Raw genomic sequence first — 113,968 nt, 5'->3', positions numbered from 1 at the left:
CATGGAGGTGACCGTCATCCACCTGATGCCGACCATCATGGAGCGGCAGCTCGATCCGCCGGCCGCCTACATGCTGAAGAAGGCGCTGGGCGACCGGGGCATCGACATCATCACCAAGGCCAACACCAAGGCGATCCTCGGCACCGACAAGGTCGAGGGCATCGAGCTCGACGACGGCAGGATCATTCCCGGCGAGATGGTGGTGATGGCCGTGGGCATCCGCCCCAACGCCACGTTGGCCCGCGCCGCCGGGCTCACCGTCAATCGCGGCATCGTCGTGGACGACGGCATGGCCACCTCCGATCCGAATATCTATTCCCTCGGCGAATGCGCCGAGCATCGCGGCGTCTGCTACGGCCTGGTGGCGCCGCTCTACGAAAGCGCCCGGGCGCTGGCCGATCGCCTGGCCGGTGGTTCGGCGGAGTATCAGGGATCGGTCACCAACACCAAGCTGAAGGTCACCGGCATCAACCTGTTCTCGGCCGGCGATTTCGCCGAGGCGCCCGACCGCGAGGAGATCGTGCTGCGCGACGCGGCGGCCGGTGTCTACAAGCGCCTGGTGCTGAAGGATAATCGCATCGTCGGCACAGTGCTCTACGGCGATACGGCCGATGGCTCGTGGTTCTTCGATCTGATGAAGAAGGGCAGCGACGTCTCGGCCATGCGCGACACGCTGATCTTCGGCCAGTCGTTCCAGGGAGGGGCGCCCCTGGACCCTATGGCGGCCGTTGCAGCCTTGCCCGATGACGCGGAAATCTGTGGCTGCAACGGCGTCTGCAAGGGCAAGATCACCTCGACCATCACCGCCAAGGGACTGACGACGCTCAATGAAGTGAGGGCGCATACCAAGGCGTCGGCCTCCTGCGGCAACTGCACAGGCCTCGTCGAGCAGTTGATGAAGCTGACGCTGGGCGATCGCTACAACCCTGCCGCCGTGACGCCGATGTGCGACTGCACCGATCTCGGCCACGACGACGTCAGGCGCCTGATCATCGCCAAGGGCCTCAAGACCATTCCGGCCGTCATGCAGGAACTGGAGTGGAAGACCTCCTGCGGCTGCGCCAAATGCCGGCCGGCGCTCAACTACTACCTCGTCTGCGACTGGCCGGACGAGTATGCCGACGACTATCAGTCGCGCTTCATCAACGAGCGCGTCCACGCCAACATCCAGAAGGACGGCACCTATTCGGTGGTGCCGCGCATGTGGGGCGGCGTCACCTCGGCCGCCGAACTGCGCGCCATCGCGGACGTGGTCGACAAGTTCGAGGTGCCGATGGTCAAGGTCACCGGCGGCCAGCGCATCGACCTGCTGGGCATCCAGAAGGAAGATCTGCCCGCCGTCTGGGCCGACTTGGGCAAGGCGGGCTTTGTCTCCGGCCAGGCCTATGCCAAGGGCCTGCGCACGGTGAAGACCTGCGTCGGCTCGGACTGGTGCCGCTTCGGCACGCAGGATTCTACCGGTCTCGGCATCCGGCTTGAGAAGTTCATGTGGGGCTCGTGGACGCCGGCCAAGCTGAAGCTCGCCGTCTCCGGCTGTCCGCGCAACTGCGCCGAGGCCACCTGCAAGGACATCGGCGTCATCTGCGTCGACTCGGGCTTCGAGATCCACTTCGCCGGCGCCGCCGGGCTGGAGATCAAGGGCACGGAAGTACTGGGTCAGGTGAAGACCGAGGACGAGGCGCTCGAATATATCGTGGCGCTGACGCAGATGTACCGCGAGCAGGGCCGCTATCTCGAACGCATCTACAAGTGGGCCAAACGCGTCGGCCTCGACGAGATCCGCCGCCAGATCATGGACGATGCGGAGAAGCGCAAGGGCTACTTCGACCGCTTCGTGTTCAGCCAGAAATTCGCCCAGGTCGACCCCTGGTCCGAGCGCGTCTCGGGCAAGGACAAGCACGAGTTCAAGCCGCTGGTGGTCACCGGCTTCAGCGAAGCTGCGGAATAAATCAAAGAGATCAGGAGCATAAGATGACCTGGGTTACCATCGGCCGTCTTGAGGACATTCCGCTGCGCGGGGCGCGCTGCGTTGATACGCCGGAGGGGCGGATCGCCGTGTTCCGCACCGCCGACAACCAGGTGTTCGCCATGGAGGACAGCTGCCCGCACAAGCGCGGGCCGCTCAGCCAGGGCATCGTCCACGGCACCAGCGTGACCTGCCCGCTGCACAACTGGGTGATCTCGCTGGAGTCGGGCAGCGCGCAGGGCGCCGACGTCGGTCAGGTTCGCACAATGGCTGTGCGCAATGATAACGGTGCGCTCTTGCTCGAGTTGACCGAGCTGCGTGTCGCTGCCGAGTAGGCTTTCGGAGAGACTGCCCGAGAATGGCTCAGGAAACCCGCACTACCTGCCCCTACTGCGGCGTCGGCTGCGGTGTGCTCGTGCGCGTCGACGACGACGGGCGGACGAGCGTTTCGGGCGACCCCGATCACCCCGCCAACTTCGGGCGGCTTTGCTCCAAGGGCTCGGCGCTGGCCGAGACGCTGGGGGATGACGGGCGCATCCATCATCCGGAAATCGGCGGGCGGCAGGCGGATTGGGACGAGGCCCTCGACCTCGTGGCCGGCACCTTTGCCCAGACCATCGCCGAGCACGGGCCCGAGGCCGTCGCCTTCTATCTCTCGGGGCAGCTCCTCACCGAGGATTATTATGTCGCCAACAAGCTGATGAAGGGCTTCATCGGCGCCGCCAACATCGACACGAACTCGCGGCTCTGCATGGCGTCCTCCGTGGCCGGCCATCGCCGCGCCTTTGGCGCCGATACGGTGCCCGGCAACTACGAGGACATCGAGCTCGCCGACCTCGTGGTGATCGTCGGCTCCAACATGGCCTGGTGCCACCCGGTGCTCTACCAGCGCCTCGCGGCAGCCAAGGCGGCGCGGCCGGAGATGGCCGTGGTGGTGATCGATCCGCGCCGTACCGCCACATCCGACATCGCCGACCTGCACCTGTCCGTCCGCGCCGATGGCGACGTGGCCCTGTTCAACGGCCTTCTCGCCCATCTCCATGACAACGGCTGGACCGACCTTGCGTTCGTGGCCGAGCATACCGAGGGGTTTGAGGCGGCGCTCACCGAGGCGCGGCGGCTGGGGCCGACGGAGCTTGCCGAGATTACCGGCCTGTTGCCGCAGGAGATCGCCGCCCTCTACGAGCGCTTTGCCGGCGCGGAAAAGGTGGTGACGCTGTTCAGCCAGGGGGTGAATCAGTCGTCGTCGGGCAGCGACAAGGTCAACGCCATCATCAATTGTCACCTCCTGACCGGCCGCATCGGCCGGCCAGGCATGGGGCCGCTGTCGCTCACCGGCCAGCCCAATGCCATGGGCGGGCGCGAGGTGGGTGGGCTCGCCAACATGCTGGCGGCGCACATGAATCTCGACAACGCCGCCGATCGCGACCGCGTCGGCCGCTTCTGGGCCGCGCCGTCGCTGGCCGATCGGCCGGGCCTCAAGGCGGTGGACCTGTTCGAGGCGGTGGCCGACGGCCGCGTCAAGGCTCTCTGGATCATGGCGACCAATCCGGTCGTCTCCATGCCCGATGCCGACCGGGTGCGGGCGGCCATCGCGGCCTGCCCCTTCGTGGTCGTCTCCGACATCCAGCGCGACACCGACACGGCGCGGCTCGCCCATGTGCTCTTGCCCTCGCTCGGTTGGAGCGAGAAGTCCGGCACCGTCACCAATTCCGAGCGGCGCATTTCGCGTCAGCGCGCCTTCCGTGCCGGACCGGGCGAGGCGCGGGCCGACTGGTGGCAGTTCGCCGAGGTCGGCCGCCGTATGGGCTTTGGCGACGCCTTCGCCTATGCCGGCCCGCACCAGGTGTTTGCCGAACACGCGGGTCTCTCGGGCTTCGAGAACGGCGGGGCGCGCGACTTCGACATTTCCGCCCATGCCGGCATCGACGCCGCCAGCTACGAGCGGCTGAAGCCCTTCCAATGGCCGCAGCCGGCCGATGGTCCATCACCCGACGGCGGCAGCCGCTTCTTCGCCGATGGCCGCTTCTATCACCCTGACGGCCGGGCGCGCTTCGTCGCTGCGAAGGGCGAGGCCGAGCGCCGCACCAACTGGGGCTTCCCCTTCGTGCTCAACACCGGCCGCATCCGCGACCAGTGGCATACCATGACGCGCACCGGCAAATCGCCGCGCCTGTCGGCCCACCTCGCCGAACCCTTCGCCGAGATCCATCCGGCCGATGCCAGGGCCTGCGGCATCGACGACGCCGATCTCGTGGAGATCGAGAGCGCCGAGGGCGGCCGCGTCATCGTGCGGGCGCTGCTCACCGACCGGCAGGCGCGCTGCAACCTGTTCGTGCCCATGCACTGGACGGGCGAGACCTCGGCCCTTGCCCGCGTCAACGCGCTGTTCCCCGGCCGCGTCGACGCGGTCTCCGGCCAGCCGGCGCTGAAGCATACGGCGGTGCGGTTGCGCCGCCACGACAGCGCCGTCCACGGCTTCCTGGTCTCCAGCGAAAAGCCCGAGGGTGTCGACACCGACTATTGGGCGCTCGCCCGCACCGAGCATGGCTGGCGGCTGGAGCTGGCCGGCTCCGAGCCGGCGGAAGGGTGGGAGGACTGGCTGCGCCGGGTGGCCGGCCTGTCGTCGCAAACCGACACCATCGGCTACTATGACCGCACAGGGACTCGCATGGCCGCCTTCGAGGGGACCCGCCTCGTCGCCGCGCTCTACGTCGGCGAGGGGCCGGTTGCCGTGTCCCGCCCCTGGGCGGCCGACCAGCTCGGCCAGAGCTTTGCCGACCCGCACCGCCGGGCCGACGTGGTGGCCGGCCGTCCCGGCAAGGGCGGCAGCGACAAGGGCGCCATCGTCTGTGCCTGCGCCAGCGTCGGCATCAACGACATCCGCGCCGCCATCGCTTCAGGCTGCCAGTCCGTCGCCGCCGTGGGCGAGACGACGGCTGCAGGCACCAACTGCGGCTCCTGTCGCCCTGAGATCCGGCGCATTCTTGAGAGCATGATGATGCAGGCGGCGGAATGAGCTGGTGTGGCGCTGTTACCACCATAAAAAAGTGCGCCGCAAATCTCCGCCGCTTTGTTCTCTCAGCGGATGCCAATCACCAGGGGTTGCATGCTTTTGGTCCGCATTGGACACCGATGCGCCGTGGATCGCTCTCTTTTGAGACTATTTTTATCGAAGACGGACGTATTTGTATTACTTAAACTGGCTTTCATAAAGTAGAATTCTGCATCTCAGATAAGGTGTTAGAAGTTTATATATACATCGCCAAATATATAGAGCCGGCAACAGCGCTTGTTGGAATCGCATGTTCGGGCTGCTCAAGATCCGCATCGTTATCCTGGCCGCCGTGTTCCTGGGGCTCGTGCCCTTCGTGGCCAGCGAGATCATGCGCACACGCGCCGACATGGCCAAGCAGCTCGAGACAATCAACCATAGCATGCTGCTGTCACTGTCGCGGAGCCAAAGGGGATTCATCGAGGCGCGCATCGAGGTCGAGCGGCTGTCGGAGACCGTCGCCCTCTACGACAATCTCAAATATATGACGCCCGCCGAATGTAATCGGAACCTGTCGCGGATTCTGGAACTCTACGAGAAGGTCGAGCGCATATCCCTGATGTCACCAGGCGGGACGATCTATTGCTCGACGGACCCGAAAGCGATCAACGTTTATCTGGGGGACCGGTCGTATTTCATCAGCGCCTTGGCGTCGAAACGGGTGATCTGGAGCGATTTCATCCAGAGCCGAGTCACTGGCGGGCTGATCCTGCAATCGGCCAAGGCGATCCGCACCGGCGACCACGTGGACTTCGTGCTGGCCATCGCCCTCAACCCCGCCTATCTGCGCCAGGCGTCGCTCGACCAGTTCACCTTCCCGCTGAGCTACGGCATGCTTCTCGATGCCAGCGGCAATGTGCTCGACGGCGGCCCCATGCCGGGGGTGGAGGGCCATCTTTCCGAGGTGACGGCGAAACGGCTGGCGGCGATAGGCACCGGCCTGATCCTGCCCGGCACCTATGGCGCGGGCAATGATGTCTTCGGCGTGACGACGCTGCCGGGAACCACCGACCGTATCGCCTTTGCCGTGTCGACCGAGAAAATCCGCTCCGCTGCCGTGGAGGCAATGATCGATCGCCTGGTGATGGTGGGCCTCGTCGCCCTGGGCATCGCCTCGGCCGTGATCGTCCTGCTGGAATGGCTGGTACTGCGCGGCCTCAGGCAGGTGGTGCACGTCGCCGAACGGGTTTCCGCCGGCGACTGGACCTCGCGCATCACCCGGACCTCGTTGCTGCCGGATCTGGCGGTGGTCGGGCGCTCCGTCAACATGATGCTCGACAGCCTGGAGGCCTCGGTCAACACCGACGTGCTGACCGGCCTTAAAAACCGCCGCGCCCTCGACGGCTTCCTGCTGGCGAGCCTCAACCGGCTGAAGCGCCATGGCGCGGGCTTTACCGTCGTCATGATCGACATCGACGCCTTCAAGCTGTTCAACGACCATTATGGGCATAGCCGGGGCGACGACGTACTGCAGGCCGTGGGGGCGACCATCCAGCGCTTCGCCCGCCGGGCCGATGAGATCGCCGCGCGCTACGGCGGCGAGGAGTTCACCCTGATCCTGACGGAGACCGATCCGCAGAAGCTGGCGCCGCATCTCGAAGCGCTCAGAAAAGCCGTTGAAGCGCTCAACATTCCGCATCTCTACTCGCCGCACGGCATTTGCACCGTCAGCATCGGCTACGCGGCCGCCAATCGCGACGACAGTCCGCTGACGGCGGTGTCGCGGGCCGACGGCTGCATGTATCTGGCCAAGAGAAAAGGCCGCAACCGGGTGGAAGGCGTGCCGGAGGGGCACCACGATCTGGAGATATTCTCCAGCTTCAGGACGGAAGTCGCCTGATCGCCTGGCTGGAAATTCTACTGGGGTGGGCATCTAGCTTAGCGCGCTGTGCTTCCGGTGCTCACGAACAGGAAGTTCGCTCCGCTCCGGTTCTCGCGCTCGTCGCTATCTGCCTCACCCCAGCGAATTTCCAGCCAGGCTCCGCCGCCACCTTAACCTGGGCTTTGAAACCAAGCCGGTTTCCGGTAGGGCTTGGTCTCAGTTCGGATGCGTGCCGCTGCGCTCCGCTTCCTCGATTTGGGATTGTCCGACATGACCAGTGATGCCACCGGCGCCAACCAGCTTGGCAAAGTGACTGCAACGCCCCAATCGCCCGAGGAAGCGGTCCTCGACCGGGTGCCCAATCCGCATCCCGACATCGATTATCTCGCCCGCTTCACGGCGCCGGAGTTCACCTCGCTCTGCCCAGTCACCGGCCAGCCGGATTTTGCCCACCTGGTGATCGACTACGTGCCCGATCAGTGGCTGGTCGAGTCCAAGTCGCTGAAACTGTTCCTGACGTCCTTCCGCAATCACGGCTCGTTTCATGAGGATTGCACCATCATGATCGCCCGCCGGCTGGTCGAGCGCCTGGCGCCGCGCTGGCTCCGGATCGGCGGCTACTGGTACCCGCGCGGCGGCATCCCCATCGACGTGTTCTGGCAGACCGGTGCGCCGCCCAAGGATCTTTGGCTACCCGACCAGGGCGTGGCCACATACAGGGGCAGAGGCTAAGAGCACTCCTCTAGACCACTTGTCACGGAAACTACCGTGGCGGGGTCCAGATGGCCGGCTTCTGCGGGCCGTTCGGCTCGGCGCGGATCATCTCCATGCGGGTGCTGTCGAGGCCGCGGTTCTGGGCGCGGGCGAGGCGGAAGTTGTTGCCGATGCGTTCGGCGGTGGCGATGACGCCGTTGGCGTCGGGCTCGTCGAACACCTGGCGGGCGGTTTCGGCGAACAGTGCCAGCCAGCGCTCGAAGTGCCGGTCCTCGATATCGGCGATCTGGATGTGCGGCCGCATCGGCCGGCCGTCATAGCGGCCCGAACGCAGCAGCACCGACGACCAGAAGGCGCACATTTTCTCCAGGTGGGCAGGCCACTCGTGCTTCTCGATCTCGCGGCCGAAGATGGCGACGAGGTCCGGGTCGGCCATCACCTTGCCATAGAAGCCGTGGACCAGCGCGTGAATGCTGTCCTCGTCGATCGATCCCATGGGAATGCCGCGTCGCGGCGCATCCGTCTCGGTCATAGAGTCTCCGGGCGTCTCCAACTGCCGGCGGGCAGGCGATGGGGTTTCGGGCCGCCGCAGATGTAGTCACTCAATCGCGTCGAGACAAATGGAGATGGAATGAGCATAGCCGACTTCCACGATCATGAAACGCGGCCATCACGGGATAGCGGTGCCTAGTGGCGTGATTGCACCCTCGGCAGGTAATACCGGATAGTCAACGACGCGCCGTTGTCGCAATCCGGCGCATAGATGATCTCGTCCTTTCCTGCCTCAAGTTCGCTGCGCATGACGCCGCAACAGGTCGGCATGGCGTGCTGGTTGCCGTCCCTGGATGGATAATCGCCGACTGAGCGATGCAACTCGCCTGCGTTTATCTCAACGTGCGGTCGTCCCTGTCGTTCGGCTCGCTGGAGAATACCTTTCAACTCAACTTTGAAATCGTCGGCCGTTGGCATTTGGCGACTTTCTCTGTTTGTTTGTGTTGAGCAATTCTATCGAGACGACTTGAGTGTTTGGATTGAACTTTCGTTTGTTCGGCCCGTTCAGGTCTGAGATCTGCCGTAGATCCGCATGAAGGCCGCGACGGCGGTTTCGACGGCCTCGCGTTTGTCGCGAGTCTCGGTGATGCCATAGAGACGTGGTTCGGTGATGCCTGCTTCCACGAGGCCCTTGAAATGGAGGGCACCGATTTCCGGCGATGGCAGATCGATTTCGCCTGCTGCTGCCCGCTTCTCCAGGAATTCCATGAGGCCGTTGAGGCCACGTTGTGGGCCCAGCTCGTAGACTTCTTGGCCCAGGGTCGTGCCCTGGCCTTCGCTCAAGACGGTTCGCTGGATCGCCAGGATTTCCGGCTGGGTGACCAGGTCGAGATAGAGCCGGCCATAGTGGGCGAGAACGGTCGCGATGTCGTCCGTTGAGGCGAGGGAGGCCAAGAGCTCCTCGCCGGTCTCGTCGAACGCCGAGGTCACTGCGGTGGCGAACAGCTGCTCCTTGGAGTGGAAGTAGCCGTAGAGAGTGGCCTTGGAGCCGCCGAGCCGGGCGGCGATCATCGCCATGCTGGCCCGTTGATAGCCTACCTCCTCGAACACGGCCGTCGCAGCCGCGATGATGGCGTTGCGCTTCTCATCGGTCTTCGATCGCATACCGGTCTCCCATTCGTGATCGGAACACTAGGTTTGGGCCTTGACGGCCGCAAGGGGCTTTTATAACTAAACCGTACTGTACGGTTATATAGGTGCCGAATGCGTTTGAGGCTAGGTCATAAGGGCTGTTCCGCTGGCGTTCTGCTTTTTGTGTCAGCGCTTTACGGCGGATGCGCCATGCTCCCCGAGAACGCGGCGGTTTCCCAGGTGAAGCCGATCTCCGACTACGAGTCGGGCAAAAGCTTGGCCCCGGTCGCCAACGCGGCCTGGCCGGCCGACAGCTGGTGGCAGGCCTATGGCGACCCGCAGCTCACCACGCTGATCGGCGAAGGGCTCACCGGCGCGTCGGACATGCGGATCGCCGCCGCGCGCGTGGCGCTGGCCTATGCCGGCGTTGGCGCGTCGCAGGCCTCGCTGCTGCCCACCGTCGGCGCCTCCGCCAAGGCCGACAGCGAGCGGCAGTCCTACAACTATCTGATCGGCAAGGATTTCGTGCCCAAGGGCTGGAAGGATGCCGGCATGGGCACCCTGTCGCTCGATTGGGAGATCGACTTCTGGGGCAAGAACCGTGCGTCGCTGGCCGCCGCCAAGGGCAAGGCCGCCGCCGCGGAGGCGGAAGCCGCCGCCACCCGCCTTGCGCTCGCTTCGGGAATTGCCGACGTCTACGGCCGTCTCGCCGCCCTCTATGCCGACCGCGACAGCGCCAAGAGCGCCATCGACGTGCGCCAGCAGACACTGGATCTGATGAGCGACCGCTATGGAAAGGGCCTCGAAAACGAGGGGGCGCTGGAACGCTCGCGCGCGGCCGAGGCCGGTGCGGAAGCAGAGCTCGCGCAAATCGACGAAGAGATCGGCCTGACCAAGAACCAGCTTGCCGCGCTGATCGGCGCCGGGCCGGATCGCGGCCTGACCATTACCCGGCCGAAGGTGCGGGGCGGCCGGTTCACCGGCGTTCCCCAGAGCCTGCCCGTCGAGTTTCTTGGCCGCCGCCCCGACATCCTGGCCGCCCGCTATACCGCCGAGGCGTCCTCGCACGAGATCGACGCCGCCAAGGCCGCCTATTATCCCAACGTCAACCTGGCGGCGATGATCGGCAAGCAGGCGCTCGGCCTCAACATGCTCACCGATACCGGCTCGACGTTCGGTTCGGTCGGCCCGGCCATTTCGCTGCCGATCTTCGATGGCGGCCGCCTCCGGGCCGGCGAGCGCAGCGCCGTGTCGCAGTATGAAATCGCCGTTGCCACTTACGACCAGACGCTGACCGAGGCGCTGCATCAGGTGGCCGACGCCGTGGTCAGCAAGCGCGAACTGACGCGCCGGCTCGCGGAAACCCAGCGTTCGATGGCCGCCGCCGAGAAGGCCTGGCGGGTGGTCAGCGACCGCTATAACGGCGGCCTTGCCACCTATCTGGAAGTGCTGACCGCCGAAGACGCGCTGATCACCGCCCGCCGGGCGACGGCGGCGCTGCAGGCCCGCGCCTTCACCCTGGATATCGCACTGGTTCGCGCCCTCGGCGGCGGGTTCCGCAGCACGGAGAAGCAGTCGTGAACGACATGAGCAAGATCGACGCGGATGTCGAAGAAACCTTGGCCGCCAAGGCCGCCGTCAATCCCAGGAAGCGCGGCCCGCTGTTTTTCGGGCTGTTCCTGGCGGTGGTGGCGGCCGGCGGCGGCTATTATGCCTATGACGTGCTCTACGCGTCCAAGCATGCCATCACCGACAACGCCTATGTCGGTGCCGATGTGGCGTCGATCACGCCGCTGGTCGCCGCGCCGGTGACGGAGGTCCTCTCCAGCGATACCGAGATGGTGAGAAAGGGCGACGTGCTGGTCCGTCTCGACGATACTGACGCCAGGCTGGCGTTGGAGCTGGCTGAGGCCAACTACCAGAGCGCCATCCGCCGAGTGACCGCCCTCATCGCCAATGACAGGGCATTCACCGCCCAGATCGCCGGCCGCGAGGCCGATCGGGCACAGGCCGCCGCCCAGCTGGCCTCCGCCGAGGCCAACTATGAAAAGGCCAAGATCGATCTCGACCGTCGCAAGACGCTGGCCGACAAGGGCTCGGTGTCGGGCGACGAGGTCACCGCCGTCGAGACGGCGCTCAAGACCACCGAGGCGAGCATGGCGTCTGCCGAGGCCGGCGCCGCCGGTGCCATTGCCGCTCGCGACGCCGCCGTGGCCGCCAAGGAGGCCAACGCTGCCATGATCTCCGGCGTCGGCATCGACGACAATCCCGAGGTGCTGGCCGCCCGCTCGGCCCGCGATCAGGCCAAGGTCAACCTCGAGCGCACGGTGATGCGGGCGCCGGTCGACGGCGTCATCTCCCGCCGCCAGGTGCAGGTGGGCCAGCGCGTCCAGCCGGGCATGACGCTGATGGTGGTGGTGCCGCTTCAGGCCGCCTATGTCGATGCCAACTACAAGGAAGTGCAGCTCGCCCACGTCAAGGCCGGCCAGAAGGTGACGCTCACCTCCGACCTCTACGGCAGCGACGTGCCGTTCACCGGCACCGTCGTCGGCTTCTCCGGCGGCACCGGCGCCGCCTTCTCGGTGGTGCCGGCCCAGAACGCCACCGGCAACTGGATCAAGGTGGTGCAGCGCCTGCCGGTGCGTATCGCCCTCGATCCGGCGGAGCTGAAGGCGCATCCGCTGCAGGTCGGCCTCTCCATGACCACCGACATCTCCGTCGCCGAGTAATCCTATGACCGCACCTACCCTGGAACACGCCGCCCCGCTGACGGGCGCCCGCCTGATGGTGGCCGCGCTCGCCATCGGCGCCGGCAACTTCCTGGTGGTGCTCGACAGCACCATTGCCAACGTGTCGGTGCCGACCATCGCCGGCTCGCTGGGTGTTTCCACCTCGCAAGGGTCGTGGGTGATCACCTCCTATGCGGTGGCCGAAGCGATCACCGTGCCGCTCACCGGCTGGCTCAGCCGGCGGTTCGGGGCCTTGCGCGTCTTCCTGGTCTGCTATTTCGGCTTTGCCGCCATCTCGGTGCTGTGCGGCCTGTCGCAATCCATCGGCATGCTGATCGGCAGCCGCGTGCTGCTCGGCCTGTTCGGCGGCCCGATCATGCCGCTGTCGCAGATGCTCTTGATGCGCATCTTCCCGCCCAGGCAGGCCACCATCGCCTCGGTGATCTGGGCGATGACGACGCTGATCGGTCCGATTGCCGGCCCCATCCTCGGCGGCATCATCTGCGATGGCATCGGCTGGCAGTGGATCTTCTTCATCAAGGTGCCGATCGCCCTGGCGGGCGGCGCCATCGTGTTCTTCGTCACGCTGGGGCAGCCCGATCCGACCGGCCCCGCCCGTATCGACAAGATCGGTCTCGCCCTGTTGGTGCTCTGGGTGGGGGCCTTGCAGATCATGCTCGACGAGGGGCGCAACAACGACTGGTTCGCCGCCCCCGAAATCCAGGTGCTCGCCGTCGTCGCGGTGATCGGCTTCCTCGCCTTCGTGATCTACGAACTCACCGAGTCCCAACCGATCGTCGACCTCCGGATCTTCCGCTACCGCGGCTTCACGGCGGCGGCGGTCACCTTTGCCTGCGGATTTGCAGCCTTCTTCGCGTCGGTCGTCATCCTGCCGCTGTGGCTGCAGCAGAACATGGGTTACACCGCCACCTGGGCGGGATACGCCACCGGCATCATGGGCGTGCTGGCCATCATCTCGGCGCCGATCGTCGGCAAGGCGACGGAAAAGTTCGATCCGCGCGCCATCCTGTCGATCGGTATCCTCGGCCTCGGCGCCATGACCGCCTGGCGCATGAGCTTCAATTCAGACGTAACGTTCCTGCAGATGGCCTGGCCGACGCTGCTCACCGGACCGTTCATGGTGATGTTCTTCGTGCCGGTCACCGGCCTTGCGATTGCCAGCGTCAGCCCGGAAGAACAGGCCAATGCCGCCGGCCTCTCCAACTTCATGCGCACGCTGGCCGGCGCCTTCGCCACCTCGCTGGTGCAGACCGGCTGGGCCAACGCGGCGCGCACCAACCAGACGGAGCTGGTCAGCGCCATGCATAATTCCGATCAGGTGATCGCCGGCATGGTGGCGGGCGGCGCCTCGCCGGAGGTGGCGGTGGCCAGCCTCAGCCGCATCGTCGAGCAACAGAGCGTGCTGCTTGCCACGCTCGACATGTTCTCGGTGATCACCGTGGTCTTCGTCTTCGCGGCCCTGCTGCCCTGGCTCGCGCCTCGGCCGAAGGGGCCGATCGACACCAGCGGAGCGCATTGATGGAACGGTCTCCCGACGACAAGACCTATCGCTACAAGATGCGCCTCACCGTGGAGCAGACGGAGACGTCGCGGCCGAGCATCCTGATCAACCGGCTGAAGCTGTTCGAGGCGGATTCGCTGCAATCGCCGGAGATCGCTGCGCTGGCCGACTTCTCCCGCCAGCACGCCCAGATGAACGAGAAGGATCGCTATGTCCTGGCCTTCTCGCTGATGACGGTGCGGCAGTTGCTCGGACGCGCCAACAAGATATCGCCGAGGTTCAGCGAGCTGAGGGCCTGCCTCGACGAGATCGATCGCGAGGTCATGGCCTGAGAAACGCCAACGGCCCGGATTGGCGCAATCCGAGCCGCGAACCCATTCGATAGCGAGACCAGCGGTCCATCCGGTCTCTTAGCCGGTCATTTCTTCTGGTTGAGCTGCGGCCGCTCCTCGGGCGGCAGGGGGATAGGATCGATTGGCTTGCCGGCGGCGGCCCGCTGGCCGGCCTTGTTGTCCTGGCGCCGAAGCTCGCGTTCGATGATTTCGCGCGAGCCTTCGGCCGGGTCCTGCTCGCGGTGCTCGGTGTTTTGGATGTTGTCGTTCATGGCGGCCTCCTTCGAATTTCGAAGACGGGCCGGCAGCGCCGGCCGTATGTCGACAACCGCTCGGCGGGCAGATTGTTCCCCTTCGTCCACGCGGCGGTAGAGGACGTGATCTGCCCATTCAAAAAGGTAGCCAAATGGCTATGTGAATTGACGGGGAGGCGTTTGAGCTATAAGGTAGCTAAATGGCTACCTATCGTTCCGAGCTTCCATCCGTCTTCGCGGCCCTCTCCGACCGAACCCGCCTCGCCGTCGTCGAACAGCTCGTCAGTGGCCCGGCGTCGGTATCCGAGCTTGCCGCCGCGTTTCCAATGGCCGGGCCGTCCTTCCTCAAGCATTTGAGGGTTCTGCAGGATGCTGGCCTGATCACCTCGGTGAAGAAGGGGCGTGTCCGTACCGTGAAACTGGCACCGGAACCGCTGACCTGGGTGGACGACTGGTTGCGGAGCCATCGCGCCGGCCTGGAAAGCCGTCTCGATCGTCTCGGGGTTTTTCTCAAGGAGGAGCAGTGACATGGCCAAGCCCACACACGAGCACGAGACCATCACCATCGAGCGGATCTACCCCAATTGCCTGGCGCACGTCTGGTCGGCCTGGGCGGTGGAGGAAAAGAAGAAGGCTTGGTTTGGCGATCGGCTGGCGGAATTCGATTTCCGCCCCATGGGAGCCGAACGCAGCGCCTTCGATACGGACATGGGCAGGCACAGCAATGAAACGCGCTACTTCGAAATCAAGGAGCGCGAGCGGATCATCTTCGCCTATTCCATGGCCCTCAATGGCCGTGTCCACACCGTCTCCCTCACCACGGTGGCCTTCGCCGACCACGACGGTGGCACCCGTCTCACCTATACCGAGCAGATGTGCATCATCCCGCCCAGCGACGGAGCGGCGGGACGAAAACATGGCTGGTCGGGGCTGCTCGAGTCTCTGGCCGGCTATCTGGCGACGGATGTGCGCCTGCCGAGCTGAAGTGATGGGGCGCCAGGCGGGAACTTTGTCGCGGACCAGGGTTTTTCCTTCTGCGGCCGGCTGGCTGCCGTGCCGCCGTGACAAGGAGGACACCATGGGCCAGATGTATCCAGACCGCGGCATTGCCGTCGTCACCGGTGCCTCAACCGGCATCGGCTTTGAACTCGCGCGCTGCGCTGCCGCCGATGGCTATGACCTGATCATTGCCGCCGACGAGCCGGCTATCCACGAGGCCGCCGACATGCTCGCCGAGCATGGCGTTTCGATCCGCGCCGTCGAGGCCGACCTTTCGACGCCGGAGGGCATTGCCCGGCTGATCGACGTCATCGCCTCCGACGGCCGGCCGGTGGAGCTTCTGATGGCCAACGCCGGCCGAGGCCTCGGCCACGCCTTCCTCGACCAGTCGTTCAACGATATCCGCCGGGTGGTCGACACCAACATCATGGGCACGCTGGACATCGTGCATCGGATCGGCCGACAGATGCGCGACCAGCAGTTCGGCCGCATCCTGTTCACCGGCTCGATCGCCGGCTACATCCCCGGCGCCTTCCAGGCCGTCTACAACGGCACCAAGGCCTTCATCGACAGCTTCGCCTACGCCTTGCGCGAAGAACTGATCGACACCGACGTCAGCGTGACGGTGCTGATGCCCGGCCCGACCGAGACCGAGTTCTTCGAACGTGCCGACCTCATGGATACCAGGATGGGGCGGGGCGAAAAGGACGATGCCGGCTATGTGGCGCACGCCGGCTACCAGGCCATGATGAGCGGCGAGGCCGACATCGTCACCGGCTGGAGCAACAAGCTGCAGGCGGCCATGGCGAGCTTCATGTCGCCGGAGTCGCTGGCGCGCAGCCATCGCAAGCAGGCCGAGCCGGGCGGCGGCCTGAGGTAAGCCGGACGGTTGCGGCATTTGAATGGGGGCGACGGTCGCGGCCCGGTGAGATGAATCTTGCCGGGCCGCTGATCTGAACGGCGCTTGACAACGTAATGAGCTCGGACACGGAGACCGTCATGCCCAATGCCATTGCTATCTACGCCGCCGGACTGATCAGCTTTCTGGCGCTTGACGCCATCTGGCTCGGCACCATGGTGCCGCGCCTCTACAAACCGGCGATGGGCGACCTTGTCGCCGATCCCTTCCAGCCGGTGCCGGCGGTGATCTTCTACCTGATCTATGCCGCCGGCCTCGGCTATTTTGCCATCCAGCCGGCGCTTGCCTCAGGAAAATGGTCGACCGCCCTGATATCCGGCGCGGCGCTGGGCTTTGTCGCCTATGCCACTTACGACCTGACCAATCAGGCGACCGTGCGGGCCTGGCCGATGGTGATCACCGTCGTCGACCTCGCCTGGGGAACCATTGCCAGCGGCCTTGCCGCGACCATCAGTTATCTGGTGCTGTCGCGCTGGCTCTCCGCCTGAGCCGATTTGGCAGGCCAGGGAAAGAAGGGTGAGACGCGGGCCTGATAGGCGCGGAACGCCTCGCCCCGGCTTTCGAGCATGTGCCGCTCCAGCGGCGGAATGCCGGAGACGTGCACCAGCAGCCAGTAGATGGAGATCGGCGCGATCAGCACCAGGCCGGTCTGCCAAGTGATGCCGCTGATGCCGAGCACCGCGATGCCAACCCAGAACAGCCATTCGAAGAAGTAATTGGGATGGCGCGACCAGCCCCAGAGGCCGCGATCGCACACCTTGCCGGACTGTTCGCGCCGGAAGGCGGCGAGCGTGCGGTCGGCCTGCCATTCGCCGGCGAGGGCCATCAGCGCGATGGTGGCGCCGAGGCCATCCTGCCAGCCGAGCGGGCCGGTGCGCGCTGCGGCGGTGCCGGCCGCCAACGCCAGCAGCCAGCCGGCGACGGCCTGCATCTGCAGGAAAAGGAAAAGCTGACGCGCCGCATGCTCCCCCCAGTCGTGCCGAAGCGCGGCATAGCGCGGGTCGTCGCTGGCGGCGCGGAACGTGCGTCCCACCAGATGCCGGCTGAGCCGCACGGCCCAGATGGCGATCAGAAGGGCGACGATCAGCGGGCGCCCAATGGGCGGCGGCAGGACAAGGATCAGCACCAGCGTGGCGACGCCGGTTGCCAATGCCCAGATGCCGTCGATGAAGCCGGAGCGGCGCGTGCGCTCGGCAATGGCCCAGGCCGCGCTCATCGCCACCACCAGAATGCCAAGCGAGAGCAGGGCGCCGGTCCACATGGCTATAGTCCGATCAGCGGGCTGATGAGGCGGGCGATCAAGCCATGCGGCCGGAGCCGCCCCTCGATGGAGGCGAGGCAGATGCAGGTCTCCTCGCCGGTCACCACCGGCGTGTGGTGGGTGTCGTCATCCTCCTCGGCGAGATCACCGGCGGCCACCCGCCCGTGCTCGTCCTCGAAGGCGCCCTGCAGCACCAGCGTCAGCTCCTCGCCGGAATGGCCGTGGGTGGGGATGCGCCTGCCAGCGGCGATCTTCAGCAGCACCAGATTGGTGCGCGAGTCCTCCGGCACGTCGAGGCGGGCATAGGCCATGCCCGGCCCCATCCAGCGCCAGCCGGAAGTTGCCCGCTCGGCGATGGGCGCCGGCAGCTTGATGCCGAGGTCGCGAACCGATCGCGGCGCCGGCGGGGCGGCGGCGGGGCGCTTCTCATCCAGCCGGGCCAGCGTCCGCTCGAACAGCCGGGCGTCGAGTTCGGAAGGCGACAGGCGTTCGAGGAGCGAGCCACCGAGCGCCAGCATGTCCAGGTGATCGGTGGCGCAGGTGTCGCAGAGCGAAAGGTGGCTTTCCACCACCAGCGCGGCGCTGGGCGACAGCGATCCGGCCACATAGCGGGCGATGAGTTCGGGGCTTGGGTGGCGGCTCAAGGTCATGACGGCTCGTCGAGGAGTTGGCGCAGGCGGTTCATGGCGAGGCGGACGCGCGACTTGACGGTGCCGAGCGGGATGCCGAGCGATTTCGCGATTTCGGTCTGCGGCGATTGGGAGAAGAAGGAGAGGGAGATCACCGCCGCCTGTTCGCTAGGCAACTGGTCGAGGGCGCGGCGCACCCGGCTCTCGTTCTCGCGGCTGATGATCTCGCCCTCGGCCGACGGGCTGGGGTCGATGTCGCTCATCGGTGGCAGGTCGTTTTTGAGACGGCGGCCCTGCCGGCGGCGTCGGTCGATGCCGAGGTTGCGACAGATGGTGAACATCCAGGTGGAAACGGCGCCGGCCTCGGCATCGAACTGGCCGGCCTTGCGCCAGACGGTCAGCATGGTGTCCTGGATCAGGTCGTCGCAGTCCGATGCGCCGAAACCCTGCCGGGACAGGAAGGACTTGAGACGCGGCGCATAGAAGGCGAACAGCCGGGCAAAGGCCTGCCGGTCGCCTGCCTCGGCGATGGCCGCGACGAGGTGCGCCGCTTCCGCAGCATCGAGGGGTTCAACCGCTGCGTCGGCTGGTCTCATGGAACTGACCGCCGTCTCAAAGGTTGCTTGCACAGGAAAAGAGTTCGCCCGTCCACGTCTCATGCCTCTTCTACGCGCCGGTCCCCGCAACGGATCACTCAACGGGGCGCTGGCGTGGCCTCACGATCAAATTCGTTACCGCACCGGTGATCCTGCGCAATGGGCCCAACGTAGAATGGTTTGTCGAGTTATTTCAGGGCCAGTGGAGTTCACATGAGCGAAAGCAAGCGGTCCTCCGGAAAACGGCTAGACATCGCCGTGATCGGGTCGGGCATTTCGGGTCTGTCGGCTGCCTGGCTGCTCGCCGAACGCCACAACGTCACGCTCTATGAGATCGACCGGCGGCTCGGCGGCCACAGCAATACCGTGCTGGCTCCGACCGATGGTGCCTCCATTCCCGTCGATACCGGCTTCATCGTCTACAATGACGCCACCTATCCCAACCTAATCGCCCTGTTCGCCCATCTCGGCGTCGCCACCGAGCCGACCGACATGTCGTTTGCCGTGTCGATCGATGGCGGCCGTCTCGAATATGCCGGCTCCGACTTCGCCGGCCTGATCGCCCAGCCGTCCAACATGCTGCGGCCGCGCTTCTATTCCATGATCATCGACCTCCTGCGCTTCTACCGGCAGGCGCCGCGCGATCTCGGCCGGCTCGACGGCATGACGCTGGCCGCCTATCTCGACGCCAACCGCTATGGCCGCGCCTTCCGTGAGGATCATCTCTATCCGATGGCGGCGGCCATCTGGTCGACGCCGGCCGCCGAGGTCGGTGCCTACCCGGCCGAGGCCTTCATCCGCTTCTGCGACAACCATGGACTGTTGAGGCTGCGCAACCGGCCGCAGTGGCGGACGGTGAAAGGCGGCAGCCGCGCCTATGTCGTACGCCTCTCCGAACCGCTTGCCGGACGCATCCTGATCGGCCGCGACGTCAATATCATCGAGCGGTCGGCGGCTGGCGTGGTGATCGAAGACGGTGCCAGCCGGCGCCGCTTCGACAAGGTGCTGCTCGCCTGCCATGCCGATCAGGCGCTCAAGGTGATCAGGACGCCGACCGAGGCGGAGCGGCGCGTGCTGGGCGCCTTCCGCTACAGCCGCAACCACACCGTCCTGCATGCCGACGAGCGCTTGATGCCGCGGCGACGGGCGGCCTGGGCGGCTTGGAACTACATTGCCACCAGCGACCACTCGGCCGGCCCGTCGGTGACCTACTGGATGAATCGGCTGCAGCACATCGACCCCTCGGTGCCGCTGTTCGTGACGCTCAACCCGCTGATCGAACCGCGCGCGGAAAGCGTCTATCGCACCTTCACCTACGAGCACCCACTGTTCGATCAGGCGGCGATCGAGGCCCAGAAACAGCTCTGGTCCCTGCAGGGCGGTGGCAACACCTGGTTCGCCGGCGCCTATTTCGGGGCCGGCTTCCACGAGGATGGCCTGCAGGCCGGCCTTGCCGCCGCCGAGGCGATGGGCGGCGTGCGACGGCCATGGTCGGTGGAGAACGAGTCCGGCCGTATCCACATCGGTCCCGGGACTTGGCAAGAGGCTGCGGAATGACGCACGCCCTCTATCTCGGCGATGTGCTGCACCGGCGTCTGCGCCCGGCCGTCCACAACCTCAAATACGGCGTCTACATGCTGCATGCCGATCTCGATCGGCTGGACGAGCTTCAGCACGCGAGCCGCCTGCTGTCGGTCAACGGCTGGAATGTCCTGTCCTTTCACGAGGCCGACCACGGGCCGGCCGGGGAGGGCAGGCTTGCTGCGCGCATCCGGCGGCTTGCCGAGGCGCGGGGGCTTGCCTGGGACGGGTCCGAGGTGGCGCTGATCGCCATGCCACGCCTTCTCGGTTTCGTGTTCAATCCGCTCAGCGTCTATTTCTGCCGCAACGCCGACGGCCGTCTCGCGTCGATCGTCTACGAGGTACGCAACACCTTCGGCGGCATGCATCATTACGCCGAGGATGTCGCGCCCGAGACGGCCGGCACCATCCATCAGGCGGCGGAGAAGGCGTTCTACGTCTCGCCCTTCCTGCCGATGGAGATGCGCTACCGCTTCCACGTCAAGCCACCGGCCGAACGCTTTACCATCGCCATCGAGGATCACGATGGCGACGGCCTGATGCTGACCGCGTCGATGTCGCTGACGCGTCAGCCGCTGAACGACCGCGCCATCGCTCGCCTGCTCGTCCGCTTCCCGCTGATGACGCTGAAGGTGGTGGCTGGCATCCATTGGGAGGCGCTGAAGCTGTGGCGCAAGCGCATCCCCTTCCATTCTCGCCCCGGTGGCGGCCCCAAGGGGTTCAATCCAACGGAAAGGTCATCCGGATGACGTCAGTGTCGACCTCCATGATCCTGCCCTCGATCGTCGGCTTGGCATTGCCGACCCGGCTGCGCGTCGCCTTCGTCAGGCGTCTTCTGACCCACGTTCACCGTGGGCGCCTTACCGTGCTGTTGCCCGACGGCACGCAACTGGCTGCCGGCGGCGATCTGCCCGGTGTTGTAGCCGAGCTCCACATTCAGCGCTGGCGGGCCATCAGCCGGCTGCTGACCGGCGGCGACGTCGGCTTCGCCGAGTCCTATGTCGATGGTGATTGGGATACGCCCGATCTCGTCGCCTTCGTCACGCTGTGTGCCGACAATCTCGATACGCTGGTGACCGCGGCCGAGGCATCCATGCCGATCCGCCTGGCGCGGCGCCTGTTCATGCTGATGCGCCGCAACTCCAAGAGCGGCAGCCGGCGCAACATCATGGCCCATTACGACCTCGGCAACGCCTTCTATGCCGAATGGCTCGACCGGCAGATGGTCTATTCCTCGGCGCTTTATGAGGAGGGCGACGATCTCGAAGCCGCCCAGAAGCGCAAGTTTCAACGCATCGTCGACATGCTCCACCTCGACGGCGGCCCATCGGTGCTGGAGATCGGTTGCGGCTGGGGCGGGCTCGCCGCCTATCTCGTCGAAGCCGGCGCCCGCTCGGTGGACGGCATCACGCTGTCGCCGGCCCAGCTCGCCATCGGCCAGGACATGGTGCGCGAGCGCGGCCTTGCGGAGCGGGTGGCGCTGGAACTGCGCGACTATCGCGACGTCGAGGGGCGCTACGACCGCATCGTGTCGATCGAGATGTTCGAGGCGGTGGGCGAGGCCTATTGGCGCGGCTATTTCGACAAGCTGCGGGATGCGCTGAAGCCGGGCGGCCGGGCGGTGGTGCAGGTGATCACCATCGCTGACGATCGCTTCGAGCATTATCGCGCCCATCCCGACATGATCCAGACCATGGTATTCCCCGGTGGCATGCTGCCGAGCAAGGCGATGTTCGCCAAGGTGGCCGCCGAGGCCGGCTTTGCCCTGCGCGACAGCCTCGACTTCGGCCTCTCCTACGCCAAGACGCTGGCCGACTGGCGGCAGCGCTTCGAGGCAGCCTGGCCACGCATCGCCGACCTCGGCTATTCCGCCGCCTTCAAGCGCCTGTGGACCTACTACCTCGCCTATTGCGAGGCGGGCTTCCGCACCGGCCGCATCAACGTCAGCCTTTACGCGCTGGAACCGGTGCAGAGTTAAGGGCGGGACTCCCCATCTGGATCAACCCTGTCGCTGCGACACCAACAGGTAGAGCGAGCCGAGGTAGGTGGGCTGGTGGCGCAGCGCGCCGTATTTGGCGTCCCAGGCGCCGGATTTGAGGTCGGCGGCGAGCTGGGCGACGGCGGCGTTTGCCTCGTCGGGGGTGATGAAGCTCCAGGCCGAGCAGGAGAGGCGGGCCGCCGGTTCGAGCAGCCTTTCCGGCCGGCCGTAATAGGCTTCGTTGAAACCATCATGGCAATCGAAGGGGACGGGCACGGCGATGCGCTCGATCGGCGTGCCGAGGCCGTCGGCCACCTTGTCGAAGGAGGGATAGCGGCGCGCTTCGGTGGCCAGCACCTTCGGGGCATAATCGTTCAGCCAGAAGGCTTCGACTTCATTGGGGTCGCAGGTGAGGATCACCACCGGGCCGCGCGTCACGCGGCGCACTTCCTTGAGGCCGGCGGCAAGGTCGGCCCACTGGTGAATGGTGAAGCTCGCCATGGCCGCGTCGAAACTGTCGTCGGCAAACGGCAGGTGCTCGGCGGTGGCGTCGATGGCTGGCGCCAGGTGCGCCGGACGTTGCGCCCGCATCGAGGCAGAGGGTTCGACTGGGGTGACCTCGCGATCTCTAGGCTCGTAGGAGCCGGCGCCGGCCCCGACGTTGAGCACGGTTTTCGCCGGGCCAAGCGCGTCGGCGATCATGGCGGCGATACGCGGATCCGGTTGGCGATAGGCGCTATAGGATTGTCCGATCCGGCCGTAATCGGCATCGCCGGCACTACCGTCCTGATGTCGCATCGTATCCTCCTCGTCGCATCGATCCCGTTATGGATGGGGAATGTGACAGATGAAACGCGAAGGTTGCAAGACGATGAGGAATTGGGATGATGAGAAGTGGTAGCAGCGGGCGGAATCGAACCGCCGACCTACGGGTTATGAGTCCGTCGCTCTAACCAACTGAGCTACACTGCCACGACCCACCGGCTGGCCGGCGGAAAGTGCGCCGATATAAGGGCGGGGGCGGGGGGCTGTCAAGCGCCATTGCCCCCGTAATGACCCTTTGCCGGCGAGGCTTGACGGGGCGCCAAAACTGCACGCCGACGGCGGCTTGCCGGCCGGCCATTGACCCCCGGCCGCAAGGGGGATTCCATCCGGTGATGAAACGAATCGCACTTTTCTTCGCCAGCGCCCTGGCGCTCGCCCCCCATGGCGCCTCGGCGGCCGACGCCGGCTTTTCCCGCTGGTTTGAAAGCAAGGTCTGGCCGGCTGCTCAGGCCTCCGGCGTGACGCGCGCCACCTTCGAGGCGGCGGTGACCGGCCTGGAGCCCGATCTCTCCTTGCCAGATCTCAAGCCGACCGGCGGCGGCAACGCCTTCCAGGCCGAGTTCCAGAGCCCGGCCTCCTATCTCGCCGACGGCAAGCTCGACGGTCTGGCGGCCGGCGCCCGCAAGCGGCTTGCCGCCAACCGGGCGGTGCTCGACCGGACGGCGCGGGCAACCGGCGTGCCTGCCGGCATCGTGCTCGCCGTCTGGGGCAAGGAATCGGCCTTCGGCGCCGCCAGGATCGAGAAGGATGCCGTCCGTACGCTGGCAACACAGGCCTATATGGGCTCGCGGCGCGACGAGTTCTTCCCCGAACTGGTGGCGGCGCTGGTCATCCTGCAGCAGGAGCATATTACGCGCGCTGCGATGAAGAGCTCCTGGGCCGGCGCACTCGGCCAGCCGCAGTTCATGCCGACCAAGTTTCTCACTGACGCCGTGGACGGCGATGGCGACGGCCGCCGCGACATCTGGAACTCGACGCCCGATGTGCTCGCCTCGATCGGCCATTTCCTGAAATCGCGCGGCTGGAAGGCTGGCGTGCCCTGGGGCGTCGAGGTGAAACTGCCGGCCGCAGTGCCGTGCAGCCTGGAAGGGCCGGATCAGGGGCAATCGCTGTCGGCCTGGGTGAAGGCCGGGGTGACGCGCGCCGATGGCCGGCCGCTCGCCAGCGCCGATGTCGGGCCCTTGGGGCATCTTCTGATGCCGGCCGGGCGGATGGGGCCGGCCTTCCTGGTGTCGGACAATTTCTATGTGCTGAAGGCCTATAACGAATCCGACGTCTACGCACTGACCATCGGCATGGTCGGCGACCGGTTGACCGGGGCGCAGACGATCCGGGGTGACTGGGGCAAGGTGAGTGGCTTCACGCGCAGCGACGTCAGGGCGGTGCAGAAGCGGCTAGAGGGCATGGGGCACGATGTCGGCACCACCGATGGCCTGGTCGGCTTCCGTACCCGTGTTGCCATCGGCCGCTGGCAGGCCAAGAATGGCCTTCCCGTCACCTGCTATCCCGATAAGGCAGTGATCGCCGCTCTCAGATAGAGATCAAAAGGGGCGCCGAAGCGCCCCCTGTCTTGCTGATCAGAGCACCCGCCGATCAGGTTGAATCAACCTGATCGAAAAGCGGCTGCTCCAGCAAATAACCTAGAGCCTTCGCTGGACGACCAAATGTTTCAATTTGGTCGGCGAAGGCTCTAGTGGATCTGTTCAATGCAGAGCTGACGGGCGGATATCGATCCGCTTGGTCGTCTTGGGTTGCTCCGGCGAACGTGGCACCGTCACCTTCAGCACGCCCTTGTCGAACTCAGCCGTGATCTTGTCGCGGTCAGGCGTGAACGGCAGGGTGAACGAGCGCATGTAGGTACCGCTCGACCGCTCGGTCAGGCGATAGTGGCGCTTGTCGTCCTTCTCCTCATGGTCAACCTTATGCTCGGCCTTGAGGGTAAGCACGTCGTCGTCGACTTCCAGGTCGATTTCCTTGGGATCGATGCCGGGTAGTTCGGCGGTCATCTCCAGGCCGATATCGGTTTCAGCGATGTCGACGCGCGGGCTCAGGAAGTGCTCATCGGAGGCAAGCGTCGGCAGCCCCCATCCACGGGTGAAACTGTCGAACAACTGGTCCATCTCGCGGCGCAGCGACAGGAACGGATCCTCGTGCGAGCGGGAGGGAGCCGAACCGCGCCCGAAGGGCATCAGGGATTTCTTGTCCATGGCTAACTCCTTTGTCTCGCGGAGTGCCCCAGGACGAAACGAACGCCTCATCGGCGTCCGCTTGGGGACCCCGTAACGTGGCTTCTCATATATGGGAAGCGGGAGTTGCCGGTTGAAGGCCCGGAAGGCGGTTATCGCTTTCATTCTCTCGTCGGTTCGTCGCCGTCACGGTAGCAGGGCGAACTCCACGATGGCATCGACTTCGACGCCGACGCCGAAGGGCAGCGACGGACAGGCGACGGCCGAGCGTGCGTGCCGCCCGGCATCGCCGAAGATCTCGACGAACAGGTCGGACGCGCCGTTGATCACCTTGGGCTGGTCGACGAAGGAGGCGGTACTGTTGACGAAGCCGCCGAGGCGGACGATGCGTCGCACCCGCGAGAGATCGCCGAGCGCCGCTTTGATCTGGGCTACCAGGTTGATGGCGCACAGCCTTGCGCCGGCATAGCCATCCTCGATGGTGAGCGTGTCGCCCAGCTTGCCGACGCAGGCGAAGCGACCCTCGTGGGCGGGCAGCTGGCCCGAGAGATAGAGGTGATGGCCGCTGACGACATAGGGCAGGTAGTTGGCCGCCGGCAGCGTCGCTTCGGGCAGCACGATATTCAGGGCGGCAAGGCGCCGCTCGATGTCGGTCATAACAGGTTCTCCCGGAAATCGGTTGGAGGGGACGCCGCCGGATATCGGGGACCGCTGACATCCGGCGGCTTGAGAGCCTGACCCGAAACTCTACTGGGGCGGACATCTAGCTTCGATTTCTGCGCTTCCGGTGCTCACGAACTCCAAAGTTCGCTCCGCTCCGGTTCTCGAAATCATCGCCATCTGCCTCGCCCCAGCGAGTTTCGAGTCAGGCTCTGAGGGCTCAGGCCGGCACCTTGCCCTCGGCGCTGAGGCCGACGCGGCTGTTGCGAGCGCCGTAGACGAAGTAGATGACCAGACCGACGAGGGTCCAGACGATGAACCGGATCCAGGTTTCGGTGGCGAGGCCCGACATGATGTAGAGGCTCGACAGAACCGCCAGCGCGGCGACGACCGTGACAGCCGGGCAGCGGAACGGCCGCTTCATGTTCGGACGTGTCTTGCGCAGGACTACCACGCAGACCGAGGCCACGATGAAGGCGAACAGCGTGCCGACGTTGCACATCTCGGCGACGAGCCCGATCGGTGTGAAGCCGGCGATGAGGGCGACGGTGATGCCCACGATCATGGTGATGATGTGCGGCGAGCCGTACTTCGGATGCAATTTGCACAGGCTGGCCGGGATCAGTCCGTCGCGCGACATCGCGAAGAAGGCGCGGGTCTGGGCGTAGATCATCAGCAGGCAGACGGTGGTCAGCCCGGCGATGGCACCGGTGCCGAGGACGGCCGAGCCGAAGTTGTAGCCGAGCTTGCGCAGGGCATAGGTGACCGGCTCCGGCGTGTTGAGCTCGGCGTAGGGCACGACGCCGGTGAGGACGCCCGACACGGAGATGTAGAGGACCGTACAGACGACGAGCGACAGGATGATGCCGAGCGGCATGTCGCGCTGCGGGTTCTTGGTTTCTTCGGCCGCTGTCGCGAGCGAGTCGACGCCAAGGTAGGCGAAGAAGATGATCGATGCGCCTGCGGAGATGCCGGCAAAACCGTAGGGAAGGAAGGGGGTCCAGTTGGTTGCGTCGACCTTCGGGCCGGCGAGCAGGAGGAAAATGAAGATGGCCGCGAGCTTGATGCCGACGAGCCAGCGGTTGACGGTCGCGCTTTCCTTGACGCCACGTACCAGAAGGAAGGTGATGAACAGGATGATCAGGACGGCCGGCAGATTGATGATGCCGCCATCATACGGAACCGACGTTATCGCCGTCGGCAGTTCAATCCCCGCCGACTTGAGGATGCCGACGAAATAGGCCGACCAGCCGCCGGCAACGGCGCTGGCGCCAACCGAGTATTCGAGCACCAGATTCCAGCCGACCAGCCAGGCCAGGAGTTCGCCGCCCCCGACATAGGTGTAGGTGTAGGCGCTGCCGGCGGCCGGGATCGCGGAGGCGAGCTCCGAGTAGGCGAGGCAGACGAATACGCAGGCGAGCGAGGCAACGGCATAGGATATCATGATGCCCGGGCCGGCATATTTCGCGGCCGCGATGCCGGTCATCACGAAGATGCCGGCGCCGACGATGACGCCGATGCCCATCAGTGTGATATCGAGCGCGGTGAGCGCGCGCTTCAGCGAATGACCACTGTCCTGTTCCTTCAGGAAATCTGGATCCTTGGTGCGGAAAATGTTCATGGTTCCTCCCGATGGCGCGGCACGGCTCGTCCTCTTCGAACCATGCAGCGCTCCCCTTGGTTGTCGGCGATAGGCACGTCCTTCTACGGCCCGCGACGAGACGCGCGGGCTATCCTGGAATTGCGATGAGAAAATGCCCGGAGGAGAGACCCCCTCCGGGCGCGTTGATCAGGCCAGCGGCTTGAAGCGTGCGGTGAAGAAGCGCAACAGCTTGGGCTCGTAGATCATCTCCAGGCCCTTGATGGTTTCGCGCCGCTTGTAGAGCGACACGGCCGCCGCGGCGACCACGTCGAGATGCGAGTAGGTATAGACGCGCCGCGGAATGGTGAGGCGCACCAGTTCGAGCTTGGGGTGGTAGTTCTGGCCGGTCTTCTTGTCGCGGCCGGCGGAGACGATGCCGCGCTCCATCGAGCGGACGCCGCTCTCGAGATACAGTTCGGCGGCGAGCGCCTGGGCCGGGAACTGGTCCTGCGGGATATGCGACAGGAAGGCGCGGGCATCGAGGAATACCGCGTGGCCGCCGGTCGGCTTGACGACCGGAACGCCGCCCTCTTTCAGCTTCTCGGCGAGGTATTCGCACTGGCTGACGCGGTGGTGGATGTAGTTGTAGTCCACCGACTCCATGATACCGCGCGCCATCGCCTCCATGTCGCGGCCGGCCAGGCCGCCGTAGCTCGGCATGCCCTCGAACAGCACCACCAGCTCACAGGCCTTCTGGTAGAGGTCGTCGTCGTTCATGCAGAGGAAGCCGCCGATGTTGACCAGGCAGTCCTTCTTGCCGCTCATGGTGCAGCCGTCGGCGTAGCTCATCATTTCCTTCAGGATGGCGGCGATGGTGGTGTCGGCGTATTCCTTCTCGCGCGTCTTGATGAAGTAGGCGTTCTCGACGCAGCGGGTGGCGTCGAACATCACCTTGATGCCGTTCTTGGAGCAGAGCTCATGGACGGCGCGCATGTTGGCCATGCTGACCGGCTGTCCACCGGCGAGATTGACGGTGACGGCGAGGCAGACATAGGGGATCTTGTCGGCGCCGACCTCATCGATCAGGCGGCTGAGCTTGGCAATGTCGATATTGCCCTTGAACGGCAGCTCAGCTTGGGAATCGTGGGCCTCGTCGATGATGATGTCGACGAAGTTGGCGCCATTGCGCTCCTGATGGGCGCGCGTCGTGGTGAAGTACATGTTGCCGGGAACGTAGTCGCCCGGCTTGATGCAGATCGACGACAGCAGGTTCTCGGCGCCGCGGCCCTGGTGGGTCGGCACGACATGCTTGAAGCCGTAGTATTCGCGCACGACCTCCTGCAGGTGAATGAAGTTGCGGCTGCCGGCATAGGCTTCGTCGCCCAGCATCATGCCGGCCCATTGGTTGTCGCTCATCGCCGAGGTGCCGCTGTCGGTCAGAAGATCGATGTAGCACTGGTCCGAGCGCAGCAGGAAGGTGTTGTAGCCGGCCTCGGCCATGAAGCGCTGGCGCTCGGACCGGGTGGTGACGGCGATCGGCTCGACGACCTTGATCTTGTAGGGTTCGGCAACATAGGTCCTGTCCATGGACGTTACTCCTCTTTCATGCTGATGGTCAGCGGGTCTCAGGAATTCGGGCGCAGAAGTGCCCGGCCCGGGCCGCGGCGGTCCGGGGGAAGACGTGTTCGGCTGTCGGTCAGATGCCGATCAGATGTCCGAGTTGATGAAGGCGGCGATGGCCTCGATGTCGGCGACGACCAGGTCGTGGCCGCGTTCCTCCAGCAGCCCTCGTCGCTTGAGGTCGCCGATGGCGTTGGAAACGGTGACCCGGTGCAGGCCGAGCAGATCGGCGATCACGCTGTGCGACAGCGAGATCTGGCGCGAATTGCGCGACAGGCAGAGGCCGTAGAAGAACCGGCAGATCCGTCGGTAGGCGCTGAGGAAGGTGCTTTCCTCGACCTGCGTCGACATGATGTAGCTCTTGGTGGCGAGGTTGGTCAGCAGCGCCTCGCCAAGGTCCGGGTGGTCGACCAGCAGCCGATCGACGACGTTGCTGCGCGAGAACTCGTAGGCGACGCAGTCCTCGACCGCGTCGATGTAGTGGGTGTTCTTCTGTCCGGCGAACAGGGCCGCCTCGCCGAGAATGCTGCCGGGACCCATGAACCAGAGGGTGCGCTGCACCCCTTCGGTGCTGGTGGCCGACACCTTGATGACGCCCTCGCGGATCAGAAAGATGCTGGTCACGTCATCGCCGGGGCGCTGAATGCAGCTCTTGCCCTTCCAGAGCACCTTGCGCCCGAGTGGCAAGGCCTTCTCCCACATTTCCTGGTTCTGAAATTCCAGCCAGGGCACGATGGGTGGGGCAGGTGGGTTGGCGGGTCCCGCGGCTTTGGTCATTTGGGGTCCGGCTGGGTGAATTGGTTCGGATGCGTTAATGCCTGTTTACTGCCCGAGCCCGAGCGTTTCAGTAGTGGACGCTACAGCTTTGCTGCTTTTGCTACCAAGGTCGGGTGGGGAGAGGCGCGTATGGTGCGAACACGTAATACCAGTTCGCGAAGATGCTGACGCATCCGCTCATTGCCAAGACGCAACTCCGGACGCAAAACCGGTTCCCACTTTTGCTGGAGTTGCTCATTGAGATCATTGCCGATTTCTCATTTGCATCAATGGCATGAGAAATCGGCAAGCGGAATACCAAAAGTCATTTTCAATGCATCTTGGTATAAGGCGGCCACGGGCTGGATAAAACGAAACATCCCGGTGAAGGCAGCTTCACCGGGATGTTCATGTTTCTCAAGGACCAGACTTCGGCTTGGGCTCGCCGTTATTCGGCGATCGCCGGTATGGCGCCGCCCTCGTGTGTCGGCTGAAGCAACCGGCCGCGCTCGGTCCAGGTGACGATGCCGAGCGTCAGGGCGGACAGGCTGAAGAAGCCGGCCGACAGCGGCGCCACCGTGCCATCGAAGGCCTGGCCGATCAGCGCGCCGCCGACGGTGCCGAGCAGCGTGGTGAAGGCGCCGATCAGCGAGGAGGCGGTGCCGGCCACTTCGCCGAGGGGATCGAGGGCGAGCGCGTTGTAGTTGGAAATGGCGATGAAGAAGAAGAACTGCATCGCCACCATCAGCGCCATGAACAGCCAGAGCGGCGGCAGGCCGTTCCAGAGATGGGCGGTGATGAAGAAGACGGCCGTCAGCGCCACGTGGATCATATGGCTGCCGTGCGACAGGCGGTGCATGCCCCAGGTGCGCACCAGACGGCTGTTGACGAAGGCGGCGACACCGCCGGTGATCGCCACCGAGGCGAAAGCCGCCGGGAACAGCACGCCGAGGTGATAGCCGTCCGAGCCGAGGATCTGCTCGGCCGAGCCGATGAAGCCCATCAGCATGGCGAACAGCAGGCCGATGGCCAGCGAATAGCCGACCGCCGCCCGGTTGGTGAAGCAGATGAGCGCCGCGTCGAGGATCGACCGCACCGACAGGGGGCGGCGGAACTCGGGATGCAGCGTCTCCGGCATGCGGATGTAGAACCACAGTCCCACGGCAACGGCGAGCGCGGCCATGGTGGCGAAAATCGTCCGCCAGCCGGCGAGCGCCAAGAGCAGCGTGCCGAAGGTGGGCGCCAGCACCGGCACCACCATGAACACCATCATGGTGAAGCTCAGGACGCGGGCCATCTCGCGGCCGTCATAGCGGTCGCGGATGATGGATATGGCGATGACACGCAAGGCCGCGGCGCCAATGCCCTGCAGCACGCGGGCGATCAACAGATGGTCGAAGCTGGTGGCCACGGCCGAGACGATGGCGCCGGCGATCAGGATGACGAGGCCGCCAATCACCAGGGGGCGGCGTCCCCAGACATCGGACAGCGGCCCGTAGATGACCTGGGCGATGCCGAAACCGATCATGTAGGCATAGACGACGAGCTGCAGCTCGTTGGCTTCGACAATGCCGAAGCTCGAGCCAATGGCCGGCAGCGCCGGCAGCATGGTGTCGATGGCAAGCGCCGTCAGGCCCATCAGGGCGGCGATGAGAGCGACGGTCTCGGCAAAGCCGGGACCTCTGCGAGCCGGCAAGCCGGTCGTGAAAGTCATGATGAAACCTAATTGCTGGAAGCAGGGCCCGGAGAATGCCGGGACGCGCAAATCATTGCGGCCTGCCTGGACAAATCTTGTAGCGGTTCAGAGACTTTTTTTCTAGCCCGATGAGCCAAGGTCAGCAAAATGTGATCGGGGAAATGCGTAGGGCGAGGGGCTGCCTTTTGCAGGTCGTACTTGCCCAAGAAGCCTGAAATCCGTATGTTACAGAAGATACGGAAAAGGAGGTGACGATGTCCAATTCGGCTTCGGCATCAGAGGTTCAGAGAAATTTCGGCGCCTATCATGATCAAGCTTTGAGCGAGCCCGTTAGGGTAACGAAATATGGCCGGGAAACGGTGTATATTGTCTCGGCTAAAACCTATCATGAAATGAAGCGCGCACAGCGTGAGGCGCTCGCGTCGGCCGATCTCACAGACGAAGAGTTGGCGTTGATCGAAGCGGCTGAGATTCCCGCCGAACATCGCTACGAAGAATGAACCATGGCCCTTCCAGAACCTGCGCCGGGCCTCGTCATTTCCTACTCTTATCTATGGCACGAACAGCATGTTGCCGGCGCGGAAGAGGGGCGTAAAGCGAGGCCCTGCGCAATTGTGGTTGCCACTCGGGATGAGGATGGCGACACGAAGGTCTACGTCTCGCCGATAACTCACTCGAAACCGGACGATCCGCTCGCCGTCGAACTGCCGCTTTCAGTCAAACGACGGCTCGGGCTAGACGATGCTCCGTCCTGGATCGTTACCAGCGAGCTCAATCGCTTCGTTTGGCCTGGTTACGACTTGAGGCCGATTGCGAGGGGGCAGCCGGAGGTCTTCGCCTGGGGCTTTCTGCCGGTTGGCATTTTCGAGGCACTGAAGCAAGGGATCGCGGCCCATCGAAAGCAACAGCGATTGCGCCTTACGCCGAGAGAATAACGCTTCCTGGCCCTCAATCGTCCGAATAAGGGCCTGGAACCGAGCCGGTGATGTCGCCCTGCGAATAGCCCTGGGCGGGCTGGGCGCCGACGCTCCAGCCGATGTTGCCGGTGCCTGTGGGCGGCGGAACGTAATTGCCCTGGCCGACGGGGGTGCAGATATAGCCGGCCGGGCAGCCGGGCGGCTGGGGCGCGTCGGCATATGTGGGCTGCTGTGCCGGATAGGCTGGTTGCGGCGCGGCCGGGTAGGGCTGCTGTGCCGGGTAAGCGGGCTGGGCCGCCTGATAGACCGGCTGGCCGCTGCCGACCGGGGCGGGCGGCAGCGGCGCGTCGAAGGCCGGGTTGCCGTTGGCATAGACGGGCTCGGCGGGCGCCTGCTGCGCGGCGGCCGGCCAGACGGGACTCGCCGGCATGTTGCTGGCCATCGGCATGTTCGGATCGGGCGTGAACATCGGCGCGGTGCGCGGCGGCACCTCCGGGTGCGGCTTGCAATAGCGGTAGGTGCCGGCGTTGTTGTGGCGGGCGAGATCGAGGTGCAGGTGGTTGTCGTGCTGGCGATCGGCGCCGGGGCCGAGCACGGTGGTGAAGGTGCCGCAGGCGCCGCGCGCCACTTCGCGCAGGAAGGCGCGGTCGGTGGCATTGCCGTACCAGCCTTCTTTCACCGTCACGGTATAGCCGTTGGACAGCACGATGCCGGCGAAATCGAAGGCGTTGGCGAAGGCGTGCTCGGACAGGCGAGCGCCGGAGATGTTGTTGCGCGACCGGCAGTTATAGGTGCCGAAATTCTTGATCTCGACCACCGGCAGGCCATAGCGGGCGAGCGCCGCCGGCATGACGCTTTGCGCCACCCAGCGTTCGAGCGCCGCCGTCATCGGGCAGGAGAGCACCAGTGAGCGCGAGCCGAGGCTGACGGTGCCGTCTTCGAGGGCTTTCACTTTCAAGGGACGGTCGATGCCGCAGATGCCCTTGCCCTCGATGGCATTGGCCGGCTGGATCAGCGGTGACAGCTTGACGAGGTTGCGGGCGTAGCAGGCGGCTTCCGCCTGGGCGCGCCAGGGTTCGCGCTCCTCCGACTCGAAGAAGCCGCAGCCCGCCAGTGCGGCGGACAGCACGAGAGAGATCAGACCGGACGCGATACGAGAGGGTCTCATACCCTCAAATTAAACCTGAGGCCTTAAGGCGTGGTTTACGTTAACCGGGTGGCATCCTGGGGCGAATACGGGGGTGTCATCGTTGGACCGGGCCGAGAACGCGTGGCCAGGCGGGATCGATCCGGCTGCCGCCGGCCTTGGCGGCCTCAAGCGTGCGGGCCGATCCGACGAGCGCGCCGCGCGCCTCGGTGACGAGCCGTTCCATCAGGCGGTCGGCGGCCTTTGCCCCCAGCAGCGCAACTGCCTTGGTCCGCAGAGTCTGCTCTTCGCTCGCGCAGTGGATGAGCGCGAGGTCGGCGATGGCCGCCGCGTCGCCGGCCTGTCCGGTCTGAACCGCGCTGCCGATCTGGTTGACGGTGCAAATCGTCCAGGCCCGCCTGGGAATATCCAGTTCGGCGGCGATCTTCTGGACGCGGGCGGCGTCGGCCGAATAAGCGGGCGAGGGCGCCGAGACGCCGCCACAGGCGACGACGATCGCCACCAGGCAACCGGCCAACGTCGATCGGCGAACGCGGTGGTTACTGGCTTCGGAGCATGTCATCACCGGCGGGGGCTCTGGTCGGAAAGGGCGACGAAGCCCGCCGCTTGGATCGTCTTGCATCCTAGTGGTTCGACTCCGACATTTGTAGCCGCCTGATACGAGCCTCGGAGCAAATGTCGGAGTCATCAGAACCACTAGCAAGTTATTGGTTCTAATGAAGCTTTTGAATTTGACATTTGAGCCGGCGCTTTATGTCAAGTGGGACTCAAATGTCAAATTCGCTCCACTAGCTGAAGCATGACGATCCAGTCTTCATGGCTGCATCGGATTTTCCTAAAACCGGATTCCACTTTTCGGTCCGATGCCCCCTACATGCTACATGTTCATGCCGGCGACCAGCAGGTCGACGTTGTGTTTGAACATGGCGAGATAGGTCGAAGCCGGACCGTCCGGGGGCGACAGCGCTTCGACGAACAGCTCGCCGCCCGGCTGGGCGCCGGTGGCGTCGGCGATCTGACGCACGAGACGCGGGTCGTTGGAATTTTCGAAGAAGTAGACCTTCACCTGCTCCTTCTTGATCTGGTCGATCAGCTTGGCGACGTCGCCGGCCGCGGCTTCCGCCTCGGTCGAGAAGCCGACGGGCGACAGGAACTCGACGCTGTATTCGCGGCCGAAATAGCCGAGCGCGTCGTGGCTGGTCAGCACCTTGCGCCGCTCCTTGGGAATGGCCGAAATGGCTTTCTTGGTATAGGCGTCGAGGTCGGCGACCTCTTTGGCATAGTGCTCGGCGTTGGCGCGGAAGGTCGCACTGTCCTCCGGATCGGCCTTGGCGAGCGCCTTGTCGATATTGCCGATCCAGATGCCGACATTGGCGGCCGAGTTCCAGACGTGCGGATCGGTGACGGTCTTGCCGTCGTCCTCCATCTTGTGGGTCGAGATGCCTTCTGAAGCGACGACCGGTTTGCCCTTGTAGCCCGAAGCCTCGACGAGGCGGCCGATCCAGCCCTCGAAGCCGAGCCCGCTGATGAAGACGAGGTCGGCATCGGACAGGTTTTTGGCGTCGGCCGGCGTCGGTTCGAACACGTGCGGGTCGCCGCCGGTCGGAACCAGGCTGACAACATTGACCTTGTCGCCGCCGACATTCTTCACCACGTCGGCGAGAACGCCGAAGCTTGCCACGACGTTGAGCGTCTTGGCGTCGGCAAGGCTCGCCGCGCCGAGGAGCGCCGACGCGGCAAGGAGGCCGCCGAAAATCTGTTTGATCATGCGATAGTCCTTCTGGGTTCACCCCGTGCCCAGTCAAAACGTTATGTTATAACATAACATATAGCAAGCGGGCCTTGATAGGCTTTGTCCATCTGCGCCCAAGCGTTGCCAATCGGGGCTCGAACGGTCTTGCGATTGAAAGGGGCTGGCGTCTCGCCGACGCACCGAGATGTTCAGGAGAGAACAGGTTCGAGAGAGGTGAAAGCTCCCCTTTCACGCCCCCGGCAAGAGTCCTGCAACTGTTCGGGCGGATAGCCTGCCTCGCGCATCCGCTGATCCGAAAAGTCTTACAGCTTTTCGGGCGGATGCTAGATCGAGCTGATGGTCTTCAGGCGGACCTTGGGGTGCACCTCGGCTTGGCTCATCACCGTGGTGTGGGCGCGGAAGCGTTCGACGATGGAGCGGACGAAGGGGCGGTTCATCGGGCTGGTCATCAGCACCGGCAGTTCGCCCTTCTTGGCGGCTTCCTCGAACTGGTCGCGCACGGCGCCGACGAATTCCTGCAACTTGCTGGGCGCCATGGCGAGGCGTCGATCGTCGCCCTCGCCAACGATGCTTTCGATGAAGTTTTGCTCCCAGGCCGACGACAGGCTGATCAGCGGCAGGTAGCCGCCGGGCGCCATGTTGGCGGAGCAGATCTGGCGGGCGAGGCGGGCGCGCACGTGCTCGGCGATGGTCTGCGTCGCATGCGAGATCGACAGGCCCTCGGCGATGCCTTCCAGGATGGTGCCGAGGTCACGGATCGACACCCGCTCGGCGAGCAGCAGTTGCAGGATGCGCTGGATGCCGGAGACGGTGATCTGGGTCGGCACGATTTCGTCGATCAGTTTGGCCTGATCGGACGGCACCTCGGCCAAGAGCTTCTTGACGTCGGCGTAGGACAGGAGCTCGGAGACGTTGGTCTTCAGCGTTTCCGACAGATGCGTCGAGAGAACGGTGGCCGGGTCGACCACGGTATAGCCGCGGATCGCCGCCTCCTCGCGCAGGCGCCCGTCCACCCAGGTGGCCGGCAGGCCGAAGGTGGGCTCGGTGGTCTGGGTGCCGGGGATGGTCACCTTGCCGCCCATCGGGTCCATGACCATGTACTGGCCGGGGAACAGCGTCCCTTTGCCGGCGTCTACTTCCTTGATCTTGATGACATATTCGTTGGCGGCGAGTTGCACGTTATCCAGGAGGCGCACTGGCGGCATGATGTAGCCGAGGTCGGAGGCAATCTGCCGGCGCAGCGCCTTGATCTGGTCGGACAGCTTCTCGCCGCCGCCCTTGCCATTGTCGTTGATCAGCGGCAACAGGCCGTAGCCCAGCTCGACGCGCAGGTCGTCCATCTTGAGGGCGGTGGCGATCGGCTCCTCGGCCGGCGGCGGCGGCGGCGCCTCGGCTTCCGCCTTGGCGGCGACGGCGGCGACGCGGCGCTTGAGGTTTTCGCGCTTGGCCCAGAGGGCGAGGCCACCGGCACCGGCGCCCAAGGCGGCGAACGGCAGGAAGGGCAGGCCGGGCAGCAGCGACAACAGGCCCATCACGGTGCCGGACAGGCCGAGGGCGGCCGGATAGCCGGTGAGCTGGCCGGAGAGCGCCTTGTCGGCGGCGCCGGAGACGCCCGCCTTGGACACCAGAAGGCCGGCGGCGGTGGAGACGATCAGCGCCGGGATCTGGCTGACCAGGCCGTCGCCGACCGAGAGGACGGTGTAGGAGTGGCCGGCTTCCGACAGCGTGATGCCCATCTGCATCGTGCCGATGATAATGCCGCCGATGACATTGATGAAGGTGATCAGCAGGCCGGCGATGGCGTCGCCTCGCACGAACTTCGAGGCGCCGTCCATGGCGCCGAAGAAGGCGCTTTCCGCTTCCAGGTCCTTGCGCCGCTTCCGCGCCTCGTCCTCCTTGATCAGGCCCGACGACAGGTCGGCGTCGATGGCCATCTGCTTGCCGGGCATGGCGTCGAGGTTGAAGCGGGCGGCCACTTCGGCGATGCGGCCCGAACCCTTGGTGATGACGATGAAATTGACGATGACCAGAATGCCGAAAACGATGATGCCGATGACGAAGTTGCCGCCCATCACGAAGCCGCCGAAGGCTTCGATAACGTGGCCGGCCGCGTCGGTTCCCTCGTGACCATGGCTGAGAATGAGACGCGTCGACGCCAGGTTGAGCGACAGGCGCAGCATCGTCGAGATCAGCAGGATGGTCGGGAAGGCGGTGAATTCCAGCGGCGTCTGGATGAACAGCGCCGTCATCATGATCAGCACCGAGAAGATGATCGACACCGCCAGCATGAAGTCAAGCAGCATCGCCGGCATCGGCAGGATCAGGATGACCATGATCAGCATGATGCCGACGGCCAGGCCGATATCGCCGCGCAAGAGATTGGTGCGCAGGTCGGCGCCGGTCGGCACGCTGAGGCCGAAAGGAATCCTGGACGGTGCGGTCTCGGGGGCTGAAGTGAGGTCGCTCAAGTCGTTCGTTTCCAGGGTTGCCGGTCGCGCGACGCACACTGCGCCACCCGGCAGAATTTGCCGAGTTCATGGTTAACGGGTGGTTAACGGAGCGGATTTGCCTGTGGACGCACTCATAAATCGCCGGTGTAGCCGGCGCTTAGCAGCAGGAACAAGGCGATCGGGTACACCCAGGGAAATACCAATACGGCGTATCGCTTCTTGCTAGATGCGTAACAGGTCGCAGCACCTCCAAGGAATAGGAAGGGTATGACCAGGCAAGCTAGAACAATCGGGGTGCCAATGTTAATATTATATAATATATATGAAATATACATTGAAGCCAATGCCATTAATAAATAAACTATAGTCAAGGCATGGCGCATCTTTTATCTCTATAATTTGGTTTATAAGTGCGAGTTTGTTTTTTGGTTGGTGGGTGCTGGATAATTCACTTTACATATCAGAGTTTTCAGTTCTCGGCGACTCCTTGTTGACAGACTATTCTACAGTTTATATTTTCCTCAAGCATCGCAGGAGGCTTTATGTCCCGCTAAGGCGGGGAGGACAGGGTTCCTCCCCCTCGCAAGTCCGATCCACCCATCGCCTGACAATATCTCGGGCGCGTGGAGGCTTGCGCGTTTCCATGTGTTATCATTTCGCGCCGGGGTTTTGCCCACGGCCACATTGGAAAGCCTACCGCAATGGCACGGGACTATTCCCGCTTTCTGCCGTCCCCTCCGGGCGGTTCCGGACCCCACATACCGACCGGCCTCGAAGGGCTCGGCTGGCAAAGCTTCTTCGCCCAACAGGTGAGCGTCGACGATCTCGCCCGCACGCCGCCGGTGCGCGTCACCAACATCGAGCGCAGCGGTCTCCGCGTCGAGGGCGATGGCTTTGTGGCGTCGCTGCCGCCGCGCGCCGAGACGGCGATCGGCGACTGGCTGCTCTATGACGCGACGGCTCCCGGCGCCAGCCGGCTGCTCGAGCGCAAGAGCCTGTTCCGCCGACGGGCGGCCGGCACCGGCCGCGGCGTGCAACTGATCGCCGCCAACGTCGACACCGTCTTCGTCGTCACCTCCTGCAACCGCGACTTCAACGTGGCGCGGCTCGAGCGCTATGTCGCGGAATCCTACGAGGCCGGCGTCGAGCCGGTGATCGTCATCACCAAGGCCGACCTGACCGAGGACCCCGGCGAATTCGTTGCCGCCGTGGCGGCGGTGGCGGCGCCGGCCGTCGTTCTCGACGCGCTTGGTCCCGAACCGAAAGAGAAGCTCGCCCCTTGGTGCAAGCCGGGCCGCACCGTCGCCTTCCTCGGCTCGTCCGGCGTCGGCAAGTCGACGCTGGTCAACGCGCTGTCCGGCAGGGCGACGGCGGCGACCGGCGGCATTCGCGAGGATGACTCCCGGGGGCGGCACACCACCACCAGCCGGAATCTCTACGTGCTGCCGGAGGGCTATGCCGTGCTCGACACCCCGGGCATGCGCGAACTCCAGCTTGCCGACGCGCCGGAGGGCATCGCCGAGGTGTTCTCCGACCTTGCCGATCTCGCGGCGAACTGCCGGTTCAGCGATTGTCGCCATGAGAGCGAGCCCGGCTGCGCCGTGCGGGCGGCCATTGCCAACGGCGAGGTCGACGAGGCGCGATTGCACCGCTGGCAGAAGCTTCAGCGCGAGGAAGCCTTCAACTCGGCGAGCCTTGCCGAGCGGCGCCAGCGCGACCGGGGATTCGGCAGGATGGTGCGCTCGATCCTGAAGGATAAGCCTGCGAAACGGTGAGAAATCCGTCCGCTCCGGCCGGAAAGGCCGGGGCGGCGGTCCGTTCAGGCGGTGGTTTCCTTGCGCCATCCCGTCATCAGATGGGCAGCCCCGGCGCCGACGAGGACGACGAAAGCCAGGTAGAGGCCGGAATAGGGCGCCGTCAGCCAGGCGTAGGCCGTTATCGGGATCATCAGCAGCGCGCCGGCCGTTCGCAGAAGAAGCGGCACGAGCATGCCGATGTTGCGCGGCTCGCCGCGCCCGAGCAGAAAGCGCGCGACGGGTCGAAGCAGCAGCCAGAACGACGTCCACCACACCAGTGCGAAACCGGTGGTCGCCCATGACGCCATGATGCCGGCAAGTTCGAACCTGACGGCTTCGCCAAGGGTTGCCGGTCTCAGGGCAAAGCCGAAATCGACCGTCATGTCCTCCGGAAAGGCCCGCGGCTCACCGTTCTGCTCGATGAGGCCGCCGTCGCGCCAGTCGCTCTCCACCGGTTGAAAGATGGTGCGGGTGAGGTCGTCATAGGCAAGGCAGGTGCGCTGGCGATCGGCGCCCTCGCAGATGATGCGAAGGGAGGACGAAACCGGCGAGGCGGCGAGCAAGCGTCCGTCGCCACTGACGACGATCGCCCTCACCGGATCGGAAAAAACCACGCCGTCGCCCTGCAGAAGCTTGAGCGTGACTGGACCATGCGACCCAGTGGGGAGCGGTTCGGATTGAAGAAAATGGAGGACGTTCGCCGCGGCCGGTCCGCAAACGATGCCGGCAAGGGCGATCGATAGAATCACCGAAGAAGACGTTCTCGTAAAAATGCCGGTCGCCCCCACAACCATACGATTTGATTGCAGAATAACACGAAGCTTCCATTCGGGCCAGTGCTTGTTCCGGTTGTAATAGTCTGATTTATTCTTGCTATTTGGAACGTTTGTTTTGCATGGCGGTGGGGATGAATGAACTGGTTTTCGGCGGCTACGATCGATGACAATTGTTTGATCGATGCAATGCCCGCACCGTGGCTACACTGGGGAGGCTGCTCTCGATGGGCTGATTATTGTCCGTAAAGCAGGAACCGGTTGTTCACGAGACGGTACGATACTCAAGAAGCTGGAACGACGCTTGGCGTTCGTCGGAGCGCGTCGTTCGTGTGAGGCATTCAACGAGACGGGGCTTTGCCGATGTCGCAACGTTTCCTCAGGGCCGTATGCCTGTTGCTGGTCGCCGCCGGGCCGGCTTTCGCCCTGCCGAAGTGGCAGCAGTTCCCGGCCCCGCCGCCGATGCCGCCGGCCGATCAGAGCGGTTACGCCGAGTTCCGCGGCATCAGCATGTTCTATTCGGTCTATGGCAAGGATAAGGGGGCGCCGATCCTGCTGATCCACGGCGGCATGTCCAGCAGCGACGTCTGGAGCTTCGAGGTGCCGACGCTGGCCCAGCACCATGAGGTGATCGTTGCCGATAGCCGGGGGCAGGGGCGCTCGACCCGTGGTCTTGCCTGGCTGACCTATCACCGGATGGCCGAGGACTATGTGGCGCTGCTCGACATGCTCAAGATCGAAAAGGTGACGCTGGTCGGCTGGAGCGATGGCGGCATCATCGGCATCGACATGGCCATCCATCACCCCAAGCTGCTCGAACGGCTGTTCGCCCAGGCGCCCAACGTCACGCCGGATGGGCTGACGTCGGTCCCGACGATCGATCCGCCACCGCTCTCCGACGACCTGTTGCCCGGCGGCGCCTTCGAAGCCGATCCGGAACGCGAAAAGGCGCACAGGCGTCAGGTGGCGCGCGAGCGCGTGTTCCGTCGCCTCTGGGCGACCGAGCCGAACTATTCGGATGCCGATCTCGCCAAGATCCACGTGCCCACCGCCATTGTCATCGGCGACCACGATCCGGTCATCCGCCCCGCCCATATCGCCCATATCGCCCATGCTATTCCCGGCGCCAAGCTGATCGTGCTGAAGGACGTGGGCCACCCCGCTCATTCGCAGGACCCCAAGCAGTATCTGCAAGCGATCCTGGATTTCATGGGCGAGACGCCGGATGTGGCGCCGGGGCCGGCGGCGAAAGCCGCTCCCAAGCCGGCGCCGCAATCCTCCGCCGCCGTTGCGCAAACCCAGCCAACGGCCGTCCCCAAGGAGGCCAAGCCGCCGGCTGTCGCGCAGGCACAGGCCAAGGCCGCTCCCAAGGCACCGCAGCCAGCCGCTGCCGTTGCGCAGTCGCAGGTGACGGGCGCCAAACCATCACCCGCCGCGCCGCCCCAGGCGAAGGCCGTTTCCAAGGTGGCTCCGCCGTCCGCCGTCGCACAAACCGCGACGGCTCCGAAGGTGCCGCAGCCGCCTGCGGTCGTTGCGCAGTCGCAGGTGACAGGCGCCAAACCATCATCCGCCGCGCCGCCCCAGGCGAAGGCCGCTTCCAAGGCGGCTTCGCCGTCCGCTGTCGCACAAACCGCGACGGCTCCGAAGGCGCCGCAGCCGCCTGCGGTCGTTGCGCAATCGCAGGCGACGGTCGCCAAACCATCATCCGCCGCGCAGCCCCAGGCGAAGGACGTTTCCAAGGTGGCTCCGCCGTCCGCCGTCGCACAAACCGCGACGGCTCCGAAGGTGCCGCAGCCGCCTGCGGTCGTTGCGCAATCGCAAGCGACGGTCGCCAAACCATCATCGGCCGCGCAGCCCCAGGCGAAGGACGTTTCCAAAGCGGCTTCGCCGCCTGCCGTTGTACAAACCGCGACGGCTCCGAAGGCGCCGCAGCCGCCTGCGGTCGCTCAGCCACCTGCTGCCAAGATGGCCAAGCCGCCGATTCTCATCGTGCCGCCGGCCACGGCTGCTACCCTGAAACAGCCCGTCGCCAGCGCCCAAACGGCGGGGCTCGCCACCGACCAGGGGGCGATCCAGTGATCCTGGAGACCTTCGCGCGGGTCTTCGTCGAGGAGGATGCGCTGGAGACGACAGTGGCCTTCTACATCGGCCTCACCTCCGGGCGGCAGACGATGCGCTTCAGCTATCCGGAAGCCGGGTTGGAGATGGCCGCTGTCTCCTCGGACAAGCTGTCCGTGCTGATCATCGCCGGCCCGCCCGAGCGCCGCGCGCCCTTTGAGGCGACGCGGCTGACGATTAAGGTCGATCGGCTGGAGCCGCATATGGACGAGCTGGCGAAAGCCGGCTGTCAACAGCTGGAGCCGATCCAGAAAATGCCGCGCGGCCGCAAGACCCGCTTCCGGCACGCCGACGGCATGGTCGTCGAATACGTCGAGCATGAGGGGGGAGGGGCGGCGGGATCGTCCCCATAAAAGTTAGGTTGCCATCTCCGACAACAGCCGGCGGCGGCCATAGCTTCGCGGGGACGAGCCCATGATCTTCTTGAAGGCCACGCTGAAGGAGGTCTCGGATTCATAGCCCAGCGATGGCGCGATCAGCGAGATGGGGTCCTTGGAGTTGGCGAGCCTTTCGCCGGCCAGCGTCATGCGCCAATGAGCAAGGTAATCCATGGGGGAGGTGCCGACCATCTCCTTGAATTTCTGGGCGAAGGCCGATCGCGACATGCCGACCAGTGTTGCCAGCTCCTGTAGCGTCCAGCGGTGCGCCGGGGCGTCGTGCATGGCGGTAATCGCCGCGCTCATCTGCCGGTCGGCCAGGGCGAACAGCCAGCCGACGCCGCCTTTCAGGCCGTCGGCGAGATGCAGCCTGAGCGCCTCGACCAGCATCACCTGCGCGAGATGCTGCATCACCAGGAAGCCGCCTGGCTGCGGGTCGCGCAACTCCTGCATCGTCCGCTCCACCGGCCAGCGCAGGGCGGCCTGGCCGCATTCGCTTGGGATATGGACGATGGGCGGCAGCGTCCGCAACAGGAGGTCGGCATGACCGCCTTCCAGGGCGAAACGGCTGCTCAACAGACGGACATCGCCGCCTCCGTTGTAGGTGGCGATGCCGGGCTTGCAGGGTGATGAGAAGATGGCACCGCCATCGCCCGCCGCCAGGGCCGGATCGCTGGCAAGGCGGAACGGTCGGCCGCTCGCCAGCAGGAAAGAATCGCCAGTCCTCAGGTGCACGGCGTCGGCCACGCCTTCGACGGTGAGCCAGCATTGGCCGAACACCACCGCGCCGCATTTGATGCCGTCCTGCTGGTCGGGAAACTGGATCGACCAATCCCCGCCGGCGTCGAAACCCGCCGACAGGTAATTGCGCGGCTTCAGCAGCGACAAGACGTTGGAGAGCGGGTCCATGATGCACTCCTGGACGATCGAAGAGAGATCGCGGACTTTACAGCGTAGGCCGTATTCCTCCAAGTCCTTATGTTGACTGTCATGAGCAACAAAAGCTCAGGCAAGACTCTCAACAAGGAGATCCGGTCATGGAACGACATGATGGAAAACGCGTGGTCATCACCGGCGGCACCAGCGGAATAGGGCTGGCCACCGCCAAGCTTCTCATTTCCCAAGGCGCGCGGGTTCTCATCACCGGGCGGACGGAAGCCACGCTCGAAACGGCCCGCGAACAGCTCGGCAACAACGCTATAGCCGTCGAAAGCGATGCCGCCTCTCTCGCCGACATCGATCGGCTGGCCGATCGGGTGAAATCGGAATTCGGCACGATCGACCTCCTCTATGTCAACGCCGGCATAACGCGCTTCATGCCCTTCGAGGCCATGACCGAGGCCGTCTACGACGAGGTTCTCACCGTCAATGCCAAGGGGCCCTATTTCACGGTGCAAAAGCTCGCTCCGCTGATCGCCGAGGGCGGCGCCGTGGTCGTCACCACATCGGTGGTGAATGAGATGGGCTACCCGATGATCAGCGCCTACTCGGCCAGCAAGGCGGCGTTGCGGTCGATGGTGCGAAGCCTGGCCCGCGAGCTTCTGCCGCGCGGCATCCGCGTCAACGCGGTGAGCCCTGGTCCGATCGAAACGGGCATTCTCGACAAGACGCTGCCAAGCGATGTGGCCGCGCAGACCAAGCAGGCGATGACCGAGAACAATCCGATGAAGCGCTTCGGCCGGCCGGAGGAGATCGCCAAAACCGTGGCCTTCCTGGCTTTCGACGCCACTTTCACGACCGGGGCGGAACTTGCCGTGGACGGTGGCGGTTCTCAACTCTGACGCATCGGTCTCCCGGTCCGCAATGGGACCGGGAGACCTCCTTCAAGCCGAACCGACCGGAGGTTCCCATGCTCGAAGTATCTTCAAAGCCCGTCCTGTTCGTCAAGCACACCTGCCCGTTCTGCCTGAAGCTGCGCCTCTATCTGCTGGAGGCCGGCCTGCTCGATAGCGTGATTTTGTGCGAAAGCCGCACGCCGGAGGAAGAGGAGGCCATGAGGGCGGAGCTGTCGCCGCATCTTGCCAAGGTCAGCTATCCGACGGCGCGCTTTGGCGAGGAGTACATGACGGAGTCCGACGACATCATTGCCCGCTTTGCCAGGAACGGCGGCCGGCCGCCGGAGCAGTTGCCGACCTATCAGGCCTATGTCGACGGCCCGTTCGCCCAGCTTCTTGCCCTTCATCGGGAGAATGCCGAGCTCAAGCAGCAGGCCTGAGGCGAAGCGGCGCTCCGAAGCGAGCACTGGCGGCACTGATGCATTAGCATTGACTCATCAATTAGTATTTGCTATTAGATATGCATGAACGAAGCCGCTCCCATCACCGCCGTCATGCGGGCTTTGGCCGATCCCACCCGGCGGGCGGTGTTCGAGCGGATCGTCGGTGCGGAAGAAATCACCGTCGTCGAGCTGACGCGCGGTAGCGGCGTGACGCAGGGCGCCATTTCCCAGCATTTGAAAACGCTGAAACAGGCTGGCCTGGTTGCCGAACGGCCCGAGGGGCGCAACGTCTATTACCGCGCCGAGCCGGGCGGCCTCGAGCCGCTGTTCGACTGGATGAGCCACTATGCCGTGTTCTGGCGCAGCCGCTTTGCCGATCTCAGGACTTTGCTGAAGGAAATCGATCCATGACCGATGTGACTTCCAAACCCGACGGCCAGGAGATCGTGGTCGACGAAGTGTTCCCGCACAGCCGGGAGACGATCTGGAAAGCGCTGACGACGGCCGATCTGATGGGCCGCTGGCTGATGGCGCCCACGGGCTTCGAGCCGGTGGAGGGGCGGCGCTTCACCTACCAGACGAAGCCGGCCGGCGCCTGGGATGGCACCATTCACTGCAAGGTGCTGGAGGTGAAGCCGAACGAGCGCTTTGCCTATGCCTGGAAGGGCGGCGACGAAGGGAACTTCGGCTATGGCTCGCGGCTGGATACGGTGGTCACCTTCATCCTGACCGAGGTGGAAGGCGGCACGCGCCTCCGCCTCATCCATTCCGGCTTCGTGCTGCCGGCCAACGAAGTCGCCTTCAAAAACATGGGCGAAGGCTGGAAGAAGGTGGTGCCGAATATCGGCGCCGTCGCCGGCGAAGCGGACTGAGAGCCTGGCCTAAAACTCTACTGGGGCGGGCATCTAGCTTAGTCTTCTGCGCTTCCGGTGCTCACGAACCTCAAGTTCGCTCCGCTCCGGTTCTCGAAACCATCGCTATCTGCCAGGCACCAGCGAGTTTCGGATCAGGCTCTGACAGCAGGAGAATTCCATGAGCAAGTCCTACACCGGCGGCTGCGCCTGCCGGGCGATCCGCTATGAGATCGCGGCCGAACCGATCGCCATGAACCATTGCCAGTGCCGCGACTGCCAGCGGGCGAGCGGCACCGGCCACGGCTCCTACCTCACCTTCCCGAACCGCCAGGCGGTGACGCTGACCGGCCAGGCGACGGAGTGGGAGATGGTGGGCGACAGCGGCAACACCAAGCGGCGCGGCTTCTGCCCCACCTGCGGCGCGCCCGTCTACATGACCTTCACCGCCATGCCGGACCTCTTCACCATCCACGCCGCCAGCCTCGACGATCCCAGCCGCTTCAAGCCTGACATGGTGACTTACGCGGTGCGTGGCCTCGCCTGGGACTGCGTCGATCCGACCCTGGCGGCCTTCGAGACGATGCCGCCGATGTGAGGAGGCCTGAAGCCGGCGTACGGCCAATTGCGCTGCGAGGGCAACGCGTTGTCTCGTTCGGTCAGGCGCTATTGCAATGCCTCGCCCTTGATTCTCCGGTCTGGCAGCAATCTGTCATCGGTAGATCCCTCTGATTGGCGCCGCCGGTGTAAAACGGTAGCTTAGCAATTCTGGGTGGAGGCTGCGCGATGGATGGGCTTGCTTACAAATTGCTGACGGCGGGCGAACTGGAGTTCGCCGTGATTTTCATCGTGGCGGTGGTCGTGTCTGCGGGCGTTGTCGTGGCCCTGTATCGGCCAGCGTGGACCATGCCCCGTTCGGCCTATTTCCCGGCCTTGTGCGTTTGCGTGGCGGCCGGCCAACTGAGCTATCTGCTTCAGTTCCTGTTTCTCGACGCTCTCAAGCAGCAGCAGCTTGGTCGTCTCGCCTTTGCATATATTCTCATCTGGTTCGCCATCGGCGCCATAACGGGCATCATCTCGGCTGGCAGGTCGCGTGATGCCTTCGGTACGATGATGTGGTGGCCGCTGGTCTTCGTGCCGTTCGCCAACCTGGCCTTGATATTCTACCCGTCACGCGAGAAGCGCCCAAAAGGGATAGGCCGGCGGGTGAGCGGTATTGTGCTGGTGGTCTGCGGACTTGTTCTGGTTGGATTGGCCAGAGCCATCCCCGGCCCGGGCGAAGACTATCTGGCCAGTGTCAGCGCCAGGGTGCGAACGGACACTGAGCTTCGCGACAATGCCATGGTCTACGCGTCCGACAGCAAGGGACTGGAAGCGACCCTGAAGGACATGGTGGCGGACGTGCCACTGCCGGACACCGAGCTGGCAAGAATGCTCAGCATAGAGGTCGAGGGCGATGTTGTCGTGACCACGCAGGAAGTCAAGGACAGCACCTTCGATTTCGACGACACCTGGCGCGACCAGAATACCGGCCGCCTGTGCCTTTCGAAGAACCAGGCGATGTTCATGAAAATGGGCGCCACGATGAAGAACGTCTACCAGTCTTCAAACGGAGAGAAGCGGTCTGAACTGATCATCAATACCGAGACCTGCAATGCCTGGCGCGCGAAAAAGGAAAAGGAAATCATTGCCGACATCGAGGCAATGGAATTGCCCCAGAAGCTCGGCGAGATGGGAGCCATCGTTGGCGCGAGCTACAAGGACAAGACCGTGAGCTACCGCTACGCGCTCAACGTCGTCCCTCCGATGGACGCTTGGAAAGCGGCGGTGAAGGAGCGCATGTGCAACGAGGATAATTTCAAAGTCATGGTTCAGTTGGGCATGACGATCAGAGCCCAGTTCGACGAAGTCAAGGCGGACGGCAATGTTCCGCTCACCGAGCTCGTCATGGACGCCGCCTCCTGCCCAGCCGATCCGTTCTGAGGCGACACTAGCGGCGGCGGCGTTGCCTCCGGTTCAGGCTTAGCGGCGACGCGGTCGCTTCAGTTCCAATGAACCTCCCGGCTTGCCCTCAGGCCGTCGCTGCCAACGGCAACCTGACCTCGGACGGAACGCGCAGCTATAGCTGGGATGCCGACAACCGGCTGATCGGCATCGCCTATCCGGCTACGCCCGGCAAGGCCGCCACCCTTGCCTATGATGGGCTCGGCCGGCGCACCACGATCAGCCACACGCCGGCCGGCGGCGGAGCGGCGGTTGCCACCACCCACGTCTGGTGTGGCGACAAGCCCTGCCAGGCACGCGATGCCTCCAACCAGCCGCAGCGAGCCTATTACACCGAAGGCGAGGGGCTGCTCGGCAACTCGCCGTCATCGCTCTACTACGGCGTCGATCAGCTCGGTTCGGTGCGGCGGGTGTTCGCCAGCCCGAGCAGCGCTCCCACCTATAGCTATGATCCCTATGGTGTACCGCTGCAAACGACCGCCCCGCTCACCGACTTCGGCTATGCCGGCCTGATCAACGAACCGGATAGCGGGCTGGGGCTGGCGAACTACCGAGCGTATGACCCGCGGGTTGGGAGGTGGATCAGCCGGGACCCGATTGGGGAGAGGAGCAGCGCAGAAGGGAATCTCTACGGGTACGTTGAGCAAAGCATCACAAATCGAGTCGACCCAATTGGATTGTGGACTGTTCAGGTTGGCGGTACAGTCAATGGACAATTTGGAGTAGTAAACATTCAGTTCGGGGGAGGAATTGCGGTAGATTCGTCTGGAAACATCGCTGGTTATACGTTTGGCGGGGGCGGTGCTGGGGTCGGAGGAGAGGCATCAGCATCCGCTGGAGTTTCGGTTTCCACTGCCTCAACGGTTTGCGACTTGGGCGGGCCATTCGCCAATCAAAGCATCGCGGGGGGAGTTATTGCATCGGGAAGTGTTGATACATTTGAAGGACTGGAGCGAGGCGGCGTTATTACCGGTGGAGGGGCTTCTGTTGGAATTGGTGCGGGGGCATCAGTAAAAAGTGCAATAACTGGCACCAATATTTATCCTTGGGGAAGGCTATGGTAATGTATTCAAAAGTGAATATCGTTAAGTTTATATTTTTGCTGGTCGGAGTGATAGGGGTGTTGATGCTTTTGCCATTTAATCTACTTATGGATTGGTATCTAAGGTCCCCACACTACATGCCGCCTGCAGATGCAAATATTGAAGTCGTTCTGTGGCTCAATACCCACGTATATATAAATAGAACAACATATTTGATACGAGAATACATGCAACCAGTAGGATTTTTATTGGCAGCTATAGGCTTGCTGTTTTATAGAAAATTGAATCAGAAAAATAGAACAACCTCGTACGACGAAGAATGCGAGTGCTGCTCCCCTGCAAATAACTCTTCCAGGAAGTCAAAGAAAGATCTGATCGGATCGAGTCCTTTATCGGGCGGTTTGGTGACGTAAACTTTGAAGCGACGTTTCAGTCAGACACGCTAGCGTGTGGAAGAGTTTGGAATAGATCTATCATTTGATGTGTAACTGTACCTGACTACCACAGGCGTCAGTCAGACCAAGCGGGTTAGGTCCCAATACAGGAAGCGCCGGCGCTCTTCAGCGGCCGGCGCTACGCGTATCGTTATTCCTGCTTCCTTACGCCGTCGCGATCCGGCTCGTCCCAGGATCCGGCACGTCGATGCCGTCGGCTTCGTATTCGTTGAGCTTGTTTCTGAGCGTGCGGATGGAGATGCCGAGGATCTTGGCGGCGTGGGTGCGGTTGCCGAGGCAGTGGTCGAGCGTGTCGAGGATGAGGTCGCGCTCCACCTCGGCGACGGTGCGGCCGACCAGCGCGCGTGTCACCGCTTCCGCCGTCTGGGCGGCGCGGATGGCCGGGTCGGCCGAGCGCGGCACGGCAGTCTCCATGCGGGCGCCATCGGGCAGGCGGATGGCTTCGACGCCGATCTCCATGCCGCTGGCGAGCAGCACGGCGCGGTGGATGGTGTTCTCGAGTTCGCGAACGTTGCCCGGCCAGCGGGCGGCGATCAGCTCGCGCTTGGCGTCGGCCGACAGCGACCGCTCCGGCATGCCGTTGATCTCGGCATACTTGCGGCTGAAATGCTCGGCCAGCGCCAGGATGTCGGCCGGGCGGTCGCGCAGCGACGGGATCTTCAGGTTGACGACGTTGAGGCGGTAGAGCAGGTCCTCGCGGAAGCGGCCTTCCTTGACGGCGTCGGTGAGGTTGCGATTGCTGGTGGCGATGATGCGGATGTCCACCGGCACCGGCTTGCCGCCGCCGACGCGGTCGATCACCCGCTCCTGGATGGCGCGCAGCAGCTTGGCCTGCAGGCGGACGTCCATCTCGGAGATTTCGTCGAGCAGCAGCGTGCCGCCGGTGGCTTCCTCGAACTTGCCGACGCGTCGCGCCACGGCGCCGGTGAAGGCGCCCTTCTCGTGGCCGAACAGTTCGGATTCCAGAAGGTTCTCGGGAATGGCGGCGCAGTTGACGGAGACGAAGGGCTTGTCGACGCGGGCCGACTTGCGGTGGACGTAGCGGGCCAGCACTTCCTTACCGGTACCGCTCTCGCCGGTGATCAGGATCGACGCTTCGCTGGGCGCCACCTGATCGGCGAGCTTCAGCACCGCCTGCATCGCCTCGTCGCGCACCACCAGGTCGCGGCTGTCGGCGGCGACGGCGGAGAGCACGGCGGCGATCAGCTCGGCGTCGGGCGGCAGCGGGATGTATTCCTTGGCGCCGGCGCGGATGGCGGCGACGGCTGCCTTGGCGTCGGTGGCGATGCCGCAGGCGACCACCGGAACGTGGATGCGTTCCTCCTCCAGCGAGGTGATCAACCGGGCGATCGGCAGGGCGACATCGATCATTACCAGATCGGCGCCGCGCCCCGAGCGCAGCGTCCGAAGAGCGGTGTCGATGGTGTCGGCCTGCAGCACCGAGGCACCCTTGTCCATGGCGATGCGGGTGGCGGCGGTGAGCTGCCCGTTGAGTGAGCCGACGATTAGAAGGCGCATGGGTCTGTCTCCGGTCAGCGCTCGGCTTTGACGATTTCGGTCATCGTCACGCCGAGCTTGTCTTCGACCAGCACCACTTCGCCACGGGCGACAAGGCGGTCGTTGACATAGATATCGATGGCTTCGCCGACCTTGCGGTCGAGTTCCAGGACGGAGCCGGGGGCGAGCTGAAGAAGGTCGGCGACGCCGATGCGGGCGCGGCCGAGAATGGCCGAAACGCGCACGGGAACGTCGAACACCGCCTCGAGCTCGGCGGCCGAGCGGGTGATGGCCTGATCCTCGCCTTCATCGCCGCCGCGCCGGCGTTCGGCGCTGTGGGATTCGAGGTCGATACCCGAAGGTTCGTCGGCGGGGGTCATGGGGCAGCTCCGCTCTGGGACGTTGGGTCGGCCGGGTCAAGGGCCGGCAGGTGGCGGGCGATCGCCGCTTCGATGCCGGCGACGATGGCAGCGTGGTCAAGCACGATACCACCGTCTGCCCACTCAATGCGACAGTCGCCGCGCGCCATACCGGGTTCGCCCAGCACCACCAGGCGGCCTTCGAAGCCGCGCTCGGCGACGAGGCGCTTCAACTCGGTCTGGATCGGCTCGGCATCGGCGTCCGACAGGCGGATCACCAGATGCGGCGCGGCGCGCAACGGCGCGAAACAATCGTTGAGAAGGCCGATGATGCGCTCGCGCGGCTGCCGTTCCACCAGCGTGCCGGCGATCTTGATGGCCACCGTCTCGGCAAGACGCATGGCGTCGGCCTCGATGCGGGCGCGTTCGGTGTCGAGGACGGCGAGGATCGACTGGGCGGCGCTGGCAAGGCGCTGCGCCTCGTCGGACAGGCGCATGGCCTCACGGGCGGTGCGGTCGGCGGCCTGCGCCTCGGCGCTTTCGCGGCCGGCAGCAAGGCCGCGCTCATAGGCGGCAGCTTCCGCCGCGGCAAGACGCGCCAAATGCTCCGGCTCGGGCAGCATGACGGTGGCCGGCACGGCGTCATCACGCGCCGGGGCCGAGAAGTCGGTGTCGAACAGGAAGCGGGCCGGTGCCGCCATAAGCAATTACTCCTTCGCAAGGAGAGCCGTCACATGACGAGCTCGTCCTCGGCCTTGTTCTTGGCAATCATGATCTCGCCCTTGGCGGCGAGATCCTTGGCGAGATTGATGAGAGCGGCCTGGGCCTCGTCGACGTCGCGCAGGCGGACGGCGCCCATGGCTTCCATGTCTTCCTTCAGCATGGCCGAGGCGCGGGCCGACATGTTGGCGAAGAAGAAGTCGCGCACGCCTTCCTTGGCACCCTTCAGCGCCAGCGCCAGCTTGTCCTTTTCCACCTGGCGCAGCAGCGTCTGGGCAGCGCCCGGATCGAGCTTTCCGAGATCGTCGAAGGTGAACATCAGTGCCTTGATGCGGTCGGCGGCGTCGCGATTGTGCTCTTCGAGGGCGGCGATGAACTTCGCCTCGGTGTTGCGGTCGAAGGAGTTGAAGATCTCGGCCATTAGCTCGTGGGCGTCGCGGCGCTGGGTGTTGGTGAGGTTGGACATGAACTCGACGCGCAGCGTCTGCTCGACCTTTTCCAGGATGTCCTTCTGCACCGCTTCCATCTTCAGCATGCGGTCGACCACCTCGAGGGCGAATTCGTCGGGCAGCTTGGACAGGACGCGCGCCGCGTGGTCGGAGTTGATCTTGGAGAGAACGACGGCGACGGTCTGCGGGTATTCGTTCTTCAGGTAGTTGGCGAGCACGTTCTCCTGCACGTTGGAGAGCTTCTCCCACATGTTGCGGCCGGCCGGACCACGGATCTCGTCCATGATGGCGTTGACCTTGTCCTGCGGCAGCACGGCGAGCAGCAGGCGCTCTGTGGTGTCGTAGTTGCCCATCAGCGCGCCGGAGGAGGAGACGCGGGTGACGAACTCGATCATCAGGTCGTCGAGCATGTTGGGGGTGATCGGCCCCAGCTTGGACATGGCAACGGACAGCTGCTTGATCTCGATCTCGTCGAGCAGCTTCCAGATGGGGCCGCCGTAGCGGTCACCGAGGGCGAGCATCATCACGGCGGCCTTTTCGGCGCCGTTCAGGGCGCGGTTCTCGCCGTCCGAGGAAATGGTGAGCGCGTTGCCTTTGGCGACCAGCGCGGTCGGGGAAAGGGCCATTTAGACGGGAACCTCCGACAACCAGTTACGAATGATGATCGCCGCTTCGTTGGGATTGTCGTTGACGAGATCGCCCACCTTGCGCACCTGGTCGAGCTGCTGGGCGCCGACCGCCCTGGCGCTCTCGATGCGAGTGTCATTGGGAAGGGCAGGTACTTCCGACGTGGCGGCCGCAGTCTCGACGCCATCGGGACCGACGACCATCGGCTTGCCGTCAGCGTCGAACATCACCCTCACGGCGTTACGACCGGCAGCCTGCGCCTCGCTGAGGGCGGAGGTGATGGCCGGCAGCGTCTCGTCGTCGATGTCGGAGCCGAGGATGCGGCGGATCAGCGGCCGGACGGCAAACAGCAGAACCAGGAGCGTCACCAGGATCAGCACGCCCATCTCGGCAAAGCGCATGATGTCTTCGCGCGAGAAGTCGAACATCGAGGCGGGCGCGGTGGCAAGGTCGGCCGGGCCGGGCGGGCTGTCGGCGAATTGGAGGTTGACCACCTGCAGCTGGTCGCCGCGCTTGTCGTCGAAGCCCATGGCGGTGCGCACCAGCGCGGTGATCTGGTCGAGCTCGGCCTGCGGGCGCGGCGCGTAGACCATGACGCCCTTGGCATCCGGCGTGTAACGGCCGTCGACCAGCACGGCGACCGACAGGCGCTTGACGCCGCCCACTTCCGACACCTGGGTGCGGGTGGTCTTGGAGATCTCGTAGTTGACCGTTTCCTCGGTGGTCTGGGCGTTGTCCGAGGTCTGCGAGGCGTTGGGGGTCTGCTGCTGGTTGGCGTTGGGGATCTGGTTGCCGGCCGAGACGGGCGGGTTGCCCTGATTGTCCTGGCTCAGCGACTTTTCCTCGCGCGTCTGGGTGGAGCGGACGACCTGGCTGTTGGGATCGAAGGTGTCCTGCGTTTCCTGCACGCGGTTGAAATCGAGCTCGGCGGCGACGCGGACGCGGGCTCTCCCGGCGCCCACCACGCTTTCGACGATGTCGCGGACGCGGCCCTCCACCTGGTTCTGGAAGGTGGAGGTTCGTTCGTCGGCGTTGGAGGCAAGGAAGGAGGCGCTGTTTTCGTCGCCGCTGCCCTGGGCGAGCAGGCGGCCCGTCTCGTCGATCACCGAAATGCGCGACGGATCGAGGCCTGGGACCGCGGAGGACACCAGGTGCTGGATGGCGCGGATCTGGCCGGGATCGAGGGTGCCGCGCGTCTTCAGCACGATGGAGGCGGTGGGCTTCTGCTCGTCCTTCTTGAACAGCTGCTTCTCCGGCAGCACCAGATGGACGCGCGCCTGATCGACCTGGCGGATGGTGCGGATGGTGCGCGACAGCTCGCCTTCCAGGGCGCGCAGCGCGTTGACCGACTGCACGAAGGAGGTGGTGCCGAGCGCGTCGGTCTTGTCGAAGATCTCGTAGCCGACGCTGTCGCCGGCCGGCAGACCCTGCTGGGCCAGCGTCATGCGCGTCTGATCGAGCTTGGTCTCGTCGACCAGGATGGTGGTGCCGTTGTCCTTGAGCGTGAAGGCGGTGCCGGCCGAGGTGAGCTGCTGGGCGATGGCCGCGGAATCGTCGAGGCTGAGGCCGGTGTAGAGCGGCACCTGCTGGATGGCCGAGAAACGGAGCACGATGAAGACGAAGAAGCCGACAAGGCCCAGCGCGACGGCGCCCATGGCCGCCAGCCGACTTGGTCCCAGGCTCTTTACGAATTCTCCAAAACCACCCACGCCGCTTTCCCCATTGTTCGACGCGGCGTGAATCGTCATCGCCGCCGCGGACCAACGCGGCAATTACTTCCACACGCTTATGGTAAACAAGTTATTAACGCCCGACGGCTCGTCGACGTCGAATGCCGGAAAACCGCCAAAACCGGTTTATGAAGATTTGCATTATTCACGGCATTTTTTGCCGGGTGTGGCGAAATTTGCCCAAAAAGGCAAAGGCGACCGATCCGCTGGGGATCGGTCGCCTTTGGAAAAGGACAATCGAAAAACCCGGTTAGGGGCGATATTGCTGAACCCGCGTCGCCCGAAGGCCGGCAAGCCCGTGCTTGTCGATCGACTGCTGCCAGGACAGGAACTCTTCGACCGTAAGGGTGTAGCGCTTGCAGGCTTCCTCCAAAGACAGGAGGCCGCCACGGACGGCAGCTACCACCTCGGCCTTGCGGCGGATCACCCAACGCTGGGTGCCCTCGGGTGGTAAATCGGCAATCGTCAGCGGGCTACCATCAGGCCCTATGACGTATTTTACGCGCGGACGCATCTGCTCGGTCATTCTACTCTCACACAAATCTGACCTTCAGAAGAGCATCCTAAATCAAGCCGTTTAAAAAACGCCTAACTCCCTCGCAAGAATTCGGTAAGATTTTGAACGACTTGCTGAAAGCGCTCTGTTTGCTGCGCTTTAGGAATTGGGGCGCCCATCCGCAGAAACGACGTATTTTTTCCTTTGAAAGATTAACGGAGAGGGCCGGAATGCCGCTTCGGCGCAGTGAGCGGGCCCTTTTGCCGCAGAGGGTGATGCAGGAAATAACTACTTATTTTGCGGGGGGGGGCGGCCAAGCCTGGGCGGAAAGCTGCCGCCGCCGGATCGAGTGAGCCAGATCTTTTATCTCTTCAGTCGCCCTCAACCCGAGTGACTTCCCCCTCGGCAAGCGCAAGTCGGCCTTCAAAAAGGACGAACCGAGCACCTTGCGATAGCCAAGCATGGGGTGCATTGGGCGTCAGAAACCTTGCTGTTCCGACTTGGTAGCCTCGATCATCAGGCGCCCCTTCGACGTTGAGAACGAGACTCCAGGCGTTATGCGCCCAGTCTTCGCCTTGGTGATCGAAGCGAGCGGGTAACGAGAACAGCTGGCCACGGGCTGAATGGGCCGGAGGGCCACTTACCAACCAGTGGAGAAGAACCTTCGCTGTGTGCGTCATTGTGACCCTGCCAAGGTTTGATGGTTGTCCTGTTGGCCGTGCAACAGTCGCATAAGGCGAAAATCGCCGCCATCAAGGCTGTAGTCTCGATCCCAAGTCCCGATCCTGGTCCGCGCCGTCCATGAGGTGGGTGAGTTCGTCCACCAGACTGATGCGCCCGTCGCGAAACTCATAGTAGGCGATGACCTTGAGGCGGATGCGGTCGCCGTTGGTCTTCACGGCCTCGGCGATATGCACCGTCGCGGCGGCGCGGCCGTCGGTAACGATGTGCTCGAAGGTGACGCGGCTAGACGCGAGGCTTGCCTGAAGGGCGGCGCTGTGGGTGAGAAAGCCGGCATAGTCGAGCTCCTTGCCATCGACGCGCTGGACGTAGTCGGGCGTCAGCAGCTCAGCAAAGGTCTCCGGCTTGGTCGTGGGGTCGGTGAAGGCGGCGAACAGCCGCCGCAACAGGTCGTGGACTTCGCTGGTGGTGAGTGGGCTATCCGTGGTCATCGCTGGCTCCTGTCCGCCTTGGATATGCGGAGACTAGCCGGCTGGTCGTTGCGCCGCTAACGTATCGGGGCAATTCAATACGGCTTTGAGGCTATGACCGATTTTCTCATCGATCCCCTCCTGCTGCAGTCCACTGAGGCGCCGATCCTGTTGGCGACCAGCCGCCGGCAGGCCGGCGTGCGGCATACGGAACGGCACAGCCATGGGCGAGGGCAACTGCTCGGCACGTTGCGCGGCGTTGTCAGCATCCGTACCGATCAGAGCCGCTGGCTTATTCCGCCAGTCAATGCGGTATGGCTGCCGCCGCATGTCGAGCACGACTTCATCTCGCACGGCAGCTTTCAGGGCTGGAGCGTCTATGTGGCTGAGGAGGCTTGCGATGCCTTGCCCGGGGCGCCGCGCGTCATCCGCCTGTCGGGTCTCTTGAACGAGGCGGTCGCCCGCGCCGCCGGCTGGGACGACAAGCCGCTGTCGCCGGCCGAGATCAACATCGCCCGCGTCATTCTGGACGAGATCGCCGCGGCGCCGGAAGAGGATCTGGAGCTGCCGATGCCCAGGGATGCTCGGCTGCGGCGCATCGCCCAGGCGATCGCCGAGGGGGGTGCCGAAAGGCGGCGGATGCCGGAATGGGCCGCCTGGGCCGGCATCGCCCCGCGCAGCCTCAGCCGGCGTTTCACCGAGGAAACGGGCCTGACCTTCTCCGCCTGGCGGCGGCGCGTGATGCTGCTGCGGTCGCTGGAAATGCTGGCGGAGGGCAACCCGGTGACCACTGTCGCCCTCGATCTCGGCTATGAGACGGTGAGCGCCTTCATCGAAGCGTTCCAGGCCCAGTTCGGAACGACGCCCGGCCGCTATTTCAAGTAACAGCGATGGCTTCCGAGGTTCTCGATCGCGATCGAGGACGTTCGGGATCGTGTTCAAGGTCGAGGCCGGGCATCGGCGGGTTCATGTTGCCGGCATGAACACGCTCACCGAACACGATCGCCAACTCACCGAAGCGCTCAAATCGCTGTCTCTGGCGCCGATGCCAGAGACGCCCGCGCCTCGCCGCAAAGCTATTCGCTGGGTGGCCGGCGTCGTCGTGGTGGCCGTCCCCGTTGTCGCTGTCCTGGTCTGGCCGGGCACGTTCGGCGACATCAGGGCGGTGCTGCAAGGCCAACCGGACGCGGCCCGGCTTGCGGCCCCGGCAACGGTGCTTTCCGCCGCGCCTGACGCGTCATCGCCGCCTGCCAAAGCACCGGCCGCCGCCCGTGAAATGACCGGCTCGGGCTATGTCATCGCGCCACGACTGACCCACGTCTTTGCCAAATACGAGGGACGGATCACCGGCATCTCGGTCGATGTTGGCGATCGGGTAGAGGCCGGCCAGCTCTTGGTGACGCTGGACAACGTCAGCGCCCGGCTTGCGCTCGAACAGGCCAAGGCCGCCAAGGTTTCGGCCGATCTGGTGGTCGCGGCGCGGCAGATCGCATTGGCACAGGCAGTGGCGACGCTTCGCCGTAGCGAAATTCTGGCGCGCAGCGAAGCGACCTCCAAGAAGGACCTGGAAGAAGCCGAAACGGGCTGGAAGAGCGCGCTCAACGCCGTCGCGCAGGGCCGGCAGGAGGCGGTGCGGGCCGATCTCGCCATCCGCGTCGCCGAGGAACAGCTCGACGAGATGACGGTGCGGGCGCCCTTTGCCGGCACCGTCACCCAGCTCAACGCCCACATCGGCGATACCGTTCTCGCCCGCACCGACAGCGTTCGGGAAAGCCAGAGCCTTCTGGCATTGACCGACACCACCGGCCTGGTGATCGACGCCGACGTGGCGGAGACCAATCTTCCGTGGCTCCGTGCCGGCCTGCGCGGCGAGGCGGTGCTGGATGGCTTTCCAGACCGGCCCTTCGCCGTCGAACTCCAGCGGATCGCGCCGGTCGCCTCGGCGGAGAAAGGCACCATCGGGCTTCGGCTCATCCTCGTCGACCCGCCTGATGGCCTCAGGCCCAACATGGCGGCGCGCATCCGCATCGCCGTCCCCGAAACACCAGGTACAATGGGAGAAGCCCTGCCATGACCGAACGACCGTATATCGCTCTCAAAGGCGTGCGAAAGGGATACAGGCTCGGCGAGCAAGCCATCCCGATCTTCGCCGACCTCAATCTCGACATTCCGCGCGGCGATTTCGTCGCCATCATGGGCCCCTCCGGATCGGGCAAATCGACGCTGCTCAACATGCTGGCCGGTGTCGAAAGCGCCGATGCCGGCGAGGTCAGCATCGGCGGCGCCCGGCTCGACCTGATGGGCGAGGCGGCGCGATCGGCCTGGCGAGCGGGCAACATGGGCATCGTCTTCCAGTTCTACAATCTCCTGCCGATGCTCAACGCGGCGGAGAACGTCGAGCTGCCGCTGCTGCTCCGGCCCATCCCGGCCAGGGAGCGGCGTGCCCGGGTGGAGAGGGTGCTCGATCTGGTCGGCCTTGCCGGACGCGGGAAGCAATATCCGGGGCTGATGTCAGGCGGTCAGCAGCAGCGGGTCGGCATCGCCAGGGCGATCGCCACCGATCCCGATTTGCTGCTCTGCGACGAGCCGACCGGCGACCTCGATCGCGCATCGGCGGACGACGTTCTCGACATGCTGCGCCTCCTCAACCGTGAACTCGGCAAGACCATCGTGATGGTCACCCACGATCCCCGGGCGGCATCGCACGCCCAGCGGACGCTGCATCTCGACAAGGGGCATTTCATCGAGGAGAGGAGGGCCGCCTGATGACGTTTCTCGGTCTTGCCAGGCGCAACGCCTGGCGAAAGCCGCTGCGCACGCTGCTGCTGATGTTCTGCGTCGCCGTCGCCTTCCTGATCTACGGGCTGACCGCCAGCTTCCTCTCGGGAACCCAAGGGGCAGCCGGCGCCAGCGACGATCTTCTCGGGGTGACCAACGCGGCGGGGCGCACGCTGCCGCTGCCGATGGCCTATGGTGCGCGCATCGCCGCCACGCCCGGCGTCGCCTCGGTTGCCCCCATGACGCGCCTGCGCGGGTATGTGGGCGCCCCAAAAAACGTGGTGGCGGTGAGCGCGGTCGACCCGGCGCGGATCGCCGACGTTAACGGCCGCGAGTTCGGCCTGACGCCGGCGCTGATGTCAGCCCTCGGTCAAACGCGGGATCGGGTGCTGGTCGGCCGGGCACTCGCCGAGGCCCAGGGATGGTCGGTCGGCCAGTCGATCACCGTCACCGCCTTCCAGATGGCGAAGAAAGACGGCGGGCGCGACTGGCGGTTCGAGATCGCCGGCATTTTCGACGGCGAGAGTGCCAGTACCGACACCTATTTCATGCTGGCAAGCTACGACTACATCAACACCATCAGGGCGCGCGGCGAGGATACGGTGGATGCTTTCGTCGTGCGCCCGGCAGCCGGCGTGTCCGCCGCCACGCTGGCCACGCGCCTCGACGGGCTGTTCGCTAATTCGGCGGCGCCGACGCGCACCCAATCGGAAAAGCAGTTTCTCGAAGCCTTCCTGCGCCAATATGCCGACATCGGCCTGATCATCGATCTGGTGGTCGGCGCGGCCTTCGTCACGCTGATGATGATCGTCGTCAACACCATGGTGTTTGCGATGCGCGAACGCACCTTCGAGACCGGCGTATTGAAGACGCTGGGTTTTTCCCGAAGGACTATCCTGGCGCTGGTGCTGGGCGAGACGCTGTTCATCTTCATCGTCGGCGGCGCGTTGGGTCTGATCCTGGCAAAAGTCGGCGCCATTCTGGGCGGGCCGATGCTGGGCCTGGTCTTTTCCATGGCCGTGCTCGTCTGGGGCGCCGCGATCATCCTGGCGCTGGGGCTCATCACTGGCCTGATCCCGGCGCTCAATGCCATGCGAACACCGATCACCGCAGCTTTCAGAACGAGGTAAGCCGATGTTGTTCCCCTTCAGACAGACGCGCGTGATGATCAGGGCCAATCTCCTGAGCCTGCCGCGATGGATGGCGATCGCCACCTCCATGGTGTTTTCCGTGGCGCTGGTCGTCTTGGTGCTCGCCGGCTTCCTGTCGATGGCCGCGGGCTTCGAGAGGGCGCTCACCAGCGCCGGATCCCGGTCGGTGGCCGTGATCCTGGGCGGCGGTACGAACCAGGAGACCGGTTCCGATATTCCGGCCGCCGTCATCCGCACCATCGAGGCGATGCGCGGCGATATCGGCGTGGCGCGGGACGCGGCGGGCAATCCGGCGCTGTCGCGGGAAATCGTCGTTCCCGTCGAACTGTCGAACGATCAGGCCGGCGCCAAGATGCTGGCCTTGCGCGGCATGGACCCGACCGGGCCGGCGCTCCGCGATGGCGTTGCGCTGACGGCCGGGCGCTTCGCGAGGCCGGGCGCGCGAGAAATCGTGGTGGGCGACAGCATCGCCAGGGCGTTTGCCGCGCTGGCGGTGGGGCGAGAGGTGCGGCTCGGCGCGGTGACCTTCACGGTGGTCGGACATTTTTCGTCGGGCGGCAGCGCCTTCGAGTCGGAACTATGGGCCGATCTCGATGTCGTGCGCTCCGCCTTCGACCGGCAGGGTGAGGTTCAGAGTGTTCGGGTCCGGCTCGATGGGGCGGGGGGCATCGACAGGTTGAGGTCGGCTCTTGGTGGCCTCACCGCCACGCCACTTGTGGCTGTGGTCGAGGCCGATCTCTATGCCGCCCAATCGGCGGGCACGGCCACTCTCATCCGGTTGTTCGGCTGGCCGATCGCCCTGCTGATGGCGCTCGGCGCCACTGCCGGAGCCATCAACACCATGATGAGTTCGGTTTCCGACCGGACGGTGGAGATCGCCACGGTGCGCGCCCTGGGGTTCAGCCGGCTGTCGGCCTTCGTTGCGACCTGGGTGGAGGCGGCGGTGCTTTCGGCGATCGGCGTCGCCATCGGCCTTGCGGCGTCTTGGCTGATCTTCAACGGATGGCAGGCGAGCACCGTCGGCGCCAATAACGCCAGCCTGTCCTTCCGCCTCACCCTCGATGGGGGCGTTCTGCTGACGACGGCGCTGCTCGGGTTGGCAATCGGGGTGGTCGGCGGCGCCTTGCCAGCCGTTGCGGCGACGCGCCTGCCCTTGACGGCGGCGCTGCGGGCGCGGGGATGAGCGTTGCCGGCTGCATCGGCCGGCGCACCATGTTTTGAGATGTCAGGCCGAGACTTCGGTCAGTGCCGACAGCGGCAGCAGGTGGCCGTTGACCTTGATGTAAGGCTGCGACGAGGAGGTATCCACGGCCTGCACCTTGCCGGTGATCTCGGTGGTGATGGTCACCGCCTTGCCGGCGGTGTCGGTGCCGTTGACGGCGATGGTGAAGGCACCGGTGGACGAGCTGTAGTCGGCACCGTTGGTGCCCTTGCCGTCCCAGGAGAAGGAATTGTTGCCAGCTTTGAGATCGACGCTGCCCTGATAAACCACGCCGCCATTCTCGTCGGTGATGGTCACTTTGGAGCCCGGCGCCGCAGCGGACGAGTTGACCGTCCAATTGGCCTTGCCGCTGTCCATCTTGGTGGTGTCGGAATAGGCGGTGACGGACTTGCCGACGTAGTTGACGAGTTGGAGCGCGGCGCTCGAGGTCATCGAGTCCATCATCGACTTGAGATTGGCGTTGGTCTGAATCTGCTGTTCGACCGAGGAATACTGAACGAGCTGCTGGGTGAAGCTGTTGACGTCCATCGGCGACAGCGGGCTTTGCGTCTTGAGCTGCGTGGTGAGCAGCGTCAGAAACGTGGTGTAGTTCGACGTCAGCGATTTGGTCGCCGAGGACGCGTTGTCCTGGGTGCTCGTGTTCTTCGAATTGCCGACACCGGATACGCTCATGATCGTCTCCTGATACTCTTTACTCAGACGCTGATGGTTGTGTGGACCTTGGTACTGTTTCTTTTTGCATTCGCTTGGTCCGAAAAGTCTGCAACTTTTCGGGCGAATGCCTAGACGCTGATATCAATGCGGCCGGTGCCACGCGCGCGATAGGTGACGGGGCTCACGGTCGGCTGGGTATCGTCCTCGGTCCTGACCCTGACGGCGGCGTTTGCCTGGGCCTGACGAGATTGCTGCTGCTGTTGTTGCTGTTGCTGCTGGTCCTGGCGGGCGAAGGAGGCCGACCGGTCCTGCTGGCCGTCCTGGCGCATCGAAAGGGACACCGAACCATCCTTCACCTCGAAACCGGCGTCGCGCAGCGTCTGTTCGATGTGCCGCTGATCGCGCGACAATGCATCGAAGGTGTCTCGGCGCTCGACGACCAGATGGGCCTTGGCGCTGCCGTCGGCGGAGAAATCCACCTTGACGTCGACCTTGCCGAGTTCGGCCGGATCGAGCCGCACCGAGAAGCTGGTTTCGCCGGCCTTGACGTGGCGAACGATGGTGGCCCCGACGTCATCGAGCTTGACGGCTGCGCCTGTGGTGCTGGTCGTCGCGGTGGAAGCCGTGGCGGACGTGGTGGTCTGGCCGGCGGGGAGGGCGGCGGTCTGGGTGCCGGCAGTATCGGTATGCGTGGAGCTGACGCCAGCGTCGCGCAGACGATCGGCGAAGGCGCGGGCGGCGCTGGACACGCCGCTCACTGTCTTCGACTTGGCAAGCCCGTTATCGGCCGCCTGATTGGGGGCGACGCCGTTGTCGCTCGCGGACGTGCGGTCGCCGGTGGCATCGGTGGCGCTCACCGACTTGTCGGACGCGGCACCCTTGGCATTGGCCGGCTTGATGTTGGCGGCTGCCGCGATGGCGCCGGCGTTGGCCGCCGCGTCGCTCTGGGCGACATCGGTGGCGGCAGTGGCGACGTTGGTGGCCGCAGTCTGACCGCTGGCGGTGACCGGCGGCAGGGGCGCGCGGGCCGTCGCTGCCGATGAGGTGGTGTCGTCGGCGGCGGTGGCACTGTCATCGGTGGCTGCTGTCGCCGGCTTGTCGGCGGAAACCGCCGGCTTCGGGGCACTGACCGAGACGACGCTGGCCGGCTGGGCCGCGGTGGTCTCGGCATCGACGGCCTGCTGGCTGGCGGCGGTCACGGGGACGGCTGCGCTGGCGGCCGTTGCCGGGGCCGTCATCGGCTGGGCGACGGTGACCTTCGGCATGTCGGCGACCGGCTTGTTGGTCGAGACATCCGGGGTCGAAGCGGTCGTGGTCGAAGCGGTCTGCGGGACGGTGTTGGCCGATGCGCTGTCGACGGGCATGGCGAGCGGAGGGGCGACGGCTTCCGGCGACGGCTGGCGCGTCACCGTCATGTCAATCACCGGCTGCGTGCTGGTTTTCGACGTGTCGGTGACCGGAGCGGTCTGTGCGGCGACCGGCGCCACGGGCAAGTCGGCAGTGGTCGGCGCGGCGACGGGGGTGGTCGCGGCGGCTGTCGTGTCGGTGGGCGCGGCGGCCGGCGTCGACGCAGCCGGCGTCGCGGCGGCGGCCACGGCATCGGCGATGAGGGCGGCGGCGGTCTGGTCGGCCGTGACGGCCGGCTTTGCGGTCTGCGACACGGCAGTCTGCGGCGCGGCAGGCTGCGGCGTGGTGGACTGCGCGGGGACGGGCTGCTCGGGAGCGACAGCCGTCATCGCCGCCTTGAGTGCGGCAAGCGCCGCGTCGTCGGTCGAGGCGTTGGCGGTGGAGGCGGCCGCGGCAGTCGCGGCGGCAGTGGCAGCCGCGGTGGCGTTATCAGTGGCCGGTTGTGGCTGCGCCGGTGTTGCGGCACCGGCGGCGGCATCGGCCAGGGCCTGCTGGAAGCCTTCGGCGGGGGTGGACGCCTGGGGCAGTGGCGCGGCAGCGGGGGTGGTCGCTGCCGCGTTGAGCGCGGCGACGGCATCGTTTCCGCCTTCCGATTGCAGACCGGTATAGGCCGACCAGAAATTGGCGAGATCGAGCGGCACGGCGACCAACTGAGCGGCGGCTGCCGGATCGGCCTGAGCAGCCTCGCCGGTGGCAGCGACGTCGGCAGTCTGGGCGTCCTGCGTATCGTCGGTGGAAGGCGCGGCGGCATCGGTGGTGGCAGGGGCCTCGCGCTGGGCGCTGCGGCGAGACGACGTGGCATCGCCACGGTCGGCGCTACGGTCGGCGGCATCATCGGCGCGGTCGGCCCGGCGATTGGCGGCGCGCTCGGCGCGGTTGGCCCGGCGATCGGAGCTATTGTCGGCGCGGTCGGTCCGGCGGTCGGAGCTGTTATCGGTCTGGCGGTCGGAGGTGCTGTCGGTGCGGTCGGCCCGCTGGGGTGGGGTCACATCGCGCGCCGCCGTCTGCTGGCTCGTCGGCTCGTAATCCGTGGCGTCGGCCACCATGTCGCGGAAGTTGTTGCCGACGTCCTTGCTGACGGCGACGCTGGAGCTGGCCGCCACCGATGGGGTGGCGGGCTGGGGGAGCGGCAGAACGGGAGCGACAGTGGCCATGGACGGATCCGTTACACGCGAGACAAACTCAGTCCCTTGACGATGTGCAAAGTCAGGGCCAACGCCTCGAAGCGGGGCGTCTGGCTACAACTCCTTGATATGGAATGGCTTTTTATGCAGGGCGGTCAACGTGCGCGGCAAACGTCGTTCCGTCCGGCCGGCAAGGCTTGCCGCTACCCGGCAGAATTGACCCAGCCATGCCGGCACGGCTCTGGAGCTTGTCGGCCAAAGCAGCTATTAGGAACGAGTTGTGAGCGGAGCGGGCCGGCAGCGCCGGCGCCAGACATCCGCCGGAAAGACGCCATGCTGAACTCGCTCGATCTCGAAGGCCGCCCAGAGGATACCCGTATCGTCGTCGCCATGTCCGGCGGTGTCGATTCATCGGTCGTGGCCGGCGTTCTGAAACGCGAGGGCTATGACGTCGTTGGTGTGACGCTGCAGCTCTACGACCACGGCGAGGCGATTCATCGCAAGGGTGCCTGCTGCGCCGGTCAGGACATTCATGACGCGCGCGACGTGGCGGCGCGGCTCGGCATTCCCCATTACGTGCTCGATTACGAGAGCCGGTTCCGCGAGGCGGTGATCGATCGCTTCGCCGAGAGCTACATCGCCGGTGAGACGCCGGTGCCCTGCGTTGCCTGTAACCAGACGGTCAAGTTCTCCGACCTCTTGGATACGGCGCGCAACCTCGGCGCCCAGGCGCTGGCGACCGGCCACTATGTGCGCTCGCGCCTCCTGGACGGTCATCGCGCCATGTATCGGCCGGTCGATCTCGACCGCGACCAGAGCTATTTCCTGTTCGCCACCACCCAGGATCAGCTCGACTTCCTGCGCTTCCCGCTCGGCGGCCTGACCAAGCCGGAAACCCGAGCGATCGCCCGCGATCTCGGACTGGAGGTGGCCGACAAGCACGACAGCCAGGACATCTGCTTCGTGCCGCAGGGCAAATATGCCGACGTCATCGAGAAGCTGAAGCCGGAAGCGGTGGCAGCCGGCGACATCGTCCATGTCGATGGCCGGGTACTTGGCCAGCATACCGGCATCATCCATTTCACCGTGGGCCAGCGGAAGGGCCTTGGCGTCGCCACCGGCGAACCGCTGTTCGTCATCCGCCTCGATGCCGCCAGCCGGCGGGTGGTGGTGGGGCCGCGCGAGGCGCTGATCACCCATCGCCTCACCTTGCGCGATCTCAACTGGATCGGCGGCAACACGCTGGAGGCCGAGATCGACAGCGGCCGCACGGTGTTCGCCAAGGTGCGCTCGTCGCGGCCGCCGCAGGCGGCGATGATCGTCCGTCAGGACGGGCGGGTTGCCGTCGAGCTCTTGGACGGCGAGCAGGGAATCGCGCCCGGCCAAGCCTGCGTGCTCTATGACGCGCCAGGTGATGAGGCGCGCGTTCTGGGTGGCGGCTTTATCGACGCCACCGCCTCGCTCAGGACCTCGCTGGCGGCGGAGTGAGGGCAGGGCGCCCGGGCCCCTCGCCGGCGTGTTCCCTGCCGGTCCGAGCCCCAATCGACCATGGAGTCTCATCTCGTCCGAACGCCCTCGCGAAAGCGGGGGGGGGGCGAGAGGGTGCCGAGGGATGTATTGGGCGCCGTTGATCCCGGTGCGCCCTGATGGATGCATGGCACCGGGGTTTCGGATTCCCGGATTTCGCTTTCCGAACCGATGGCCAAGCGGAACGATCTTCTCCGTTGTTACACCGCTGTCATATCGGCCTGCCAGAGATGGCGTCGGCCGATTCCGAACCTTGCATCGGCCGATCCGGCGCCTGGGTTGGGCGGGCCGTTGATGCCTCCGGCCTGCGGCTGAACCGGGCGAAGTTCGACGCGCTGCGCGATGCGTAGCTCATTTCGCGCCAGCACAAATCTACATAGATTTTACAGCTATGCTTGACGCCTCTCGCTGCGAGTGTGTTCGTTTCGCTCGCTCATGTAGGCGTATTTCCTGCGAGAATTCAGGTTTATGTCGGTCAGAAGACATATATTATTGATCGAACGGGTCCATCATGAGTCGTGTAGTTCTATATATTGTACGTAAAAACATACAGATTGTGAAATATTCACGAATTAGATCGGAGAATTCGCGAAATGGAGAATATTGTCTTTCATTAATCAGCTAATTTCTCCGGCTAAACGTCAATAGTTGCTTTTTTGCAACATGGACAATTTGACTCCAATTGTGACGGAAACTCGTGAATTATGACATTGCAGGTTATGCGTGGATCGCTAAACAGGCGGCCGTGGGTTCCGCCGAGGTGAAACCCGCCACCGCTTTCGGAAGGGTCGGGCTGGGGAGCCGGACGGCCGGGGTGCGGTCGTAAACGAAGCATTTTCACGATGGTCGCGGCCACGCTGCTCGCCGGCGGGGAAGGGCTTCGCTCACGATTTTTTGGAGATAAAGATGAACGTGAAAAGCATGCTGTTTGGTACCGCTGCCGGACTGATGGCCGCCTCCGGCGCCCTCGCCGCCGACCTGCCGGGCGACGCCGCTCCGGCCGCCGTTGACTATGTGAAGGTTTGCGATGCCTACGGCGCCGGCTTCTTCTACATCCCCGGCACCGAGACCTGCCTGCGCATCAAGGGCCGCGTTCGCGCCGGTGTCGCCTACAACAACTACGGCGGCGACCTTGCCGCTGCCCAGGGCAACAATGATAACGTCGCGCTGCGTGCCGACGCCCGCGTCGGCTTTGACGCCCGTTCGGCGTCCGACCTTGGCATGGTCCGGTCGTATTTCGAGTTCGGCCTCGACGACGCCACCAACAACATCCTGCTGATGCAGTCCTTCATCCAGGTTGGCTACGTGACGGTCGGCCGTCATGACGAAGTCGCCGACGGTGATGGCCTCTATGGCATCAACGACTCGACCTGGGCTCCCGGCGACTACACCGCCGTCGGCGCCAGCGTACTGGTCGACAAGCTGGCCGGCGGCTTCTACGTCGGTGCCGGCGTCTACAGCAACACCAAGAGCGTCAGCCGTCCGACCATCTGGTCGACCGGTCAGGAAGCCGGCTACCAGGCTTCGGGCATCGTCGGCATCACCGGCCAGTCCTGGGGCAGCTTCGACGTGTCGGGCGTCTATCGGACCTTCGACAAGGGCGACAACGACCTGTTCGGCGTCAAGGCCACGGCCAACCTGAAGCTCATCGACAATCTGTCGCTGCGCGCCTGGGCCGCCTACACCGACGGCGGCAAGGGCTCCTCGTCGTCGCTGACCAACATCGCCGGCTTCAAGGCCGACAACATCATCGACCTTGCGCTCGCTGCGTCCTATCAGGTGACCGATCCGATGGCCGTCTATGCCGGCGTCCGCTACCAGATCGTCGACGCGCCGGCCGGCGCCTCGGCTGACGACTTCCTCTACGGCAACCTCGGCGTCGACTATAAGCTCGCCGAAGGCCTCAACCTGCAGGGCGAAGTCGACTACGGCCGTCAGAACGACTGGAGCGACTTCACCGCCGTCACCCGCCTCGTTCGCGTGTGGTAATATCAATCCCTTCGGGGTTTGAGGGAAAGGCCCGGCTCGTCCGGGCCTTTTCTATATGGGCTTACCGCGACGGCCCGGTTCGCTCCGCCGAGGCGGCCCAGATGTTGACGTTGAGGTCGGGCGCGCGGGCATCGATCTCGGCCAGCTCGGTGGCGGAGAACTCCAGGTTCTTCAGGGCGCCGACGCAGTCGATCACCTGTTCCGGCCGGCTGGCGCCGATCAGCGCCGAGGTGACGCGGCCGCCGCGCAGCACCCAGGCAATGGCCATCTGGGCCAGCGTCTGGCCGCGCGCGCCGGCGATGTCGTTCAGCGCCCGGATGCGGGCGAGGTTGTCCTCGGTGAGGAAGGTGGGCTTCAGCGGGCCCTTGCGGGCGCCACGGCTGCCCTCGGGCACCTCGCCGCTCAGGTATTTATCGGTCAGCATGCCCTGGGCGAGCGGCGAGAAGGCGATGGAGCCGATGCCCAGATCGTCGAGCGTGTCGAGCAGCCCGTCTTCCTCCACCCAGCGGTTGATCATCGAATAGCTGGGCTGGTGGATGAGGCAGGGCGTGCCGAGCGCCTTCAGGATGGCGACAGCTTCGCGGGTGCGCTTGGAATTGTAGGAGGAGATGCCGACGTAGAGCGCCCGTCCCGAGCGGACGATATGGTCGAGCGCGCCCATGGTTTCCTCGAGCGGCGTCTCCGGATCGAAGCGGTGGGAATAGAAGATGTCGACATAGTCGAGACCCATCCGCTTCAGGCTCTGGTCGAGCGAGGCGATCAGGTATTTGCGGCTGCCCCATTCGCCATAGGGCCCGGGCCACATGCCGTAGCCGGCCTTGGTGGAGACGATCATCTCGTCGCGATAGGGGCGGAAGTCGCTGGCAACAAGCTTGCCGAAGGCCTCCTCGGCGGTGCCGGGCGGCGGGCCATAGTTGTTGGCGAGATCGAAGTGGGTGATGCCGAGATCGAAGGCGGTGCGGCAGATGGCGCGGCCGCGTTCGATGGGCGAGTTCTCGCCGAAGTTCTGCCAGAGGCCGAGAGAGATGGCCGGCAGCTTCAGGCCGGACCGCCCGACGCGGCGGTAAATCATGTCGTCGTAACGGCTTGGCTTAGCTTCATAGGCCATCGTGTCGCTCCCTCACTTGCTCCGATCTTATAGGACCGGAGCCAAGCGAGGGGCAACAAGGAGCTTAGCGGCCGTCGCGCTGGCCGCGACCTTCAGCCGGGCGGCGCTTCATGCCGTCGCGGCCACCGGCCAGGAAGCCGACGCGGCCGAGGCTCTCCTCGGAGGCGCCGGTATCGCGATGGACGGGGCGGTTGGAGGGCTTGGCCTGACCGGGCTTGGCGTGGGCGGCATGCGACGGCTTGGCAGCGCCCGGCTGGCGCGCCTTGGCGGCGGGCATGGCGTCACGCCGCTGCTGCTCGGCCGAAACCGGAGCCGGCGCGGGGCGGCGGTTGTTACGCGCGGCCTGGTTGCTGGAGCGGCTGCCCGGCTGCGGGCGCTTGCCGAACGAGCGCTCGCCGCGCTCGGACGAGTCGGCCTTCTCGCTGATGGCGATGGTGCCGCGACGATCCTCGGCCGGAATCTTCTGGCGGGTGATCTTCTCGATGTCCTTGAGATAAGGACGCTCATCATCGGCGCAGAAGGAGATGGCAACGCCCGAGGCGCCGGCGCGCGCGGTGCGGCCGATGCGGTGGACGTAGCTTTCCGGGATGTTCGGCAGGTCGAAGTTGATGACATGGCTGACGCCGGTGACATCGATGCCGCGGGCGGCGATGTCGGTGGCAACCAGGATCTGCGTCGAACCGGCCTTGAAGGCGGCCAGCGCCTTCTCGCGCTGGGCCTGGCTCTTGTTGCCGTGGATCGCGGCGGCGTCGACACCATCCTGGCCGAGCTGGCGGACGACGCGGTCGGCGCCGTGCTTGGTGCGGGTGAAGATCAGGGCGCGTTCGGGCTTTTCGGCGACGATGACGTCGAGCAGAAGGCGGCGCTTGGCGCCGGTCTCGACGTGGATCACCCGCTGCTCGACGCGCTCGACCGTCGTGGCGGCCGGAGCGACGGACACGGTGACCGGGTTGAACAGCATCTCGCCGGCCAGCTGGCCGATTTCCTTCGGCATGGTGGCCGAGAAGAACAGGCTCTGGCGCGCCTTGGGCAGTGTCTTGACGATGCGGCGCACCGGCTGGACGAAGCCCATGTCGAGCATCTGGTCGGCCTCGTCGAGCACGAAGATCTCGGTCGTTTCAAGGGAGACCATGCCGGCGGCCATGTGGTCCATCAGGCGGCCGGGGGTGGCGACGAGAATGTCGACGCCGCGCTTCAGGCGGTCTTCCTGCGGGCGATGGCCGACGCCGCCGAACACCACGGCGACCGACATGTGGTTCATGTAGCGCGCATAGAGCTTGAAGCTCTCGGCGATCTGGGTGGCCAGCTCGCGGGTCGGCGACAGGATGAGAGCGCGGACGCGGCGCGGGGCCGCCGGCTTGCCGGGGGCGAGGCGCTGCAGGATGGGCAGGGCGAAGGCCGCGGTCTTGCCGGTGCCGGTCTGGGCGATGCCGAGGAGGTCGCGACCCTTCAGAAGGTCGGGGATCGCCTGCGTTTGAATGGGGGTGGGGGTCTCATAACCCGCGTCGGTAAGGGCACGGTTCAGTGTATCGGCAAGGCCGAAGTCGGAAAAAGACGTCAAAGGGAAAACTGCTTTCAAAACCAAGCGTCATCGCCGGCGGAAAAGCCGGTGACGTTCGCGGGGAGCAACCGGCCCCGCGTGATCGGGCCAATTATCGTCAGGAGGAACGGCCAAAGATCGAAATCGATCCGCTCACGCGGCCGTAAAGTGAGGGCGGCATGCCACCCGTTGCTGTTCACATGAGGCTTTAGGCCCCAGAAGTCAAGGCAAACGAGCACATGAGAGCTATGCGGAGGGGGCGGGCGGTCCGGGGAGGGGGCGTCGCGACGGGAAGCTTGAGGTGAGAAAGGCTCTATATTCACCTCTTGCCTCTTTCGGCCTGAGGTCCAGCGCCTCTCGCGCATTAAGGCTCGGCAGTCTTGCGGGATGCCGGTTCGACATAGCGCACTCGCCGTTAAATTATTGAGACATATATAGGTAACAGTCACATAGCGTTGCACGCCCTTATCAAGCCGGCATCAACTCTGTTGGTCGCTGACAGGTCCGCCGAAAGCCAGCCTTCTCACGGCGCCCGCGCCACCGACTGTCGTTCGACGACGTGGCAGGCGAGTTCGAGGCGGCGGGCGGGGGTGCCGAAGCCGTCGATGGCGTCCAGCAGCAGGTCGAGCGCGGTGGCGCCGATTTCGCGCATGGGAATGTGAACGGTGGTCAGCGGCGGGCTGATGAAAGCCGACTGCGGCAGGTCGTCCATGCCGACCACCGACACGTCGTCCGGCACCCGCAGGCCCGCCCGCGTCAGTCCCATCATCGCGCCGATCGCCAGACTGTCGCCGGCGGTCAGCACGGCGGTGAAGTCGAGGCCGCGCTGGGCGATCCGGGTGGCGATCGCGTCGGCGGCAAGTTCCGGAAGCCAGTCGTCGACCTCCACCACCAGGTCGGCGTCGCAATCGAAGCCATGCTGCACCAGCGCGTCGCGCCAGCCCTCGAAGCGCCGCTCGATGGTCCGCCGTCCGCGCCGCATCAGGAACAGGACGCGGCGATGGCCGGCTTCGATCAGGTGCTCGGCGCCGGCGCGGGCGCCCGAGCGGTTGCAGGGCGTCACGCTCGATAGGCGCATCAGCGGGTCGTCGCCATTGACCAGCACCACCGGCTTGGCGAAGCCGCGCGCCAGCGACAGCATGTCCTCGTCATCGAGCGTCAGAAGCAGGAAGCCGGCGATGTCGTCGTCGGCCAGCGCCGCTTCGAGCGAGCCGATGGCGTGACGGGGATCGGCGATCGGCAGGGTAACAATCTCGACGCCGAGCGTCTGGGCGCGGGCGTTCAGCCCCTCCAGCACGTGATAGGTGAACTGGTTGCGCACGTAGTCGACCATGGCCACGCTGGAGGCGGCGAGCACGATCTTGCGCCCGGCGATCGAGGTGGGAACCGCGTAATTGAGGCTTTTCGCCACCTCGGCCACCTTGGCACGGATCTCGGGACGGACGCCCTTTTCGCCGGCCAGCGCCCGCGAGGCCGTGCTGAGCGATACGCCGCAGCGCTCGGCGATATCCTCGAGCCGCACCTTGCGGCTGGGCTTTCCCCGTTTGCCGATCTTGTTCATCTCGCCGGTCCCTATATCAGCGCCAAACTGCAAAAAATTTTCAGATTGCGCAAGTTTTTTCTCTGTGAGACGCTTTCATCAAGCCGCACGGGATGCCCCAAGACACAGGAGCTAGGGCACAGGAGGCGGCGGAGGAACGTTGGGAGGCGGGACATGATCCTCGACGGGCACGCGTTGCGTGAACGACTGACCTTGCTTGTCGATGGCATGACGAAGCTGCGCCATGACGGCCGCTTCAACGAGCCCAACCTCGACGGTACCGCTGGCGACTACATCAGCTTCCATTCCTGGGAATGGCCGCAGGGCATCGGGCTCTATGGCCTGGTCCGCCTCTGGCAGCACACTGGCGACGTCAAGCTGCGCGCCGTGATCGAAGGCTGGTACGAGGCCCGCCTCGCTGCTGGACTGCCGGCCCTCAACGTCAATACCACCGCCCCGATGCTGGCGCTGTCGCTCCTGTGGCGGCAGACCCGCGATCCGCGCTGGCAGCCTGTGATGGACGACTGGGCCAACCGGGTGCTGGACATGCCACGCACGTCGGAGCGAGGGCTGCCGCATATCGTCTCCGACAAAATCAACGACCAGGAGCTCTGGGACGACACGCTGGTGATGGTCGGGCTGTTCCTTGCCTCCTATGGCGAGGCCAGCGGCCGGCAGGATCTCGTCGACGAGGCCTGCCACCAGTTCCTGCTGCACACCCGCTATCTCGCCGATCCCCACTCCGGCCTGTGGTTCCACGGCTGGACCTTCGACGGCCGGCATAATTTCGCCCGCGCCCTCTGGGGCCGCGGCAACAGCTGGATCACCGTTGCCATCCTGGATCTCATCGAACTGGCGGATATTCCGGCGCCGGTGCGCACCTTCCTCCTGGGTGTGCTGGAAGCGCAGATATCCGCCCTTCTTCCTCTGCAGGCTCCCTCCGGTGCCTGGCACACGCTGCTCGACGATGCCACCTCCTACGAGGAGACGTCGGCGACGGCCGCCATCGGCTATGGCCTGATGAAGGCGGCGCGCCTTGGCATCGGCCCTGCCGGCTGCCGCGAGGCCGGCCTCAGGGCGCTCGCCCGCGTCATGGCTGATATCGGTCCCGATGGAACGGTGGCCAACGTGTCCTACGGCACGCGCATGGGCCACGACCTGCAATTCTACAAGGACATTCCCATCCAGCCCACCGGCTACGGGCAGGCGCTCGCCATTCTCTGCTTGGCCGAAGGGCTGCACCACGTGGGCATCGAGGAGTGATGAGCATGCGCGTGATCTACGGCGCGTCGCCGACCGACATCGCCGGCTTCGACACCAAACGCCTCAGGGCGGAATTCTTGGTGGAGAGTCTGTTCCGGCCGGGCGAGATCCACTTCGCCTATACCCATATCGATCGGCTGATCGTCGGCGCCGCCATGCCGACGACCGTGCCGCTGACCTTCGGCGATGGCACCGAGGTGGGCACGCCCCTGTTCTTCACCGCCCGCGAGATGGGCATCGCCAACCTCGGCGGGGCAGGCCGCGTGACGGTGGATGGCGCCACCTTTGCGCTCGGCAACCGCGATATCCTCTATGTTGGGCGCGGCGCCCGCGAGGTGACACTGGAAAGCGTCGACGGTGCCAAGCCGGCCCGCTTCTACATGAATTCGGTGCCGGCTGGCCGCGACATCCCGCACCGTCTGATCGCCCAGAGCGAGGCTAAGCCGCTCGACCTTGGCGATGCCGCGCGCTCCAATCAGCGACGCCTCCGGATGTATATCCACCCGGAGGTCGCGCCCTCCTGCCTGCTGTTGATGGGCATCACCGATCTCGCCCCCGGCAGCGTCTGGAACACCATGCCGCCGCACCTTCATGAACGGCGGATGGAGGCCTATTGCTATTTCGACCTCGCCCCCGAGGATCGGGTGATCCACCTGATGGGCCGGCCGGACGAGACGCGCAGCCTGATCGTTGCCGGCGGCGACGTCGTGCTGTCGCCGGCCTGGTCGATCCACATGGGCGCCGGCACCGGTCCCTATGCCTTCGTCTGGGGCATGACCGGCGAAAATCAGGCCTATACCGACGTGACCCCCGTTGCCGTGGCAGATCTCAAATGAACATCGCTGTGTCGTCCTCGCCCGCCCTCGATCACCTTCGCCGCCCGCTGGCATCGGGTGCGCCAATCACCTATTGGCAGCTCGGCGCCATCCAGGAAGCGCGCTACGACGTGCCGGATCAGCCCATGCAGGGCGAGATGGATCCGTTCTTCTTCCTGACCAAGCACAAGAACTTCATTCCACACGAATATCCCTGCCGCACCGCCTTCGGCCTCGAACGGCGCGGCAAGCGCCCGGCGATCACCACCGAGTTCCAGCTCGACCGGTTCTGGCTACCCTTCGGCTCGCCGCGCGTCGATCTCTCCGGCTTCTGGTTCCGCCCGATGGTGATCGGCACCTGGGCGCGCACGGCGATCTGGGCGGAGAGCGCCGGTGAGGCGCGGCTGCGCCTCGGCACCTGCGGCGGCGCCATCCTGTTCGTCAACGGGGAGGAAGTCGGCTTCATGGCCGACTACGTCCGTAATCTCGAGGTCAAGACGGAGTTCTCCGTCTCGCTGAAGGCCGGGCTCAACGACATCGCCATCTGGTTCGACGATCTCGCCGAACGCGACGCCCGCTATTTCTTCGAGCTCGACTATATCGCCGGCCCCAAGGCCGAGCAGGCGCTGCCGCTGCCGGTGAAGGCCGATGCGGCGGCTGAGCTGGAAGCGGCGCTCGACGGCATGCATTTCGAGCGACCCGTCTACAAGAACGAGGAGATCGCTCTGCTCATCCCCACGCCGCTGTCCTTTGCGGCGGACGCCTCGATCGTCATCGAAGGCGACTTCATGTCGCGCGAGGACAAGCCGCGCATAAAGACACGGCTCGAGGCCGGCGCCGGCCGTCTCGCGCTCGCCGGGGCGGAAACGCTGCCGGCGGACTTCCGCCACTTCCACGTCGCCCTCAGCGTCGGCGCCTTCACGGCAACGCGGGTGTTCGGTGTCGAGATCTGCCACACGGTTCGCCAAGGGGCGGCGCCGGCGACGCGTGAGGCGCGCATCGTGGAGGCTCTCGATGAGGTGTCGCTGCATGGCGAGGCGGACACGGTGACCGCGCTGGCGCGCCTCGCCTCGGGCCGGCCTGGCGCCGAGACCGACGCCATGATCCTCTCCTTCCTGCCGACCATCGAGGACTGTCACGACTGTGCCGACTTCGCCCTGGTGCCGCTTCTGTGGAGCCGGATCGTCTACGGCAAGGACATGGCGCCGGAGGTGCGGGCGCGGGTGGACCGGGCCATTCTCGCCTATCGCTACTGGATGGACGAGCCCGGCAACGATGTGCAGTGGTATTTCTCGGAAAATCACGCGCTGCTGTTCCACACCGCTGCCTATCTGGCCGGCGCGCTGCTGCCGGACGATCGCTTCGTGCGTTCCGGGCGTACGGGCCGGGAGCAGAGCGGCGTGGGCCTTGGCCGGGTGCGGGCCTGGCTCGATCATTTCGAGGAATGGGAAATGGCCGAGTTCAATTCGGCACCCTATTTCCCGATCGACCTCAAGGGGCTCACCACGCTCTACGCACTGGCGCCCGACGCCGACGTACGCGGCCGGGCCGGCAAGGCGATTGCCCGTCTCGTTACCGTCATCGCCCGGTCGGCCCATCATGGTGTACTGACCGGAGCTCAGGGGCGCTCCTACGAACACACGCTACGCGCCTCGTCGTCGCTGGAATTGTCGGGCGTCGCCCGGCTTCTCTGGGGCAGGGGCAACTACGGCCGCCGCGTGCATGCGCTGCCGCAACTGGCGCTCTGCCTGCGCGATCATGGCCTTGAGTTGCCGGAGCTCGCCGCCGTCGCCGACTTCACGTGGGAGGGCGCCCAGGAATGGGTGTTCGCCCAGGGCCAGAACCGCATGGCCAAGCTCTACCACTACAAGACGGCCGCCTTCGCCGTTGGCAGTGCTGCCCATTATCGCTGGGGCGAGTGGGGCTACCAGGAAACGGTGCTGCATCTGCGGCTCGGCGCCAATCCCGACGCCCAGATCTGGATCAACCATCCGGGCGAGGTGATTCATTCCGGCTATGGCCGTCCGTCCTACTGGGGCGGCTCGGGCGCGCTGCCGCGCCTCCATCACTATCGCGGCTTGGCCGTGATGATCTTCACCTGCGCCGAGGAACAGCCGGGCTTCACCCATTGCTGGTTCCCGCGTCTGGCCTTCGACCGCACGGAGGTCAAGGGCGATGTGGCGATGGCCGCCTGTGGCGACGGCCTCGTTCTCCTCAAGGGTCACGCGCCCTTCGAGGAGGTGGCGGAAGGGCCGACGGCCGGCAACGAGCTGCGCCTCCCCGGTCGCAAGGCCGTTTGGATCGTGCGGCTCGGCGAGGCGTCGCGTCATGCCTCGCCCGAGGACTTCATCAACACCTTTGCCGGCCTGACGCTCACGGAGGAAGAGGGCGGCACGCTGGTGATCGCCGATCCGGAATATGGCCGCGTGCGCCTGCATGCCGATGGCCGCATCGAAGCGGAGGGCCGCAGTGTCGACCCCGCCGACTGGACCGTGACGGGAGAGGCCACGCATCTGCCGTCGGGACCGCTGGCTCGGCCAAGCTGAAAGCAAGAGGCGGGTCCAATCGGAACCGCCGGTGGACGGCCTGGAGATCCGTCCATCTCAAAGGGGAGGAGAGACCATGAGGAAAGTCATACTTGCCGCGGCGGCCATGGGGCTGCTTACGTCCACCGCCTGGGCCGGCGACGTCCGGATCATGTGGTATTCCGATGGCGTCGAGGGACAGGTGTTTCACGACCTGATTGACCGCTTCATGAAGGCCAATCCGGACGTTCACGTCACCATCGACGACGTGGCCTACGGCACCGTCAAGGATCAGTTGCCGGTGCAGCTCGCCGGCGGCAACGGCCCGGATATCGCCCGCGTCACTGCGCTGAAGGCGCTGTCGCAATATTGGCTCGACATGACACCCTATCTCAAGGACGCTGATTTCTGGGTCAAGAACTATGGCGATCAGGCCGATTGGATGCGGCCGGATGGCTCCAAGGCCATCACCGGCTTCATGACGCAGATCACCCTGACCGGCGGCTTCGCCAACAAGACGCTGTTCGATCAGGCCGGCGTGCCGCTGCCGGACGCCAAGGCGACCTGGAGCGACTGGGTGGCCGCCGCCAAGAAGGTGGCCGACAATCAGAAGGTTCCCTATGCCATCGCGCTCGACCGCTCGGGTCATCGCCTGACCGGACCCGCCCTGTCCTACGGCGGCAACTACATGGACGCCGACGGCAAGCCGATGCCGATCGACGCGGCAACCAAGGCCTTCATCAGCGACTTCGTGAAGTGGAACAATGATGGCGCCGCCTCCAAGGACGTCTACGTCTCGGCGGCCGGCACCACCTATCGCGCGGCCTCCGAGGACTTCATCAACGGCCAGCTGGTCTATTACTATTCCGGCTCCTGGCAGATCCCGAACTTCGCCACCAAGATCGGCAATGCCTTCGACTGGGTGGCGACGGGCAGTCCCTGCGGCCCGGCCACCTGCACCGGCATGCCGGGCGGCGCCGGTCTGGTCGCCGTCAAGGCCACCAAGAACCCCGAGGACGTGGCCAAGGTGATGGACTATCTCGCCTCGACCCCGGTCGCCAAGGAGTTTGCCGAGCGCACGCTGTTCCTGCCGGCCAACAAGGAAGTGATCGCCGGCGGGCTCGACTTCAAGTCCGACGACCCGCAGGTGAAGGCGGCTCTGAAAGCCTTCGTCGCCGCATCGACCACCACGTCGCCGGTCGCCCTCAAGCTGCCGGGCTGGAAGTGGTCGGATACCTACTACGGTGCGCTGGTGACACGCGTCAGCCAGGCGGTGGCCGGCGAGCTTAGCCTCGATGACGCCTTCAAGCGCATCGATTCCGATGTCGCCGCCAAGGTCGCCGAGGCCAAGTAAGATACGAGACCACAGGCCGGCGTGCCGACCTCACGGATGAACCGTGCCGACCTCGGAAACCGGGCCGCACGTTCTCCGGCAGGCGCACGCCGGCTCCCTCGCAGCTTCCGGACGGATATCGCATGAGCAACCGACACCAGGGGAAAGACGCGCTGCCGGCCGGCTGGCTGGGCGGCCTGATGATGGTCCCGGTCAAGGCGGCCATGCAGGTGATCGACATGCCGCTCCGGGCCTGGCAGCGGCTCACCGGCCTCACCGGCATGGCCTCCTTCTTCCTGCTGCCCAACATGGCGGTGTTCGGCATCTTCGTGCTGGTGCCCTTCGTCATCAACTTCGTCTACTCGATGACCGGCGGCTCGGAGATCTTCCTCGATCAGCGCTTCTATGTCGGGGCGGCGCAATATCGCGATCTCCTCGACTGTCGCAGCTATGTCGATCCCAGCACCTGCGTGGAGGACGGTTTCTGGATTGCCACGCGCAATACGGCACTGTTCGTCGTGGTGCAGGTGGCACTGATGATCCTGACGGCGCTGATCACTGCCTTGGTGCTCAATCGGGAAATCGCCGGTCGCAGCTTCTGGCGCGCGGTGTTCTTCTTTCCGGTGCTGCTGTCGCCGGTGGTGGTCGGACTGATCTGGCGCTGGATCCTGCAGCGCCAGGGCTTGCTCAACCTGGTGCTCTACGACCTGTTCGGCTTCGAACCCTACAGCTGGCTGACCGATCGCAACGCCGCCTTTGTCGCAGCCGTAGGCGTCACCATCTGGGCGCGCGTCGGCTTCTTCGCGCTGATCCTGCTGGCCGGCCTGCAAGCCATTCCCAAGGATCTCTATGAAGCCGCCGAGATGGACGGCACGCGGCGGACACGGGTGTTCTTCCGCATCACCCTGCCGCTCCTGATGCCCAATCTCATTGTGGTGCTGGTGCTCGGGCTGATCCGCTCGGTGCAGGTGTTCGACGAGGCCTATGTGCTGACCGGCGGCGGCCCCGGCACCAGCACCATGTATCTCACCCAATACATCTACGAGAAGGGCTTCGCCTCCGACCTGCGCGATCCCGGCCTTGCCGCCGCCGCCTCGATCCTGATGGGCGCCGTGCTGGTGGTGCTGACGCTGGCGCAGATGGCGGCCTCCCGCCGCAAAGAGAAGCAAGGAGAGCGATGATGGGTCATGTTCTCGCCTTCCTGACGCGCCGGCGCGGCGGCGACCGCTGGCACTGGACCGACATCGTCACCTGGGTCTGGCTGATCGGCGGCCTTCTGGTGATGTTCGGACCGGCGGTCTGGCTGGTTCTGTCGTCCTTCAAGACCCCGGCGGCGCTTGCCGATTTCCCACCGACGCTGCTGCCCTATGTGACGGAGGAGGTGAGTGTTGCCGGCTACGACCGCCCGCTGCCGCTCTACGAGGTGAAGCAGGCCGACGGGAAAACCGTCATCCTCGCCGAGGTCAGGCGCATCGGCATCATCGCCCAGATGGTCGATCCCAAGGTGCCGGGAGCCATCGTCAAGGTCAACATCGCCGACCGCAAGCCGGTGGAGAAGGTGTCCTTTGCCACCTCCAACTATACCGAGCCCTTCGTCCATTTCGACTTTCTTCGCTTCCTGTGGAACTCGGTGTTCGTGACGGTGATGGCCACCGCGGTCACCTTGCTCATCAACTCCATGGCGGCCTTTGCGCTCGCCAAATACAAGTTCCGCGGCCAGTCGCTGATCCTGATCGTCATCGTCGGCACGCTGATGGTGCCGCTCGGGGTGATCATGGTGCCACTCTATTCGATGATCTCGGCGCTCGGCCTGTTCAACTCGCTGTGGGGCGTGATCTGGCCGACGGTGGCGACGCCGACCGGCGTGTTCCTGCTGCGCCAGTATATGCTGACCATTCCCGACGAGCTGATCGATGCCGCCCGCATGGACAAGGCGTCGGAATGGCAGATTTACTGGCGCATCGTGCTGCCGCTCGCCGCGCCGGCGCTGGCGGTGCTCGCCATCTTCTCGGTGGTCTGGCGCTGGAACGACTTCCTGTGGCCGCTGATCGTGCTCAACCAATCGCAGCTCTACACGCTGCAGGTCGGCCTCAACGTCTATGCCGGCCAGCTCAACGTGCAATGGCACTACATCCTGGCGATGACGGTGGTCACCATGATCCCGGTGGTGCTGGTCTTCGTCTTCCTGCAGCGGTTCATCACGCGCGGCATCGCCACATCCGGACTGAAATGAGGGAACACGTCACATGAGCCGGATCACGCTCGAAAAAGTCTGCAAGTCATTCGGCGCTTACGGCGTACTGCACGACATCGACCTCGACATCGAGGATGGCGAGTTCGTCGTCTTCGTCGGCCCGTCCGGCTGCGGCAAGTCGACGCTGTTGCGCCAGATCGCCGGGCTCGACCGCCCGACCAGCGGTGACATCCGCATCGACGGCAAGCTGGTCAACAGCGTGCCGGCGGCCGATCGCGGCCTCGCCATGGTGTTTCAGTCCTATGCGCTCTATCCGCATATGAGCGTTCGGCAGAACCTGGCCTTCGGCCTGGAGAACGCCCGCATGCCGCGCGCCGAGATCGACAAGCGGATCGCCGAAGCGGCGCGCATGCTGGAGATCGGCGACTATCTCGGCCGGCGTCCCGGCCAGTTGTCGGGCGGCCAGCGCCAGCGCGTCGCCATCGGCCGGGCCATCGTGCGCAATCCCACCGCCTTCCTGCTCGATGAGCCGCTCAGCAATCTCGACGCCGAACTGCGCATCTCCATGCGCGCCGAGCTGTCGGCCCTGCACGACCGGCTCAAGACCACCATGATCTATGTGACGCACGACCAGATCGAGGCGATGACGCTGGCGAGCCGCATCGTCGTGCTGCGCAAGGGGCGCGTCGAGCAGGTGGGCACCCCGCTCGACCTCTACAATCGGCCGGCCAACCGCTTCGTTGCCGGCTTCATCGGCGCGCCCAGCATGAATTTCGTCAAGGGAACCGTGGTCGAGGTGGGGGAGGTGGCGGCGTCGGTGTCGCTGATGGGGACGACGGTGGCGTTGCCGCGCCCGGCGGCGGGCGCCGTGGCGGGGCAGGCCGTCAGCATCGGGCTGCGGCCGCAGCATATTTCGCTGGCCGGCGACAGTGAGGCTGGCGTGCCGGTAGAGGTGGCGCTGGTCGAAGCCTTGGGCTCTGAAACGGTGATCCATAGCCGCACCGCCACCGGCGAGCGCCTGCAGGCGGTGCTGGCCGGCCAGCACGCTTTGCGGACCGGCGAAAGCGTGCGTCTCTCCTTCGCGCCGGATGATCTGCATCTGTTCGACGAGGCGGGCCTAAGGCTCGCCTGAGGGGCTCAGTCCTCCGGCTCGCCCACGGCGCAACCGGCGTCGGCGAGGCGATCGCGGAGGGTGAGGAGGTGTTCGCGCAGTTCGGCGATCTCGCCCCATTCGGCGCCCATGGCGCAGCCGAGCGCGACCGGCACCTCGGCCGCCTTTTCCGACAGCGCCCGCCCCTCGTCGGTAAGGTGGATGATCACCTGCCGCTCGTCCTGGCGGCCGCGCCGACGCGTGAGGTAGCCGATCGTCTCCAGCCGCTTCAGCAGCGGCGTCAGCGTGCCGGAGTCGAGCTTCAGCCGTTCGCCGATCTCCTTCACCGTCTGCCCGTCAGCCTCCCACAAGACCAGCATGACAAGATACTGCGGGTAGGTGAGGCCGAGCGGCTCCAAGAGAGGCCGGTAGGCGCGATTAAGGGCATGGGTGAAGGAATAGGCGGCAAAGCAGAGCTGGTCGGAGAGCTTGGGGGCGCTGGTCATTTCGGTCCGAGGTTGGAACTTTTTATGGCTTTCGGCGTTGTCCCGCCGAGTTCGGGGGTCACTATACGGTGCAAGTCACGTTTTCTCAGCGGAAAACGCTTGAGTTCACGGAATTGTGAATTGCTCGTAATTAAATTGCGCGCAATTAATGTGGGCATCGGAACACAAACAGGCGAGGAAGCCATGAACGTTCTCTATACTGCCCATGCCCACACGATCGGCGGCCGTACCGGTCATTCGGAGACCAGCGACGGTCGTCTGAAGATCGATCTGTCGACGCCGAAGGAATTGGGTGGCGACAGCGGGCAGGGCACCAACCCGGAGCAGCTGTTCGCCGCCGGCTATTCGGCCTGCTTCATGGGTGCGCTGAAGTTCGTGGCCTCCAAGGAAAAGGTGACCATTCCCGCCGACGCGTCGATCGATGCCAGCATCGGCATCGGCCCGCGTGACGATGGCGCCGGCTTCGGCATCACCGCCAAGCTGGAGATCAAGGTACCGGGTCTCGATCGCGCCGTGGTCGAGGATCTGGTCAAGAAGGCCGACGTGGTCTGCCCCTACAGCCATGCGACGCGTGGCAACATCGAGAAAACCCTGGTCGTGCTCTGAGGCGGGTTGCCCCTCCCCCCGTCCCCGCCTAACGGCCGACCATCGACGCGCCGGGTCCCCCACCCGGCGCGTCGCCATTTTTAGCAATGCCTTCGCCGAGATCGTCATGCGTCCTGACGGACGCAAGGTGAAGATCTCGTTCTTTGTTATCGCATCGGATTTTCCGAAAACCGGATGCCACTTTTCGGTTCGATGCTCCTAACGGACTGTTCAATGCCTTGCATCCGTCAGGTTGCGACCTTGATCGCCTCCTGAGGCCAGCATAGGTTTGCCGTCCATTTTGGGGGAGGAAACGATGGCGGCACGCTTTGCCAGCATTGGCGAATGCATGGTCGAACTGGCGCCGCTGGAGAGCGGCCTCTATCGGCGTGGCTTTGCCGGCGATACGCTCAACACCGCCTGGTATCTCAGGGCGCTTCTCGATCGCCAGCACGCACTGGTCAAATACGTGACCGGCGTCGGTACCGATGCCCTGTCCGACGAGATGATCCGCTTCATTACCGGTGCCGGCATCGACGCCTCGGCCGTCGAACGGATCGCCGATCGCACCGTCGGCCTCTATCTCATCACCCTCAATGGCGCCGAACGCTCGTTCACCTACTGGCGCAACGACTCCGCCGCCAAGCTCTTGGCCTCGGTCGGCGCCCGCCTCGACGCGGCGCTTGCCGATGTCGACGTGGCCTATTTCTCCGGCATCACCCTGGCCATCCTGTCATCAGAGCATCGGCGCACGCTATTCATGTCGCTGGCCAAGGTGCGGGCACGCGGCGGCCAGGTGGTATTCGACCCCAACCTCCGGCCGCGCCTCTGGCCCGACAAGGCGACCATGGCGGCGGCGGTCATCGAGGGCTACCGCGCGGCCACCATTGCGCTGCCGACCTCGCCCGACGATGCCGAACTCTATGGCGATGCCGACGCGGTGGGCACGGCCGATCGCATCTCGGCGCTGGGCGTCGAGGAGATCATCGTCAAGGCCGGTGCCGACCCGACGCTGGTCAGGGCGGGCGGCCTCGATGCCTGGGTGGCGGCCGAGCGCGTCGATCACCCGGTGGATACCACCGGCGCCGGCGACAGCTTCAACGCCGGCTATCTTGTGGCTCGCCTTGCCGGCGGCCGTTCGCCGGCCGAGGCCGTGCGGCATGGCCACCTGGTCGCCTCGCGGGTGATCCAGGCACGCGGGGCGCTGATCGACATGGATCTGGTGGCCGATCTCGCCATGGGTGCTGGCTGACCGATAGGCAGATGCCGCCGAATTAGGCGGTGCCTGCGGCGCGCGGCCGTCGTTCGCACGGGAATGGCTCATTCCACGGCTGGCACGCTTCCTGCTTTTTATGGACCCGAGTGGGCCGAGCACGGCGCACCTTCCAAGGGAACCGGCCCAGCAACGAGGCCAAAACGCACCATCGTCGTCGGCAGTGTCGCCTTTCGAGGCGCCAACTGCCGGCGACGAACTCCCCAAGGCAACGGCGCCGGGGATCGAGGTTCGTTTGGCAGGCCGAGAAAAACCTGATTGTCGATCCCAGTATTCGGGCAACGATAATCCGGTTATGGACGGAGAATGGCACGGCGGTTCTTCTGCCGTGGCTCCGCCAATGAGATAGTCTAGGGCAACGAGGCCCACCAAACCCTCACCAGGAGACCTGAGATGACTGAGCGCGACGCACGCGCCCCGCTCCGCACCTTTCCGGCCCGCATGCAGCCGCTCGCTCGGCTGCCGCTGTTCGTCGATCTGACGGGACGGCGCGTGGTGGTGGCTGGTGGCTCGGAGGCGGTGGCTTGGAAGGCAGAGCTGTTCTCGGCGGCCGGCGGTGACGTGCAGGTGTTCGCCGAGACGCCGGACGTGGAACTTCTCGCCGTGATCGAACGCGGCACGCCACCGGGCAAGCTGACGCTCAACCGGCGCCGCTGGGTCGAGGGCGACCTTGCCGGCAGCGCGCTGGTCGTGCTCGACAGCGAGGAGGGCGAGGAGATTGCCGCTTTCCAGGCGGCCGGCCACGCCGCCGGGGCGCTGGTCAACGTCATCGACAAGCCCGATGCCTGCGACGTGCTGTTCGGCTCCATCGTCAACCGCTCGCCGGTGGTGATCGGCATCTCCACCGACGGCGCCGCCCCGGTGGTCGGGCAGGCGATCCGCCGCCGCATCGAAACCCTGCTGCCGCCGGCCGTCGCCGCCTGGGGCGCGCTGGCCGCCCGCATCCGCGATGCCGTCACCTCCCGCCTGGCGCCCGGTGCGGCACGCCGCAATTTCTGGGAGCGCTTCGCCGAGCGAGCCTTCGGGCCGGCGCCGGAGGAGGGCGACACCGCCCGCCTGATCGCCGAGGCGGAAGGCGCCGCGCATGCCGACGAACAGCCGGGCAAGGTGATCCTGGTAGGTGCCGGTCCCGGCGAGCCGGAACTCCTGACGCTCAAGGCGGTGCGGGCGCTGCAATCGGCCGACGTGGTGCTCTACGACGATCTCGTGTCGCCGGACGTGCTGGAACTCGCCCGTCGTGAGGCACGGCGCGTCATGGTGGGAAAACGCGGCGGCAAGGCCTCCTGCAAGCAGGACGACATTAACGACCTGATGGTCGAGCTGGCGCGGGCCGGCGAGCGCGTGGTGCGGCTCAAGGCCGGCGACCCCATGGTATTCGGCCGGGCCGGCGAGGAAATCGAGCGGCTGATCGCCGAAGGTGTCCCCGTCGAGGTGGTGCCGGGCATTTCGGCCGGCATCGCGCTGGCAGCGGCGCTCGGCGCCTCGCTCACGCATCGCGACGCCGCCCATTCGCTGCGCTTCGTTACCGGCCACGCCAAGAGCGGCGAGCTCGACGAGGGGCTGGATTGGCGCGGCCTTGCCGACCCCGACACGACGCTGGTGGTCTACATGGGCGGCCGCACCGCCGGCCAGCTGGCTGACCGGCTGATCGGCGAGGGGCTTTCGAAGGAGACGCCGGTGGTGTTCGGCTTCGGCGTCGGTCAGCGCGGCCAGCGGCTGGAACGCCACCGCCTTGCCGATCTCAAGGCGCTCGGCTCGGTGCCCACCGACCAGCCGCTGGTGATCGGCATCGGCAAGGTGTTCGCGGCGGGAACGCTGGCGGTTTCTGCGTCGGCCGAGACTGTCAGCGCTTCTTGAACCATTGTTTTTCATGGCCTTGCCGCCGTTCAAGGTGTTAGGAACTCCACCTAAGCTTTATGGACGGACGGCATGGACAAGACGATAGAGACCATTCCCGGCGACATGCCGGGCCTCAGCTATTCCCTGACGGTGCTGCATTTTACCGGCACCGACCCCACCGCGCCCAAGGCCTATCTGCAGGCGGCGCTGCACGGCAACGAGCTGCCGGGCGTCGCGGCGCTGCATGTGCTGATCCCCATGCTCAGGGATGCCGAGGCCGAGGGACGGCTGAAGGGTTCCGTCACCGTCGTCCCCTTCGCCAACCCCATCGGTCTCAACCAGTTCCAGTGGGACGACCATCAGGGCCGCTTCTTCTACGGCAACCGCACCAACTTCAACCGCGCCTTCGCGCTGATCGACCGGCCCGATCCGTCGCTCCTCGCCATACCGGACACTGCCTCCTGCGATCGTCGCCTCAAGGCAACGCTGCAGACGCTGGCGCTCGACGCCGATCTGGTGCTCGATCTCCACTGCGACAACGAGGGACCGAACTATCTCTACATGCCCGCGGAGCTCTGGCCGCACAGCGCCGATCTCGCCGCCGCGCTCGACTGCGGCGCCGTGCTGACCTTCGAGGGTGGCACCGATGCCTCGTTCGACGAGGCAGCTTTCCGGCCGCATCTTGCGTCCGGCAATTTCGAGCGTCGCGTGGTGGCGACGGTGGAGCTGAAGGGCATCCATGATGTCGGGCCGGAGACGGCCCAGAAGGACGGCGAGGGGATCTATCGCTTCCTGGTCGGCCGCGGCGTGATCACTGACGCGGCGGCGACGCCGGTCGGGCCGTTCACCGGCAAGGGCGTGCCGCAGTCCTATGTCGAAATGGTGCGCGCGCCAGTCGGTGGCATGGCCTTCTTCCACGTGAAGCCGGGCGACGTGGTCAGGGCCGGGCAGCTCGTTGCCGAGCTGATCCCGGTGCCGGGCGATGCCTCGGCCGTGGTGCCGGTGCATGCCGTGGCGCCGGGCCTGGTGCTGACCCGCGTGCTCGCCCGTGCCATCCGCATCGGCGACGATCTCGTCAAGATCGTGGGCGACAAGCGCTCGGTGACGGCGAAAGACGGCGGCGCGCTGGAGAGCTAAGGGCGCCTGATATTGGCCCCTCGCGTTCTCGTCCTGAGGTCCTCGCTTTCGCAAGGATGACAGCATTATATATAAGGATGACAATTGGTTAGGTGAGGGGCCTCTTTCATCCTACTGTCATCCGCAACGCTTGCCGCTCATGCGGCATCAAGCTGTAGGACGCCACTCCAGCTATTTCCCCTTTCTATCAAGGTGTCATCCTTGCGAAAGCGAGGACCTCAGGCAGAATGGGGCGCGAGGCCGATATCATGCTCCCTACCAGAGGCGCCCGAAATCAACCGCTCGCTCTACCTCCGGCAGAAAGGGGAGCGAGGTTTTTGTAGTTCTCCCTCACACTGCCTACTGGCCTAACTCGTACAGAGGACGCGGGTGGAAACTATGGGCCGGCCAAGCGGTTATAGCTGCGGATGCGGATTACCCCGGGCCGAAGGGGTACCTCCATTCTGCCACCTTACTCGATTGATTTTGTTCGGCCGCTTGCATTTGCCGGGCTTATCTGGTTAGGCCCGATCTCCAGCCTCAAAGGGGGACACTGCCATGGTCGCTGAGATTATCGATGGCTTTGCCATCGCCGCCGAGCTTCGCCGGGATATCGCTGCCCGCGCCGCCGAGATGAAAGAGACCTATGGCGTGGTTCCCGGTCTGGCGGTGGTTCTGGTCGGCGACGATCCGGCGAGCGCCGTCTATGTGCGCAACAAGCTGAAGGCGACCGCCGAGTGCGGTCTCCGTAGCGTCGAGCATGTTCTGCCGGCCAACACGTCGGAGGCGGATCTGCTCGAGCTCGTCGGCAAACTCAACGCCGATCCGGGCGTGCACGGCATCCTGGTGCAGCTGCCGCTCCCCAAGCAGATCGATGCCGACAAGGTGCTGGGCCTGATCGATCCCGACAAGGACGTCGACGGCTTCCACCCGGTCAACGCCGGGCGCCTGTCCATCGGTCTGCCGGGCTTTGTGCCCTGCACGCCGCGCGGCGCGCAGATGCTGATCGACCGGGTGCTGCCCAACCTCGCCGGCAAGCATGCGGTGGTGATCGGCCGTTCCAACATCGTCGGCAAGCCGATGGCGCAGCTTCTCTTGCAGAAGAATGCCACCGTCACCATCGCCCATTCCAAGACCGCCGACCTGCCGGCGCTCTGCCGTACGGCGGACGTACTGGTGGCCGCCGTTGGCCGGCCGCAGATGGTGAAGGGCGATTGGGTGAAGCCGGGCGCCGTGGTGATCGACGTCGGCATCAACCGCATCGAGGTGGACGGCAAGGGCAAGCTGGTGGGCGATGTCGATTTCGCGTCGGTGGCCGAGGTGGCCGGACACATCACGCCGGTGCCCAAGGGCGTCGGCCCGATGACCATCGCCTGCCTGATGCTGAACACGCTGGATTCTGCGGCGCGGCGGATCGCTGCCAGCAAGTGACCTTCAGCGGCTTTCCAGCCAGTCGATGATGCCCCTGGCCGCGGCGCGGCCGGTGGCCATGCAAGCGGTCAGCAAGTAGCCGCCGGTCGGTGCCTCCCAGTCGAGCATTTCGCCGGCGACGAAGGTGCCCGGCCGTGCCTTCAGCATGAAGCGGGCGTCGATACTGTCGAAGCGGATGCCACCGGCCGAGGAGATCGCTTCCTCGATCGGCCGGATCCGCACAAGCGGGATCGGCAGCGCCTTGAGGCGGGCGGTGAGCCTTGCCGGATCGTGCCGTTCCTCTTCGGTCGAAAATAGCCTGACCAGCGTCGCCTTGACGCCGTCGAGGCCGGCGCCCTTCCTCAGCTGATTGCTGAACGACGCCTTGGCATCCTGTCGGGCGAGGTCGCGGGCGAGCCGCTCGGCGGTGCGGCCGGGTACGAGATCGATGACGAAATTCGCCTTGCCGTCGTGGTCGAGCCGGTCGCGCAAGGAGGCCGAGTGAGCGTAGACCAGACTGCCCTCGATGCCGTGACGGGAGATGACGAACTCGCCCGGCGTGGTGCCGGCGTCGGAGGTTGCCGTCACCGATTTCACCGGCGTGCCGGCGAAGCGCTCGATGAACAGGCCATCCCAGGCGACATCGAAGCCGACGTTGGCGGGGCGGAGATCGGCGACGTCGACGCCAGCAGTCCTGAAGGGTTCAACCCAGGCGGCATCCGAGCCGAGACGGGGCCAGGACGCACCGCCCAGCGCGAACAATATGGCGTCGCCTGCAACTTCAAGTCGTCCGTCCGGTGTTTCGCAGATCAGGTTTTTTCCTGAGAAACCGATCCAGCGGTGGCGCGTTTTTACCGTGATGCCCAGGCTGGCAAGCCGCCTCAGCCAGGCGCGCAACAAGGGCGAGGCCTTCATCGCCTTGGGGAACACCCGGCCGGACGATCCGACGAAGCAGTCGGCGCCGAGGGTGTTGGCCCAGGCGATGAGATCGTCGGGGCGGAAGGCATCGAGCGCGGTGATCAGGGCGTGTTCGGCAGGATGATAGCGGGTGACAAAGCGTTGATAAGGCTCGGAATGGGTCAGATTGAGGCCGCTCTTGCCGGCCAGCAGCAGCTTTCGCGCAACGCTGGGCATGCCGTCGTAGATGGTGACGCGGCAGCCGGCCGTCGCCAGCACTTCCGCCGCCATGAGCCCGGCTGGCCCGCCACCGATGATCGCCACGTCCGTCATGCCTGTCTCCGCTTCACCCGGAGGCGAGCATGTGCGGCGGCGCGAGGGCTGGCGCAAGGAAAATCTGAGAGCGAGTGCCGCTCAGCTGGGCAATTGCCCGATAGACATGCTTTGAAGCGAACGAGACACACTTTGAAAAATGTGACCGTTAAAGTAGAATATTCTATCGGTCATTGCCGGGGGTGCCATGGAAGCTGATGAGGCGAAAGCCGTCTTCATCGAAGGAGCGAGCGCTCTTCTTCGAGACGCGGGGCTTTTGAACAAGGCAATCAGTACCTTGCCGCGCCACCTCATCTTCGGCTTTGCGATGCGGGTCTATGCCCAGCATGTGTTTGACCCCTCGGCGCCGGAGCTGACGCTCACCCGCCTGCAGAAGCTGTCCGGCGATCACGGCGGTATCAGCGCCGGGCGCGTGACGGCGCTGGTGCATCTCCTCCGCAAGCTCGGCCTTATCACCACCCACCCGGCCGAGGATCGCCGCCAGCGCATTCTCAAGCCGACGGAAAAGATGGTGATCGAGGATCATCGCTGGCTGATGTCCCGCTTCGAGCCGCTGGGGCCGCTGGGGCTGTTCCATCTGACCGAGGAGGAGCGCACGACACCAGAGTTCGTGCTGGCGTTCCGCGTCGCCTGGACGACGCGCTCCGATCAGATCGCCGCGTTCATGGAGCAGTATCCGTCGATCGCCTTCTTCTTCATGCGCGACGGCGGCTATTCCATGCTGCTGGAGTTGCTACGCGAGTGGCAGAAAACCGGATCGACCCGCGTCGCTTTCGACGTGATGGCCACCGCGTCGGCCTTTAGTGTGTCGAAAAGCCAGATATGGAACCTCTTGCATGGGGCGCAGGCGTTGGGGCTGATCGAGGCCGAGGCGCCTGCCTGGCGTTCGGTTATCCTCACGGAAAAGCTGCTGGTCGATTTCGACACCTGGTTCAATGCAATCATGATCGGTTTTGCAGCAATGGCAACGCGGGCGCGCATCCTCTGGATGGATTATCGGCAAAAATAAAAGCCGGAACAAACTGTTCCGGCTTTTTATGAAAATATTGCCTAAAGTATAACTGCTCGCTCGGGGCGTCTAGCTTTACGTCATGAAAATCGAACTCATAAATCGTTCTTTTCTGTTTCGCTCGGCCTCTGGCGTTTCCTGAACGGCTTGCTTTTTGTTTTTACTAAATCCATCGCTTAGAAATTGACCATGGCTTAACAATAGCGCAAAACGCCGCCGACCTCAAAGGTGGATTCCCCTGGTGCCTGTTATTTTTTGAATGTTTTTCCTATTAGGGATAATACGTGTAAGCCGTCTCTGCCTGTGAACGGCTGTTCTCCCAGTGGCTTGCTGCGGGCGAACCCACTGTCCGGCATTCACCGGACGCGGTACGGGCGGCGTTTCCTCGCCGCCGCAAATCTGTTAACGCCAAGGCCATGATGGAAGCCGCAAAACCGATCTTCTCCTACAAGAAATATTGGGCCGCCCGCTTCGGCAGGGCGCCGTTCCTGCCGCAGAGCCGCGCCGAGATGGACGCGCTCGGCTGGGACAGCTGCGACGTGATCGTGGTAACCGGTGACGCCTATGTCGATCACCCCTCCTTCGGCATGGCGGTGATCGGCCGGCTTCTGGAGGCCCAGGGCTTCCGCGTCGGCATCATCGCCCAGCCGGACTGGCGTAGCGCCGACGCCTTCAAGGCGCTCGGCAAGCCCAACCTGTTCTGGGGGGTGACCTCCGGCAACATGGATTCGATGGTCAACCGCTACACGTCCGACCGCCGCATCCGCCACAACGACAGCTACACGCCGAACAACGAGGGCGACAAGCGGCCCGACCGCGCCGTCATCGTCTATTCGCAGCGCTGCCGTGAGGCTTTCCGCGACGTGCCGATCGTGCTCGGCGGCATCGAGGCGTCGCTCCGCCGCATCGCCCATTACGACTACTGGTCGGACAAGGTACGGCGGTCGATCCTGGTGGATTCCAAGGCCGACATCCTGCTCTACGGCAATGCCGAGCGGGCGATCGTCGAGGTGGCGCACCGCATCGCCAAGGGAGGCGACCCGCAGACGTTCGACGACGTGCGCGGCGTGGCGCTGATGAAGCACGCCGTGCCCGACGGCTGGACCGAAGCGCATGCCGACGACATCGACAGCGCCGACGAGGGCGCCCGCCAGCTCGGGCCGAACACGGTGCTGCGCCTGCCGGCCTTCGAGCAGGTGGAGGCGGATTCCGAGACCTATGCCCGCGCGTCCCGCGTGCTCCATCGTGAGAGCAATCCCGGCAACGCCCGACCGCTGGTGCAGCGGCATGGTGACCGCGAGCTCTGGGTGACGCCGCCGCCGATCCCGCTGACCTCCGAAGAGATGGACGGCGTCTACGAGTTGCCCTATGCGCGCGGCCCGCACCCCGTTTATGGCGACGCCAAGATTCCCGCCTGGGAGATGATCCGCTTCTCGGTGACCATCATGCGCGGCTGCTTCGGCGGCTGTTCCTTCTGCTCGATCACCGAGCATGAGGGCAGGGTGATCCAGAGCCGGTCGGAAGGTTCGATCCTCAAGGAAATCGAACATATCCGCGACAAGACCGAGGGCTTCACCGGCATCATCTCCGACATCGGCGGCCCCACCGCCAACATGTACCGGATCGGCTGCAAGGACCCGAAGATCGAGAGCGCCTGCCGCAAGCCGTCCTGCGTTTATCCGGATATCTGTCCCAACCTCAACACCAGCCACGAGGCGCTGATCCAGCTCTATCGCAAGGTGCGGGCGGTGCCGGGCGTCAAGAAGGTGATGGTCGCCTCCGGCGTTCGCTACGACCTCGCCGTCAAGAGCCCGACCTATATCAAGGAGCTGGTGCGCCACCACGTCGGTGGCTACCTGAAGATCGCCCCCGAGCATACCGAGGACGGGCCACTCTCCAAGATGATGAAGCCGGGCATCGGCGCCTATGACCGCTTCAAGCAGCTGTTCGACGCGGCCGCCGCCGAGGCCGGCAAGAAATACTTCCTGATCCCCTATTTCATCGCCGCCCATCCAGGCACGTCGGACGAGGACATGATGAACCTCGCCCTGTGGCTGAAGAAGAACGGCTATCGCGCCGATCAGGTGCAGACCTTCCTGCCATCGCCGATGGCGCTGTCGACGGCCATGTACCATTCCGGCGTCAACCCGCTGAAGGCGGTGCGGCGCGGCGGTTCCGAGCGGGTGGAGACGGTGAAGGGCCTCAAGCAGCGCCGCCTGCATAAGGCCTTCCTGCGCTATCACGACGCGGAAAACTGGCCGCTATTGCGCGAGGCGCTGAAGGCGATGGGCCGTGCCGACCTGATCGGCAACGGCAAGCACCACCTGATCCCCAACTTCCAGCCGGCCGGCACCGGCCTGGGTGGCGGCGAAGGCCGTCGCACCGGGTCCAAGAATGGCGCGCAGAAGTTCCTCACCAAGGGGACGTTCGGCTCGCCGAGCGGCGGCGCGGCAAGGAAGCCGAGAGCTAGGTAGATCCGGAGTTCGATATGTGCCGGGTGTTCCATTCTGCCTGAGGTCCTGCGCCTTCGCGCAGGATGACAGATTCATATATATATCATATACATAGGTTGTCATCCTGCGCGAAGGCGCAGGACCTCAGGCAGGAAATGGCGAGCGGCTGACATAGGTCGCCGACCGAACCGGCGCGCTTCGCTGTTGTCTTGCGGTTACGCCGCCCGGGCATCCCTTGAGAAGGACTCGATCAGGCCGCGCATGCGGACGATTTCGGTGTGGATGGTGCCGGCGGTGGTGGTGACGTCGCCGGCCACCGTCCGCGTGTGACCGACGGCCTCCGCCAGATCCATGGTGCCGGCGGCCATGTCGTCGGTCGAGGAGGCGGCCATGGCGGCGCTGCCGGAAATCTCCGCCGTCGCCTCGCCCTGGCCGACCACCGAGTCCGACAAGGCGCCGGCGGCGTTGTCGATATCGGCCATCGAGGCGGCGATGTCGCGGATCAGCTCGACCGCCGAGCGGGTGGCATTGCCGATGCCGTCGATCAGCGCGCGGATGTCGTCGGTGGCGTGCGTCGTCTGGTTGGCGAGGCTCTTCACCTCGCCGGCCACCACGGCGAAGCCGCGGCCCATCTCGCCGGCGCGCGCCGCTTCGATGGTGGCGTTGAGCGCCAGAAGGTTGGTCTGGGCGGCGATCGAGCCGATCAGCTCCACCACTTCGCCGACGCGGGCGGTGGTCTCCGACAGGCCGGCGATGACACCGCTGGCCGTACGGGCGTGCCCGGCGCCGGTGCCGGCCACCTTGACGGCGGCATCGGCCTGATCGCGGGCGATGGTCTGCGAACGGGCAAGCTCGCTGGCGGCGGCGGCCATGGTGCGAACGCTTTCGGCGGCGCTGCCGGCGGCCAACGAGGTGCGCTCGGCAAGCTCGGCGGCATGCGAGGCGGCGCCCGAGAGATCGGCGGTGCCGCGCCCGAGCTGGCCGGCAAGGCCCTCGACGGTGGCGATCACCCCGGCGGCGGCACCGTCGAAGGTGGCGATGGCGGCCTCAAGGGCAGCCCGGCGCTCTTCGCGCTGGGCCTGGTCGCGCTCGGCGGCGCGGCGCAGTACCTCGCGCTCCCGGCCATTTTCCTGAAACACCAAGAGCGCGTCGCCCATGGCGGCGATCTCGTCGCGCCCCTTGCGGACGGGCACGGTGACGTCGAGATTGCCGTGGGCCAGGCTGCGCATGACCTCGGTGAGGGCGCGCAGCGGCTTGGCGATGCGGCGATTGAGCAGCAGCGTCACCACCACGGCGACGCCGACGATGCCGGCGATCACCGCGAGCACCATCAGGCTGACGCGGTCGCGGTCGGATTTGGCGGCGGTGGCCACGCCGTCGGCCGTCTGATGCAGGCCGTCGGCGGCGGTGGCCGACAGACGCGTTGCGTCGGCGCGCGCCGCTTCCAGCGCCTCGGTGGCCCGGCGCAGACCGGTGGCCGCCTTGCGATAGTCGGCAAACGGCGCGGCCACCTCCTTGGCGGCGTCAGGGCCGAGCGCGGTGATGGCGCCGTTCACCTTGTCGAGGGCGGCGTCGATTGCCTTGGTGTGGGCGGCGTCGGGCTTCAGCCTGTAGTCCTCGGTGGCGAGCAGGAGTTCATAGGCGGCGGTTCGGAAATCGCGGACGCTGGCGCCGAAGCTGGCGGCATGATCGCATCGGATCGACAGGCCGGACGCCCTGTTGAAAGCCTTGTCGGCGCCAGCCCGCGCATCGGCATTCACCGCGTCGATGCGCTGGTCGATGGTGGTGAGGCGCGGCGACAGGCGCGACCACTCGCCGGCAAGATCGATGAGCTGGCTGTTGTCGCCCTTGCGGGCGATGGTCTGGTAGAGATCGGCGGCGAGGCCGGAAATGCCGCGTAATGCCTCGGCGAAAGCCGGGTCTTCGTTCTGAACGCGGGTGTCCTCGATCAGGCGGGCGGCGGTGGAGAGCGCATTCTGGCCGGTTGTCAGCTGCGAAAAGTCGCCGGTTCTGAGATAGGCCTCGAAGGCGGCGCGGCTCCGGACCAGCCTGAGTTCGGCGTCGGTCAGGCCGGATACCACGGCGCGCGTGCCGTCCAGCCCGGCATTGACCGTCTCAAGATCGCCTTCCGCCTTGCCGAGATCGTCGACGGCGCGCGCTTCCAGTTTGGCGGCGGTGGCGGCGAGCGCTGCAAAGGCCTTGTCGATGTCGGTGCTGGCGGTGTTGATGTCCCGCCAGCCGCTGGAGAGGCCGTGGACCGCCTCAGCAAGGCCGGAGGTGACGCCGGCGAGCGCCGGCGTGGCGGCTGTGCCCTGATCGACGGCGGCGATGCCGGTGAGAGCCGCGTCGGCATCCTCGGGCTTGCCGGAGGCGTAGAGCGACTGGATGGCGGCGGTGGCGGTGTTGATGTTGGTGAGCGCCGCCGACACCTCGGTCACCGCGTCGATGGCGGCGCCGGTGCGCATCAGGCCGAAGAAGCCGGCACCACCGGCGGCGCCGGCCAAGAGGACCAGCAGGAGCGCGAAGGAGAAGAGTTGCGCGGTGATGCTTTGGCCTGTTCGCATCGTATTGACCTCAGTGCTGTCGATTTTCGCGATGAATAAGCCGGCCTCCGCTTAATGAGGTCTAAATCCCGTGAAGTAATCATATGAATTTTATATGACACGCAAAGAGAATGATTCTGCGTTCTATTGTTGTTGTTGACGGCCAGTGCCGTAGGTTGAACTGCGAACAATTCTTAAAAGCATTGGTCTTCCAGGCGATGGAGAGCGACGAGGGCATCCGTGTCGTCGTTATCCTCGAACAGCTCGGCCATGTAATAGAGGTGGGCGTGCATCAACAGCAGCCGGTCGGCCATCGGCCGCTCCGCCTGTTCGGCCGTCGCGAGGCGCTGGCGGAAACGCTCCCAGAAGGGATTGGCGACGGCGGGATCGTCGATGTAGCGGCGGAGATGGACGAGCACAGCCTCGATGTTGCCCTCGAAGTCGATGCCCTGGAAGGTGACGTAGCGGTTGGTGGCGGGATGGTCGGTGGACGGCATGGTTTGTTTCCGGTCTTCGTGTCGAGTTTCCGTCGTCCTTTGCAATCACCTTGCCAGACCGTGAAGAGCCCCTGGATATCCGGAGTTTTCCTGAAGAAAGAGGCCTTGCCGCCTTGAAAATGCGTGCCGGATCGATGTCGTGTTTCTGCCAATGAGTGCCAACTACATCGATATAGTAGTCTCTCGCTCCCCGATTTAACTGTTTAAGCTCCTGCGGGCAAAGACGACGTCGTGTTTCTACGGAAGATTTTCTGATGCAAAAGGGGCACTAAGACCCCGAAAAGCGGGGGGAGGCGACCGCGCCAACCCGCGGGTGTTCCGCCAAAATGGCGGGCCCGGTTCGACACTGAGAAGGATGGAGCATCAGATGACCGACGTGATCCTCAAGGGCGCCCCCGCCAAGGCGATCCCCACGAGCCAGGCCCTCATCGAAGACCCGTTGCTGAACAAGGGCACGGCCTTCACCCAGGCTGAGCGCGACGCCTTCAAGCTCAACGGTTATTTCGGCGACGCAGTCGAGACGCTCGACACGCAGGTTGCCCGCAGCCTTGAGACCATCCGCGCGCTGCCGACCAATCTCGACCGTTACGTCTACCTGCGCGACCTGCAGGACGCCAACGAGACGCTTTACTTCGCGGTGATCACTCGCAACCTCGATGAACTGCTGCCGATGATCTATACGCCGACCGTCGGCGCCGGCTGCCAGCAGTATCACCACATCATCCGTCGTCCGCGTGGCCTGTTCATCTCCTATCCGAACCGCGCCAAAATGGACGAGATCCTGGCCAACCCGCGCTATGACAACGTCGAGTGCATCGTCGTCACCGACGGCGAGCGCATCCTCGGCCTGGGCGACCAGGGCGTCGGTGGCATGGGCATCCCGGTCGGCAAGCTGGCCATCTACACCGGTTGCGGTGGTATCGCCCCCGACACCGTGCTGCCGATCACGCTCGACACCGGCACCAACAACGCCGAGCGCATCGCCGATCCGCTCTATTTCGGCTGGAAGCATGAGCGCGTCCGGGGCGAGGAATACGACAGCTTCATCGACCAGTTCGTGAAGGCCGTGAAGAAGCGCTGGCCGAACGTTCTCCTGCAGTGGGAAGACTTCCACAAGAACAACGCCAACCGCCTGCTCGACAAGTATCGTGACGAGCTCTGCACGTTCAACGACGATATCCAGGGCACCGCTTCGGTTGCCACCGGCACGCTCCTGGCGGCCATCCAGATCACCGGCAAGCCGCTCAAGGACCAGCGCGTCGCCATCCTCGGCGGTGGCTCGGCCGGCATCGGCATCGCCGACCTGATCCGCATGGCCATGGTTTCGGAAGGCCTTTCCGACGCGGAAGCCCGCAAGCGCTTCTTCATCGTCGGCCGCTACGGCCTGGTCACCGAGAAGACCCCGAACCTCGACACCTTCCAGCTCGGCTTCCGTCAGGACAGCAAGATCATCGACGGCTGGGACGTTGCCGAGGCCGGCAAGGCTTCGCTCTATGAAGTGATCAAGAACGCCAAGCCGACCGTGCTCGTCGGCGTGTCCGGCCAGCCGGGCGTCTTCACGGAAGAAATCATCCGCGAGATCGCCAAGCACACCGAGCGTCCGATCGTCTTCCCGCTGTCGAACCCGACCTCCTGCGTCGAGGCTCAGCCGTCGGACGTCATCAAGTGGACCGAGGGACGCGCCATCATTGGCACGGGCTCGCCGTTCCTGCCCTTCGAGTTCGAAGGCAAGACCTACCACTTCGCCCAGACCAACAACTCCTACATCTTCCCGGGCGTTGGCCTCGGCACGCTGGCCGTTGGCGCCAAGCGCGTGACGGATGCCATGTTCCTGGCCGCTGCCCGCTCGCTCGCCGAGCTGTCGCCGGCCAAGTCCAAGCCGGGCGACAAGCTGCTGCCGACGCTGGACCGCATGCGCGAGGTTTCCTCCTACATCGCCGTCGCCGTCGCCAAGCAGGCGATGGCCGAGGGCCTGGCCCCAAAGATGGACGACGCTGCCATCAAGGCCGCCATCAAGGCCAAGGTGTGGGTGCCCGAGTACAAGTCGCTGGTGTGAACCACGACCGTAGCTGAGTGAATTGAGCCGGGCGGTCGAAAGGCCGCCCGGTTTCGTTTTGGGTGCTTTCTTCAGGCAGTGCCTCCAGCTCGGGACCGTGTCGAAGAGTGCATCGACTGCCCGACCCAGAGTGTGCCATCTGATTTGCCGTATTCGGCTTTGAGCATTTCGGATGGTGATGATGAAGCGTCGTGCTGGCCCCTCGGCGGCGGCTGTGGTTCTGCTGGAATTTCTGTCAGCCCTATCAGGCTGTGCCGGGTTGAATAACGTGCGTGAGCTGGATGTTAGCCAGCATTACCGACCCACTTCGGAGAAGGCCGTACTTCTCTACGGGGGCGAGTTACAAAGCCCGTGGCCGGGCGGCTCGATGGCGAGGCCGGCCACGCTTAATTTTGAAGAATATGATGCGGTCGCCGGTCGTAATAAAGGCAACTGTTGGCGCTTCAACCATACAGAAAGTCTGCTCGATACAACCAAGATCGGCGCTCCGAAATTCTCGGCTTTCATCGTCGATCCAGGTTACTTCGTTCTGAACCGCTTTTCAGCGCCTGACAGAATCGTAACCGATGCGGCGGCGTTCTACGCGGCCCCTGGGACTGTATCCTACGTCGGAACCTACGTGTACAAGGGTGAGAAGGACGGCTTTGAATTACGCAGGGATCTGGGAGAGGGGCAGGCAGCAGCCCGGCAGTTTTCTGGACTTGCCGGGCCTGTGGTGATGGCACCTACGATTCCTGTCCGGGAGAACAATGCTTTTGTTTGCACGCCCTGACAAAGGCGCCGCTGGAATCCTGGCCTTGTTTCGACGTTGAGCATTATTTTGCTGGAGGTCCTGCGCTTGCGCGAGAATAACGCTAGGAGGCAACGTTTACTGTTCGCTATGTATTTGTTTCCTATATATAAATCTGTCTTCCTTGCGAAAGCGAGGACCTCAGGCAGGATGGGGCGAGATGGTTGCTATAGAGCGCCCTCACCCAATCCAACAGAGTGAAGGTAGATGTTGGCTCACCTTGCTTCTATTGGAGCCTGATACAGCCCTGGTCACCTTTTCGTCCTGAGGTCCTCGCTTTCGCAAGGATGACAATCTATATATTTCAATATCTTACCGAACCGCGGCGCTGTGTCGAACTGCCATCCGCAAGGCTACTGGATATAGAGCTCGGTTAGGCTATTCGATCGGCTCGACGGCGTTGTTTCTGAAATCGGGTGGCTTCGGTCGTTCGGCGGCGACAGGGTAGGGCGAAACCACCGGAGCTCGCCGATGTCCGCTTTCATGTCTCCCGAATTTCTCATCACTTCGCTGATCGTCGTCGCCTCGCCCGGCACCGGCGTGCTCTATACCCTCGGCGCCGGTCTTGGCCGTGGCGCCCGCGCGTCGGTGATCGCCGCCTTTGGCTGCACGCTGGGCATTCTGCCGCATCTCGCCGCCGCCGTGCTCGGCCTCTCCGCCATGATGCAGACCAGCGTGCTCGCGTTCGAGATCCTGCGGGTGGCCGGCGTCGCCTATCTTCTCTACATGGCCTGGATGACGCTGAAGGAGACCGGTGCGCTGGCCGTGGCGGCCGATGGCCGCGATGCTTCGGCGCTCGACATCACGGTGCGGGCGATCCTGCTCAACCTGCTCAATCCCAAGCTGACGGTATTCTTCCTCGCCTTCCTGCCGCAGTTCGTCGGGCACGGCGATGCGCATCCGACGCTGCGTTTCGTCGAGCTCGGCGGCGTGTTCATGGCGATGACGTTTGCGGTGTTCGTGGTCTATGGCGTTGCCGCCGCGACGGTGCGCGATCAGGTGCTGTCGCGGCCGTCGGTGCTGGCCATGATGCGTCGCCTGTTCGCCGGCGCCTTTGTGCTGCTGGGCGTCAAGCTGGCTCTGACCGAGCAGAATTAGCGGAAATCCACCGCCATCAGCAGGCAGAGTGCCAGAAGGCAGCCGAGCGAAGCGAAGAAGATGCGCTTGGCCCAGCCGCGATCGTCCATGGCGGCGGGGCCGGTGGCGGCGATGTGCAGCCAGTAGCCGCCGCAGGCGACCGCCGTGCAGAGGTAGGCAAGGCCGGTGAAGCCGGCAAACGGCAGCGCCACCGAGGTGGCGGCAAAGGCGCCGATGGAGACAAGCATGCGCTGCCGGGTGGCGGCGATGCCGTGAAGGAACGGATAGGTCGGCACGCCGGCGGCGGCATAATCCTGGCGGCGGATCACCGCGATGGCGTCGGAATGCGGGATCTGCCAGAGGGCGAACATCAGGAACAGAATGACGGCGGCGCCATCCAGCCGGCCGGTGACGGCGCAATAACCGATCACCGGCGGCGTCGCACCGGCGAGGCTGCCGACCAGCACGCTGACCGGCGAGCGCCGCTTGAACCACAGACTGTAAGGGCCGACGTAGATGACGAGGCCGAAGGCCGCGACGGTTGCCGCGAGCGGACCGGAGACCAGCGCCAGCAGCAGCAAGCCGCTACCGGCCAGAACACCGCCGTAGGTCATGGCCACGGGGACGCCGACCGCGCCGGTCACCATCGGCCGGTGCGCCGTGCGGACCATCCGCGCGTCGATGTCTCGGTCGATGACGTTGTTGACTACGCAGCCGCCCGCCACCACCAGCGCCACGCCGAGCAGCGTGGTGACGAACAGCCTGATATCCACGGCGCCGCGCGCCGCCAGCAGGAAGCCGCCAGCCACGGAGACCAGGTTGCCACCGACGATGCCGGGTTTGACAAGGCTGACATAGGGGTTGCGGCTGAGCGCGGTCACCTCAAAATGCCTCGGGGGTCATGGTCATGCCCGGCATGCCGGGGTTCATTCTCTCGTGGGCGTTGAACATGATCCAGATGCTGCCGCCGACCAGAATGCCCACCACCAGCAGCGCGAACAGTGCGGCGTAGACGTTCCAGCGCTGTTCGAGCGAGCTGTCGATGTGCAGGAAGTCGACGAGGTGGACGAAGATCTGGATGGCGGCGAGCGCCAGGATAACGACGATCGTCGCGTTGCGCGGCAGCACGTGCATCATCACCAGGGCGAAGGCCGCACCGGTCAGGATCACCGACAGGATGAGGCCGCGGACATAGTGATGCAGCGAGGCGCCGGCGCCGGGGAGATGCTCGGTCTTGTGGTCTGCCATCTCAGAGCACTCCGATCAGATAGACTTCGGTAAAGACGACGATCCAGATCACGTCGAGGAAATGCCAGAACAGGCCGAGCAGCCCGAGGCGGCGCTGGACCGTGGCGGTGAGGCCGTCACGGGCCAACTGGATGCCGCTGATGATCATCCAGAAGAGGCCGGTGAAGACGTGCAGGCCGTGGGTGCCGACCAGCGTGAAATAGGCCGACAGGAAGGCGCTGCGGTCGGGACCGGCGCCCTCTCCGATCAGGTGATGGAACTCGTAGACCTCCATCACGATGAATATCGCGCCAATAGCGAAGGTCAGCGCCATCCAGAGAAGCGTCGCCTGCTTGCGGTTGTCCTGGGCGGCGAGCGTCACGAAGCCGAAGGCGACGGAAGAGGCGAGCAGCACGGCCGTTTCGATCAGCACATAGGGCAGGTCGAACAGCTCCTGCCCGGTCGGGCCGCCGGCATAGCTGCGGCCGACCACGGCGAAGACCGCGAACAGCGTGGCGAACAGCACCACGTCGCTCATCAGGTAGAGCCAGAAGCCAAAGACGGTCTTCTCGGTGAGCTCGGCGTCGTCCTCGTGGGCGGCCGGGTGCTGCTTGGCGTGCAGCGAATGGGCCTCGGGCAGATCGAGAAGAGTCATGACTGGCCAGCTCCCGCGAGGCGCCGCATTTCCGTATCCTTCACCTCATCGGCGGGGATGATGTAGGCGATGTCGTCATCGAACAGGCGAACGAGCAGCGCCGCGATCATGGCAATGGCACTCACGCCCACCAACCACCAGATGTGCCAGACGAGGCCGAAGCCAAGGCCGATGCTGAACAGGCCCATCAACAGGCCGGCTGGTGTGTTCTTGGGCATGTGGATGCCTTCATAGGGCGTCGAGCGCACGAACATGCCGCCGCCGTTGGCCTTCATGTTGGCCCAGGCATCGATCTCCGTGACCTGTGGCGTCTCGGCGAAATTGTAGATCGGCGGCGGTGACGAGGTGGCCCATTCGAGCGTACGCCCATCCCACGGGTCGCCCGTCGTGTCGCGCAATTCCTCGTGCTTCCAGATGCTGTAGACGATCTGCAGCACCGTGCAGAGGATGCCCACGGCGATGATCGCCACACCGACGGCGGCCAGGATCAGCCAGGGCTGCCATTCCGGGTTGGGGTAGTGATTGAGCCGGCGCGTCATGCCCATGAAGCCGAGCACGTAGAGCGGCATGAACGCGACGTAGAAGCCGATCAGCCAGCACCAGAAGGAGGCCCGCCCCAGCGGTTCGGACAGGCGGATGCCGGTCGCCTTGGGGAACCAGTAGTTGATGCCGGCGAACATGCCGAACACCACGCCGCCGATGATGGTGTTGTGGAAGTGGGCGATCAGGAACAGGCTGTTATGCAGCACGAAGTCGGCGCCCGGCATGGCCAGGAGAACGCCCGTCATGCCGCCGATGGTGAAGGTGATGATGAAGCCGATGCTCCAGAGCATGGGCACCGAGAAGCGCACCCGTCCCCGGAACATCGTGAACAGCCAGTTGAACATCTTCACGCCGGTCGGCACGGCGATGATCATGGTGGCGATGCCGAAGAAGGCATTGACGTTGGCACCCGCGCCCATGGTGAAGAAGTGATGCAGCCAGACCACGAAGGAGAAGAAGGTGATGGCGACTGTCGCCCAGACCATCGACTTGTAGCCGAAGATCGGCTTGCCGGAGAATGTTGCGACGACTTCAGAAAATACGCCGAAGGCCGGCAGCACCAGGATGTAGACTTCCGGATGACCCCAGGCCCAGAACAGATTGACATACATCATCTGTTCGCCGCCGCCGTCATTGGTGAAGAAGTGGGTGCCGATGTAGCGGTCGAGGCCGAGCAGCGCCAAGGTTACGGTGAGGATGGGGAAGGCGGCGACGATCAGCACGTTGGTGCAGAAGGCGGTCCAGACGAAGATCGGCATGCGCATCATCTTCATGCCGGGCGCCCGCATGCGCAGGATGGTCGCCAGGAAATTGACGCCTGTCAGCAATGTGCCGATGCCGCTGATCTGCAGGCCCCATATGTAATAGTCGACGCCGACATCCGGACTGAAGGACAGCTCCGACAGCGGCGGATAGGCGGCCCAGCCGGTCTTGGCGAATTCGCCGAACACCAGCGAGGCGTTGATCAGCATGGCGCCGGAAAAGGTCAGCCAGAAGCTCAGTGAGTTGAGGAAGGGGAAGGCGACGTCGCGGGCGCCGATCTGCAGGGGCACGGCGATGTTCATCAGCCCGACCACCAGCGGCATGGCCACGAAGAAGATCATGATGACGCCGTGGGCGGAGAACACCTGATCATAGTGGTGCGGCGGCAGATAGCCGGGATTGGGGTCGAGGCTCATCGACTGCTGGATGCGCATCATGACGGCGTCGGTGAAGCCGCGCAGCAGCATGACGAGGCCGAGCAGCACGTACATGATGCCGATCTTCTTGTGATCGACGGATGTGAGATATTCCGACCAGAGCCACGTCCAACGCCCGTAATAGGTAATGGCCGCCGCAACCGCCAGGACCAGCAGCGCACCGCCGCCGACCGCGCCCATGATGATGGGCTCCTGGTAGGGGATCTGATCGAGGGTAAGCTTTCCAAGCAGTAGGTTCACGTCACGCTCTCCACAGATGCCGTCATTTGGCGGCGGACGCATTCATCGGGCTGCCGGTGTGTTCCGGCGGCGGTGTGTGGCGGTACTTGTCGATGAGGCTTTGCAGCAGGCCGGCATTGCCCGGTGCGTAATAGACGACAGGGCTGTTCTCCTGCTTCTTGGCAAGCTCGCCATAGGCCGCTTCATCGAGCGGGTGGCCGCTGGCCGCGACCTTGCGCGTCCAGGCCTCGAAATCGGCATCCGATGTGGCGAGCGCGTTGAAGCGCATGCCCGAGAAGCCGGCGCCGCTGTAGTTGGCCGACAGGCCGCCGAAGGTGCCCGGCTTGTTGGCGACCAGGCTGAGCTCGGTGCGCATGCCGGCCATGGCGTAGATCTGGCCGGCGAGGCCGGGAATGAAGAAGGAATTCATCACCGTGTCGGAGGTGATCTTGAAATGCACGGGCGTATCGACGGGGAAGGCTACCTCGTTGACGCTGGCAATGTTCTGTTCGGGGTAGACGAACAGCCACTTCCAATCGAGCGCCACCACGTCGATTTCCAGCGTCTTCTTGCCGTTCTCTTCGATCGGCCGGTAGGGATCGAGGGCGTGGGTGGTGGTCCAGGCGAGCCAGCCGAGCGTGATGACGATCAGGAGCGGCACCGTCCACACCACCACTTCGATGGCGTTGGAGTGCGCCCAGTTCGGCATGGCATTGGCGCGGGTGTTGGAGGCGCGGTACCAGAAGGCGAACACCAGCGTCAGGATGATCACCGGCACGACGACCAGCAGCATCAGCCCGGTCGAAATGAGGATCAGCTGCTTCTCCTTGGCGGCGATCGGTCCGCTCGGGTCCAGCACGGCGTAACGGCATCCTGCCGAGAGAAGGGTGAAACCTAGAAGAAGCGACGCCGAACGCAGGCGGGCAAGGCGGGATTTGCTGGGCGTCAAGCCTCGAAAAAAGGACACAGCACCAACTCCGGAACAACACTTCAAAATAAGACGTGCAACATTCGGCGGTGCGCGGTAACCCGCGACCGAACGAGGCCCCTCCGTATTAACACGGAAAGATGCAACTGGTTCCGCAGGTTGAAGGCATACCCATCATTTATTTTTGAACGGGCGGCGGTTCCACATCCACTTTGGTCGTCGGGGTCGTGTTGGCCGACGAGCTGGTTGTCGTACGCCGGATGACGCGCTCCAGCGTCAGGCCCTGGACGATCGAGGAGAACAGGATCACCGCGTAGGTCGCGGCCAGGATCAGCTCGCGTTCGGCACCATAGGGAATCGACAGGGCTAGCGCCGCCGAAATGGCGCCGCGCACGGCAGCCCAGGTAAGGATGACGCCGGCTCCCCGATCGAAGCGCAGCCAACTGCCCAGCGTGGCGAGCGTGGCGGCAACCGTGGCGGCGCGGGCGATCAGCACCACCGGCACGGCGATCAGACCGAAGAGGAAGGGCGCCGTCTGCAAATGCAGCACCAGCACCTCGAGCCCCAGCAACACGAACAGCAGGGCATTGAGCAGGTCGTCTATCAGGCGCCAGAAACCGTAGAAGTAGGCGCGCGAGCGCTGGCTCATGACGCGCGGCGCGCCGAGATTGCCGACCAGCACGCCGGAGGCGACGACGGTGATCGGCCCGCTGACGCCCAGCGTGTCGGCCAGAGCGTAACCGCCCATGGCCAGCGCCAGCGAGATGAGCACCTCCACCGAGTAATCGTCGATCTGGCGGAAGGCCCGCACGGCGATGGTTGCCGTGATGACGCCGAGCAGCAGGGCGCCGGCGATCTCGATCAGCATGTGCAATCCGGCCGTGGCGATGCTCGCGTCACCGTCGCCGGTGGCCATCGACAGGGCGAGCGCGAACAGCACCACGCCGACGCCGTCATTGAAAAGCGACTCCCCGGTGACATCGATGCGCAGCCGATCCGGCAGCGACAGGTGTTCGAGCGCCGCCGACACGGCGATCGGGTCGGTCGGGGCGATCAGCGCGCCGAACACCAGGCACCAGGCGAAGGAAATCGGCAGGCCAGTCAGTTGGGCGATGGCCCACAGCATGGTGGCCACCAGCACGGCCGACAGCACAACGCCAATGGTAGCCAGCAACGCGATGGCCAGGCTGCGCTGCTTGAGCTCCTCCCAATCGACGGTGATGGCGGCGGCAAACAGCAGGAAGGCCAGCACGCCTTGCAGCAGCGTCTCGCCGAAATCGATCTGCCGCAGCATCGCCTCGACGGCGGCGACCGGCCACAGCGATGGCACTGCCCACTCCACCAGCACCAGCATGACCGCCGCGCCAAGTCCCATCAGCAGCAGGGCGATATGCTCGGGCAGGCCGATGAATCGCCGGTTCAGCCAACCGAAGGCGGCGGTGGTGACGACCAGCAGTGCGAACACCTGAAATAGGGACAGGGCGGCCTCCGTTGCGCTCGTCGGCGAAAAAAGGGCCGGGCTGATGCCCGGCCCTTCGTGGGTCATGGTCGGTCAAGGCAACGCATAGGCAATCAGTTCGTCGCTGATCGGCGTTTCCATGAAGTGATGGCCGCCGGCCATGATCGCCACATATTGCTTGCCGTTCACCTCGTAGGTCATCGGCGTTGCCTGACCGCCGCCGGGCAGCGTGTCGGTCCACAGCGTCTTGCCGGTCTTGAGGTCGATCGCCCGCATCAGGTTGTCGGTGGCAGCGGCGATGAACACCACGCCGCCGGCCGTCACCACCGATCCGCCATTGTTGGGCGTGCCGATGTCGACCGGTAACATGGAGGGAATGCCGAACGGGCCGTTGGTGCGGGCCTGGCCGAGAGGACGATCCCAGAGGGTCTTGCCGCTCTTGAGATCGATGGCGCGGATGCCGCCATAGGGCGGCTCCTTGCACAGGAGACCGGTGACCGGCAGGCGCCAGCCGGCGTTGACGTTGATGGCGAAGGGCGTTCCGGCCTGCGGGTCGCCGGCGCCTTCCGCGCCGCCAAGCTTGCCACGCTCCTGGCCGCGCGGCGCCCAGCCCAGGCGATCGGCCTCATCGCGCGGCACCAGCTGCACGTAGTTGGGCATGTCGTTGTAGTTGGCGACGATGATGCCGCGGCCCGGATCGACGGCAATGCCGCCCCAGTCGGAGCCGCCGTTATAGCCGGGGTACTCGATGCTGTGCGTCGCCGAGGTGGGCGGCGTGTAGAAGCCGCCGTAGCTCGCGGTGCGGAACTCGATGCGGCAGACCATCTGGTCGATCGGCGACATGCCCCACATGTCCTTCTCGGCGAGGTCGGCCTTACGCAGCGTGTGATAGAGCGAGTGCGGCTGGGTGGGCGATCGCTGCTCGGGCTCGACGCCGCCGGTCGGGGCCGGACGTTCCTCCACCTGCGTCAGCGGTTTGCCGGTGCGGCGATCGAGAATGTAGAGGTCGCCCTGCTTGGACGGCAGGATCAGGGCCGGCACGGTGCCGCCCTCGGCAGGGAAGTCGATCAGCGTCGCCTGCGAGCCGAGGTCGTAGTCCCAGACGTCCTTGTGCACGGTCTGGAAGTGCCAGGCGGGCTTGCCGGTGTTGACGTCGAGCGCCACCAGCGAGCTGGCGAACTGGTTTTCCACGTCGCTGCGCTGGCCGCTGAAGTAATCGACGGCCGAGTTGCCAAGCGGGATGTAGACGAGGCCGAGCTTTTCATCGCCGCTCGCCGTGGTCCACATGTTGGGAGTGCCGCGCGCGTAGGTGCCGCCGGCGGGCGGCACGCCGGTCATCTCCGGCTGCTTCATGTCCCAGGCCCAGCGCAGCACGCCGGTGACGGCGTCGTAAGCCTGGATGACGCCGGAAGGCGCATCGCGCTTCTGGCCGTCGAGCACCTGATGGCCCGTGACGATGATGCCGCGAACGATGGTGGGCGCCGCGGTGATCGACAGCATGCCCGGTGCCACCTCGCCCATGCCGGCCTTGGTATCGACCGAGCCGTTGTCGCCGAAACCGGAGCAGGGAATGCCGGTGTTGGCGTCGACGGCGATCAGGCGGGCGTCGAGCGTACCCTCGTAGATGCGGCTGGCGCAGGCCTCGGTGGGCGCAACGCCGGGCAGGCTGTAGTAGGACACGCCGCGGCAGGCGGCGGTGTAGGGGATCCACTTGTCGTCGACCTTCGGATCATAGCGCCAGCGTTCCTTGCCGGTGGCCGGATCGAGCGAGATGAGGATGTTCTTGGGCGTGCAGATGTAGAGCGCGTTGCCCACCTTGAGCGGCGTCGTCTCGGCGCCATACTTGCCCTTGGCAAAGTCCGACTGGGGCAGGTCGCCGGTATGGATATCCCAGACACGCTGGAGCTTGCCGACATTGTCGGGCGTGATCTGGGACAGCGGCGAGTAGCGGCGGGCGCTGTAGCTGCCGCCATAGGCCGGCCAGTCGGTGCCGGCCTGCCAGAGCGAGGGATCGGCCATGGCGTTGGCCGCACCGGCCGGCGGCAGATCGCCGGTATATTCGGTGATGTGCGCCTTCGGCAGGGTAAGGCCGATGATGACGGCGGCGACGACGATCACCACGTCGGCGAGGAATGCGGTGCGCCAGCCGAAACGCCGTGGCAACAGGGCCGGCACGGCCGTGACGATGAAGAGAAGCATCACCGTCGGCGCGACGACGCGCGGCACCAACGCCCAGCCGTCGAGGCCGGATTCCCAGACCGCCCAGACCAGCGTGGCGGCGTAGACGAGCACATAGAACCAGAGCGCTATGCCGCTGCCGCGCCAAAGCAGCCAGGCGGTGGCCAGAAGGCCGAGACCGGCGAGCGCGTAATAGGGCGAGCCGCCGAGGTAAACGAGGTAGGCGCCCCCCAAAAACAGGACGAGGCCGATAAGGCCGATGATCAGCGCGAGAAGAAGAACCAGCCAGGACGGCCGGCGTGTCGAATAAAGGATGGCCATGCTTTCGCCTCCGGACGGACGGCGTTCCAGACTTGCCCCGACGTAGAGCGGGACGGCGCAAGACGGGATGACTGACGAATTCACCCGACGATCTTCGGGTGTCCTCGCCGCTGGATCCTGTCGACGTGGCGAGAACGTTTCGTTAACCATACGGTTCCGTAAAATGACGCAGGGCGCTGCAGATTTAATCTTCGCCCCCTTGCGCCCGAGGGCGAGCGGCGATGTCACAGCCAAGACTAAAACGCCTAACGCGGCTTCACCCTCTTGACGAAGCCGGCCTGAATCGAATCAATTGGCGCGTCGCCTTGGGCTTGCCCGGGGGAGAGGCGGCGTTTCTCTTGAGGGGCCGTTCGCCATGTCCACCGCCATTCTGACGTCCGACAGCATCGGGCGCGCCGAGCAATTTTCGACCCGTGTCGCCTTCTTCATCGCCGGCTTCGGCGGCGCGGTCTGGGCGGGGCTGGTGCCATTTGCCAAGATACGCGCCGGTCTTGAGGCGGGCGGCCTCGGCCTGTTGCTGCTGTCCTTTGGCATCGGTTCGATCATCGCCATGCCGCTCGCCGGGGCGCTAGCCGGCAAATACGGCTGCCGCCGGGTGCTGATCGTCACGTCGCTGATGGTCTGCGTCGCGCTGCCGGCGCTGGCCACCATGTCGAATGCCGTGCTGCTCGCTGCCTCGCTGTTCATTCTTGGCGCCGGCGTCGGCTCGGTCGACTGCGTCATCAACATTCAGGCGGTGATCGTCGAGCGGGCGGCGGGGCGGGCGCTGATGAGCGGTTTTCACGGCCTGTTCAGCGTCGGCGGCATTGCCGGTGCCGCCGGTTGCGCCGGCCTGCTCAGCCTGGGCGCCACGCCGGTCACGGTGTCGCTGGTCGCCGTCGTGTTCACCGTCGCGCTGCTCGCCTGGGCGACGCCGCATTTCCTCACCTATGGCGGCGACACCTCCGGCCCGGCCTTCGCGCTGCCGCATGGCGTGGTGCTGTTCATCGGCATTCTCTGCTTCATCGTCTTCCTGACCGAGGGCGCCATCCTCGATTGGAGCGCGGTGTTCCTCACCTTCACGCGCGGCGCCGATCCGGCGCATGCCGGCTTCGGCTATGCCGCCTTTGCCACCACCATGACCATCGGCCGCCTCAGCGGCGACGCCATCGTCCGCCGGGTGAGCCGCACGACGATCATTCTGGTGGGGGCGCTTCTCGCGGCGTCAGGCCTGCTGGTGGCGACGCTGGTGCCGTCGGTGCTGGCGGCGATGATCGGCTTTGCGCTGGTCGGCGCCGGCTGTTCCAACATCGTGCCGGTGCTCTACAGTGCCATCGGCAAGCAGACGCTGATGCCCGAGAGCGTCGCCGTGCCGGCGGTGACGACGCTCGGCTATGCCGGTATCCTCTTGGGGCCTGCGGCCATCGGCTTCGTCGCCCATGTCGCCTCGCTGCCGGCCGCCTTCCTGATCATCTCGGTGTTCCTGATCGGCGTGGCGGCAAGCGGACGCTTCCTCAAAGCATAAACAAGGGTTTGCAGAGGCCGGCCGCGATCTTTATCTTGCCGCCATGATCTATGTGACGGACCGCCTCTATATCGATGAGAAGGACCTTTCCTTCTCCTATGTCCTGGCGTCGGGGCCGGGCGGGCAGAACGTCAACAAGGTGGCGACGGCGGTGGCGCTGCGCTACGACCTCTATAATGCGGCCGGCATTCCCTGGGAGACCAAGGTGCGCGCCTCGCGCATCGCCGGTCCGTCGCGACTGACGCAGGCCGGCGAAATCATCATCCAGGCGCAGCGTTTCCGCTCGCAGGAGCGCAACCGGGAAGATGCCGTCGAGCGGCTGAAAGCCATCCTCGCCGAGGCGGCCATTCCGCCCAAGCCGCGCGTTGCCACCAAGCCGACGCGGGCGAGCAAGGTGCGCCGCGTCGACGCCAAGACCAAGCGCGGCGCCATCAAGCGCGACCGGCAGCGGCCGGCTGGCGAGGAGTGAGCCATGGCGCTGCTGTCGGGAGGCTGTCCGTGCGAACTGGAAACTGCACTCGCTCCATTCAAACAGATGGCGATGTTTGAAGATGTCACGCTCGATTGCCCGGAGAGTCCTAGCTTGGACGGAGACACGCCACTTCATGTCGCGGCTATGATTGGGAGAACTGACCTCTTGAGACAGTTGCTCCCTTTCGTTACGAATATCAATGTTCCCGGGGACTTAGGAAATACACCGCTTTTCTGCGCTGCGTTATGGCAACACATAGATATTGCTTTAGCTTTGTTGGAGAATGGCGCCGACATTCGGCGGGCAAATGAGTACGGCGATACACCGCTCGATGTTATGCGTAGATTTTCCATTTTCGACAGCGTAGTTCAGCGCTACAGCTCGGAGAGACTTTGACCATAAATCTGGAGCCCTTGCAGCGCCCCTGGTTTCTGAGCGCTTTATCCGGCACGACTGCGATTTAGCTGGAAAGTAGCGCTGAAACGAGCATCCGCGCTTTATGAGCTGGAAGGGCATTTCCGCCATTATGCTTTCGTGAATTCGCGCCTTCAGTGACGATCCTCTGGGCGTGCTTGTTGTTGGTCTCCGAATACTGTGCTGAGGTCGGCCGGTATGCCTGCGATGGCGACCGTCCGCAGTGGCTCTGCCTTGCCGACGGTCTGCCTCGCTTTGCCACTGACCCCGATTACGACAGCTGATCTTCCGGAGCGGGCAGGGCGCCGGCATCCTCGTCGATGTCGGCGGACTCCAGCAGGCCGGGATCGAGCCGCTTGGTTGTCTTGAGGCCGAGGGCGCGCAGCATTTCAGCCTGGCGGATGACGTTGCCGCGCCCAGTGGCGAATTTGCCGTAGGCGCGTTCATAGGCGTTCTGGGCATCTTTCAGGCCCTTGCCGACCTTTTCCAGGTCTTCGACGAAGCCGACGAACTTGTCGTAGAGCTCGGCGCCACGTCTGGCGATGTCCTGGGCGTTCTTGGTCTGCTGCTCCTTCTGCCAGAGCTGGGCGACGATGCGCACGACGAACAGCAGCGACGACGGGCTGACCAGCAGGATGTTCTTTTCCCAGGCCTGATGCCACAGTTCGGCATCGCGGGTGATGGCGACCAGGAAGGCCGGCTCGATCGGCACGAACAGGATGACGAAGTCGAGCGCGGCGAGGCCGTGGATCTCCTGGTAGTTCTTGGCCGAGAGATCCTTGATGTGACCGCGGATGCTGTCGAGGTGGCGGCGCAACGCCGCCTCGCGGGCGCCATCCTCCTCGGCGGTGGAGAACAGCTCGTAGGCGTTGAGCGATACCTTGCTGTCGATCACCATGAAGCGCTGGCCCGGCAGGTTCAGCACCACGTCGGGCTGGATGCGGCTGCCGTCGTCGCGGGAATGGCTCTCCTGCGGCGTGAAGTGCACGCCCTTGACGAGGCCGGCTGCTTCCAGCACCCGCTCGAGGATCATCTCGCCCCAGTTGCCCTGGCTCTTGTTCTGGCCACGCAATGCGGAGGTGAGATTGTGGGCATCGCGCGAAAGCTGCTGGTTGAGGCTGAACAGCTGGCGAACCTGCTCGCCGAGCGCCGAGCGCTCCTTGGCCTCGTTGATATAGACTTCCTCGACTTTGCCCTTGAAGTCGGCGAGCTGCACCTTGAGCGGGTCGATCAAGGTGCCGAGCGAGGCGCGGTTGGCCTCGGAGAAGGACTTGGACTTTTCTTCGAGGATATCGGCGGCAAGCGCCTTGAACTGGTCGGAAAGCTGCGTCCGCGCGTCCTGCAGCAGGGCGAGCTTTTCTTCGGCCGACTTGCGCTCCGCCTCACTGCGCGAGCGCACCTCGGCGAGCGCCTTGCTCGCCTCGCCGAGCAGCCGCTGGGCTTCCTCGCGCTGCTCGCGGGCATGCAGAAGATCGGCCTTCAGCGTTTCCGCCTCTTCCGTCTTGGCCCTGAGGTCGGCGTTGGCGGCGCTGAGCTTGGACTGAACGGCGCCAAGCGCCTCGCGCAGGTCGGCTTCGTCTTCCTCGTTCTTGCTCTTGGTGTCGGCAAGCGCCGCGCGGGCCGCCTCCAGTTCCTGCTTCAGCCGCCGCGTTTCGTTGTCGCGCTCATCAAGCATGGCGCGCGTGCGCGCGAAGTCGGCGGCGAGGCTGGCGTGCTTCTCCTTCATTGCGGAGAGCTGGTTGTCGGCATCGGTGAGGCGAAGGGCGCGCTCTTCAAGGCGGGCGAATTCCAGCCGTCCAGCCGCTTCGCTCGCTGCAATCCGGCTGCGAGCGGCGGCACTCTTCAGGGCAAACACCACGAGGCCCGCCACCAGGATCGCGGCGACAACGATGATCGGCATCGCGTCCGCAAGGGTGGTGGTCTTGAACAAATCCGGCACGGCGACTCCTTGTCGTTTCCGTTTTGTTTACCATATCTGCATCGTGCCGCAGAGGAAACCTCACGCTATCAGCCGAGGCTTTCCCGAGGCTCGCCGGAAAAGTCCGGAAATGCCGGGATCGGCAGAACCGACAAGTGGCGCCTGTGGACAGAGATGGTTCACATAAGCCCGGAAATCCGGGCTTTTACGAGCCGCCGGCTTGTGTGACGGTTTTTTGAAGAAAAGCCGTTGACAGGCCGAAGAGGGGCTCCTATAACCCGCTCCAACGACGGCGGCGCTGCGGCGACGTGGTGCCGGCGGAATGGTCGTCGCTTCTAGCGATGATCCGGAAGGGAGATGAAACGCCTGAAACGGTGGGTTCATCAGTGATCTTCCAGAACGGACGTTAAGAACATGTCCGGGCGTTTGGGTCGGTCGAGGTCGTCACGTTGACGGGTTTGGCAGATCAAGGTCCGGTGCGCTCTTAAGGTTGGTTTTCCCGGTTTCGGGTAATTGAGGGGCTTAGTTCCTCTCTGTTCTTTGACAAGTGAATAGGAAGAAAGAGAAACGTGGCCGGCGCTTAGGGCTCGTCGGCACTGACTGTCCTTTCGGGGTAGGTTGGTGCCAAGAAGAGCTAAAGAACCGGGTTTACGTTTCTTGATAAAAGGACCGTTTTGGCTTTGTCCGAGAGGATGGAGTTAGAATGGACCTCGTCAAGTGAACTTGTGAATTCGGGAAAGAACTCTTGAACATGAGAGTTTGATCCTGGCTCAGAACGAACGCTGGCGGCAGGCTTAACACATGCAAGTCGAACGCTCGTAGCAATACGGGAGTGGCAGACGGGTGAGTAACGCGTGGGAACATACCCTTTGGTTCGGAATAACTGAGAGAAATTTCAGCTAATACCGGATGTGCCCTTCGGGGGAAAGATTTATCGCCAAAGGATTGGCCCGCGTCTGATTAGCTAGTTGGTGAGGTAACGGCTCACCAAGGCGACGATCAGTAGCTGGTCTGAGAGGATGATCAGCCACACTGGGACTGAGACACGGCC

At 64.9% G+C, this 113,968-nt stretch carries 100 protein-coding genes, 1 tRNA gene and 1 rRNA gene (1 of these 102 cut by a window edge); 57 read left to right on the top strand and 45 right to left on the bottom strand.

Translation table 11 applies throughout. From position 1 onward, the window contains the following. The 5 genes from nirB to queF form a co-directional block, all read left to right on the top strand. Positions 1 to 1,948: the 3' portion of a nitrite reductase large subunit NirB gene (nirB, locus tag G522_RS0119875; protein WP_026792543.1), read on the top strand. Its footprint begins 500 nt before the window's first position; 1,948 of the gene's 2,448 nt are visible here — the last part of the coding sequence; its start codon lies beyond the left edge, outside the window; it ends in the stop codon at positions 1,946 to 1,948. 23 nt (positions 1,949 to 1,971) lie between these two features. Then, on the top strand, positions 1,972 to 2,301 hold the full coding sequence (gene nirD, locus G522_RS0119870; protein WP_026792542.1) for a nitrite reductase small subunit NirD: 330 nt from the start codon (positions 1,972 to 1,974) through the stop codon (positions 2,299 to 2,301). A 23-nt stretch (positions 2,302 to 2,324) separates the two neighbouring features. Beyond that, positions 2,325 to 4,985, top strand: coding sequence for a nitrate reductase (locus G522_RS0119865; protein WP_026792541.1), 2,661 nt, complete (start codon positions 2,325 to 2,327; stop codon positions 4,983 to 4,985). Positions 4,986 to 5,271: 286 nt separating this feature from the next. Further along, positions 5,272 to 6,861: a diguanylate cyclase domain-containing protein gene (locus G522_RS0119860; RefSeq protein ID WP_026792540.1), complete on the top strand. Its 1,590-nt coding sequence runs from the start codon at positions 5,272 to 5,274 to the stop codon at positions 6,859 to 6,861. A gap of 252 nt (positions 6,862 to 7,113) precedes the next feature. Then, positions 7,114 to 7,575 carry a preQ(1) synthase gene (gene queF, locus G522_RS0119855; protein ID WP_026792539.1) on the top strand — a complete coding sequence of 154 codons (462 nt, stop codon included), beginning with the start codon at positions 7,114 to 7,116 and terminating at the stop codon, positions 7,573 to 7,575. A 31-nt stretch (positions 7,576 to 7,606) separates the two neighbouring features. Here queF and G522_RS27810 read toward each other — a convergent pair whose 3' ends face one another. The 3 genes from G522_RS27810 to G522_RS0119840 form a co-directional block, all read right to left on the bottom strand. Continuing rightward, positions 7,607 to 8,089 carry a group III truncated hemoglobin gene (locus tag G522_RS27810; RefSeq protein WP_156886994.1) on the bottom strand — a complete coding sequence of 161 codons (483 nt, stop codon included), beginning with the start codon at positions 8,087 to 8,089 and terminating at the stop codon, positions 7,607 to 7,609. Positions 8,090 to 8,244: 155 nt separating this feature from the next. Next, positions 8,245 to 8,526 (bottom strand): hypothetical protein, encoded by a 282-nt coding sequence (locus tag G522_RS0119845; protein ID WP_026792538.1) that lies wholly within the window; start codon positions 8,524 to 8,526, stop codon positions 8,245 to 8,247. Positions 8,527 to 8,613: 87 nt separating this feature from the next. After that, on the bottom strand, positions 8,614 to 9,213 hold the full coding sequence (locus G522_RS0119840) for a TetR/AcrR family transcriptional regulator (protein ID WP_026792537.1): 600 nt from the start codon (positions 9,211 to 9,213) through the stop codon (positions 8,614 to 8,616). 99 nt (positions 9,214 to 9,312) lie between these two features. On the opposite strand from G522_RS0119840, the gene G522_RS0119835 reads away from it, so the two are divergent. Genes G522_RS0119835 through G522_RS0119820 form a run of 4 tightly spaced genes read left to right on the top strand, consistent with a single transcriptional unit; the run spans position 9,313 to position 13,763 of the window. Continuing rightward, on the top strand, positions 9,313 to 10,761 hold the full coding sequence (locus G522_RS0119835; RefSeq protein ID WP_051228890.1) for an efflux transporter outer membrane subunit: 1,449 nt from the start codon (positions 9,313 to 9,315) through the stop codon (positions 10,759 to 10,761). Positions 10,762 to 10,766: 5 nt separating this feature from the next. Then, the gene (locus tag G522_RS0119830) at positions 10,767 to 11,909 is read left to right on the top strand and encodes an HlyD family secretion protein (protein ID WP_026792535.1); all 1,143 of its coding nucleotides are present in this window, start codon (positions 10,767 to 10,769) and stop codon (positions 11,907 to 11,909) included. A 4-nt stretch (positions 11,910 to 11,913) separates the two neighbouring features. Then, complete coding sequence (locus G522_RS0119825) at positions 11,914 to 13,449, top strand: DHA2 family efflux MFS transporter permease subunit (protein WP_026792534.1); 1,536 nt, start codon at positions 11,914 to 11,916, stop codon at positions 13,447 to 13,449. Then, the gene (locus G522_RS0119820) at positions 13,449 to 13,763 is read left to right on the top strand and encodes a hypothetical protein (RefSeq protein ID WP_026792533.1); all 315 of its coding nucleotides are present in this window, start codon (positions 13,449 to 13,451) and stop codon (positions 13,761 to 13,763) included. The genes G522_RS0119825 and G522_RS0119820 overlap by 1 nt, the downstream gene beginning before the upstream one ends. Before the next feature lie 86 nt (positions 13,764 to 13,849). Here G522_RS0119820 and G522_RS0119815 read toward each other — a convergent pair whose 3' ends face one another. Further along, entirely contained in the window at positions 13,850 to 14,035 is a 186-nt protein-coding gene (locus tag G522_RS0119815; protein ID WP_026792532.1) for a hypothetical protein, read from the bottom strand. A gap of 182 nt (positions 14,036 to 14,217) precedes the next feature. Here G522_RS0119815 and G522_RS0119810 point away from each other — a divergent pair, with 182 nt between their 5' ends. From G522_RS0119810 to G522_RS0119795, 4 genes are all read left to right on the top strand, one after another. Beyond that, positions 14,218 to 14,544, top strand: a complete 327-nt coding sequence (locus tag G522_RS0119810) for an ArsR/SmtB family transcription factor (RefSeq protein ID WP_026792531.1) — start codon at positions 14,218 to 14,220, stop codon at positions 14,542 to 14,544. A gap of 1 nt (position 14,545) precedes the next feature. After that, positions 14,546 to 15,001: an SRPBCC domain-containing protein gene (locus G522_RS27805; protein WP_051228888.1), complete on the top strand. Its 456-nt coding sequence runs from the start codon at positions 14,546 to 14,548 to the stop codon at positions 14,999 to 15,001. A gap of 94 nt (positions 15,002 to 15,095) precedes the next feature. Then, a complete protein-coding gene (locus G522_RS0119800; protein WP_026792530.1) occupies positions 15,096 to 15,896 on the top strand; it encodes an SDR family NAD(P)-dependent oxidoreductase in 801 nt (266 codons plus the stop codon). Positions 15,897 to 16,015: 119 nt separating this feature from the next. Next, positions 16,016 to 16,423: a DUF2177 family protein gene (locus G522_RS0119795; protein WP_026792529.1), complete on the top strand. Its 408-nt coding sequence runs from the start codon at positions 16,016 to 16,018 to the stop codon at positions 16,421 to 16,423. Here the strand turns inward: G522_RS0119795 and G522_RS27800 are convergent. Genes G522_RS27800 through G522_RS27795 form a run of 3 tightly spaced genes read right to left on the bottom strand, consistent with a single transcriptional unit; the run spans position 16,390 to position 18,421 of the window. Continuing rightward, positions 16,390 to 17,196 carry a DUF1295 domain-containing protein gene (locus tag G522_RS27800; RefSeq protein WP_036840139.1) on the bottom strand — a complete coding sequence of 269 codons (807 nt, stop codon included), beginning with the start codon at positions 17,194 to 17,196 and terminating at the stop codon, positions 16,390 to 16,392. The genes G522_RS0119795 and G522_RS27800 overlap by 34 nt on opposite strands. 2 nt (positions 17,197 to 17,198) lie before the next feature. Then, on the bottom strand, positions 17,199 to 17,846 hold the full coding sequence (locus G522_RS0119785; RefSeq protein ID WP_026792528.1) for a ChrR family anti-sigma-E factor: 648 nt from the start codon (positions 17,844 to 17,846) through the stop codon (positions 17,199 to 17,201). Beyond that, positions 17,843 to 18,421, bottom strand: a complete 579-nt coding sequence (locus tag G522_RS27795; protein WP_036840136.1) for a sigma-70 family RNA polymerase sigma factor — start codon at positions 18,419 to 18,421, stop codon at positions 17,843 to 17,845. Before G522_RS27795 ends, G522_RS0119785 begins: the two co-directional genes overlap by 4 nt. Before the next feature lie 213 nt (positions 18,422 to 18,634). Between G522_RS27795 and G522_RS0119775 the strand changes: the two genes are divergently transcribed. Genes G522_RS0119775 through G522_RS0119765 form a run of 3 tightly spaced genes read left to right on the top strand, consistent with a single transcriptional unit; the run spans position 18,635 to position 21,980 of the window. After that, a complete protein-coding gene (locus tag G522_RS0119775) occupies positions 18,635 to 19,978 on the top strand; it encodes an NAD(P)/FAD-dependent oxidoreductase (protein WP_026792527.1) in 1,344 nt (447 codons plus the stop codon). Beyond that, positions 19,975 to 20,751: a DUF1365 domain-containing protein gene (locus tag G522_RS27790; protein ID WP_051228885.1), complete on the top strand. Its 777-nt coding sequence runs from the start codon at positions 19,975 to 19,977 to the stop codon at positions 20,749 to 20,751. The genes G522_RS0119775 and G522_RS27790 overlap by 4 nt, the downstream gene beginning before the upstream one ends. Continuing rightward, positions 20,748 to 21,980, top strand: a complete 1,233-nt coding sequence (locus tag G522_RS0119765) for a class I SAM-dependent methyltransferase (protein ID WP_084633300.1) — start codon at positions 20,748 to 20,750, stop codon at positions 21,978 to 21,980. The genes G522_RS27790 and G522_RS0119765 overlap by 4 nt, the downstream gene beginning before the upstream one ends. Before the next feature lie 21 nt (positions 21,981 to 22,001). On the opposite strand, the gene G522_RS0119760 is transcribed toward G522_RS0119765, so the two are convergent. Then, positions 22,002 to 22,778 (bottom strand): class I SAM-dependent methyltransferase, encoded by a 777-nt coding sequence (locus tag G522_RS0119760; RefSeq protein WP_026792525.1) that lies wholly within the window; start codon positions 22,776 to 22,778, stop codon positions 22,002 to 22,004. 97 nt (positions 22,779 to 22,875) lie between these two features. Continuing rightward, positions 22,876 to 22,952 (bottom strand) — tRNA-Met (locus tag G522_RS0119755). Between the two features lie 185 nt (positions 22,953 to 23,137). Between G522_RS0119755 and G522_RS0119750 the strand changes: the two genes are divergently transcribed. Next, a complete protein-coding gene (locus tag G522_RS0119750) occupies positions 23,138 to 24,343 on the top strand; it encodes a lytic murein transglycosylase (protein WP_026792524.1) in 1,206 nt (401 codons plus the stop codon). A 165-nt stretch (positions 24,344 to 24,508) separates the two neighbouring features. Here the strand turns inward: G522_RS0119750 and G522_RS0119745 are convergent, their stop codons facing one another. The 6 genes from G522_RS0119745 to G522_RS27785 all read right to left on the bottom strand — a co-directional run bounded on the left by G522_RS0119745 (position 24,509) and on the right by G522_RS27785 (position 31,323). Further along, on the bottom strand, positions 24,509 to 25,012 hold the full coding sequence (locus G522_RS0119745; protein ID WP_026792523.1) for an Hsp20/alpha crystallin family protein: 504 nt from the start codon (positions 25,010 to 25,012) through the stop codon (positions 24,509 to 24,511). 165 nt (positions 25,013 to 25,177) lie between these two features. Then, entirely contained in the window at positions 25,178 to 25,648 is a 471-nt protein-coding gene (locus tag G522_RS0119740) for a RidA family protein (RefSeq protein WP_026792522.1), read from the bottom strand. A 223-nt stretch (positions 25,649 to 25,871) separates the two neighbouring features. Continuing rightward, complete coding sequence (locus G522_RS0119735) at positions 25,872 to 27,272, bottom strand: amino acid permease (RefSeq protein ID WP_026792521.1); 1,401 nt, start codon at positions 27,270 to 27,272, stop codon at positions 25,872 to 25,874. Between the two features lie 168 nt (positions 27,273 to 27,440). Further along, complete coding sequence (locus tag G522_RS0119730; RefSeq protein ID WP_026792520.1) at positions 27,441 to 28,820, bottom strand: tyrosine phenol-lyase; 1,380 nt, start codon at positions 28,818 to 28,820, stop codon at positions 27,441 to 27,443. Between the two features lie 120 nt (positions 28,821 to 28,940). Continuing rightward, the gene (locus G522_RS0119725; protein WP_026792519.1) at positions 28,941 to 29,630 is read right to left on the bottom strand and encodes a Crp/Fnr family transcriptional regulator; all 690 of its coding nucleotides are present in this window, start codon (positions 29,628 to 29,630) and stop codon (positions 28,941 to 28,943) included. Positions 29,631 to 30,057: 427 nt separating this feature from the next. Next, positions 30,058 to 31,323: a multidrug effflux MFS transporter gene (locus G522_RS27785; RefSeq protein ID WP_036840132.1), complete on the bottom strand. Its 1,266-nt coding sequence runs from the start codon at positions 31,321 to 31,323 to the stop codon at positions 30,058 to 30,060. A 236-nt stretch (positions 31,324 to 31,559) separates the two neighbouring features. Between G522_RS27785 and G522_RS0119715 the strand changes: the two genes are divergently transcribed. Then, complete coding sequence (locus tag G522_RS0119715) at positions 31,560 to 31,805, top strand: type II toxin-antitoxin system prevent-host-death family antitoxin (protein WP_026792518.1); 246 nt, start codon at positions 31,560 to 31,562, stop codon at positions 31,803 to 31,805. A gap of 3 nt (positions 31,806 to 31,808) precedes the next feature. After that, entirely contained in the window at positions 31,809 to 32,240 is a 432-nt protein-coding gene (locus G522_RS0119710; RefSeq protein ID WP_026792517.1) for a hypothetical protein, read from the top strand. A 13-nt stretch (positions 32,241 to 32,253) separates the two neighbouring features. Here G522_RS0119710 and G522_RS29220 read toward each other — a convergent pair whose 3' ends face one another. From G522_RS29220 to flhA, 4 genes are all read right to left on the bottom strand, one after another. After that, positions 32,254 to 33,390, bottom strand: a complete 1,137-nt coding sequence (locus tag G522_RS29220) for an extensin-like domain-containing protein (RefSeq protein ID WP_084633299.1) — start codon at positions 33,388 to 33,390, stop codon at positions 32,254 to 32,256. A gap of 76 nt (positions 33,391 to 33,466) precedes the next feature. Beyond that, positions 33,467 to 33,931 (bottom strand): hypothetical protein, encoded by a 465-nt coding sequence (locus tag G522_RS0119700; protein WP_156886993.1) that lies wholly within the window; start codon positions 33,929 to 33,931, stop codon positions 33,467 to 33,469. 315 nt (positions 33,932 to 34,246) lie between these two features. Beyond that, positions 34,247 to 35,137: a metal ABC transporter substrate-binding protein gene (locus G522_RS0119695; protein WP_026792515.1), complete on the bottom strand. Its 891-nt coding sequence runs from the start codon at positions 35,135 to 35,137 to the stop codon at positions 34,247 to 34,249. A gap of 308 nt (positions 35,138 to 35,445) precedes the next feature. After that, the gene (gene flhA / locus G522_RS0119690) at positions 35,446 to 37,590 is read right to left on the bottom strand and encodes a flagellar biosynthesis protein FlhA (RefSeq protein ID WP_026792514.1); all 2,145 of its coding nucleotides are present in this window, start codon (positions 37,588 to 37,590) and stop codon (positions 35,446 to 35,448) included. A gap of 683 nt (positions 37,591 to 38,273) precedes the next feature. On the opposite strand from flhA, the gene rsgA reads away from it, so the two are divergent. Beyond that, positions 38,274 to 39,347 carry a ribosome small subunit-dependent GTPase A gene (rsgA, locus tag G522_RS0119685; RefSeq protein ID WP_026792513.1) on the top strand — a complete coding sequence of 358 codons (1,074 nt, stop codon included), beginning with the start codon at positions 38,274 to 38,276 and terminating at the stop codon, positions 39,345 to 39,347. Between the two features lie 44 nt (positions 39,348 to 39,391). Here the strand turns inward: rsgA and G522_RS27775 are convergent, their stop codons facing one another. Beyond that, positions 39,392 to 39,982 carry a hypothetical protein gene (locus G522_RS27775; protein ID WP_156886992.1) on the bottom strand — a complete coding sequence of 197 codons (591 nt, stop codon included), beginning with the start codon at positions 39,980 to 39,982 and terminating at the stop codon, positions 39,392 to 39,394. Between the two features lie 522 nt (positions 39,983 to 40,504). Here G522_RS27775 and G522_RS30380 point away from each other — a divergent pair. Together G522_RS30380 and G522_RS0119665 are read left to right on the top strand one after the other, a co-directional pair. Then, positions 40,505 to 42,220 (top strand): alpha/beta fold hydrolase, encoded by a 1,716-nt coding sequence (locus G522_RS30380; protein ID WP_210162947.1) that lies wholly within the window; start codon positions 40,505 to 40,507, stop codon positions 42,218 to 42,220. Next, positions 42,217 to 42,612 (top strand): hypothetical protein, encoded by a 396-nt coding sequence (locus G522_RS0119665; protein ID WP_026792511.1) that lies wholly within the window; start codon positions 42,217 to 42,219, stop codon positions 42,610 to 42,612. The genes G522_RS30380 and G522_RS0119665 overlap by 4 nt, the downstream gene beginning before the upstream one ends. A gap of 3 nt (positions 42,613 to 42,615) precedes the next feature. Here G522_RS0119665 and G522_RS0119660 read toward each other — a convergent pair whose 3' ends face one another. Continuing rightward, on the bottom strand, positions 42,616 to 43,545 hold the full coding sequence (locus G522_RS0119660; protein ID WP_026792510.1) for an AraC family transcriptional regulator: 930 nt from the start codon (positions 43,543 to 43,545) through the stop codon (positions 42,616 to 42,618). A gap of 128 nt (positions 43,546 to 43,673) precedes the next feature. Between G522_RS0119660 and G522_RS0119655 the strand changes: the two genes are divergently transcribed. From G522_RS0119655 to G522_RS29700, 7 genes are all read left to right on the top strand, one after another. Then, positions 43,674 to 44,417, top strand: a complete 744-nt coding sequence (locus G522_RS0119655) for an SDR family oxidoreductase (RefSeq protein WP_026792509.1) — start codon at positions 43,674 to 43,676, stop codon at positions 44,415 to 44,417. Positions 44,418 to 44,485: 68 nt separating this feature from the next. Continuing rightward, on the top strand, positions 44,486 to 44,851 hold the full coding sequence (locus G522_RS0119650) for a glutathione S-transferase N-terminal domain-containing protein (RefSeq protein ID WP_026792508.1): 366 nt from the start codon (positions 44,486 to 44,488) through the stop codon (positions 44,849 to 44,851). 84 nt (positions 44,852 to 44,935) lie between these two features. Next, positions 44,936 to 45,265 carry an ArsR/SmtB family transcription factor gene (locus G522_RS0119645; RefSeq protein WP_026792507.1) on the top strand — a complete coding sequence of 110 codons (330 nt, stop codon included), beginning with the start codon at positions 44,936 to 44,938 and terminating at the stop codon, positions 45,263 to 45,265. After that, positions 45,262 to 45,726, top strand: coding sequence for an SRPBCC family protein (locus G522_RS0119640; RefSeq protein WP_026792506.1), 465 nt, complete (start codon positions 45,262 to 45,264; stop codon positions 45,724 to 45,726). The genes G522_RS0119645 and G522_RS0119640 overlap by 4 nt, the downstream gene beginning before the upstream one ends. A gap of 160 nt (positions 45,727 to 45,886) precedes the next feature. Then, positions 45,887 to 46,303, top strand: a complete 417-nt coding sequence (locus G522_RS0119635) for a GFA family protein (protein ID WP_026792505.1) — start codon at positions 45,887 to 45,889, stop codon at positions 46,301 to 46,303. Positions 46,304 to 46,491: 188 nt separating this feature from the next. Continuing rightward, a complete protein-coding gene (locus tag G522_RS0119630) occupies positions 46,492 to 47,688 on the top strand; it encodes a DUF308 domain-containing protein (protein WP_026792504.1) in 1,197 nt (398 codons plus the stop codon). A 68-nt stretch (positions 47,689 to 47,756) separates the two neighbouring features. Then, a complete protein-coding gene (locus G522_RS29700; protein ID WP_084633298.1) occupies positions 47,757 to 48,773 on the top strand; it encodes an RHS repeat-associated core domain-containing protein in 1,017 nt (338 codons plus the stop codon). Between the two features lie 578 nt (positions 48,774 to 49,351). Here G522_RS29700 and flbD read toward each other — a convergent pair. From flbD to G522_RS0119585, 7 genes are all read right to left on the bottom strand, one after another. Next, positions 49,352 to 50,725: a sigma-54-dependent transcriptional regulator FlbD gene (gene flbD / locus G522_RS0119620; protein ID WP_026792502.1), complete on the bottom strand. Its 1,374-nt coding sequence runs from the start codon at positions 50,723 to 50,725 to the stop codon at positions 49,352 to 49,354. A gap of 14 nt (positions 50,726 to 50,739) precedes the next feature. Beyond that, the gene (gene fliN / locus G522_RS0119615; RefSeq protein WP_026792501.1) at positions 50,740 to 51,084 is read right to left on the bottom strand and encodes a flagellar motor switch protein FliN; all 345 of its coding nucleotides are present in this window, start codon (positions 51,082 to 51,084) and stop codon (positions 50,740 to 50,742) included. Then, a complete protein-coding gene (locus G522_RS0119610) occupies positions 51,081 to 51,764 on the bottom strand; it encodes a FliH/SctL family protein (RefSeq protein WP_026792500.1) in 684 nt (227 codons plus the stop codon). The genes fliN and G522_RS0119610 overlap by 4 nt, the downstream gene beginning before the upstream one ends. A 29-nt stretch (positions 51,765 to 51,793) precedes the next feature. Further along, the gene (gene fliG / locus G522_RS0119605; RefSeq protein WP_026792499.1) at positions 51,794 to 52,858 is read right to left on the bottom strand and encodes a flagellar motor switch protein FliG; all 1,065 of its coding nucleotides are present in this window, start codon (positions 52,856 to 52,858) and stop codon (positions 51,794 to 51,796) included. Then, complete coding sequence (gene fliF, locus G522_RS0119600; RefSeq protein WP_026792498.1) at positions 52,859 to 54,568, bottom strand: flagellar basal-body MS-ring/collar protein FliF; 1,710 nt, start codon at positions 54,566 to 54,568, stop codon at positions 52,859 to 52,861. Between the two features lie 271 nt (positions 54,569 to 54,839). Next, positions 54,840 to 55,115 carry a CtrA inhibitor SciP gene (sciP, locus tag G522_RS0119595; protein ID WP_026784035.1) on the bottom strand — a complete coding sequence of 92 codons (276 nt, stop codon included), beginning with the start codon at positions 55,113 to 55,115 and terminating at the stop codon, positions 54,840 to 54,842. Positions 55,116 to 55,837: 722 nt separating this feature from the next. After that, positions 55,838 to 56,257 (bottom strand): nuclear transport factor 2 family protein, encoded by a 420-nt coding sequence (locus tag G522_RS0119585; RefSeq protein ID WP_051228877.1) that lies wholly within the window; start codon positions 56,255 to 56,257, stop codon positions 55,838 to 55,840. Positions 56,258 to 56,350: 93 nt separating this feature from the next. On the opposite strand from G522_RS0119585, the gene G522_RS0119580 reads away from it, so the two are divergent. The 5 genes from G522_RS0119580 to G522_RS0119560 are packed head-to-tail and all read left to right on the top strand — an operon-like array spanning position 56,351 to position 61,348. Then, positions 56,351 to 57,121 (top strand): AraC family transcriptional regulator, encoded by a 771-nt coding sequence (locus G522_RS0119580; RefSeq protein WP_026792496.1) that lies wholly within the window; start codon positions 56,351 to 56,353, stop codon positions 57,119 to 57,121. 49 nt (positions 57,122 to 57,170) lie between these two features. Further along, positions 57,171 to 58,310 (top strand): efflux RND transporter periplasmic adaptor subunit, encoded by a 1,140-nt coding sequence (locus G522_RS0119575; RefSeq protein WP_245586693.1) that lies wholly within the window; start codon positions 57,171 to 57,173, stop codon positions 58,308 to 58,310. Further along, positions 58,307 to 59,002 carry an ABC transporter ATP-binding protein gene (locus tag G522_RS0119570; RefSeq protein ID WP_026792494.1) on the top strand — a complete coding sequence of 232 codons (696 nt, stop codon included), beginning with the start codon at positions 58,307 to 58,309 and terminating at the stop codon, positions 59,000 to 59,002. The genes G522_RS0119575 and G522_RS0119570 overlap by 4 nt, the downstream gene beginning before the upstream one ends. Continuing rightward, complete coding sequence (locus G522_RS0119565) at positions 59,002 to 60,144, top strand: ABC transporter permease (protein WP_026792493.1); 1,143 nt, start codon at positions 59,002 to 59,004, stop codon at positions 60,142 to 60,144. The genes G522_RS0119570 and G522_RS0119565 overlap by 1 nt, the downstream gene beginning before the upstream one ends. 4 nt (positions 60,145 to 60,148) lie before the next feature. Beyond that, entirely contained in the window at positions 60,149 to 61,348 is a 1,200-nt protein-coding gene (locus G522_RS0119560; RefSeq protein ID WP_026792492.1) for an ABC transporter permease, read from the top strand. Between the two features lie 42 nt (positions 61,349 to 61,390). Here the strand turns inward: G522_RS0119560 and G522_RS0119555 are convergent, their stop codons facing one another. Together G522_RS0119555 and G522_RS29215 are read right to left on the bottom strand one after the other, a co-directional pair. Then, positions 61,391 to 62,059, bottom strand: coding sequence for a flagellar hook assembly protein FlgD (locus G522_RS0119555; protein WP_026792491.1), 669 nt, complete (start codon positions 62,057 to 62,059; stop codon positions 61,391 to 61,393). 110 nt (positions 62,060 to 62,169) lie between these two features. After that, positions 62,170 to 64,602: a flagellar hook-length control protein FliK gene (locus G522_RS29215; RefSeq protein WP_026792490.1), complete on the bottom strand. Its 2,433-nt coding sequence runs from the start codon at positions 64,600 to 64,602 to the stop codon at positions 62,170 to 62,172. Between the two features lie 303 nt (positions 64,603 to 64,905). Here G522_RS29215 and mnmA point away from each other — a divergent pair, with 303 nt between their 5' ends. Beyond that, positions 64,906 to 66,060 carry a tRNA 2-thiouridine(34) synthase MnmA gene (mnmA, locus tag G522_RS0119545; RefSeq protein WP_026792489.1) on the top strand — a complete coding sequence of 385 codons (1,155 nt, stop codon included), beginning with the start codon at positions 64,906 to 64,908 and terminating at the stop codon, positions 66,058 to 66,060. A gap of 945 nt (positions 66,061 to 67,005) precedes the next feature. After that, complete coding sequence (locus tag G522_RS29210) at positions 67,006 to 68,088, top strand: porin (RefSeq protein ID WP_026792488.1); 1,083 nt, start codon at positions 67,006 to 67,008, stop codon at positions 68,086 to 68,088. Positions 68,089 to 68,149: 61 nt separating this feature from the next. On the opposite strand, the gene mgrA is transcribed toward G522_RS29210, so the two are convergent. The 3 genes from mgrA to G522_RS0119520 all read right to left on the bottom strand — a co-directional run bounded on the left by mgrA (position 68,150) and on the right by G522_RS0119520 (position 72,297). After that, on the bottom strand, positions 68,150 to 69,196 hold the full coding sequence (mgrA, locus tag G522_RS0119530; RefSeq protein ID WP_026792487.1) for an L-glyceraldehyde 3-phosphate reductase: 1,047 nt from the start codon (positions 69,194 to 69,196) through the stop codon (positions 68,150 to 68,152). Between the two features lie 64 nt (positions 69,197 to 69,260). Then, a complete protein-coding gene (locus tag G522_RS27750; protein ID WP_084633297.1) occupies positions 69,261 to 70,757 on the bottom strand; it encodes a DEAD/DEAH box helicase in 1,497 nt (498 codons plus the stop codon). Positions 70,758 to 71,259: 502 nt separating this feature from the next. Beyond that, positions 71,260 to 72,297 carry a LacI family DNA-binding transcriptional regulator gene (locus tag G522_RS0119520; RefSeq protein ID WP_026792486.1) on the bottom strand — a complete coding sequence of 346 codons (1,038 nt, stop codon included), beginning with the start codon at positions 72,295 to 72,297 and terminating at the stop codon, positions 71,260 to 71,262. A gap of 153 nt (positions 72,298 to 72,450) precedes the next feature. On the opposite strand from G522_RS0119520, the gene bglB reads away from it, so the two are divergent. From bglB to G522_RS0119485, 7 genes are all read left to right on the top strand, one after another. After that, the gene (bglB, locus tag G522_RS0119515) at positions 72,451 to 73,539 is read left to right on the top strand and encodes a beta-galactosidase BglB (protein ID WP_026792485.1); all 1,089 of its coding nucleotides are present in this window, start codon (positions 72,451 to 72,453) and stop codon (positions 73,537 to 73,539) included. Continuing rightward, positions 73,539 to 74,375 (top strand): 5-dehydro-4-deoxy-D-glucuronate isomerase, encoded by an 837-nt coding sequence (kduI, locus tag G522_RS0119510; RefSeq protein WP_026792484.1) that lies wholly within the window; start codon positions 73,539 to 73,541, stop codon positions 74,373 to 74,375. Before bglB ends, kduI begins: the two co-directional genes overlap by 1 nt. Beyond that, positions 74,372 to 76,900, top strand: a complete 2,529-nt coding sequence (locus tag G522_RS0119505) for a hypothetical protein (protein ID WP_036840119.1) — start codon at positions 74,372 to 74,374, stop codon at positions 76,898 to 76,900. The genes kduI and G522_RS0119505 overlap by 4 nt, the downstream gene beginning before the upstream one ends. Positions 76,901 to 76,976: 76 nt before the next feature. Then, the gene (locus G522_RS0119500; RefSeq protein WP_026792482.1) at positions 76,977 to 78,233 is read left to right on the top strand and encodes an ABC transporter substrate-binding protein; all 1,257 of its coding nucleotides are present in this window, start codon (positions 76,977 to 76,979) and stop codon (positions 78,231 to 78,233) included. A gap of 122 nt (positions 78,234 to 78,355) precedes the next feature. Further along, complete coding sequence (locus tag G522_RS0119495; RefSeq protein ID WP_036840117.1) at positions 78,356 to 79,393, top strand: carbohydrate ABC transporter permease; 1,038 nt, start codon at positions 78,356 to 78,358, stop codon at positions 79,391 to 79,393. Further along, positions 79,393 to 80,445, top strand: coding sequence for a carbohydrate ABC transporter permease (locus G522_RS0119490; RefSeq protein WP_026792480.1), 1,053 nt, complete (start codon positions 79,393 to 79,395; stop codon positions 80,443 to 80,445). Before G522_RS0119495 ends, G522_RS0119490 begins: the two co-directional genes overlap by 1 nt. A 13-nt stretch (positions 80,446 to 80,458) precedes the next feature. Next, positions 80,459 to 81,538 (top strand): ABC transporter ATP-binding protein, encoded by a 1,080-nt coding sequence (locus G522_RS0119485; protein ID WP_026792479.1) that lies wholly within the window; start codon positions 80,459 to 80,461, stop codon positions 81,536 to 81,538. Between the two features lie 5 nt (positions 81,539 to 81,543). On the opposite strand, the gene G522_RS27745 is transcribed toward G522_RS0119485, so the two are convergent. Beyond that, positions 81,544 to 82,002: a MarR family winged helix-turn-helix transcriptional regulator gene (locus tag G522_RS27745; protein WP_036840116.1), complete on the bottom strand. Its 459-nt coding sequence runs from the start codon at positions 82,000 to 82,002 to the stop codon at positions 81,544 to 81,546. 183 nt (positions 82,003 to 82,185) lie between these two features. On the opposite strand from G522_RS27745, the gene G522_RS0119475 reads away from it, so the two are divergent. From G522_RS0119475 to folD, 5 genes are all read left to right on the top strand, one after another. Beyond that, positions 82,186 to 82,608 (top strand): organic hydroperoxide resistance protein, encoded by a 423-nt coding sequence (locus tag G522_RS0119475; protein WP_026792478.1) that lies wholly within the window; start codon positions 82,186 to 82,188, stop codon positions 82,606 to 82,608. Between the two features lie 295 nt (positions 82,609 to 82,903). Next, on the top strand, positions 82,904 to 83,839 hold the full coding sequence (locus G522_RS0119470; RefSeq protein WP_026792477.1) for a sugar kinase: 936 nt from the start codon (positions 82,904 to 82,906) through the stop codon (positions 83,837 to 83,839). A gap of 414 nt (positions 83,840 to 84,253) precedes the next feature. Beyond that, positions 84,254 to 85,717: a siroheme synthase CysG gene (cysG, locus tag G522_RS27740; RefSeq protein WP_051228875.1), complete on the top strand. Its 1,464-nt coding sequence runs from the start codon at positions 84,254 to 84,256 to the stop codon at positions 85,715 to 85,717. 72 nt (positions 85,718 to 85,789) lie between these two features. After that, complete coding sequence (locus tag G522_RS0119460; RefSeq protein WP_026792476.1) at positions 85,790 to 86,836, top strand: succinylglutamate desuccinylase/aspartoacylase domain-containing protein; 1,047 nt, start codon at positions 85,790 to 85,792, stop codon at positions 86,834 to 86,836. A gap of 537 nt (positions 86,837 to 87,373) precedes the next feature. Beyond that, positions 87,374 to 88,246, top strand: a complete 873-nt coding sequence (gene folD / locus G522_RS0119455) for a bifunctional methylenetetrahydrofolate dehydrogenase/methenyltetrahydrofolate cyclohydrolase FolD (protein ID WP_026792475.1) — start codon at positions 87,374 to 87,376, stop codon at positions 88,244 to 88,246. Between the two features lie 3 nt (positions 88,247 to 88,249). Here the strand turns inward: folD and G522_RS0119450 are convergent, their stop codons facing one another. Next, a complete protein-coding gene (locus G522_RS0119450; RefSeq protein ID WP_026792474.1) occupies positions 88,250 to 89,455 on the bottom strand; it encodes a TIGR03862 family flavoprotein in 1,206 nt (401 codons plus the stop codon). Between the two features lie 187 nt (positions 89,456 to 89,642). Here G522_RS0119450 and G522_RS0119445 point away from each other — a divergent pair, with 187 nt between their 5' ends. Then, positions 89,643 to 90,464: a hypothetical protein gene (locus G522_RS0119445; protein WP_026792473.1), complete on the top strand. Its 822-nt coding sequence runs from the start codon at positions 89,643 to 89,645 to the stop codon at positions 90,462 to 90,464. A gap of 419 nt (positions 90,465 to 90,883) precedes the next feature. Then, positions 90,884 to 92,938, top strand: coding sequence for a YgiQ family radical SAM protein (locus G522_RS27735; RefSeq protein ID WP_051228913.1), 2,055 nt, complete (start codon positions 90,884 to 90,886; stop codon positions 92,936 to 92,938). Between the two features lie 194 nt (positions 92,939 to 93,132). Here the strand turns inward: G522_RS27735 and G522_RS29205 are convergent, their stop codons facing one another. Continuing rightward, entirely contained in the window at positions 93,133 to 95,481 is a 2,349-nt protein-coding gene (locus G522_RS29205) for a methyl-accepting chemotaxis protein (RefSeq protein WP_051228873.1), read from the bottom strand. 173 nt (positions 95,482 to 95,654) lie between these two features. Beyond that, a complete protein-coding gene (gene cowN / locus G522_RS0119430) occupies positions 95,655 to 95,957 on the bottom strand; it encodes a N(2)-fixation sustaining protein CowN (protein ID WP_026792472.1) in 303 nt (100 codons plus the stop codon). Positions 95,958 to 96,324: 367 nt separating this feature from the next. Here cowN and G522_RS27725 point away from each other — a divergent pair, with 367 nt between their 5' ends. The 3 genes from G522_RS27725 to G522_RS0119415 all read left to right on the top strand — a co-directional run bounded on the left by G522_RS27725 (position 96,325) and on the right by G522_RS0119415 (position 99,901). Next, entirely contained in the window at positions 96,325 to 98,013 is a 1,689-nt protein-coding gene (locus G522_RS27725; protein ID WP_036840172.1) for an NAD-dependent malic enzyme, read from the top strand. A 172-nt stretch (positions 98,014 to 98,185) separates the two neighbouring features. Beyond that, positions 98,186 to 98,785 carry a hypothetical protein gene (locus G522_RS0119420; protein ID WP_026792471.1) on the top strand — a complete coding sequence of 200 codons (600 nt, stop codon included), beginning with the start codon at positions 98,186 to 98,188 and terminating at the stop codon, positions 98,783 to 98,785. A gap of 501 nt (positions 98,786 to 99,286) precedes the next feature. After that, the gene (locus tag G522_RS0119415) at positions 99,287 to 99,901 is read left to right on the top strand and encodes a LysE family translocator (RefSeq protein WP_026792470.1); all 615 of its coding nucleotides are present in this window, start codon (positions 99,287 to 99,289) and stop codon (positions 99,899 to 99,901) included. Here G522_RS0119415 and cyoE read toward each other — a convergent pair. From cyoE to G522_RS0119380, 7 genes are all read right to left on the bottom strand, one after another. After that, positions 99,898 to 100,761: a heme o synthase gene (gene cyoE / locus G522_RS0119410; RefSeq protein WP_026792469.1), complete on the bottom strand. Its 864-nt coding sequence runs from the start codon at positions 100,759 to 100,761 to the stop codon at positions 99,898 to 99,900. The genes G522_RS0119415 and cyoE overlap by 4 nt on opposite strands. Before the next feature lies 1 nt (position 100,762). Continuing rightward, the gene (gene cyoD, locus G522_RS27720) at positions 100,763 to 101,128 is read right to left on the bottom strand and encodes a cytochrome o ubiquinol oxidase subunit IV (protein ID WP_051228871.1); all 366 of its coding nucleotides are present in this window, start codon (positions 101,126 to 101,128) and stop codon (positions 100,763 to 100,765) included. A 1-nt stretch (position 101,129) separates the two neighbouring features. Continuing rightward, positions 101,130 to 101,762, bottom strand: coding sequence for a cytochrome o ubiquinol oxidase subunit III (cyoC, locus tag G522_RS0119400; RefSeq protein WP_026792468.1), 633 nt, complete (start codon positions 101,760 to 101,762; stop codon positions 101,130 to 101,132). Beyond that, on the bottom strand, positions 101,759 to 103,735 hold the full coding sequence (gene cyoB / locus G522_RS0119395) for a cytochrome o ubiquinol oxidase subunit I (RefSeq protein WP_026792467.1): 1,977 nt from the start codon (positions 103,733 to 103,735) through the stop codon (positions 101,759 to 101,761). The genes cyoC and cyoB overlap by 4 nt, the downstream gene beginning before the upstream one ends. 31 nt (positions 103,736 to 103,766) lie before the next feature. Next, positions 103,767 to 104,690 carry a ubiquinol oxidase subunit II gene (gene cyoA, locus G522_RS27715; protein WP_210162946.1) on the bottom strand — a complete coding sequence of 308 codons (924 nt, stop codon included), beginning with the start codon at positions 104,688 to 104,690 and terminating at the stop codon, positions 103,767 to 103,769. 139 nt (positions 104,691 to 104,829) lie between these two features. Further along, on the bottom strand, positions 104,830 to 106,197 hold the full coding sequence (locus tag G522_RS27710) for a cation:proton antiporter (protein WP_051228868.1): 1,368 nt from the start codon (positions 106,195 to 106,197) through the stop codon (positions 104,830 to 104,832). 6 nt (positions 106,198 to 106,203) lie between these two features. Continuing rightward, positions 106,204 to 108,609 (bottom strand): membrane-bound PQQ-dependent dehydrogenase, glucose/quinate/shikimate family, encoded by a 2,406-nt coding sequence (locus tag G522_RS0119380; protein ID WP_026792466.1) that lies wholly within the window; start codon positions 108,607 to 108,609, stop codon positions 106,204 to 106,206. 355 nt (positions 108,610 to 108,964) lie between these two features. Between G522_RS0119380 and G522_RS0119375 the strand changes: the two genes are divergently transcribed. The 3 genes from G522_RS0119375 to G522_RS0119365 are packed head-to-tail and all read left to right on the top strand — an operon-like array spanning position 108,965 to position 110,981. Next, positions 108,965 to 110,113 carry an MFS transporter gene (locus tag G522_RS0119375; RefSeq protein ID WP_026792465.1) on the top strand — a complete coding sequence of 383 codons (1,149 nt, stop codon included), beginning with the start codon at positions 108,965 to 108,967 and terminating at the stop codon, positions 110,111 to 110,113. A 43-nt stretch (positions 110,114 to 110,156) separates the two neighbouring features. Further along, complete coding sequence (gene arfB / locus G522_RS0119370; RefSeq protein ID WP_026792464.1) at positions 110,157 to 110,582, top strand: alternative ribosome rescue aminoacyl-tRNA hydrolase ArfB; 426 nt, start codon at positions 110,157 to 110,159, stop codon at positions 110,580 to 110,582. A 3-nt stretch (positions 110,583 to 110,585) separates the two neighbouring features. Continuing rightward, positions 110,586 to 110,981 carry an ankyrin repeat domain-containing protein gene (locus tag G522_RS0119365; RefSeq protein ID WP_026792463.1) on the top strand — a complete coding sequence of 132 codons (396 nt, stop codon included), beginning with the start codon at positions 110,586 to 110,588 and terminating at the stop codon, positions 110,979 to 110,981. A gap of 289 nt (positions 110,982 to 111,270) precedes the next feature. On the opposite strand, the gene G522_RS27705 is transcribed toward G522_RS0119365, so the two are convergent. Further along, positions 111,271 to 112,938 (bottom strand): DNA recombination protein RmuC, encoded by a 1,668-nt coding sequence (locus G522_RS27705; protein ID WP_210162945.1) that lies wholly within the window; start codon positions 112,936 to 112,938, stop codon positions 111,271 to 111,273. Between the two features lie 726 nt (positions 112,939 to 113,664). Between G522_RS27705 and G522_RS0119355 the strand changes: the two genes are divergently transcribed. After that, positions 113,665 to 113,968, top strand: a 16S ribosomal RNA gene (locus tag G522_RS0119355); the annotation flags it as partial.

The sequence above is a fragment of the Pleomorphomonas oryzae DSM 16300 genome (assembly GCF_000422965.1).
GTDB classification, from domain to species: Bacteria; Pseudomonadota; Alphaproteobacteria; order Rhizobiales; family Pleomorphomonadaceae; genus Pleomorphomonas; species Pleomorphomonas oryzae.
Note: the sequence above shows the minus strand (reverse complement) of the source record. Positions and strands in the feature narration are given on the sequence as shown.

Coding starts and splice junctions, on each gene's coding strand:
- G522_RS0119775 (WP_026792527.1), top strand. CDS start 18,635: ATGAGCGAAAGCAAGCGGTCCTCCGGAAAACGGCTAGACATCGCCGTG.
- G522_RS0119610 (WP_026792500.1), bottom strand. CDS start 51,764: ATGGCGGCACCGGCCCGCTTCCTGTTCGACACCGACTTCTCGGCCCCG.
- G522_RS27800 (WP_036840139.1), bottom strand. CDS start 17,196: ATGTGGACCGGCGCCCTGCTCTCGCTTGGCATTCTGGTGGTGGCGATG.
- G522_RS29700 (WP_084633298.1), top strand. CDS start 47,757: ATGAACCTCCCGGCTTGCCCTCAGGCCGTCGCTGCCAACGGCAACCTG.
- G522_RS0119380 (WP_026792466.1), bottom strand. CDS start 108,609: ATGGCCATCCTTTATTCGACACGCCGGCCGTCCTGGCTGGTTCTTCTT.
- G522_RS0119445 (WP_026792473.1), top strand. CDS start 89,643: ATGGAAGCTGATGAGGCGAAAGCCGTCTTCATCGAAGGAGCGAGCGCT.
- G522_RS0119840 (WP_026792537.1), bottom strand. CDS start 9,213: ATGCGATCGAAGACCGATGAGAAGCGCAACGCCATCATCGCGGCTGCG.
- G522_RS0119845 (WP_026792538.1), bottom strand. CDS start 8,526: ATGCCAACGGCCGACGATTTCAAAGTTGAGTTGAAAGGTATTCTCCAG.
- G522_RS0119710 (WP_026792517.1), top strand. CDS start 31,809: ATGGCCCTTCCAGAACCTGCGCCGGGCCTCGTCATTTCCTACTCTTAT.
- G522_RS0119585 (WP_051228877.1), bottom strand. CDS start 56,257: ATGACCACGGATAGCCCACTCACCACCAGCGAAGTCCACGACCTGTTG.
- G522_RS0119375 (WP_026792465.1), top strand. CDS start 108,965: ATGTCCACCGCCATTCTGACGTCCGACAGCATCGGGCGCGCCGAGCAA.
- G522_RS0119820 (WP_026792533.1), top strand. CDS start 13,449: ATGGAACGGTCTCCCGACGACAAGACCTATCGCTACAAGATGCGCCTC.
- cyoD (WP_051228871.1), bottom strand. CDS start 101,128: ATGGCAGACCACAAGACCGAGCATCTCCCCGGCGCCGGCGCCTCGCTG.
- G522_RS27785 (WP_036840132.1), bottom strand. CDS start 31,323: ATGACTTTCACGACCGGCTTGCCGGCTCGCAGAGGTCCCGGCTTTGCC.
- G522_RS0119735 (WP_026792521.1), bottom strand. CDS start 27,272: ATGAACATTTTCCGCACCAAGGATCCAGATTTCCTGAAGGAACAGGAC.
- G522_RS30380 (WP_210162947.1), top strand. CDS start 40,505: ATGTCGCAACGTTTCCTCAGGGCCGTATGCCTGTTGCTGGTCGCCGCC.
- G522_RS27790 (WP_051228885.1), top strand. CDS start 19,975: ATGACGCACGCCCTCTATCTCGGCGATGTGCTGCACCGGCGTCTGCGC.
- G522_RS29215 (WP_026792490.1), bottom strand. CDS start 64,602: ATGGCCACTGTCGCTCCCGTTCTGCCGCTCCCCCAGCCCGCCACCCCA.
- fliN (WP_026792501.1), bottom strand. CDS start 51,084: ATGACCCCCGCCGACGAACCTTCGGGTATCGACCTCGAATCCCACAGC.
- G522_RS0119655 (WP_026792509.1), top strand. CDS start 43,674: ATGGAACGACATGATGGAAAACGCGTGGTCATCACCGGCGGCACCAGC.
- G522_RS0119490 (WP_026792480.1), top strand. CDS start 79,393: ATGGGTCATGTTCTCGCCTTCCTGACGCGCCGGCGCGGCGGCGACCGC.
- G522_RS27745 (WP_036840116.1), bottom strand. CDS start 82,002: ATGACCAGCGCCCCCAAGCTCTCCGACCAGCTCTGCTTTGCCGCCTAT.
- sciP (WP_026784035.1), bottom strand. CDS start 55,115: ATGACCGAGCAGATGCGTCCGCGCGTAAAATACGTCATAGGGCCTGAT.
- G522_RS0119485 (WP_026792479.1), top strand. CDS start 80,459: ATGAGCCGGATCACGCTCGAAAAAGTCTGCAAGTCATTCGGCGCTTAC.
- G522_RS0119520 (WP_026792486.1), bottom strand. CDS start 72,297: ATGAACAAGATCGGCAAACGGGGAAAGCCCAGCCGCAAGGTGCGGCTC.
- queF (WP_026792539.1), top strand. CDS start 7,114: ATGACCAGTGATGCCACCGGCGCCAACCAGCTTGGCAAAGTGACTGCA.
- rsgA (WP_026792513.1), top strand. CDS start 38,274: ATGGCACGGGACTATTCCCGCTTTCTGCCGTCCCCTCCGGGCGGTTCC.
- G522_RS0119650 (WP_026792508.1), top strand. CDS start 44,486: ATGCTCGAAGTATCTTCAAAGCCCGTCCTGTTCGTCAAGCACACCTGC.
- mnmA (WP_026792489.1), top strand. CDS start 64,906: ATGCTGAACTCGCTCGATCTCGAAGGCCGCCCAGAGGATACCCGTATC.
- nirD (WP_026792542.1), top strand. CDS start 1,972: ATGACCTGGGTTACCATCGGCCGTCTTGAGGACATTCCGCTGCGCGGG.
- G522_RS27795 (WP_036840136.1), bottom strand. CDS start 18,421: ATGAGACCAGCCGACGCAGCGGTTGAACCCCTCGATGCTGCGGAAGCG.
- G522_RS0119500 (WP_026792482.1), top strand. CDS start 76,977: ATGAGGAAAGTCATACTTGCCGCGGCGGCCATGGGGCTGCTTACGTCC.
- G522_RS0119470 (WP_026792477.1), top strand. CDS start 82,904: ATGGCGGCACGCTTTGCCAGCATTGGCGAATGCATGGTCGAACTGGCG.
- G522_RS29210 (WP_026792488.1), top strand. CDS start 67,006: ATGAACGTGAAAAGCATGCTGTTTGGTACCGCTGCCGGACTGATGGCC.
- G522_RS0119715 (WP_026792518.1), top strand. CDS start 31,560: ATGTCCAATTCGGCTTCGGCATCAGAGGTTCAGAGAAATTTCGGCGCC.
- kduI (WP_026792484.1), top strand. CDS start 73,539: ATGAGCATGCGCGTGATCTACGGCGCGTCGCCGACCGACATCGCCGGC.
- G522_RS27735 (WP_051228913.1), top strand. CDS start 90,884: ATGGAAGCCGCAAAACCGATCTTCTCCTACAAGAAATATTGGGCCGCC.
- G522_RS0119460 (WP_026792476.1), top strand. CDS start 85,790: ATGGACAAGACGATAGAGACCATTCCCGGCGACATGCCGGGCCTCAGC.
- G522_RS0119725 (WP_026792519.1), bottom strand. CDS start 29,630: ATGACCAAAGCCGCGGGACCCGCCAACCCACCTGCCCCACCCATCGTG.
- G522_RS0119630 (WP_026792504.1), top strand. CDS start 46,492: ATGGATGGGCTTGCTTACAAATTGCTGACGGCGGGCGAACTGGAGTTC.
- G522_RS0119580 (WP_026792496.1), top strand. CDS start 56,351: ATGACCGATTTTCTCATCGATCCCCTCCTGCTGCAGTCCACTGAGGCG.
- arfB (WP_026792464.1), top strand. CDS start 110,157: ATGATCTATGTGACGGACCGCCTCTATATCGATGAGAAGGACCTTTCC.
- G522_RS0119635 (WP_026792505.1), top strand. CDS start 45,887: ATGAGCAAGTCCTACACCGGCGGCTGCGCCTGCCGGGCGATCCGCTAT.
- G522_RS27725 (WP_036840172.1), top strand. CDS start 96,325: ATGACCGACGTGATCCTCAAGGGCGCCCCCGCCAAGGCGATCCCCACG.
- G522_RS0119815 (WP_026792532.1), bottom strand. CDS start 14,035: ATGAACGACAACATCCAAAACACCGAGCACCGCGAGCAGGACCCGGCC.
- G522_RS0119495 (WP_036840117.1), top strand. CDS start 78,356: ATGAGCAACCGACACCAGGGGAAAGACGCGCTGCCGGCCGGCTGGCTG.
- G522_RS27805 (WP_051228888.1), top strand. CDS start 14,546: ATGGCCAAGCCCACACACGAGCACGAGACCATCACCATCGAGCGGATC.
- G522_RS27710 (WP_051228868.1), bottom strand. CDS start 106,197: ATGACCCACGAAGGGCCGGGCATCAGCCCGGCCCTTTTTTCGCCGACG.
- G522_RS0119825 (WP_026792534.1), top strand. CDS start 11,914: ATGACCGCACCTACCCTGGAACACGCCGCCCCGCTGACGGGCGCCCGC.
- G522_RS0119835 (WP_051228890.1), top strand. CDS start 9,313: ATGCGTTTGAGGCTAGGTCATAAGGGCTGTTCCGCTGGCGTTCTGCTT.
- cyoC (WP_026792468.1), bottom strand. CDS start 101,762: ATGACTCTTCTCGATCTGCCCGAGGCCCATTCGCTGCACGCCAAGCAG.
- G522_RS0119420 (WP_026792471.1), top strand. CDS start 98,186: ATGGTGATGATGAAGCGTCGTGCTGGCCCCTCGGCGGCGGCTGTGGTT.
- G522_RS0119750 (WP_026792524.1), top strand. CDS start 23,138: ATGAAACGAATCGCACTTTTCTTCGCCAGCGCCCTGGCGCTCGCCCCC.
- G522_RS0119730 (WP_026792520.1), bottom strand. CDS start 28,820: ATGGACAGGACCTATGTTGCCGAACCCTACAAGATCAAGGTCGTCGAG.
- G522_RS0119660 (WP_026792510.1), bottom strand. CDS start 43,545: ATGGACCCGCTCTCCAACGTCTTGTCGCTGCTGAAGCCGCGCAATTAC.
- G522_RS0119765 (WP_084633300.1), top strand. CDS start 20,748: ATGACGTCAGTGTCGACCTCCATGATCCTGCCCTCGATCGTCGGCTTG.
- G522_RS0119760 (WP_026792525.1), bottom strand. CDS start 22,778: ATGCGACATCAGGACGGTAGTGCCGGCGATGCCGATTACGGCCGGATC.
- G522_RS0119640 (WP_026792506.1), top strand. CDS start 45,262: ATGACCGATGTGACTTCCAAACCCGACGGCCAGGAGATCGTGGTCGAC.
- G522_RS0119865 (WP_026792541.1), top strand. CDS start 2,325: ATGGCTCAGGAAACCCGCACTACCTGCCCCTACTGCGGCGTCGGCTGC.
- G522_RS0119450 (WP_026792474.1), bottom strand. CDS start 89,455: ATGACGGACGTGGCGATCATCGGTGGCGGGCCAGCCGGGCTCATGGCG.
- G522_RS0119645 (WP_026792507.1), top strand. CDS start 44,936: ATGAACGAAGCCGCTCCCATCACCGCCGTCATGCGGGCTTTGGCCGAT.
- G522_RS29205 (WP_051228873.1), bottom strand. CDS start 95,481: ATGCGAACAGGCCAAAGCATCACCGCGCAACTCTTCTCCTTCGCGCTC.
- G522_RS0119505 (WP_036840119.1), top strand. CDS start 74,372: ATGAACATCGCTGTGTCGTCCTCGCCCGCCCTCGATCACCTTCGCCGC.
- folD (WP_026792475.1), top strand. CDS start 87,374: ATGGTCGCTGAGATTATCGATGGCTTTGCCATCGCCGCCGAGCTTCGC.
- bglB (WP_026792485.1), top strand. CDS start 72,451: ATGATCCTCGACGGGCACGCGTTGCGTGAACGACTGACCTTGCTTGTC.
- G522_RS0119800 (WP_026792530.1), top strand. CDS start 15,096: ATGGGCCAGATGTATCCAGACCGCGGCATTGCCGTCGTCACCGGTGCC.
- fliG (WP_026792499.1), bottom strand. CDS start 52,858: ATGGCCCTTTCCCCGACCGCGCTGGTCGCCAAAGGCAACGCGCTCACC.
- G522_RS0119830 (WP_026792535.1), top strand. CDS start 10,767: ATGAGCAAGATCGACGCGGATGTCGAAGAAACCTTGGCCGCCAAGGCC.
- cysG (WP_051228875.1), top strand. CDS start 84,254: ATGACTGAGCGCGACGCACGCGCCCCGCTCCGCACCTTTCCGGCCCGC.
- flbD (WP_026792502.1), bottom strand. CDS start 50,725: ATGCGCCTTCTAATCGTCGGCTCACTCAACGGGCAGCTCACCGCCGCC.
- cowN (WP_026792472.1), bottom strand. CDS start 95,957: ATGCCGTCCACCGACCATCCCGCCACCAACCGCTACGTCACCTTCCAG.
- G522_RS0119555 (WP_026792491.1), bottom strand. CDS start 62,059: ATGAGCGTATCCGGTGTCGGCAATTCGAAGAACACGAGCACCCAGGAC.
- G522_RS0119570 (WP_026792494.1), top strand. CDS start 58,307: ATGACCGAACGACCGTATATCGCTCTCAAAGGCGTGCGAAAGGGATAC.
- G522_RS0119475 (WP_026792478.1), top strand. CDS start 82,186: ATGAACGTTCTCTATACTGCCCATGCCCACACGATCGGCGGCCGTACC.
- G522_RS0119810 (WP_026792531.1), top strand. CDS start 14,218: ATGGCTACCTATCGTTCCGAGCTTCCATCCGTCTTCGCGGCCCTCTCC.
- G522_RS0119860 (WP_026792540.1), top strand. CDS start 5,272: ATGTTCGGGCTGCTCAAGATCCGCATCGTTATCCTGGCCGCCGTGTTC.
- G522_RS0119745 (WP_026792523.1), bottom strand. CDS start 25,012: ATGGACAAGAAATCCCTGATGCCCTTCGGGCGCGGTTCGGCTCCCTCC.
- mgrA (WP_026792487.1), bottom strand. CDS start 69,196: ATGGCCTATGAAGCTAAGCCAAGCCGTTACGACGACATGATTTACCGC.
- G522_RS0119700 (WP_156886993.1), bottom strand. CDS start 33,931: ATGACATGCTCCGAAGCCAGTAACCACCGCGTTCGCCGATCGACGTTG.
- G522_RS0119560 (WP_026792492.1), top strand. CDS start 60,149: ATGTTGTTCCCCTTCAGACAGACGCGCGTGATGATCAGGGCCAATCTC.
- G522_RS0119740 (WP_026792522.1), bottom strand. CDS start 25,648: ATGACCGACATCGAGCGGCGCCTTGCCGCCCTGAATATCGTGCTGCCC.
- G522_RS0119365 (WP_026792463.1), top strand. CDS start 110,586: ATGGCGCTGCTGTCGGGAGGCTGTCCGTGCGAACTGGAAACTGCACTC.
- G522_RS0119785 (WP_026792528.1), bottom strand. CDS start 17,846: ATGACCTTGAGCCGCCACCCAAGCCCCGAACTCATCGCCCGCTATGTG.
- G522_RS0119795 (WP_026792529.1), top strand. CDS start 16,016: ATGCCCAATGCCATTGCTATCTACGCCGCCGGACTGATCAGCTTTCTG.
- G522_RS0119565 (WP_026792493.1), top strand. CDS start 59,002: ATGACGTTTCTCGGTCTTGCCAGGCGCAACGCCTGGCGAAAGCCGCTG.
- G522_RS27810 (WP_156886994.1), bottom strand. CDS start 8,089: ATGACCGAGACGGATGCGCCGCGACGCGGCATTCCCATGGGATCGATC.
- G522_RS0119695 (WP_026792515.1), bottom strand. CDS start 35,137: ATGATCAAACAGATTTTCGGCGGCCTCCTTGCCGCGTCGGCGCTCCTC.
- G522_RS0119415 (WP_026792470.1), top strand. CDS start 99,287: ATGTCTCCCGAATTTCTCATCACTTCGCTGATCGTCGTCGCCTCGCCC.
- G522_RS29220 (WP_084633299.1), bottom strand. CDS start 33,390: ATGAGACCCTCTCGTATCGCGTCCGGTCTGATCTCTCTCGTGCTGTCC.